We start from the raw sequence: 100,381 nt of genomic DNA on the forward strand, positions 1-100,381 counted from the left end.
CGGCCAACCACATCCATGCGGTGCAACTGGAGCTGGCGCAGAGTACCTACATGGAAGAAACCGAGCCTTTCGCTTACCGCGAAGACTTGGCACAGCCGACCCAGCAGGTGTTGCAACAGCTGTTGCAAGCACTGCTGGCATGGGGCAAAGAGCGATATGGGCGGTAAATGCCGCCTGTGATGATGGCGACGCGATGCAGGCCATGCGCGTCGCCACGCCACAAGTTCAGTTGGTGTTGCTCTGGGCTATGGTGAGTTCGCGCAGTAGCTCACGTTCTTCCTGGTTTTTATCGTTTTGCAGGTCCTGCTGCAGGTTCAGTTCGTCCTGAAGCGAGTGGTTCTCATTGGCCAGCTCCAGCACCCGCAGGCGGTACCGGGCTTCGATTTCGCCGAAGCGATCGCTGAATTCGGCGCGCAGGCGTGCGGTCCAGTCCGTGTTCGCCAGCATGTAGTTCACCAGTGTATCGCTCAGTTCACTTCGCCGGACCTTCTCCAGAACGCCGGACAACTCGTCACGCGCCAGGTTTGCCGCACCCCGAAAGCGCATGCTGTCGGCGATCGGCAGGTCCAGTTCCCTGGCCAGTTCACGACGGTAAGCCAGGCGTACCGAAACCAGGTCACCCGAGCCGGAGCGCTGGTTGGCCAGTAGCTCCAGCTGTTCGATCCGGAACAGTTGCAACAGGCGACGCCGCAGCGTTTGCAGAGTGTCGCCAGCGTCGATCAACAGGCGCTGGCTCATCAGGTACAGCTCGATATTGTTGAATTCCTGCAGGGCGCCGTCATGGCAGGTCTGCGAGCCGGTGTCCGGGTCGGGCAGGGCAGCCGCAGCGATGGCTTCCATGATGGGGCGCTCGGTTTCATTGCTCGCAGCCACTACCAGCATGATGCGCACCCGCTCGCAGAAGCTGGCCTGGGTATTCGGGTCGACATAGGGCGCGGCATTTTGCAAACGGCCTGCCAGGCGCAAGAGGTCGCTGCCTTCAAGGGTCTTCCAGCAGTCCCGCAATGCTTCGTTCTGCGCTTCACTGCCACGCGCCCAGGTTTCAACCCTTGGCGAGTCGTCACCGAGCAGCGGGAAGTGCGGGTGCTCGAGTGAGCCTTCGCTTGATGTGTCGACCGGCAACAGATTACCAGGGATGTCCAGGGCGAAGGAGTAGCTGTGCTGGCTGTCCGAGAACGCGCGCACGCGCAGGATGGTATCGAGTGGCAATGGGTTGTCGAACAAGGCGATCGAAGTGATCGGCATGGGGTTGTTCAAGTTCGAGAGGATGTGGTCGGGCAGTTGACTGATGTTGTTCGAACTCAGGTCCAGCAGTTCCAGCGGCAACAAGCTGTCGCACCAGCTTGGCCAGGCCTGCAGGTTCATGTTGGTCAGCCCCAGTGACTGCAGGTTGCTGGATAACTGTGCGGGCACCTGGCTGATGGTGCCCACGCGGTTGCCGGACAAATCAAGTGAGGTCAGGTGATCGAGCCCGGCGAAGGTTTCCAGCATCGCCTGATCGACTTCCAGGCCCATGTTGAGAAATTCCAGGTAGGTGAGTTGGGGAAGGCGTGTCAGGGCAGAAGCTAGTGAGGCTGTGGCAGCCTGGTGGGCATCGATGGTCAATCGGGTCACATTGGGGAAGCGGCGCAGCAGTTCATCGAGCTGCGATGCGCTGCCACGCAAGCGGGTCAGGGTCATTGCATGTACGCGCTCGCCGAAAAACGGAGGCAGCCGCCTGGGGAAATGCTCGAGGGCGACGTCCTCAAGATGCAGGCGCAGGTGGAGCTGGCCTTGTTCCTGCTGTTCCCAGAACTGGCTGACCGCGCTTTGGATACGCTGCCTGTCCGCCAGCGCTGCCTGGGTCAGTGGGTTGCTCGAACTGGAGGCCTGCGCCCAGCCATCGATGGCATCGCGCATTTGTTGCCGCTCACTGCGGATGCGAGCGAGTTGATCCGCGAGCACGGCGGGCTGGTCCGTGGTGATCCCGGACAGGTCGACACGCTCATTCAGCAGCAAGCGCTGCAGGTGGTTTTCATTGATGTTGTTGCCCTGCAATGAGATCACTGGCGGGGTGGTCAGTGTGTCTGCTTCGTGTAGCAGGAACGTGGGCAACGACCTGAGGTTATTGTCGCGCAGGGAGAGGTGTGTGATACGCGCAAGGGCATCGCTGCCAATGCCGATGGGCCACTGGGTCAACTGCATCTGATTCAGGCCCAGGTAGTCCAGGGTCAGCTCGTGGAAACTGGGGCTGTTGTTTTGCGCCAGGCGATTACCACTCAAGTCCAGGTGCCTAAGCTGGGCCAGGCCGGACAGCAGGTTGAGGTCGCTGTCTGAAAGCATCATGTTCTGGTTGGTTACCGCCAGCCGCTGCAAAGCGGGCAAGCGCTCGGTGATGGTGGGAATGCTGAACAGGAAAGAAGAGGGCGTTGCCCTGGGGTCATAAGGTCGGCTGATTTCCAGCGATTCGACGTGTGGTAACTGCTCGAGCAGGCGATTCAGCAGTCGCTCGTTTTGCGCCCAGCCTGCCAGCGAGCCTGACGGCAGGTCGATCAGGCTCAGGCTACGTACGCGTGCGTTGAAAAATGCAGGCAAGGTCAAGGGAATGTCGGCCAGCGGAACACGGATGATACGCAGCCCGGACGTATGCCCGGCGCTGTCGTCCAGGGCTGTGTCGTACCAGTGTTGCATGATCGAATCACGCAGGTTGTCATAGTCGATCGCAGCCTGGTCGGTTGCCGGTGAAATGGCTTCGCTCCAGTCGTCCAGCCGGCTTTGCAGCTCATTGCGCTGCTCCAGTAAGGTCTGCAAATGTTCGAGAACCTGCAGGTGTGTACGGCCGTGACCGGAAAGCGCCAGCAGAATCTGGTCCGCCGACCGGCCGGTACGTGTGGTGAGCCCCGTGGCTTCGACGGCTTCCAGCAGGCGCTGGCGGGTGACGCCCTGTGTGGCCGCGCCGCCACCACTGAGCAGGTAGCCCAGGCGGCCATTGGCCAGACGCATGGGCGAACGGTAGTCAGGACGCACAGGCTGCATGCCCAGTAGCACCCTCAAGGCCGGACGGGGCAGCAAGGGGCCCTCCTGCACTAGGCGCTGCAGCGCCTGCTGATCGGTGATACCCATGTCTGCCATGGCCATCGGCAGAGCCTCATGCAAGGCGGTGTAAAGGCTCGGGTAGGGAGTGATCGCTGCATTCGGTTGGCTATCGTCATGGACGATGTACCCAGCCTCGGCGTGGGTGATGGTTGTGAACGGGCGCCCATCCAACGGCCCGAGCTCATATTCCTGAGTGGGCCACGACAGCCGCTGCAGTAGCCTCACCCGGGTTTCGGCGGGCCAGCCTGGCAAGTGCGCAAGCGTATGCAGGATCAACCGGTCGCTGTCCCAGTTCGGTACGTAGTTCAGGTACAGCCCTTCGTAGGCGCGGGCCAGGCGAATCTGTTGCCGGTAGAGGCGAATTTCCTCGCCGAGGCGCAGGGGCACCTTGCCCTCGCCGAGCATCTGCAATTCGCTGGCGCTGGCTGCGCGGGCCAGTTCATTGCTGACTGCGGTCGGCAGTTGCATCCGCTGGATGGCTTCGGCACCCGCAACCGGCACAGCCGGTAGTTTCGCGTAAGACCTGGCAAACTCGGCTGGTCCGGCACTGAGGGTGGGTAGGTGCCGGATCGTTTCGTCGAGCTTGAAGCGCTGCAGGGTGTCTTCCAGCAGGGCCGGCAATCGCTGGTGCTCGGCCAAGGCCCTGCGCAGCTGGTCTTCGTCGGTGCCGCTGATGGCGATGATGCGTTGCAGCGTTGCTTCGTCGAAGTGCGCGTTCAGGTGGCCAATACGGCGCAACAGTGTCATGCCCGACCAGCTCAGCGGTTTATCCGTTGCGAGCAGCCAGGCCCCGGCGCCGTTGTGCCGCAGTGGCGGCTGATAGCTACGAGGGTTTTGCGGGTGTTGCAGGCGGTACTCGCCGGTAGCTGCTGCCTGTTCGACCCAGTACCGATTACCCTGCAGCACCAGCCAGCGCCTGCCGTTGTGCTGGCGCAGGCCGAGTTCGTCCGCTGCCAGTCCGTCGGGCAACACTTCGGTGCTGCGGTAGGGCGCGAGGTCGGGTTTCCACAGGCGCACTTGGCCTCCGGGCGTTTCGACGTTTTCCAGTTCCTCGATGAATGAGGGCGTTTCCACAGGAATACGCGCTACCTCTCCTTCCTGATCATCAGGCTCTTCTACCACCGGCTCGTCCTGGCCAGCGCCGCCTTCGCCCCCCAGCGCACCTCGTACTGCCTTGGCCGCCGCATTGAGGGCAGTCATGATCGCCACATTCTCGATCACATCGACCATGTAGCCGTAAGCGGTATCGCGTTCGTCATTCTCCCAGGCTTCGATGCCGTCATAGACCTCATGGGCCAGCTGAACCAAGCACACCGCAAGCATCAGCTCGCCCAGCCCGGGCACGAAAAAGCCGGCGATGTTGAGGGCGCTCAGCACACGGCCGGCAATCAGTTCCCGGTGTGCCTGGGCGGTGCGTCGGTCGACGACTTCGGTCGGGGTCGCGTGGAACAGCACATCCTTTTCATGACGCTGGGCCTTCTGAAACGCCATCACGCCCTGGAATGCATGGCTGAATGGCCTTTTGACCGGGTACAGGGTGGCGTGTGGATCAGGAACACGCTCCTGCACGCCGCGAACACTCCAGCCGAGGGGCGTCAGCCGGTCCTTCAGGCGGGTGATGATTGCCGCCTTGTCGCGATCGGCGATGTGGCTGTCCAGGTAGCCGATGTTGATCTGGAGCCGGTCACGCAGCTCGTCCTGCAAGGCTTGCTGGCTGGCAAACTCCTTGAGCGGCGTCGTGCTGTCCTCGGGAATGTACAGCGCCACGGCCTGATGACCTTCGGTATGCAGGCTGATCACCACCACGCCGGTCAGTTCGGCTTCCCACAAGTCGAGCACGCTGAACGCGATAGGCGAGCCTGTCACTGGCGCCTGGTCAAGCGGCGCGGCAAGCGCCGCTCTGTAAAACGCTTCACTGATATCGCCCTTGAGGCGGGAGAAATGCAGCGACTGCCTGAAAGCCGAGACCTCGGCACGCCCCAGGGTTTCATAAACGGCCAGTGCCGATTCATCGGCATTGAGTTCTGTCGTGGCTGCGGGGTAGTAGATGGCATGTACCCGTTCATGGTACTTGCCGCCGATATCCAGGGTACGGCACAAGCCGGCGAAGTCTTCGGCGCTGACAGGCAGTGCGTTGGTGATCGGCGTGGTGCCAAGGAAGCGTCGGTGATCGAGGATGACCGACTTTTTCAGCAGGGCAGCGGGCGCATCCATGCCACGCTCGGCAGAGGAGGGCTGGTCGAAGTTGTGCAGGGCGCACTGCAGCAGCGAGCGGGTGGCCCGGTTGACAGCCAGGCGACTGTCGGCCGCGTTGGTTGTTTCGATCAGGCGGGCATCGACCAAGTGGGTGTTGCGCACATCCAGGTCGAGTCCGAACCGTTGCTTGATGGCTCCGGTCAGCGCCTGGATGGCAAAGGATTCCAGCTCGGGAAGCTGTTCGAACAGCTTGTGCACCTGCGCCTGGTGTTCGCGGTGGCGGGCATGCTCTTCCTGCCATGCCCTGGCGATTTCCGGTTGTTGCTGGATCGCCGTTGCAAGCCAGGCAGGTGCTCGCCGCCAGTCACGCAATGCGCGACGAACTTCTGGAGGGGCTTGCTTGAGCCAGAGAGGGATCTTGCCCTCGATGGTGGTGTAATGAGCGCCAGGCGCGCCAGTGACTGCAGTCGGCATGGGAAGGCCCTTGCTGGATATGGAGGCACGCGACTATCGCTGGCCCCCCTGGCCTGGGGGGGGTAGATATGTGTGCCTTCCTTAGCAGTCGCATTTGCGAGGACGGTGCTCAAAGCGCAATTCAGGTTTATGATGGCCCACGGCCGAACCAAACCTCACACGGAGTGCGCAATGCAGACCCTCTACCCGCAGATCAAACCCTACGCCCGGCACGATCTGGCCGTGGAAGCGCCGCATGTGCTGTATGTCGATGAAAGCGGCTCGCCGGAAGGTCTGCCTGTGGTCTTCATCCACGGTGGCCCGGGCGCGGGCTGTGACGCCCAGAGCCGTTGCTACTTCGACCCCAACCTGTACCGCATCATTACTTTCGACCAGCGCGGCTGTGGCCGCTCCACGCCGCACGCGAGCCTGGAGAACAACACCACCTGGCACCTGGTCGAAGACCTTGAGCGCATCCGCAAGCACCTTGGCATCGACAAATGGGTGCTGTTCGGCGGTTCCTGGGGCTCGACCCTGGCCCTGGCCTACGCCCAGACCCACCCCGAACGCGTGCACGGCCTGATCCTGCGCGGCATCTTCCTGTGCCGCCCGCAGGAAATCGAGTGGTTCTACCAGGAAGGTGCCAGCCGCATGTTCCCGGACTACTGGCAGGACTACATCGCGCCGATTCCGGCGGAAGAGCGTGGTGACCTGGTCAAGGCCTTCCACAAGCGCCTGACCGGCAACGACCAGATCGCCCAGATGCACGCGGCCAAGGCCTGGTCCACCTGGGAAGGCCGTACCGCCACGCTGCGCCCGAATCCGCTGGTGGTCGACCGCTTCTCCGAGCCACAGCGCGCGCTGTCGATCGCCCGCATCGAATGCCACTACTTCATGAACAATGCGTTCCTGGAGCCCGACCAGCTGATTCGCGACATGCCGAAGATCGCGCACCTGCCGGCGGTGATCGTGCATGGCCGCTACGACGTGATCTGCCCGCTGGACAACGCCTGGGCGCTGCACCAGGCCTGGCCGAACAGCGAGCTGAAGGTCATCCGCGACGCTGGGCATGCCGCCTCCGAACCAGGCATCACCGATGCCCTGGTGCGTGCAGCCGATCAGATGGCCCGCCGTCTGCTCGACCTGCCGCTGGAAGAAGCATGAGGGGTTTGCTGCAACGCGTGCGTGGCGCACGCGTGGAGGTCGGCGGGGAAATCGTCGGTGCCATTGACCAAGGGTTGCTGGTGCTGGTAGCCGTCGAGCCTGAAGATACCCGTGAGCATGCCGATAAACTGTTGCACAAGCTGCTGAACTATCGGGTGTTCAGCGACGATCAGGGCAAGATGAACCTGTCGCTCAAGGACGTCGGTGGCGGCCTGCTGCTGGTCTCCCAGTTCACCCTGGCGGCTGATACCCGCAGCGGCATGCGCCCGAGCTTCTCCACCGCCGCGCCACCAGCGCTCGGGGCCGAATTGTTCGACTATCTTTTGAGCAAGGCTCGCAGCCAGCATGCCGATGTGGCGAGCGGGCGCTTCGGCGCGGACATGCAGGTGCAACTGGTCAATGATGGCCCTGTGACATTCTTGTTACAAATATGAGGTCGAAAAACCCTTTGTTTATAGGAAAACAAGGGGTTTTGTACGATAAATAGTTAGTCCACACTGATGCGTTGTAACGCATCCTGCTGGATAATCGCGCGCTGCGTGAGCCTGCGTTCGCAGGTTCGTTTCACTCTGACTCGAGCATTGTCTGGACCTGTTTGGGGAATCATTACGCCCTCATGGGGTCCGAACAGTGCTCGCCAACCCGGCATTTTTCGCTGGCCGTTGGTTTCATGATCTGTTTTCGGCGAGGGTTGCTCGTGATTGTTAGTCCCCAAAAAGCATCAAGAATCCCCGGCACCGGGCTGCGCAAGGCCCTGATGGCCAGTGTGGCACTGGTCGGCCTGATGAGCGCGGGCCAGCTGTGGGCATTCAATCTTGACGATGTTGCAGCCAAGGCAAAGGATCTGGCCGGCCAGAAGTACGAAGCACCGAAAAGTAACCTGCCGGCGGCCTTCCGCGACATGAAGTTCGCGGACTACCAGAAGATCCACTTCCTGCAGGAAAAGGCCGAGTGGGCCAATGACAAGACCCCGTTCAAGCTGTCCTTCTACCATCAGGGCATGCACTTCGACACCCCGGTGAAGATCAACGAGATCACCGCCACCAAGGTCGAGGAAATCAAGTACGACCCAAGCCGCTTCGAGTTCGGTGACGTGCCGCACGACCCGGAAACCGTCAAGAACCTCGGTTACGCCGGTTTCCGCGTGCTCTACCCGATCAACAAGGCCGACAAGCAGGATGAGATCATGACCCTGCTGGGGGCCAGCTACTTCCGCGTGGTCGGCAAGGGCCATGTGTATGGCCTGTCGGCCCGTGGCCTGGCCATCGACACCGCGCTGCCATCGGGCGAAGAATTCCCGCGCTTCACCGAGTTCTGGGTCGAGAAGCCCAAGCCGGCCGACAAGCACCTGGTGATCTACGCCCTGTTGGACTCGCCACGCTCCACCGGCGCCTACAAGCTGATCCTGCGCCCGGGCAGCGACACCGTGGTCGACGTGCAGTCGCGGGTGTTTCTGCGTGACCAGGTCAGCCGCCTGGGTATCGCCCCGCTGACCAGCATGTTCCTGTTCGGCCCTAACCAGCCGTCCAAGGTGCTGAACTACCGCCCGGCCCTGCACGACTCCGAAGGCCTGTCGATCCATGCCGGCAACGGCGAGTGGATCTGGCGCCCACTGAACAACCCGAAACACCTGGCCGTGAGCAACTTCAGCGTCGAGAATCCGCGTGGTTTCGGCCTGATGCAGCGTCAGCGCGCCTTCAGCGACTTCGAAGACCTCGACGACAACTACCAGAAGCGCCCGAGCGCCTGGATCGAGCCGAAGGGCGACTGGGGCAAAGGCACCGTCGACCTGGTCGAGATCCCGACTGCCGACGAGACCAACGACAACATCGTTGCCTTCTGGAGCCCGGAAAAGCTCCCTGAGCCAGGCAAGCCGTTCGAGTACGCCTACCGCCTGCACTGGACCATCGACGAGCAGCAGTTCCAGGCCCCTGAACTGGGCTGGGTCAAGCAGACCCTGCGCTCCACCGGTGACGTCAAGCAGTCCAACCTGATCCGCCAGCCAGACGGCAGCGTCGCCTTCCTGGTCGACTTCGCCGGCCCGGCACTTGCCGCCCTGCCGGAAGACACCCCGGTGCGCAGCCAGATCAGCGTTGGCGACAATGCCGAGGTGGTCGAGAACAATCTGCGCTATAACCCGGAGACCAAGGGCTGGCGCCTGACCCTGCGCTTGAAGGTCAAGGAAGCCAACAAGTCCACTGAAATGCGCGCTGCTCTGGTGCGTGACGTGCCGGTCGAGCAGGCCAAGCCTGCTGCTGAAACCAAGCAGGACAAGGCAGCGGCCAAACACGCCAAGCACGAGAAGACCGCCAAGGCGGAACCAGCCAAGGCCGAACAACCTGCCGCCGATGCGGCGCCCACCAACGGGACCCCGGCCACCACTGAAAAAGTGCTGACCGAGACCTGGAGCTATCAGTTGCCTGCCGATGAGTAACTCAAGCGCAAGGCCGGAATCGCTTGGCGAATACCTGGCCCACCTCCCACTGAGCGATGAGCAGCGTGCGGAACTCGCCAGCTGCACTTCGTTCAGTGAGCTGCACCAACGCCTGGCGGCCAACCCGGCCGCCAACACCACCGAGGCCGTGCAGGCCTCGGTCGGCCCGCGCCTGACCGTGGGCAGCGCCGCCGAGCTGGAAGACGCCGAGATGCTAGGTGTCGACGGCAGCGGCCGCCTGTGCCTGAAGATCGCGCCGCCGATCAAGCGCACCAAGGTCGTGCCCGAGCCATGGCGCACCAACGTCCTGATCCGCCTGTGGCGGCGCATGACCGGCCGACCCAACGCCCCGCAGCCACCCAAGCGTGAGCTGCCAGCGGCGCGCTGGCGCACGGTCGGCTCGATCCGCCGCTATATCCTGCTGGCCCTGATGATTGGTCAGACCATCGTCGCCGGCTGGTATATGAAGGGTATCCTGCCGTACCAGGGCTGGTCGTTCGTCGACCTCGACGAAATCGTCAACCAGCCGCTGTGGGACACCGTGGTGCAGGTCTGGCCGTATGCCTTGCAGACGTCCATCCTGGTGCTGTTCGGTATCCTCTTCTGCTGGGTTTCGGCAGGCTTCTGGACCGCGCTGATGGGCTTCCTCGAGCTGCTCACCGGGCGTGACAAGTACAAGATTTCGGGTAGCAGTGCCGGTAACGAGCCGATTGCCCCTGAGGCGCGTACCGCGCTGGTGATGCCGATCTGCAACGAAGACGTGCCGCGCGTATTCGCAGGCCTGCGGGCGACCTTCGAGTCGGTGGCGGCCAGCGGCAACCTCGATCGTTTCGACTTCTTCGTGCTCAGCGACACCAACGACACCGACATCGCGGTGGCCGAGCAACAGGCCTGGCTGGACGTGTGCCGCGAGACCAAAGGCTTCGGCCGCATCTTCTACCGCCGCCGCCGTCGCCGCGTGAAGCGCAAAAGCGGCAACCTCGACGACTTCTGCCGTCGCTGGGGTGGCGAGTACAAGTACATGGTCGTGCTCGACGCCGACAGCGTCATGAGCGGCGAATGCCTTAGCAGCCTGGTGCGCCTGATGGAGGCCAACCCGGACGCCGGCATCATCCAGACCGGGCCGAAAGCCTCGGGCATGGACACCCTGTATGCGCGCATGCAGCAGTTCGCCACCCGCGTGTACGGCCCGCTGTTCACCGCTGGCCTGCACTTCTGGCAGCTGGGCGAGTCGCACTACTGGGGCCACAACGCGATCATCCGCATGAAGCCGTTCATCGAGCACTGCGCCCTGGCGCCGTTGCCGGGCAAGGGTGCGTTCGCCGGGGCCATTCTCTCCCACGACTTCGTCGAAGCCGCGCTGATGCGCCGTGCCGGCTGGGGCGTGTGGATTGCCTATGACCTGCCGGGCAGCTACGAAGAACTGCCGCCGAACCTGCTCGACGAGCTCAAGCGCGACCGCCGCTGGTGTCACGGCAACCTGATGAACTTCCGCCTGTTCCTGGTCAAGGGCATGCATCCGGTGCACCGTGCGGTGTTCCTCACCGGCGTGATGTCCTATCTGTCGGCGCCGCTGTGGTTCCTGTTCCTGGTGCTGTCGACGGCATTGCTGGCGACCAACACCCTGATGGAGCCGCAGTACTTCATCGAGCCGTACCAGCTTTACCCGCTGTGGCCGCAGTGGCACCCCGAGAAAGCCGTGGCGCTGTTCTCCACCACCATCGTGTTGCTGTTCCTGCCCAAGCTGCTCAGCGTCATCCTGATCTGGGCCAAGGGCGCCGTCGAGTTCGGCGGGCGCATCAAGGTCACCCTGTCGATGCTGATGGAGATGCTGTTCTCCATGCTGCTGGCGCCGGTACGGATGATCTTCCACACCCGTTTCGTACTGGCCGCGTTCCTCGGCTGGGCTGCGACCTGGAACTCGCCGCAGCGTGACGACGACTCCACCCCATGGAGCGAAGCGCTGCGCCGCCATGGTCCACAGACCCTGCTGGGCTTCGCCTGGGCCGGGCTGGTGGCCTGGTTGAACCCGAGCTTCCTGTGGTGGCTGGCGCCAATCGTGGGCTCGCTGGTGCTGTCGATCCCGGTATCGGTCATTTCCAGCCGCACGCGATTGGGCCTGGCGGCCAAGGACGAGAAGCTGTTCCTCATCCCCGAGGAATACGCGACGCCGCAGGAGCTGCTGGCCACCGACCAGTACACCCACGAGAACCGCTGGCATGCCCTGCATGACGGCTTCGTGCGGGCAGTGGTCGACCCGCGGCAGAATGCCCTGGCCTGCGCCATGGCCACTGCCCGACACGGCCAAGCCGCGCCGATCGAGGCGCTGCGTGCCGAGCGCGTGGCCAAGGCAATGGAGGTTGGGCCGAAAGGGCTGGACCTCAGTACCCGCCTGGCCTTGCTCAGCGACCCGGTCGCCTTGAGCCGCCTGCACGAGCAGGTCTGGGCCGAGCACAATGCGGCGTGGATCGATGTGTGGCGTGCCTCCATCAAGAACGACCCGCATTCGCCGCTGCTGCCACTGCATCCGGAGAATGAAGGCCAACCGGCACTCGTCGGCGCCTGATTAGGCCTATTCGCGGGTGAACCCGCTCCCACAGGGGCTGTGCAGTCCCTTGTGGGAGCGGGTTCACCCGCGAAGCTTTTCAAGGCCCTGGCCGATTTTGGCCAACAAAGTCCCCCCCGGCTCTAGGTCCGAGCGCCTCCATGCGTTAGCATCCCTCTCCGATAATCCGCATCGGCCGGTACGGCCGTGCCAAGACAATAAGATTCGCTTCTTTACTTGCTAGGGGACTTGGTGATGATCAAGAAATACCTTTCGCGACTGCTGGTCGGTGTTACCGCCCTGGTCGCCGTAACTGCGGCCCAGGCCGGCGCCATCGATGAAGCGGTCAAGCGCGGCACCCTGCGGGTGGGCATGGACCCAACCTACATGCCATTCCAGATGACCAACAAGCGCGGCGAGATCATCGGCTTCGAAGTCGATATCCTCAAAGCCATGGCCAAATCCATGGGCGTCAAGTTCGAGGCTGTTTCCACCGCGTATGACGGCATCATCCCGGCTCTGCTGACCGACAAGTTCGACATGATCGGCAGCGGCATGACCCTGACCCAGGAACGCAACCTGCGCCTGAACTTCAGCGAACCCTTCATCGTGGTTGGCCAGACCCTGCTGATCCGCAAGGAGCTGGCCGGCGAGATCAAGTCTTACAAAGACCTGAACAACGAGAAGTACCGCCTGACCTCCAAGCTCGGCACCACCGGCGAGATGGTGTCCAAGAAGTTGATCAGCAAAGCCAAGTACCACGGCTACGACAACGAGCAGGAAGCGGTGATGGACGTGGTCAACGGCAAGGCTGACGCCTTCGTCTACGACGCACCGTACAACGTGGTGGCGGTCGAGAAGGCCGGTGCTGGCAAGCTGCTGTTCCTCGAGGAGCCCTTCACCTACGAGCCGCTGGCCTTCGGCCTGAAGAAAGGCGACTACGACAGCATCAACTTCATCAACAACTTCCTGCACCAGATCAAGCATGACGGGACCTACGATCGTATTCACGACAAGTGGTTCAAGAACAAGGATTGGCTGAAGGAAATGGAATAAGGCCCAGGCCACAAGCCCGGCTTTATGACCCCGACGCGCAGGCAAACCCTGCGCGTTCGCATTTACGGAAGTACCCCACGTGATCAAACACAAGAAAGCCCAGTGGCCTTGGCACGGGTTGACCGCCCTGGTCCTGGTGGGCCTGGCGTTCAGCCTGTACATGGCCACCTCGATGATTTCCTACGAGTGGCGCTGGAACCGCGTACCGCAGTACTTCGCCTACAAGGCCGAGGACGTACAGCGTGCCGCCAGTAACGGTAGCGTGCAGGAGATCGTCGTTTCCGGTGACACCGCGCGTGTCACGCTCAAGGATGAAAACGGCGAAGAGCAAGTGCTCGATGTGGCCAAGGATAGCCTGCAACTGAGCCGCGGTGACGACGTCGCCGAGGGCGACCAGATCGGCGTGACCCGTCACTGGGCGGCTGGCCCGTTGGCATGGGGCCTGTGGACCACGTTGTGGATCTCGGTGGTGTCCGGGGCGCTGGGCCTGGTGATCGGCCTGTTCGCCGGCCTGTGCCGGTTGTCGAACAACCCGACCCTGCGCGACCTGTCGACCGTCTACGTCGAACTGGTGCGCGGCACGCCGCTGCTGGTGCAGATCTTCATCTTCTACTTCTTCATCGGCACCGTGCTCAACCTGTCCCGGGAGTTCGCCGGGGTGGCCGCGCTGGCGCTGTTCACCGGTGCCTATGTCGCGGAAATCGTCCGCGCCGGCGTGCAGTCCATTGCCAAGGGCCAGAACGAGGCTGCACGCTCGCTGGGCCTGAACGCGGGCCAGTCGATGCGCCACGTGATCCTGCCGCAGGCGTTCAAGCGCGTGCTGCCACCGCTGGCGGGGCAGTTCATCAGCCTGGTCAAGGACACATCGCTGGTGTCGGTGATCGCCATCACCGAGCTGACCAAGAGCGGCCGTGAGGCCATCACCACGTCGTTCTCGACCTTCGAGATCTGGTTCTGCGTGGCAGGCCTGTACCTGCTGATCAACCTGCCGCTGTCGCACATCGCCAGCCGGCTCGAGCGGAGGCTTGCGCAAAGTGATTGAAGTTCGTGACCTGCTGAAAGTCTTCGACACCCGTGGCCATGTGGTGCGGGCTGTGGATAACGTCACCACTCAAGTCGCCAAGGGCGAAGTGGTGGTGGTGCTCGGCCCGTCGGGTTCGGGCAAGTCGACCTTCCTGCGCTGCCTCAATGGCCTGGAGCATTTCGACGAAGGCCATGTGGCCATCGACGGCCTGCAACTGGCCGACCCGAAAACCGACATCAACGCCTACCGCCGCGAAGTCGGCATGGTGTTCCAGCACTTCAACCTGTTCCCGCACATGACCGTGCTGGAAAACCTGTGCCTGGCGCAGAAGGTGGTGCGCAGGCGCAACAAGGCCGAGCGTGAAGCCAAGGCCCGTGCGTTGCTGGAAAAGGTCGGTATCTCGCAGAAGGCCAACGAGTACCCGTCGCGCCTTTCGGGTGGTCAGCAGCAGCGGGTGGCGATCGCCCGCGCCCTGGCGATGGACCCGAAAGTGATGCTGTTCGACGAGCCGACCTCGGCGCTCGACCCGGAAATGGTCGGTGAGGTGCTGGACGTGATGAAGACCCTGGCCCAGGAAGGCATGACCATGGTCTGCGTCACCCACGAAATGGGCTTTGCCCGGGAAGTGGCCGACCGCGTGCTGTTCTTCGACCATGGCAAGCTGCTGGAAGACTCGGCGCCGGCTGCGTTCTTTGCTGCGCCGAAAGACCCAAGGGCACAGGCGTTTCTGCGCCAGGTGCTGTAACCGCACTTGTGGGAGCGGCCTTGCGTCGCGAAAGGGGTGCGAAGCACCCCCAAGGATTTAAGCTTCGCCGCACAGATTGCCGGGGCCGCGCTGCGGCCCTTTCGCGACGCAAGGCCGCTCCCACAAGTCCTGCGAGGTCCTCAAGGCGGATGCCTGACCTGTGTGAGCGGGCTTGTCCCACGAATCAGGTGGCTCGATATCAAAGGCTGAACCGCCCCACCATCCCCCGCAACTGCCGCCCGAGCTGCTCCAGTTCCCCACTCGAAGCCGCCGTCTGTTCACTGGCCGCACCGGTCTGGTCCGACACATCCCTCACACTGATCACGCTCCGGTTTATCTGCTCGGCCACCACGCTTTGCTCTTCGCTGGCCGTGGCGATCTGCTGGTTCATCCCTTGAATGCTCGACACCGTGTCAGTGATCTGCCCCAAGGCCTGTCCGGCCCTGCGGCTCAGCTCCACGCTCTGCTCGGTCAGGCGCTTGCTGTCGTCGAGCAGGTGGGTGACCTCGTCCGTACCGCTGTGCAGGCTGTCGATCAATTGCTCGATTTCTTCGGTGGACTGCTGGGTGCGCTGTGCCAGCCCACGCACCTCATCGGCAACCACGGCAAAGCCACGGCCCGCTTCACCTGCCCGGGCGGCTTCGATCGCCGCGTTCAGGGCCAACAGGTTGGTCTGCTCCGATACCGACTTGATCACATCGAGAATGCTGCCAATCCGCTGGCTTTCGCCGGCCAGATGCTGCATGGCGGCCAGGCAATCGTCCATCTGCCCCGCCAACTGCTCGATACGACCAATGGCTTCACCTACTACCTGATCACCCAGTTGCGCCTGCTGGTCAGCATTGGTGGCTGCCTGTGACGCTTGCTCGGCGTTTTGCGCCACTTCCTGCACCGTGGCGCTCATCTGGTTCATGGCGGTAGCAACCTGGTCGGTTTCTTCGCGCTGCTGGTTGATACGCAGCTTGGTGTCCTCGCTGCTGGCGGCCAGCTGCGAAGCAGCCTGGGACAGCTGGCCGACGCCCTGATCGATACCACCGATCAGCTCGCGCAGGCTGACGGTCATCTCGCGCATGCTGGTCTGCAACTGCCCCATCTCGTCGCGGCGCTGCACGGGTTCGAGCTGGCTCAGGTCGCCTTTGGCGATGCGCGCGGCCAGTGCCAGTGTCTGGCGCAGGGGTTGAGTGATCTGCTGGGTAATCAGCCAGCCGGCGACGACACCGACGATCAGGGCCAGCAGGGCCACGCTGGTGAGCAAGGAACGTGCGGCCACGGCTTCGTTGTCGCGTTGCTCCACCTTCCGTTCACCCAGCTCGACGCTGACAGCCCTGAGCTCGATGCCCATCTGCTCCATTTCGCTCTGCAGCTGCTCGACCTGCAGCGCGGTGCGGCGGTATTGATCGAGGCTGGTCCGGTACTTGGCCAGTTCGATGCCGGGCTGCTCGGTGAGGGCACGAGGCAGGCCCAGCGGCACGAGGGCTCTGAGCAACTGCTCAAGGCTAACGTCGGCGGCTTCCAGCGCGGCATCGCCAACCTTGGCGAAGTCTTCCAGCGGAGAGAACGTATAAGCCGGCACCAGGCTCTGCTGGTTGGCGCCGTCAACATGCCGGCTGAGGGTGTCCATCAAACCCAGAACGGCGCCTTGCTGGTTGTCGCCTGGCATCTTCAGCAGGGCCTGTGTCTGCAGATCATCGACGACGGTATTCAGTTTGGCTTCCTGCGCCTGCATGGCCGTGCGCAGCTGCGTGCGACTGCTTACCGTGTTCTGCAGGGCGGTGAAAGCATCACGCATTCGCTGCAGCAGTTGCAGCTTCTGCGTCAGCATCTGCCGCGACTCATCGACGCTGCTGCGTTGCTGAAGTGTCGTCAGCATGCTTTCCAGTTGCCCGAGGATCTTTACGATCTGCGCCCTGCTGGCTTCATCGGCCAGCACGCGATAGGTGATGCGCTCGGCGCGCAGGTCCTTGACCAGATCATTGATCCGGCCGATTTCGCTGAGTTGTTCCGAGCGGGTGATGGCGCCGTCCAGGGCGCGCCAGCCGCTGACTGTGGTGGCCAGGGTGAGCGCGAGGACTATGGCGAAGCCCAGGGCGAGCTTGGCGCCGACACTGATGTTGCCGAGCCTTTGATTGAGGTAGCCGAACATGGCAGGTCTCCGTCCAGTTGATAGGGATGGGGTGCCGGCGTAGTGCTGGCATCCCATCCCTGCCCATCGGCGGAGGGTTTGTAGGACTTGACCTGAAAGTTCTGTAGGAAAATTCAGCGCAAGTCGTGAAGCATCAGAGCCTGAACCGTCCAACCAACCCCTGCAGGTGAGTGCCCAGGCGGGCCAGTTCAACGCTGGAACTGGCGGTCTCCTCACTTGCCGCCGACGTCTGGTCGGAGATATCACGCACATTCATCACGCTGCGGTTAATCTCCTCGGCGGTGGCACTCTGCTGCTCGGCGGCGGTGGCGATCTGCTGGTTCATGGCCTGGATCGACGACACCGTGTGAGTGATGGTCTCCAGCGAACTGCCGGCGCGGCGGGTCAGTTCGACGCTGCTGTCGGTCAGCTGACGGCTGGCGTCCATCACACTGGCCACGCGCTGGGTGCCGCTTTGCAGGCCGGCAATCAGTTCTTCGATTTCCTCGGTTGATTGCTGGGTGCGCTGGGCCAGGCTGCGCACCTCGTCAGCGACCACGGCAAAGCCGCGCCCGGCCTCACCCGCACGCGCCGCTTCGATGGCGGCATTGAGTGCCAGCAGGTTGGTCTGTTGGGCCACCGACTTGATCACGTCGAGCACGCTGCCGATCTTGTCGCTTTCGGCCTTGAGCTGGTTCATCGCTTCGCTGGAGTTGACCACTTCACTGGCCAGGCGCTCGATCTGCGCGACCGCTTCGCTGACCACCCGATCACCCTCGCGCGCCTGCTGGTCGGCCATGGCCGCCGCTTCCGAGGCCTGTTCGGCATTGCGCGCCACCTCGTGCACGGTGGCGGCCATTTCGTTCATTGCGGTCGCCACCTGGTCGGTCTCGACCTTTTGGTTGTTGACCCCGGAGCTGGTCTGCTCGGTGACTGCCGACAGTTCTTCGGCAGCGCTGGCGATCTGCGTCACGCCATCGCCGATGCCGCCGATCAGCTCGCGCAGGCCTTGGGTCATGCGTTGCATGCTGGCTTGGAGCTGGCCAAGTTCGTCGCGGCGGGTCGAGTGCAGGTCCTGGCGCAGGTCACCACTGGCCACGCGTTCGGCGGCGGCGAGGGTCTGGCGCAGCGGGATGATGATCTGCCGGGTGATGGCCCAGGCCGCGAGCAGGCCCAGTACCAAGGCCAGGGCCGTGGCGCTGCCGAGCATGACTTTGGCCTGAGCAGTGCCGGCATCGCGCACTGCGGTTTGCGAAAGGGTCATCGCCTCACTGGTCTGCAACAGCACCGTGCCTTGGTCAGCCATGCGCTGCAAGGCCCGCTCGCTGGCGCTTTGGGCATTGGCGAACTGGGCCACCGCATCGCGGTAGCCTGCAAGCGCGGTCGCCGAATCGTCGAGGCCGGCGGCATACTCAGCTGGCAACTTGGCTGGCAGGGCCTTGAGTTCGGCCAGTGCTTGGTCGACGGCATTCAGCGCAGTTTGCTGGTAGTCGGCGATGCCGCTGTAGGTATAGCCACGCACCTGGTAGCGTGCTTGCTGCACCAGTGCGCTTACTTCCACGGCATGCTGGTACTGGCTGATGTCGCCGCCTTGCAGCAGGCGCTGCTGCACCCGGTTGATCAGCTCGACGGCCTTGTCGGCGCTGCTACCCAGCACATCGCGCGCAGCCTCACGGCGCTGACCGGCCTGTTTGATGTCGTTGAAGGCCTGCTGATACTGGCTGACTGCGGCCTGCTGCTGTTGCAGGCGCTGGCGGTCGGTGGGCTGCTCGATCTGCCCGAGCATGAGGCCGATCTGGCGCTCGAGATTGCCCAGGGCTTTTTCCAGCTCGCCGATGGCCGCATCGTTGCGGTCGCGCTGGTAGTGCTGGCGGGCGATGCGCAGCTCCTGGGTGTACTGGTGGATCACCGAGATGTTGCCCAGCTTGTCTCCGCGCTCGGTGACGCTGTTCAGGCCCTGCCAACCGGTAAAGGTGATGGCCAGAGTCAGCAACAGCACCAGGCCGAAGCCCAGCCCCAACTTGCGATTGACGCTTACATTCCCGAGCGATTGGGAAAACCATTGGTACATGTTTGACTCCCCGGCAACGTGGCAGCAAAGAATTTTTTTTGTGTTGCCAACACCATCGGCTTGCGCCGGGGAAACTTGATAGCGAAAAGCTGACCCGTCTGTCAGAAAATCCTTGAGAGCAGGGCAGTTACAGCGGTTTCCACGCGCAAGATGCGATCACCTAGCTGAACAGGTGCCAGGCCAGCTTTGCCGAACAGGTCGACTTCATAAGGGATCCAGCCACCTTCGGGACCGATGGCCAGGGTTACCGGGCCTTCAACCGCACGTGGGCAGGCCGGGTAGGGGCCGGGGTGGCCGACCAGGCCAAGAGTGCCCTCGGCGATGGCAGGCAGGCGGTCCTCGACGAACGGTTTGAAGCGTTTTTCGATGATCACCTCGGGCAGCACCGTGTCACGGGCTTGCTCCAGGCCGAGAATCAGGTTCTCGCGGATGCTTTCAGGCTGGAGAAAAGGCGTTTGCCAGAAGCTTTTTTCGACCTTGTAGCTGTTGACCAGGATCAGCCGCGGTACACCGAGGGTCGCCACGGTCTGGAACAGCCGGCGCAGCATCTTCGGGCGCGGCACGGCCAGCACCAGGGTCAGCGGCAGCTTGGCCGGTGGCTGCTGGTCGACGGCCACCTCCAGCTCGGCTTCGTGCTGTTCGAGGCGCAGCACCGTGGCCTGGCCCATCAGGCCGTTGATACGGCCCACGCGCAGGGTGTCGCCCACGACGACGCGGTGGATGTCCTGCATATGGGTGAAGCGGCGATCAGCGAGAACGACGCGGTCTGCCGAAACGAAGTCGGCCTCTTCAAGGAGTAACAGGTTCACGGCTGGGTCGCTGGTGGCTGGTCGTTATGGTCGTTGGTGGCTTCATCGTCAGCATGGCTGCGCTTGCGGATCAGGCTGCCACACAGCACGCCGATTTCGAACAGCAGCCACATGGGCACGGCGAGCAGCGTTTGCGAGAAGATGTCCGGCGGGGTGAGGATCATGCCGACCACGAAGCAGCCGATGATCACGTACGGGCGAACCTTCTTCAGGTACTTCACGTCGACCACGCCGATCCACACCAGCAACACCACGGCCACCGGGATCTCGAAGGCAACGCCGAAGGCGAAGAACAGCGTCATGACGAAATCGAGGTAGGCAGCGATGTCGGTCATCATCGCCACGCCTTCCGGAGTGGCTTTGGCGAAGAAGCTGAACATCAGCGGGAACACCAGGAAGTAGGCGAAGGCCATGCCGGCGTAGAACAGCAGGATGCTCGACACCAGCAGCGGAATGGCGATGCGCTTTTCATGGCGGTACAGGCCTGGCGCGATGAAGCCCCAGATCTGCTGAAGGATGAACGGAATCGCCAGAAACAGCGAAACGATCATGGTCAGCTTGAATGGCGTCAGGAACGGCGAGGCCACGTCGGTGGCGATCATCGTTGCGTTGGCCGGCAAGTGTTCGCGCAGCGGCGCCGAGACCAGGGTGTAGATCTGCTGGGCGAAGGAAAACAGCCCGGCAAAGATCAGGAAGATGACCGCCACGCAGCGCAGCAGGCGGGTGCGCAGTTCGGTCAGGTGCGAAACCAGCGGCATTGGCTGGTCGTGGTCCGGATTTTCGCTCATGAGGCTCGCGGCGGTTGAGGCGGTTCAGAAGGTGCGGCCGGGGCGGCAGGTGGCTCGGCCGGCCTGGCTTCGAGCCCGGCAGGTGGCTGCACGTTGGCCGTGGTCACCGGCGGCTGCGCGGGTGGCGTCAGAGGGTTGAGGATGCGCTTGGCTTCCTCTTCCATCTGCAGGATGTGCTCGTTATGCAGTTGGCGGCGGATGTCGTCGGCGCCGATTTCGCGCTCGACCTCCATCTTGATCGCATTGAAGCTGCGTTTCAGCCGCCCGATCCACAGCCCCGCGGTACGCGCGGCGCCAGGCAGGCGCTCGGGGCCGAGCACCAGCAGGGCGACAAGGCCGACGAGCAGCAGCTCGCTGAAGCTGATGCCGAACATGGGTCAGTCTTTCCGCTGCGGCTCTTGGACCGGCTGGGCCTGGCCCTCGATGGTATGGCCTTGCTGCGGCTGGGCAGTGTTCTGCACTGGCGGCACAGGCTGGACGGGCGGCGGGGTCTGCTCGGCCGGCTTGTTCTCTTCTTCGTTCATGGCCTTGCGGAAGCCCTTGATCGACTCGCCCAGGTCGCTGCCGAAGTTTTTCAGCTTCTTGGTGCCGAACACCAGGACCACGACGACCAGCAGGACAATCCAGTGTTTCCAGTCAAAAATACCCATGGTGCTCTCCTAAATTCGGTTTGCTCAGGCCGATGGCTGACGCGCGGCCTTTTCATCGTGCCCGGAAAGCCCGAAACGGCGCTCCAGTTCATCAAGCACGGCTTGTGGATGCTGGCCCAGCGCGCTGAGCATGACCAAGCTATGGAACCACAAGTCTGCGGTTTCATAGATGACATCACTGTAATCCTTGCTCACGGCGGCGTCTTTGGCCGCGATGATGGTCTCGACGGACTCTTCGCCGAGCTTTTCGAGGATCTTGTTCAGGCCCTTGTGGTACAGGCTGGCCACGTAGGAGCTGTCGGGAGCCGCTTGTTTGCGCTCTTCGAGCACTTCGGCCAGGCGGTTGAGGGTGTCGCTCATGTCAGTGTCCTGCGCTGTAGATGGCATCCGGGTCTTTCAGGACCGGGTCGACGGTTTTCCACTGGCCGTTCTCGAAGACGCGATAGAAGCAGCTTTCGCGGCCGGTGTGGCAGGCGATATGGCCCAGTTGCTCGACCATCAGGATGATCACGTCGGCATCGCAGTCCAGGCGCATTTCATGCAGCTTCTGCACATGGCCGGACTCTTCGCCCTTGCGCCACAGCTTGCCGCGGGAACGCGACCAGTAGATGGCGCGTTGCTCGGCGGCGGTCAGCGCCAGCGATTCGCGGTTCATCCAGGCCATCATCAGCACGCGTCCGGTCTTGTGGTCCTGAGCGATCGCCGGTACCAGGCCATCGCTGTTCCACTTGATCTCGTCCAGCCAGTCTTTCATCGTCGACTCCAAAGCGGGCCCGCTCCTGTGCCGGGCCCTTTGCGCTAGTGTGCCAGCCAGCAGCGCGGCTGGCTATTGGCGCACGATCAGGTAAAGGCCGGCGGCCAGCATCAGCCACGCCGGCCAAGCGCCAGGCGCGGCCAGACTGGCGGCCTCGGCGGCACCGGTGGCAAGTACCGCACCGCCGCCGAACAAGCCGGCACCGAGCAGGCGCAGCGCCCAGCGGTCGCCCTGGCGGCGACGCTCTGGCATTTGTGGGTCTTCCAGGTGCGGCTGCGACAGGCGCTCGAGCAGGTCTCGGGTCATGCCGGCCAGGTGGGGTAATTGTTCAGCCTGGCTATACAGGTTGCCGATGACCGCCTTGGGGCTCATGCGGTCGCGCATCCAGCGTTCCAGGAACGGCTTGGCGGTGCTCCACAGGTCCAGGTCGGGGTAGAGCTGGCGGCCCAAGCCTTCGATGTTGAGCAGGGTCTTCTGCAGCAGCACCAATTGCGGCTGGACTTCCATGTTGAAGCGCCGTGCGGTCTGGAACAGGCGCATTAGCACCTGGCCGAAGGAAATATCTTTTAACGGTTTTTCGAAGATCGGCTCGCACACGGTGCGGATCGCCGCTTCGAATTCATTGACCTTGGTATGCGCCGGTACCCAGCCCGAGTCGATGTGCAGCTGGGCAACGCGGCGGTAGTCGCGCTTGAAGAAGGCGATCAGGTTGCGCGCCAGGTAGTCCTGGTCCTCGGCGGTGAGGCTGCCGACGATGCCGCAGTCGATGGCGATGTACTGCGGGCTCCACGGTTTGACCGTGCTGACGAAAATGTTGCCCGGGTGCATGTCGGCGTGGAAGAAGCTGTCACGGAACACCTGGGTGAAGAACACCTCGACGCCACGCTCGGCCAGCATCTTCATGTCGGTGCGCTGGTCGGCCAGGGTGGCCATGTCGGTGACCGGCACGCCGTAGATGCGCTCCATCACCAGCACTTTCGGCCGGCACAGGTCCCAGTAAACCTGGGGCACGTACATCAGCTCGGAACCTTCAAAATTGCGCCGCAGCTGGCTGGCGTTGGCTGCCTCGCGCAGCAGGTCGAGCTCGTCGTAGATGGTCTTCTCGTAGTCGCCGACGATTTCCACCGGGTGCAGGCGGCGGGCGTCGGCCGAGGCGCGCTCGGCGGCCTTGGCGATCAGGAACAGCCAGGCCAGGTCCTGGGCGATGACCGGCTTCAGGCCAGGGCGAACCACCTTGACCACCACCTCTTCGCCACTCTTGAGGCGGGCGGCGTGCACCTGGGCGACCGAGGCCGAGGCCAGTGGCTCGACGTCGAAGCGGCTGAACACTTCGCCGACCTTGGCGCCGAGCTGATCTTCGATCAGCGCCACGGCTTTTTGCGGGTCGAACGGCGGCACGCGGTCCTGCAGCAACATCAGCTCGTCGGCGATGTCGGTGGGCAGCAGGTCGCGGCGGGTGGACAGCAACTGGCCGAACTTGATGAAGATCGGCCCCAGGTCCTGCAGCGCCAGGCGCAGGCGCGCCCCGCGGCTGAGCTCGGAGGGCTTGCGCGGCAGCCAGCGCCAGGGCATCAGCAGGCGCAGGCTGGCCAGCCACCACGGCAGCAGGGGTTGTTCGAACAACAGGTCATCGAGACGGTAGCGGATCACCACACGCTGGATGCGAAAAAGACGGCGGACGGCGAGCAGCTTCATGCGTTATCGCTGGTATCAAGGGATCGGGAGAGGCGCGTGAGGCGGGCCTCGAGGCGTTCTGTGTCGAGTTTCAGGGCATCGAGTTCGCTGAAGGCGGCTTCGGCCTCGCGCTTGCCGACCAGGGTGCGGGACTCTTCGGCCAGGTATTCGGAGAGGTTCTGGCTGAAGCGTGCCAGGCCCTGGCGGGTCCAGCGTGCGCGCAGACGAATGTGGCCGGCAAGCATGGCCGTGGCGACCGGGCCAAGCCAGCGCTGCAGCTCGTGTTCCCAGTCCAGTTCCAGGTCCTGCAGCACGCCGAACAGGTCGAGCAGCACGGCACTGTCGCCATGCAGTTCGACTTGCGGGCTGTGCAGCACGGCGGTCTTGTCCCGGGCCACGGCCAGTTGCACCAGGCTGCCAGCCGGGGCGCGCAGGCTGCAGTCGACCTCGCCTTCCCAGTGGCCGGCGAGCATCAGGCCTTCTTCATCGGGCAGGAGGAACACCTGCAGGGCCGGTTGGCGGCAGTCGATCTCGATGACCTTGCCTTCCAGCGCGGCCAGCCGCGGCAAGGCCGTGCTGTCCATGCGCAGGACGCGGTTCAGGCCATGTTCGACACTGGCGAGCAGCCCGGCCAGCAGCATCAGGGCTTGATTCCCCGGTGAACGGCAACGATGCCGCTGGTCATGTTGTGGTAGGTGACGCGGTCGAAACCGGCCTCGACCATCATGCTCTTGAGGGTTTCCTGGTCGGGGTGCATGCGGATCGACTCGGCGAGGTAACGGTAGCTCTCGGAGTCATTGGTGATCAGCTTGCCGGCCAGCGGCATGAAGGCGAAAGAATAGGCGTCGTAGGCCTTGGACATCAGCTTGTTGGTCGGCTTGGAGAACTCCAGGATCAACAGGCGGCCGCCCGGCTTGAGCACACGCAGCATCGAGCGGATGGCTTCGTCCTTGTGGGTGACGTTGCGCAGGCCGAAGGCGATGGTCACGCAGTCGAAGTGGTTGTCCGGGAACGGCAACTTCTCGGCGTCGGCCTGGACGAACTCGATGTTGCCGGCGACGCCACGGTCGAGCAGGCGGTCACGGCCGACCTTGAGCATCGAATCGTTGATGTCGGCCAGTACCACCTGCCCGGTCGGTCCTACAAGACGCGAGAACTTGGCAGCCAGGTCGCCGGTACCGCCGGCGATGTCCAGCACGCGGCTGCCGGCGCGCACGCCCGACAGTTCGATGGTGAACCGCTTCCACAGGCGGTGCATGCCGCCGGAGAGCACGTCGTTCATCAGGTCGTACTTGGCGGCCACCGAGTGGAACACTTCGGCGACTTTCTTCGCCTTCTGGCTTTCAGGGACGTCCTGGTAGCCGAAATGGGTGGTGGGTTCGGCGTGTTCGCCTTTGCGCTGGTCGTTCATATCGCTTCACCGGAAAAAATTACCGCCATTCTAGGGCGAATGGGCGGATTTGTCTTGGCGGGGTGTGCCTTGGGGCAGGGGCGGGCATAATGCAGATTATGTCTACATATCCAGGAACACCCGCATGACCCAGATCAGCGTCGAACGCAAACACTCCCTCGGCCGCGATGCCGCCCGCGCCAAGGCCGAAGCGCTGGTCGACAAGCTCAGCCGCGAGTACGACCTCAAGGCCACCTGGAACGGTGACCGTGTCGATGTGGCCCGCAGCGGCGCCAACGGCAGCGTGCATATCGGTGATGACAGCATCCGTGTGGAACTGAAGCTGGGCATGATGCTGTCAATGATGAGCGGCACCATCAAGGGCGAGATCGAGCGGGCGCTGGACAAGGCCCTGGCCTGAGCCGGGCCCGTTTCTCTGGCTACTGCGGTGGCTCTGCCGGGAATGGAATGATGCCGATCACCTGTTCCAGGCGCAGGTCGCCTCGGTAGATGGCGATACGCTCCCGTGCGTTGGCGGCTTGCTCGAGCATCGCCTCACGGCCCCTGACGCCTGCATCCCAGAATTTGAGGTGGCCCTTGACGAAATCATGCCCACCCGCTTCAAGGCTGGGGTAATGGAAATGCGCTTCCCACACCAAGCGCTGTGGCGCTTGCACATCGCGAATCTCGTAGACGTCGAGGTAGTCATTGGCGTGGCGTAGCTGCCGCCGAATCACGGTTTGCCGGATCCTGATCCGATTCTGCCCGGCAAGGTAGCGCAAGGCCTTGCCGTCGGGATGTCGGGTATTGAGGTACGCGTCGGTGAGTAACCGAAGCCTTTCCTGATCGACTCGGTCTACCGCCGCCTGCAGCAGGTCGATCAGGCCACTGTCCAGCGGGTTGTTCAGCTCGGTCAGTTGCTGTTGCACTTCGCGCATGTCACCTGCCGGCCATTCCAGGAAGTCACTCAGGCTGTTGGGTTCATCCGCGTAGTGAGCGGCGAAGGCGATTTTTCCGTCCACCTCTGCCAGCAGACGGTTTGCACGTTGACGCACCTGTGCCCGGTCGTGCCGGGCGGGTTGCACTTGTTCAGGTACTTCATGCCACACACCGTTGCGTTGCGCGAAGTTGCCTGCAGGCTGCTGGTTGAATGCATTGCGCTGGAACGCGCGATTACCCGCTTGTTCGACTTCCACCAGCAGTGGTCGGCCTCGGTCAACGCGGATCACCCGGCGCCTGGTCGATGCGAGGCGATGATAGGGCGCTGGCGCGGGTGGATTGATGCCGCTGTCGAGGTTTGCCAAGGCGGTGCTCAGTTGCTTTTCCGTGATCTGCGTCATGGTCGACAGCTCGCGTATGTACTCGTCCAGCACGTCAGCGACCAGCGCGGGAGCGTCAAGCGTCAGCATGTACTGGGCGCGGTCCAGCACCGTGCGGTACTTCTGGAGAATGTCCTCAAGCAGTTCGGCTTTGACCTGTGCTGTTGCTTCGGTGGCTGCCAGCCCGTCATGACTCCATATCGTGCGGCTCAACTCGCTGTCGCTGAGTTGCGCGCGCATTGTCAGCAGGTGCTCGGCCGTTTGTTTAGTGAGCCGCGTCTTGTCCACGGCCAGGTAGGCCAGGTCACTGAGCAGCTGGGCCCGAACGACCAGTGTCGAATATGTCTTGCGTCGGATGGACTCGGCGAGCTTGTTGGCTTTGTCGGGGAAGTCGACCCGGGAGTCCTCGAGTGCCTCAGGAATTATCCGGTCCAGCCGCTGGCTGACGACAAGCAGGCGGCGGCTGGCCTTGCAGGAATCGTTTACCCGGTCGCGATAATCGAGGTATTGCCGTGTTTCCTCGGCTGTCTCGGGAACGCGGCGCAGCCCGGTGCTTTGTGCGCTCAGCGCCTGGTGGTCGACCTGCTCCAGCAAACGGCGGCACAGCAGCATGTCGTTGTCTATGGCGGTGTCATACCAACTGCCATAGCGGCGTCGAGGCTGGCCTGTGGTATCGAATCTGCTGAACCGTGGTTCCATCATCTCCTTGAGCACTTCGATGTTGTCGTGCAGCAGTTTGCTCTGCCGCTCCAGGTAGAGCGCGGATACCTTGAGCTGGGGCAAGTGCAGCTCGCGCTGCGCTTTAAGTGCCAGTTTTTGTAGCTGCAGACCTTGTGGCGGCGAGGCACGCTGATGCGCGGGCAGGGCGTCGAAAGCCACGCTGTATTCCAGGGCAAGGTCGTCATAGGCCTTCAACTGCGAGGTGTTGAGCGATATGAGGGGCTTCAGTTTGCTCAACGCTTGCTGATTGTCCAGGGCACTTGCGCTCAAAGCGTCGAATCGTTGTCGATTTTCAGCGTTGATTGACTGCCTGTTCCTGGGCATGCCGCCGGCGAGGTTCAGGTTCAAGCTCCAGTGACCATTCCACCGTGTCAGCCATGGGCCTTTGCTGCGCTCCCGCCCAACGATATGGTAACCGTCCGTGGCGCCACCCCATTGCGAGACCCAGTCACTGCTGCTGTGGTCAGGGCCGATGATTTGCACGCCGCTCCAGGTCTCGATGACCTCGTAGACACCATCGCCCAGCGTAACGTAGAGCCGGTCGGTGATCTTGAACAACCCACGCAAGCGGCCCTCAGCCAAAGGCGTGTGCCCTTCCAATGATTGCTTGGCCTGCAGTTGGCTCAGTGTTCGCCGTTGTTGCGCCGACAGGTTGCCGAGGCGCTGCCCGTCATGCCAGCCGTGCACACGCACCGGAGCCGCCGGGGTCCCTTCAATCGGAATTTCCCAGGCCTTCTCTTGCGGCCGCTCGAGCGTTCGTGCTGAAAATTCGCCCTTTGGCGCAGGACCGGCAAAGCGCAGTGACGTGGACGGCTCGCCGATGGCAGGCGGCGTTGTGCTGCGATGTGCGAGGAGCAAGGCCAGGTTGGTGAGCAGGTCAGTTGCCGCGACGATTCTGTCGTCACCACTGCCGTTGATCAGCGCCAGCACGTCGTCTTTAACCGCCGATAGTGCCAGTACCAGCCATACCAGGCTGGTCAATGGGCCGTGCCAGAGCTGGCTGACGGTATTGAAGAGCGCCCAGGCGGCCTCTTTTACCAATGCGCGTTTTTCTTCGGCGTTGGACACGCTATTGCTGCTGGCGGCCAACAGCGTGGTCTCGACCCTGGCGTTGAACAACTGGCTCTCCAGATCATCCGTCCAAGGCTGGAAGGCAGCCTCGACCGGACGCTTGAGGCGTTCAAGCACGCCGTCTACCAGCTCGCCTTCAACACTGACCAGGTGGAGGAGTGAGGTCAGGGCAGGATGCAGGTGAGGCCGTGCGAAACCGCCATTTTCGTAGACCGGGCGCGCGGCATCGTCCAGCCAGGCCAATACGCTTTCTTGCAGTTCGCCCTTCTCACGGATTGCAGTCATCAGCAATCCGAGGGTCGGGAACTCCAGTAGAGCCTGTTCGGCGTAGAAGGGGCGGTACAGGACCCAGCTGCGGCTTGTGGCAATTTCGATGATGAACATGCCATGAGCCACGTCGCTTGCCGACGCGCCGGGTGCACAAAGGAAGGCCAACGGGGAGATGCGCACCTGGCCTGTGGCGTTGCCCGGTCCCTGACAGAAGTCCTGGATTGCCTGGCTTGCAGTTTCGCCAAGCTGTCTTTCGATCTTTGCCTGGAGGGCACTGAAGCGAAGGGCGTAACGCCATTCCCTGGCGTGCTGCCTGATCCGTTCGGCCCTGCGTGGTTCGGCGTTGACCTTGTCATTCAGGTAGGCGGGGTACTGGCCGCCGATATCGACCTGGTGAATGAGCGCCCTGATCTGCTCGATGTTCAACCCATCAGCCACGGGCGAGCTGATGCCGGTCATCACTTCGCCTGCCCCCAGACGCAGACGGGAGATCGCCAGGTCGGTCAGGGTCGTCGTGCGCAAGAACAGGGACTGCCCTTGCGCTCCGGGGCCGATGATGCTCTGGGAGATGCGGATGAATACCTTGTCCGGGTCGGGTGGCGCCATGTGCGGATGGCTGGCCTGCAGCTGGTCGCGCAAACGGCGTGCGGCGTAGCGGTGAATATCCTCGACATCTCCTAGGGATGTGGAGCCTTTCGAGTGGCCTTGGCTCACAGCCAGGTCGAGCAGCGCGGCATGATAGGCATGGCGATCCTCGGCACTGGCATTGGCCAGCCATTGCGGCACGCTCACGGCCGGCAGGGCCTCATCTTGGGGCCGCTGACTCGAGAAGTGCAGCGATGGGTCGCTCACCTGGCGCAATTGCTGCTCCAGTTCGTCGGTGCTTGCCACTGCGCCGATCCGCAAGTGCCCGATGTCGTCAAGGATGCCGTTGAGCAGTTGCCTGGCTTGGCAGGCGAAAGGGTTCCCGATCAGCGCTGTGCGTGCCCACGCCAAGGTGTCGAAGCGATAGCGCTGCGCCAGGGTTGTTTGCAGCTCGGCGGCGAAGCTGGTCAGGTCGGCGTGGCTGCGCACCGAACCGCAGGGTCTGCACTGCAGAACACGAGTGCGACCGTTGTCAGTGGTGGTGAGCAACAGGTCCGGTAGCGTGAAGGTGCGTTTGCCATTGCCCGCTCCCAGGGCGACTTGCACCGCCTCTATGACCCAGTCGTCGGAAACCCCATCAAGCATGGCGTACACAGCAGCCTTTTCGTCCTCCTCCAGGCCCTGGCGCGGGAGGGAATCGAGCAAGGCGGCCTTGATGGTGTGCTCCACCCAAAGCATGCGTGAAACCTGGCTGTCTTCGTCGAATCCGTTCCAGAAGCCGATCTGGGCTTGTTGGAAGGCCGGTATCAAAGTGCCAAGCAATGTATTGAAGTCATCACCGAGTTTTGCCAGGTTCGGAATGATTTCGGGTTGGCTGGCACTGTCCGGGCCTTGTTCCTGGATGCGGAATACCTGTGGGGGGCTGATGCTCAGCCGATCTGTGCTGCCCGGCTGCAGAGGTTCATTCGTCAGAAAATGTTTCAGCAGCTCGTCCAGCAGCCCGCTCTGGCGTGGGCGGTCATTCGTGCCGACAGGGCTGTGGAGGATGACGAAGTCGTCCAGCGATGTGATGTGCGGATGGTTGCGGCGTATCCACGGGTAGTGGTCGGCCAGGATTTGAAAACCTTCGTGCGACAGCACCTCGCGCAAGCTTGGACGTCTGGCGAAACAGGCTGCCACTCTTTGCCTGAAAGTCGACACAGGGGGATTGGTTGCAGCAGGCATGGCATCGATCTCCATCTAGTGAAGCCTGCGACGCTAGCGTGTTGGCGAAGGTGCCTGCGGTACATGGTTGCGACAACGAAGACCTTAGGGTGAGGTTTCTAATTTTCTTCCTTACCTTGTGCACAAGCCCAACCTCCATGGGCGGTTTTACCTCCACTCATGAGCATGAGGTACACAGCATGGCCAAAGTGATTGTGAAGAAAAAAGACGAAGCCCTGGGCACGCTTGGCGAGGTTCGTGGCTACGCACGCAAGATCTGGCTGGCCGGTATCGGCGCCTACGCCCGTGTTGGCCAGGAAGGCTCCGACTACTTCAAGGAGCTGGTCAAAGCCGGTGAAGGCGTCGAGAAACGCGGCAAGCAGCGCATCGACAAAGAGCTCGATGCCGCCAACCACCAGCTCGACGAAGCGGGTGAAGAAGTCAGTCGCGTACGCGGCAAGGTCGAAATTCAACTCGACAAGATCGAAAAAGCTTTCGACGCACGGGTAGGTCGCGCCTTGAATCGCCTTGGCATTCCGTCTAAACATGACGTTGAGGCGTTGTCCATCAAGCTTGAACAGCTGCATGAGCTGCTCGAGCGCGTCGCGCACAAACCATAAGGAGAGCAGGATGGCTGGCAAGAAGAATTCCGACAAAGAAGGCAGCTCCTGGATCGGCGGAGTCGAGAAGTACTCGCGCAAGATCTGGCTGGCTGGGCTGGGTATCTATTCGAAGATCGACCAGGACGGCCCGAAGCTGTTCGACTCGCTGGTGAAGGATGGCGAGAAGGCTGAGAAGCAAGCGAAGAAGACCGCTGAAGACGTCGCTGAAACGGCCAAGTCCTCGACCACTTCGCGCGTATCTGGCGTGAAGGACCGTGCGCTGGGCAAGTGGAGCGAACTCGAAGAGGCCTTCGACAAGCGCCTGAACAGCGCCATTTCGCGCCTGGGCGTACCGAGCCGCAACGAGATCAAGGCCCTGCACCAGCAGGTCGACAGCCTGACCAAGCAGATCGAGAAACTGACCGGCGCATCGGTCACCCCGATCTCCTCGCGTGCCAAGGCAGCCAAGCCAGCTGCGGCCAAGCCACTGGCCAAGCCAGCGGCGAAAACCGCAGCAGCCAAACCTGCGGCGGCGAAACCGGCTGCCAAAACTGCTGCAGCCAAACCTGCGGCGGCGAAACCGGCTGCCAAGACTGCTGCAGCCAAACCTGCGGCGAAACCGGCTGCCAAGCCTGTTGCAGCCAAGCCTGTCGCCGCGAAGAAACCGGCGGTGAAGAAAGCCCCGGCCAAACCAGCAGCCGCCAAGCCGGCAGCGCCAGCGGCCAGCGCCGCGCCGGCCGCTACCGCAGCACCGGCGCCTACTGCGGCCCCGGCGAGCAACCCGCCTTCGGCTCCGGCCAGCACCGGCTCCCTGCTCTGATAGCGGTGTAGCGCCCTTCGCGGCGGTTCGGCGTCCCGACAAGCCCGCTCCCACAGGTACAGCATGCACTCAAGCACTGCACTTCACCTGTGGGAGCGGGCATGCCCGCGAAGGTCATATAGCCGACCTGACAGGCTTACCCTTCCAGATACCTCACCGCCAGCTGCTCCGCCGCTGCCCGCGGCTGTTCCTGCAGATGCGGCGCCACCAGCATCATCACCTGGTACACCACGATCCCCACATCCCCCTCGCGCCCCAGCACTCGCTGGTAATCCAGCGAGAACATCAGGGTCAGTGTGATCTGCTCAACCAGTTGTCCCAGCGCCTGCGTCTCGCTCAGCACCAGCCCCTGCCCCTTGAGGCTGGCCAACAGCGCGGCCAGCGTGCGCTTGAGCGCGTTGATCAGGCTGCGCATGCCCCGTGCCAGCTTCGGCAAGCGCCCGGTCAGATTGGACAGGTCCTGGAACAAAAACCGGTACTGCGCCATGCGCTCGACGATCAAGTGCAGGAACAGCCAATAGTCCTCGGCCTCCAGGCGCACCTCCAGCGGAGGGTCGAGCAGCGGCATCAGCGCTTCCTCGAAGCGGTCGAACAACCCGTGGATCAAGGGTTCCTTGCCGTGGAAGTGGTAGTACAGGTTGCCCGGGCTGATGCCCAGTTCGTTGGCGATCTCGAGGGTCGAGACATTCGGCTCGCCCTGCGAGTTGAACAGCTGCAGGGCGCATTCGAGGATACGGTCGCGGGTCTTCATCCAGTCGTGGTGCTCATCGGGTCAGGACATAGGTGCCTGGCGCAGGGCCCAGCGGTGGATAGGTGGCGTTGCCCAGCTCCGTGCGTGGCGCCTTGAGCGGGCCGGAGCGCGGCGTGATCCACTCCAGCCACAACGGCCACCAGCTGCCGTCGCGGCGCTGTGCGTCATGGAACCAGGCGCGAGGGTCGCTCGAGAGCTTGGGGTTTTCCAGGTAGTACGCCTTGGGGTTGCCGGGTGGGTTGATGATGCTCTGGATGTGCCCGCTGTTGGCCAGCACGAACTGCCGGTCGCCACCGAGCAGCAAGGCCGAGCGGTACACCGCGTCCCACGGCGTGATGTGGTCGTTGCTGCCGGCCACGGTGAAGCTGTCGAGGTCGACCTGCTTGAGATCGATGGGGGTGCCACACACTTCCAGGCCCGCGGCGTGGGTCAGCGGGTTGACCTTGAAGAAGTCCAGCAAGTCGCCGTGCAGCGCGGCCGGCAGGCGGGTGCTGTCGGCGTTCCAGTAGAGTATGTCGAAGGCCGGCGGAGTCTTGCCGAGCAGGTAGTTGTTGACCCAGTAGTTCCAGATCAGGTCGTTGGGCCGCATCCAGGCGAAGATCCGCGCCACCTCGCCACCGTCCAGCACGCCACGCTGGTACGAGCGACGCTTGGCGGCCTCGATGGTCTGTTCGTCGGCGAACAGGCTGGCCGGGCTGTCGAACTTACTGTCGAGCAGGCTGACCAGGTAAGTGGCGCTGCGTACCCGGCGCAGCTGTTGCTTGGCCTGCAGGTGGCCCTGCAGCGCGGCCATGGTCAGGCCCCCGGCGCAGGCGCCCATCAGGTTCGGGTCGCGGCTGCCGCTGATGCTGCGGCAGGCGTTGAGTGCTTCTTCCAGGGCCTGCACATAGCTCGACAGGCCCCACTCGCGGTGGCGTGGGTCGGGGTTGCGCCAGCTGACCATGAACACCTGCAGGCCATTCTTGAGCATGTACTGGACGTAGCTGTTGGTCGGCTGCAGGTCGAAGATGTAGTACTTGTTGATTTGCGGCGGCACTACCAGTACGGGCCGGGCGTACTGCTTTTCGCTCATCGGCTTGTACTGGATCAGCTCCAGCAGATCGTTGCGGAACACAACGGCGCCGGGCGTGGATGCCAGATTGCCGCCCACTTCGAAAGCGCGCTCGTCCACCTGGCGCGGCAGGCCGTCGTTGTGGCGCAAATCGTCGAGCAGGTGGGCGACGCCACGCACCAGGCTCTGCCCGCCGGTATTGAACAGCTCCTTGACCGCCAGTGGGTTAAGCAGTGAGTTGCTCGGTGCCAGGGCGTCGTTGATCAGAGTGAACAGAAAGTGCGCACGGGCCCGGTCATCGTCGCTCAGGTGGCTTTCCTCGATCCACAGGCGGGTCTGTTTCTGCCAGGCCAGATAGGCCTGCAGGCTGCGCCGGTAGAACGGGTTCTGACTCCACGTAGGATCGTTGAAACGTGCATCACGCGCGCTCGGCTGATAGGGCGTGTCGCCGAGCATTACCCGGCCCAGCTGGCTGCCCAGCGTCAGCAGGTGGCGGGCAGTGTGCAGTGGATTGAGCAGGCTATGGCGGCCAACACTGCGCATGGTGGAAATCAGGTCGCGACCGCGTACGCCGAGGATGGCGTTCTGCACGTTCATGCTGGTGGCGGGGAGCGTGGACGTTCCTTTGGCCGGCTTTTCTTTCATGGCAACAACTCCCTTGTCAGGCCACGGTCGTACTCATCAGTCGTGCTCGTGCAAGAGCAAGCAACAATTCAGCCACCAGAGGCCGGACTGGGGTGCATGACCGCGCGCTGACGTTCTTGCTGGAGAAACTTCATGATGATGGGGGCGACGGCCTCGGCCCGGGTAATCAGGAACAGATGACCGTCGTCGATAATGTGTAGCTGGGCATTGGGAATTCGCCAGGCCAACAGGCGCATGTTGATCAGCGGGATCAGCGGGTCGTCGTCGCCGGCCAGCACCAGTGTCGGCTGCTGGATCTTGTGCAGCCAGTGGATGCTGGTCCAGCCCAGCCCGGCGAACAGCTGCCAGTAGTAGCCCATCTTGCCGCCGGAGCGCACTTTGGCGGCGTGGTGCATGGCCAGCTCCGGGTCGCGGCGGAAACCGCCGCCATAGATCAGCGGCGCGATGCGGATAACATGCGATGGCTGCACGTAACGCCTGGGGCTGGCCATCATCCACAGCACCTTTGGCTTGCCGGGCACCATCACCGCACCCGCCGCCGTGGCCGCCAGCACCAGCTTCTTGCAGCGCTCGGGGTAGTCATGGGCGAACTGCTGGGCCAGTGCACCGCCCCAGGACACGCCGATGACATTGACCTGGCCGTAGTCCAGGTAATCGAGCATGCGCGCCGTCAGCTTGGCCAGGCCGGGAAAGCGGTAAGGGTGGCGTGGCGTGGACGAGCCGCCTACACCGGGGACGTCGAAGGCGATGACCTCCAGGTCCGGGTCCAGTGCCTCGATGAACGGGAACACCAGCTCAAGGTTGGCGCCGATGCCGTTGAAGATCAGCAACGGCGTCAGGTGCGGCTTGCCCGGGCGCACCGCGGTACGGATGGATTGGTCGTCCAGCTCGACGGTGCGGAAGATGTAGGGTAGCGGCATGCGCGTGGCTCTGTGGCTTAAAATGTACCGTGGCACGCTCCAAGCGGCCACGGCATTGTGACTCAACGCTCGTGTACGTAAGTCCCCGGCGCGGCCTCGCCAGCGGCATAGGCGCGGTTGCCCAGGCGCGTCGGTGCCTTTTTCAGGTCGCCGGCGCGTTCGCCCAGCCAGGTCTGCCAGTGCAGCCACCAGGAGTCGGCATGCTTTTCGGCGTTATCCTGCCAGGCCACCGGGTCGCCCGGGCGGTCGGCGCCGGTCATGAAGCGGGCCTTGGGATTGCCTGGCGGATTGAGGATGCTCTGGATGTGGCCGCTGTTGGAAAGCACGAACTCGATCTTGCCGCCGAACAGGTGCGCCGAGCGGTAGCACGATTGCCACGGGGTGATGTGGTCGGAGGTGCCGGCGACGCTGAAGATGTCGCACTGGACTTTCTTCAGGTCGATGGCGGTGCCGCACACTTCCAGGGCATCCGCGCGGGTCAGCGGGTTGTTCTTGAACAGTTCGATAAGGTCGCCGTGGAAGGCGGCGGGCAAGCGCGTGGTGTCGTTGTTCCAGAAAAGGATGTCGAATACCGGTGGCTCGTTGCCGAGCAGGTAGTTGTTGACCCAGTAGTTCCAGATCAGGTCATTGGGGCGCATCCAGGCGAACACCTTGGCCATGTCGCTGCCTTCGAGCACCCCGGACTGGTAGGAGTGGCGCTTGGCGGCCTCCAGCGTCTGTTCGTCGACGAACAGTGCGACCTCGGTGTCCATCGTGGTGTCCAGCACGCTGACCAGCAGTGTCAGGGCATTGACCTTCTGCTCACCCAGCGCGGCGTAATGGCCGACCAAGGCGGTGCAGGTGATGCCACCGGAGCAGGCACCGAGCATGTTCAGGTCTTTGCTGCCGGTGATTGCCAGTACCGCGTCGACCGCTTCCTTCAAGGCATCGATATAGGTCGACAGGCCCCACTCACGCTGGGCCTTGGTCGGGTTGCGCCAGCTGATGATGAAGGTCTGCTGCTGCGAGCGCAGGCAGAAGCGCGCCAGGCTCTTTTCCGGGCTCAGGTCGAAGACGTAGAACTTGTTGATCTGCGGCGGCACCACCAGCAGCGGGCGGGCATGCACCTGCTCGGTGATGGGGCTGTACTGGATCAGCTCCAGCACGTCGTTGCGGTAGACCACGGCGCCTTCGCTGGTGCCGAGGTTCTTGCCGACCTCGAACGCCTCCATGTTGACCTGGCTGGGCATGCCGCCGTTGTTGACCACGTCCTTGGCCAGGTTGGACAGGCCGTCCAGCAGGCTCTTGCCGCCGGTTTCGAAGAAGCGTTTGATCGCGGCCGGGTTGGACAGGGTGTTGGTCGGCGCCATGGCCTCGGTCATCAGGTTGATGACGAACTGGCCGCGGGCGATGTCCTGGGGCGACAGGTCACTGTTGCCAATCCACTCCTGCAGCTCCTTGCGCCAGGCCAGGTAGGTTTGCAGGTAACGGCGGTAAAGCGGGTTCTTGCTCCAGGCCGGGTCCTGGAAGCGACGGTCGTCACCTGCCGGGGCGAGGCTGGATTTGCCCAGCAGCACGTTCTTCAGCTCCAGGCCGAAGTGCGCCACATGCTTGGCACTGTGCAGCGGCTGGCGCACGGCCTGACGCAGCACGGTACGCGCAGAGCTCAGCAGGTCCTTGCGGCGGATGCCGATGACCGGGTTCAGCCCCAGGGTGTTTTCCGAGGCTTGCCGCTGCAACTCATCGTTGTTCTTGTTACTCATCTACGACGCTCCGTTGTCCTGAGACGAGTACCGGATTGCTGTGGCGCATTGCACAGCGGACAGCCCGGTACTGTTACTCGGGTGACCAGTGATAAGGAACAGCGGTGCTGCGGGCCGGATGCATTCGGCGATGAGCTGCGGGGGATTCTGCGTGTGAAGACAGCCTGCTTTCGCTCGCGACCTCTACATACCGGCCAGTGCCTGATTGCCCTCAAGGCGATGCAGGGAACTTGCCAGCTCCATTGGTTACCCGACTTTCATGTAATGCGCAAGACAACCCGTTTAAGAGTTGTCTGTAAGGCATTCAAACAGATGAGATTAGAAAATGCGCTCTAAAGCCTGGAAGGCTTGAGCTAGAGCATGAGTTTGACCACCGATTCCGCAGGGTCACGGGACTTGCCGGCCTTGTGCAGTTCATCGAGGTACTCGGCCCACAGCTGCTCCTGGCGCAAGCACAGCTGTTCAAGGTACTCCCAGGTGAACAGGCCGCTGTCATGGCCGTCGTCGAAGGTCAGTTTCAGTGCATATTGGCCGGCAGGCTCCAGGCCGATGAGGCCGACATTGATCTTGCCGAATTGCAGGATGGGGTTGCCGTGGCCCTGGACCTCGGCGGAGGGGGAGTGCACCCGCAGGAACTCGGCGGGTAGCTGGTAGACCTCGCCGGGGGCGTAGGTGAGGCTGAGGGTCTTGGAGGCTTTGTGCAGGTTGATGGCGGTGGGCAGGCGGGCCATGGCTGGAATCTCTCGAGAGCTGATGGTGCAAGCTTCGAGTGATTCAGGCCATTGTGCAAGGGGGCCGCGTAGCGGCCCCTTGCGGTCTTACAGGATGTAGCGCGACAGGTCTTCGTTCTGCGCCAGCTCACCGAGGTGGCCGTTCACATACGCCGCATCGATGATGATCGGTGCTTCGTCGTGAGTGCTTGCCAGGTCACCGGCACTGAACGACACCTCTTCGAGCAGGCGCTCGAGCAGGGTGTGCAGGCGGCGGGCACCGATGTTCTCGGTCTTCTCGTTCACCTGATAGGCAATCTCGGCCAGGCGCTTGATACCGTCGGCGGCGAACTCGATGTTCAGGCCTTCGGTCTTGAGCAGTGCACTGTACTGTTCGGTCAGCGACGCGTGCGGCTCTTTCAGGATCCGCTCGAAATCTTCCGGTGTCAGTGCCTTCAGTTCGACACGGATCGGCAGGCGGCCCTGCAGCTCTGGTACCAGGTCGCTCGGCTTGCTCAGGTGGAACGCACCGGAAGCGATGAACAGGATGTGGTCGGTCTTGACCATGCCCAGCTTGGTGTTGACGGTGCAGCCTTCGATCAGCGGCAGCAGGTCGCGCTGCACGCCTTCACGAGATACATCGGCACCGCCGACATTGCCACGCTTGGCCACCTTGTCGATTTCGTCGATGAACACGATACCGTGCTGCTCGACCGCTTCCAAAGCCTTGGCCTTGAGTTCTTCCTCGTTGACCAGGCGACCGGCTTCTTCGTCGCGCACCATCTTCAGCGCGTCCTTGACCTTCAGCTTGCGGCTCTTGCGCTTGCCCTTGCCCATGTTGGCGAACAGGCTCTGCAGCTGGTTGGTCATTTCTTCCATGCCGGGTGGCGCGGCGATTTCGACGCCCATGTTCTCGGCAACTTCGATTTCGATTTCCTTGTCGTCCAGCTGGCCTTCACGCAGGCGCTTGCGGAACAGCTGGCGGGTGTTGGAATCGCTGCTGGTCTGCGCGGCTTCCTCGCTGAAGCTGCTGACCCGCGCCTGCGGCAGCAGGGCGTCGAGGATGCGGTCTTCGGCGGCGTCTTCGGCACGGTGACGCACACGGACGATTTCCTGCTCGCGCAGCATCTTCAGCGCGGCATCGGCCAGGTCACGGATGATCGACTCGACGTCGCGGCCGACATAGCCCACCTCGGTGAACTTGGTGGCTTCGACCTTGAGGAACGGCGCGTTGGCCAGCTTGGCCAGGCGGCGGGCGATTTCGGTCTTGCCGACGCCGGTAGGGCCGATCATCAGGATGTTCTTCGGCGTCACTTCGGCGCGCAGCTCGGCAGGGAGCTGCATGCGCCGCCAGCGGTTGCGCAGGGCAATGGCGACGGCACGCTTGGCGTCGTCCTGGCCGATGATGTGGCGGTTGAGTTCGTGGACGATCTCGCGGGGGGTCATGGACATGATCAATACGGTCCTGAAGCAGAAGGTGTCAGCGTGGAAAAGCCCCACCGCCGGGATGGGGCGCCAGAACAGCTGATCACTCGGCCAGGTCCTGCTCCTCGATGGTCAGGTTGTGGTTGGTGAACACGCAGATGTCACCGGCGATGTTCAGGGCGGCCTCGGTGATTTCCCGGGCCGACAGGTCGGTCTTGTTCAGCAGGGCGCGGGCTGCGGCCTGGGCATAGCCACCACCGGAACCCATGGCGATCAGGCCGTCTTCCGGCTCGACCACGTCACCGTTGCCGGTGATGATCAGCGATGCGTCCTTGTTGGCCACCGCCAGCATGGCTTCCAGGCGGCTCAGGGAGCGGTCGGTACGCCATTCCTTGGCCAGCTCGACGGCGGCACGCACCAGGTGGCCGGAGTGTTTCTGCAGTTGGGCTTCGAAGCGCTCGAACAGGGTGAAGGCGTCGGCGGTGGCACCGGCGAAACCGGCGATCACTTCGCCGTTGTACAGGCGACGGACCTTCTTGGCGTTGCCTTTCATCACGGTGTTGCCGAGGGATACCTGGCCGTCGCCGCCCATGACGACTTTGCCGTTACGGCGGACAGAAACGATGGTGGTCAAGGGGAGAGTCTCCACGCAGCGGGGCAAAATTGCCTGATGCAGACTCATATGGGGGTGGGGGGAAGGATTTCAACCGCGGGGGATGAATGGTCGCCGCAGGCTCAAGGTCGAGCGCGATCAATGTGGGAGCGGCCTTGTGTCGCGAAAGGGCTGCGTAGCGGCCCCTGGATCTCGGCAACATGCATAGATTGCTGGGGCCGCTTTGCGGCCCTTTCGCGACACAAGGCCGCTCCCACAGGGGTTACTCAGGCCTCGTGGCAAACATGGCCATCGACCAAGGTATAACGCACGGCCGCCGGCAGGCAGTGGCCGATGAACGGGCAGTTTTCACCGCGCGACAGCCATTGCTCACCGGCAATCGTCGAGGCCTTGGCGTCGAACAGTACCAGGTCGGCGGCGCCGCCGACTTTCAGCTCACCGGCCGGCAGGCGCATGGCCTTGGCCGGGCCGCTGCTCAGGCGGGCGAGCAGTGTCGGCAGGTCGAGCAGGCCGTCCTCGACCAGGGTCATGGCCAGCGGCAGCAGCAATTCTACGCTGCTGATACCCGGTTCGGTGGCGCCGAACGGGGCCAGCTTGGCATCACGCTCGTGGGGCTGGTGGTGGCTGGAGATCGCCTGGATCACCCCCGATTTCACCGCCGCGCGCAGGCCGTCGCGGTCGGCGGCGGTGCGCAGTGGTGGCTGCACGTGGTAAAGGCTGGAGAACTCGCGCAGCGACTCGTCAGTAAGGATCAGCTGATACAGCGCCACGTCGGCCGTCACCGGCAGGCCCAGCTGCTGGGCCTGCTCGATCAGGCGTGCGCCGCGGGCGCTGGTGATCTGGGTGAAGTGCGCGCGCACGCCGGTCTGTTCCACCAGCAGCAGGTTGCGCGCCAGGGCCACGGTCTCGGCGGTCTCAGGGATGCCGGGCAGGCCGAGGAAGCTGGCCATGGCGCCCTCGTGGGCCAGGCCGCCCTGGGCCAGGTCGCGGTCCTGTGAGTGGAACACCACAGTCAGGTCGAAGGTGGCGGCGTACTCCAGGGCACGGGCCAGGGTACGGTTGTTGGGGATTTCCTTCAGGCCGTTGCCGAAGGCCACGCAACCGGTGTCGCGCAGGGCAACCAGCTCGGCCAGTTGCTCGCCCTCCAGGCCCTTGGTCAGGGCGCCGATCGGGTAGACCTTGCTGTTGGCCGCCTCTCGAGCGCGGTCGAGGATCAGCTCGGCCACTGCCGAGGTATCCAGCACCGGCTTGGTCTGCGGTGGGCAGCACAGGCTAGTAACGCCACCGGCCACGGCGGCGCGGGTTTCACTGGCGATGGAGCCCTTGCGGCTGTAACCCGGCTCGCGCAGCGAGACGCCGAGGTCGACCAGGCCGGGCGCGGCGATCAGTCCGTCAGCTTCGATCGTGCGGCTGGCGCTGAAACCGGCCGGGGCAGCACCGATGGCAGCGATGCGCGCACCGTCCAGGTGCAGGTCGGTGACCTGGTCCAGGCCGCTGGCAGGGTCGATGACCCGGGCGCCAAGAATACTGATGGTCACTGGGCGTTCTCCTGGTCGAATTGACGTTGCGCGTTCTGCCCGCTCATGGCCATGGACAGCACCGCCATGCGCACGGCGATGCCGTAGGTGACCTGGTTGAGAATCACCGAGTGTTTGCCGTCGGCCACCGCCGACTCGATCTCCACGCCGCGGTTGATCGGGCCCGGGTGCATGACGATGGCGTCGGGCTTGGCGCCGGCCAGGCGTGCGGTGGTCAGGCCGAACAGGCGATAGAACTCGCCTTCGCTGGGCAGCAGGCCGCCAGCCATGCGCTCACGCTGCAGGCGCAGCATGATCACCACGTCGACGTCCTTGAGGCCTTCGGCGAGGTCGGTGTAGACCTTCACGCCGTACTGCTCGATACCGATCGGGATCAGGGTTTTCGGGCCGATCACACGGATGTCCGGGCAGCCCAGCGCCTTCAGCGCGAGCATGTCGGAGCGGGCCACGCGCGAGTGCAGGATGTCGCCAACGATCGCCACCGAGAGATTCTCGAAGCTGCCTTTGTGGCGGCGGATGGTCAGCATGTCGAGCATGCCCTGGGTCGGGTGCGCGTGGCGGCCGTCACCACCGTTGATCACGGCGACGTCGGGGCACACGTGCTCGGCGATGAAGTGCGCAGCGCCGGAGTCGGAGTGGCGGACGACGAACATGTCGGCGGCCATGGCTTCGAGGTTGCGCAGGGTGTCGAACAGGGTTTCGCCCTTGCTGGTCGAGGAGGTCGACACGTTCAGGCTGATCACGTCGGCCGACAGGCGCTGGGCGGCCAGCTCGAAGGTGGTGCGGGTGCGGGTCGAATTCTCGAAGAACACGTTGCACACGGTCTTGCCGCGCAGCAACGGGACTTTCTTGACGGCTCGGGCGCCGACTTCGAGGAACGAGTCGGCGGTGTCGAGGATCTCGGTGAGCAGTTCGCGGGGCAAACCGTCGAGCGAGAGGAAATGGCGCAGCTGGCCCTGGTCATTGAGCTGCAGCGGGCGCTTGGCGTCGATTGGCGTCATCGCGAGGGGACTCTTAAAGGGCGGAAGCGGTGGCGAGGTCCTGGCGCTCGAGGGCGAGCGGTGCGGGTCCGGTCAATTTTACCCGTTCATGGGCGGCCAGCGACAGGGTGGCGCCGAGCACATTGGGGCGGATGGGCAGTTCGCCGGCATCCAGGTCGAGCAGGCAGACCAGGGTGACACTGGCCGGGCGGCCGTAATCGAACAGTTCGTTGAGTGCTGCGCGGATGGTGCGGCCGCTCATCAGCACGTCGTCGATCAACACCAGGTGCTGGCCTTCGACCTCGAACGGCAGCTCCGAAGGGCGTACCTGCGGGTGCAGGCCGTTCTGGCTGAAGTCATCGCGATAGAACGACACGTCCAGGGTGCCCAGCGGGCTCTGGTCGGCCATTTCCGCCTGCAGGGCCTGGGCAACCCAGACGCCGCCGGTACGGATGCCGATGAAACGCGGCTCGGTGATGTTGCGGCGGGCCAGATGGGCGCGAAGGTCGACAGCCATCTGCCGGATCAGGTCGGCGGGATTGGGTAGGCTCATTGCGTATCTCCTGGGGGCGCCGAGGGCGTTGTGATTGCCCCGACGTAAACGCGGGAAAAATCAGGTATTGGCCTCCAGCCAGCCTTGCAGCAGCAGGGCGGCGGCGATGGCGTCGACCGGGTTGTCACGGTAGCTGCCGCGCTGGCCGCCACGGGCCATGCGCTCGCCCTTGGCCTCGAAGGTGGTCAGGCGTTCGTCGTGGGTGTGCACAGGCAGGTTGAAACGGCCGTTGAGGCGGCGGGCGAACTTTTCCGCGCGCTCGCTCATTTCACTTGGCGTGCCGTCCATGTTCAGTGGCAGGCCGACCACAATGGCATCGGGCTTCCACTCGGTGATGAGCTTTTCCACCTGGGCCCAGTCCGGCACGCCGTTCTGCGCCTTCAGGGTGCACAGCTCGCGGGCCTGGCCGGTCACCACCTGGCCGACAGCGACGCCGATCTGTTTGCTGCCGTAGTCGAAGCCCAGTAGCAGGCGTAGCTCAGCCATCAAGCGTGCCCCGCCTGGCTGGTCAGCAAGCTGAGGTTGATCCCCAGGCTGCGGGCTGCGGCGCCCAGGCGTTGTTCGCTGGCCATGGCGAAGAGGATGTCCGGGTCAAACGGGCAGTTGAGCCACGCGTTGTCGGCCAGTTCAGCTTCCAGCTGGCCCGCTTCCCAGCCGGCATAACCCAGGGTGATGAGGCTTTGCTGCGGCCCTACGCCTTCGGCGATGGCGAACAGCACGTCCTGCGAAGTGGACAGCGACAGGCCCTGCAGTTCGACGGTGGCCTGGTAGCTGCATTCGCTGCTGTGCAGGACGAAACCGCGGTCGGTCTGTACCGGCCCCCCCTGGTAGATGGGGACCTGCAAGGTGCTGGCCGGTGGCATCTCGTTCGGGCGCAACTGCTCGAGAATGTCGGCCAGGTTCAGCTCCTGTGGTCGGTTGACCACCAGGCCCATGGCGCCATTGGCGTTGTGCTCGACGATGTACGTGAGGGTCTGGGCGAAGTTCGGATCGGCCATGTGCGGCATGGCGATCAGGAACTGATGCTTGAGGTAGCTCGGGGTGAGGGTTTTCATGGGGGATAGTGTGGCGCCAGGTGGCGAGGCTGACAAGGTGCTCGGCCAGGCTGATTTGGGGCTGCTCCGCAGCCCCGGCAATCTTGATCAGTTACTGGACAGGCGGTCGCCGCGGGCGAAGCGCCAGGTGCGGATGATCTCCAGCCGGTCGAACTCGGCCAGGTCACCGGTAAACGGCGCAAAGGGCGCAGCCAACCGCACGATGCGCTGGGCGGCCTGGTCCAGCACCGGCTGGCCGGACGACTCTAGCACCAGCACCTCGTACAGCGAGCCATCGCGGTTTATCGACACCATCATCCGCAAGTTGCCGTAGATCTGTTGCCGGCGCGCCTCGTCGGGGTAGTTGAGGTTACCCACCCGCTCGACCTTCTTACGCCACTCTTCCTTGTACCAGGCGCCCTTGTCGCGCATGGTCGAAGCCGCATTGAGGCGGTGAATCTTCGGGCGCTTGGCGTACATCTGCTGTTCGTTGGACAGTTCCGCCTCAAGGCTGGCGATCTGGCTCGACAATTGCGAGCTGTCGAAATCCGGGGTAGCCGCCGGCTTGGGCTGAGGCTTGCTTTCCTTGGGCTTGGGTTCGACCTTCTGCGCTTTCGGCGCCTTGGTCGCCACCGCTGACTTCTCTGGCGCGGGCGGTGGAGCTACCTCCGGCTTGGCCGCAGGCGGCGGGGTGACTTTGTTGATCTTGCTGTCCTGGAACGGCGCCACCTCGGTGGTGGTGGGTACCGCTTTCTTTTCCAGGGTGCCGCTACCCTGCTGGTTGGCCTGCGCCTGGTAATCAGCTTTCTTCGGTGCCTTCTCGCTCTTGAAGGTGGCCAGGGTGATGTCCATGGTCTGGCGGATTTCTGCCGGTTTGACCACGGTAAAGCCGACACCAAGGATCAGCGCCAGGTGCACCAAGGCAGCCAGGAACAAGGTAAAGCCAAGCCGGTCCACCGGGCGAACGCGCGGTGGCAGCAGGTCGGCAGGGATGTCGGCAGGCAGCGTCATCAGGTATCCAGCAACCGCAGGGCGGGGCAGCAGCTCAGTCGAAAAGGACCGGCATCATACCCCACTCCGCGCATTTGCTCCGCGTCGGCGGTCAGCGCGTCTTGAGCTGGCGATCAATGGCATCCATCAGCTTGCCACCGATATCGGTGTTGTAGGCAGCATCGATCTCACGGATGCAGGTAGGGCTGGTGACGTTGATTTCGGTGAGGGAGTCGCCGATCACGTCGAGGCCGACGAACAGCAGGCCCTTTTCACGCAGGGTCGGGCCGACCTGGGCGGCGATCCAGCGGTCGCGCTCAGTCAGTGGGCGGGCTTCGCCGCGACCACCGGCGGCCAGGTTGCCACGGGTCTCGCCGCTGGCCGGGATGCGCGCCAGGCAGTAGTCGACCGGTTCGCCGTCGATCATCAGGATGCGCTTGTCGCCATCGACAATCTGCGGCAGGTATTCCTGGGCCATGATCTGCTGGGTGCCATGCTGGGTCAGCGTTTCCAGGATGACCGACAGGTTGGGGTCGTCCTTGCGGTGGCGGAATACCGACGCGCCGCCCATGCCGTCCAGCGGCTTGAGGATCACGTCACCACGGCTGTTGGCGAACTCGCGCAGGATGTCGACGCGGCGGCTGACCAGGGTCGGCGCCATGCACTGTGGGAACTGAGTGGCGAACAGCTTTTCGTTGCAGTCGCGCAGGCTCTGCGGGCGGTTGACCACCAGCACGCCTTCGCGCTCGGCCTGCTCCAGCAGGTAGGTGCTGTAGACGAACTCCATGTCGAAGGGCGGATCCTTACGCATCAGGATCACGTCCAGCTCGGCCAGGGCACTGTCCTGCTCCTCGCCCAGCTCGAACCAGCGCGCGGGGTCGGCGAATACCTTCAGCGGGCGCATCTGCGCGCGGGCCTGGCCGGCACCCAGATAAAGGTCGCGCTGCTCCATGTAGAACAGCTCCCAGCCGCGGGCCTGGGCGGCCAGCAGCATGGCCAGCGAGCTGTCCTTCTTGTAGGAGATGGACGCGATCGGGTCCATGACAATGCCGAGGCGAACGCTCATGGGGTGGTTCCTCTTGGCGGCCCGTGGCCGCGGTGAATCGAAAGAAAAGTGGCTCAGGGTGGCGCCGTGAACGCTGCGGGTCAAGGGGGTGGCAGATGGAACGGGCCCCCGGAGTGTGCTAAAAATGCCCTCAGCTTCAAGCGTCAAGCCATCCGTGGCTTGCCGCCCACACAGTGCAGCGATGGTAGCGCGACTTATGGAACAGCCCCTGAAGGTGATGGTGATCGACGATTCCCGCACGATCCGCCGCACCGCGCAGATGTTGCTCGGCGAAGCGGGCTGCGAGGTGATCACCGCCAGTGACGGCTTCGATGCCCTGGCCAAGATCATCGACCACCAGCCACAGATCATCTTCGTCGACGTGCTGATGCCCCGCCTGGACGGTTATCAGACCTGCGCGGTGATCAAGCACAACAGTGCCTTCAAGGACATCCCGGTGATTCTCCTGTCGTCTCGCGACGGCCTGTTCGACAAGGCCCGCGGCCGGGTGGTCGGCTCCGACCAGTTCCTGACCAAACCATTCAGCAAGGAAGAACTGCTCGACGCGATCAGGGCCCATGTGCCTGGTTTCGCCGTGCCCGAACAACCCGCACCCTGACCGCGCCGCGCTGGCGCGGCCTTCAATTTCCTGATGGGGAAACAGCATGGCCCGCGTTCTGATTGTCGACGACTCGCCGACAGAGATGTACAGATTGACCGAATGGCTGGAAAAACACGGTCACCAGGTGCTCAAGGCCAACAACGGTGCCGACGGCGTGGCCCTGGCCCGCCAGGAAAAGCCTGACGCGGTGCTGATGGACATCGTCATGCCTGGCATGAACGGCTTCCAGGCCACCCGCCAGCTGAGCAAGGACCCGGAAACCAGCGCCATCCCGGTGGTGGTGGTGACCACCAAGGATCAGGAAACCGACCGTATCTGGGCCACGCGCCAGGGTGCCCGTGACTTCCTGACCAAGCCGGTGGAAGAGGACGCGCTGATCGCCAAGCTCAAAGAAGTGCTCGGCGCTTGACCACCCGCCCGCAGGGCGCGTCGCTGACCGCCTTCGAGCTGTTGCTGGACATCGACCGGCGCTGCCGCCTGCTGGTGGCCGACCAGCCGCTGCAGGACACCCGCCTGCAGCAGTGGAGCGGCATCGGCTTTCGCATCGCCGGGCAGTGGTTCGTCGCGCCGATGGGCGAGGTCGCCGAGGTGCTGCGCGAGCCGCGTAGTAGCCGCGTGCCTGGCGTGCAGCCGTGGGTGTGCGGCGTGGCCAACCTGCGCGGCCGGCTGTTGCCGGTGATGGACCTGAGCAGTTTCTTCGGCCTTGGCCCTGTTGCGCCGGGCAAGCAGCGGCGGGTGCTGGTGCTCGACCACGAAGACTTGTTCGTCGGCCTTTTGGTCGACGAGGTGCTGGGCCTGCAGCACTTCGCCCTGAGCAGCCTGGAACTGTCGCCACCGCAGCCGCTGCTGCGGGCTGCTGCCCGCTTCGTGCAGGGGCATTTCCCGCGTGAACGCAACTGGGCGATCTTCAGCCCCTTCGCCCTGGCCCAGGCGCCGGGCTTTCTTGACGTGGCGCTATAGGACTTTCGAACGTGAACAAGCCGGCCACACCCGTCGCCCCCGCCAGCATGACTCCACGCACGCGCAGCATCGTGCAGATCACCGTGCTGTTCGTGATTCTGATCCTGTCGATCATCCTGTTGTTCGCCAACTTCGCTTACCTCAATACCCAGGCCAATCACGACAAGCAGTACATCGGCCATGCCGGCGAGCTGCGGGTGTTGTCCCAGCGCATCGCCAAGAACGCCACCGAGGCCGCGGCGGGCAAGGCCCTGGCATTCAAGCTGCTGTCGGATGCGCGCAACGATTTCGAGCGGCGCTGGGGCTACCTGCGCGAAGGCGACAAGTCCACCGGCCTGCCTGCGGCACCGGCCGCGGTCCGCGATGAAATGGAGGCGGTGCGCCAGGACTGGGAAAACCTGCGCAAGAACACCGACATCATTCTGGCCAGCGAACAGACTGTGCTGTCGTTGCATCAAGTGGCGGCAACCCTCGCCGAAACCGTGCCGCAGCTGCAGGTCGAGTACGAGAAGGTGGTCGAGATCCTGCTGCAGAGCGGCGCTCCGGCCAACCAGGTGGTAGTCGCCCAGCGCCAGCTGCTGCTGGCCGAGCGCATTCTCGGTTCGGTCAACACCGTGCTGGCCGGCGACGACACGGCGGCGCAGGCCGCCGATACCTTTGGCCGCGATGCCAGCCGCTTCGGCCAGGTGCTCGAGGGCATGCTGGGTGGCAACCCGGCCATCCAGGTGACTCGCGTCGAGGACGCTGATGCCCGCGCGCGCCTGGCGGAAATCGCCGAGCTGTTCCAGTTCGTGGCCGGTTCGGTCGATGAAATCCTCGAAACCTCGCCCGAGCTGTTCCGCGTGCGCGAAGCGGCCGGCAACATCTTCAGCCTGTCGCAGACCCTGCTCGATGAAGCCTCGCACCTGGCCAACGGGTTCGAGAACCTGGCCAGCGGCCGCACCCTGGATACCGTCGGGGGTTATGCGCTGGGCCTGCTGGCGCTGGCGTCGATCATCCTGATCGGCCTGGTGATGGTCCGCACCACTCACCGCCAGTTGCATGAAACCGCCGAAAAGAACGAACGCAACCAGCAGGCGATCATGCGCCTGCTCGATGAAATCGAAGAGCTGGCCGACGGCGACCTGACCGTCACTGTGTCGGTGACCGAAGACTTCACCGGCGCCATCGCCGACTCGATCAACTACTCGGTCGACCAGCTGCGCGACCTGGTGGCCACCATCAACCACAGCGCCGTGCAGGTTGCCGCTGCCGTGCAGGACACGCAGAACACCGCGCGCCAGCTGGCCAAGGCCTCGGAGCACCAGGCCGAACAGATCAGCGAGGCCTCCGAGGCAGTCGGCGACATGGTCGAATCGATCGACCGGGTTTCCGCCCACGCCTATGAGTCGGCCAAGGTCGCCGAGCGCTCGGTGGCGATCGCCAACAAGGGCAACGAGGTGGTGCACAACACCATCAACGGCATGGACAACATCCGCGAGCAGATCCAGGATACCGCCAAGCGGATCAAGCGCCTGGGCGAGTCTTCCCAGGAAATCGGCGACATCGTCAGCCTGATCGACGACATTGCCGACCAGACCAACATCTTGGCGCTTAATGCGGCGATTCAGGCCTCGCTGGCGGGTGAGGCCGGCCGCGGCTTTGCCGTGGTCGCCGACGAAGTGCAGCGCCTGGCCGAGCGCTCGTCCTCGGCGACCCGGCAGATCGAAGCGCTGGTGCGGACCATTCAGGCGGACACCAACGAAGCGGTCATCTCCATGGAACAGACCACCGCCGAGGTGGTGCGCGGTGCGCGCCTGGCCCAGGATGCCGGCGTGGCGCTGGCCGAGATCGAAGGCGTATCGCAGAACCTCGCCGAACTTATCCACAGCATCTCCGATGCAGCCCAGTTGCAGACTTCTTCGGCGGGGCAGATTTCCCACACCATGGCGGTAATCCAGCAGATCACCGCGCAGACCTCCGCCGGTTCCGGCGCCACCGCCGACAGCATCCGCCACCTGGCGCGGATGGCCAGCGAGATGCGCCGTTCGGTCTCCGGTTTCACCCTGCCGGCTCCCGCCGAGCGAAGCTGAGGAAAACCCATGGCTTCTGCCGTCGTAAGCCCCGAGCGTCACGATACCGTGGCCCTGGCCTGGACCCGGGCCGCCATCCTCGATTGCCTGAGCCAGGCCCGTCAGGCCCTGGAGCGCTTTGCCGGCGAGACCGACGACTTGTCGATGCTGGCGTTCGTTGTGGATAACCTGCATCAGGTGCATGGCTGCCTGCGCATGCTTGAACTGCGCGGCGCCACGCGCTTGGCCGAAGAACTGGAGCTGCTGGCCAAGGCCTTGGCCGATGGCCAGGTGAGCCCCCGCGGTGACTGCCTTGGGCCGTTGTTCCGTGGCCTGGAGCAACTGCCGTCGTATCTGGAACGGTTGCGTGGTGCACGCCATGACCTGCCACTGGTGATGCTGCCGCTGCTCAACCAGCTGCGTGCCTGCCGTGGCGTCGAGCCCATGGCCCAGGCCAGCCTGATCAGCGGCGCCGCGCAACGCTTTGCCGGTTCCGATGACCTGGCCAACCTCGACCTGTCACTGGGTAACTGGCGGGAACAGATGCAGGCTGGACCGGGGCGTGATGCCCTGCGTTCGGTGGTCAGCGCCCTGTGCGACGACCTGATGCGGATCAAGGAGCGTCTGGACCAGTTCGTGCGCGGCGACCGCCAGCACAGTGAGGAGCTGGAGGCGCTGCTCGCGCCATTGCGCCATGTTGCCGACACCCTGGCAGTGCTGGGCTTCCAGCAACCTCGCCGGGTGATCATCGACCAGGTGCTGGCGCTGCAGGCATTGGCCCAGGGTGAGCGCGCGGCAGACGACGCGGTCTTGATGGATGTGGCTGGCGCCTTGCTGTATGTGGAAGCCACGCTCAACGGCATGGTCCTGCCACTGGAGGAAGGCGGGCAGGGCGGCCTGCCCGGTTCCGACCTGGCCGAGATTCGCCAGTTGGTGCTGCACGAATCACTGTCCGTGCTGCAGCAGGCCAAGGACCTGATTGGCGATTGCCTGGAGTCCGGCTGGCCGCGCCAGCGCCTGCAACCACTGCCGGGGCTGTTGCAGCAAGTGCGCGGCGCCTTGGCGATGCTGATGCTGCCGGCCGCTGCCGAAGTGTTTGCCGGTTGCGCAGGCTATGTGCAGGGCTGGTTGCAGCACCTGGAGGTGGAGCCGCCGGCGGACGAACTGACCCACCTGGCCGATTCCCTCAGTGCCGCCGAGTGCTACTTGCAATGGCGCGTCGCCGACCCGTTGGCCGACGCTCAACCTTTCCTCGACATGGCCCGTGCCAGCCTGACGGCACTGGGTGTGCAGTGCACCCATGCGGGCCCGTCCGACGCGCAGGATGGCAGCGACGGCATCGATGATGAACTGCGTGAGGTGTTCCTCGAAGAGGCCGGCGAGTTGCTGCCGGAAATCGAGCGGCACTGGCTGCGCTGGCGCGCCGACAACAGCCTGCGCGACGCCCTGATCGAAGTGCGTCGCGACCTGCATACGCTTAAAGGCAGCGGGCGCATGGTGCATGCCGAGGCGGTGGCCGAGCTGGCCTGGGGCGCCGAGCACCTGCTCAACCGGGTGCTGGAGGGGCGTATCGCCCTGACCCCGGAGGGCGCGGTGGCGTTGCAGCAGGTGTTCGTCCATCTACCGGACCTGCTGGCCGACTTTGCCGCTGGCCAGTTGCCGCAGCTGACAGAGATCGAACAACTGGCGAGCCACCTGCACGCCCTGGCCGAGAACGACACCCCGGTCAGCGCCGACATCGATGGCCTGGACCCGCAGTTGCTGGATATCTTCCGCAACGAAGCACAAGGCCATCTTGCCAACCTGGAAGGCTTTCTGCACGGCGCCGACGGCCAGGGCAGCGAAGTCAGCGACAGCCTGCAGCGCGCCTTGCACACCCTCAAGGGCAGCGCTGCCATGGCCGGCGTCATGCCGATTGCCGAGCTGGCCACCGCCTTCGACCGCCTGGTGCGTGAGTACCGGGGGCACCAGCTGCCGTTGCAGGCGGTGGAGATGCAATGGCTGCAAACCGCCCATGGCCTGTTCCTGCAGGGCTTGGCGCAGCTGGGCGGTACGCCGCTGGCCGCCATCCCGGGCGCGGCCCAGCTGATCGAGCAGGTCGGCGAGGCGGTGGATCTGCGCCTGGCCAGCCTGCATGCCGAGCCTCAGCACACCCGTCATGGCAAACGCGATCCGCAGCTGATCGCCAGTTTCCTGGCCCAGGCCATGGATATCCTGCTGGATGCCGAGTCACTGCTGTCGCGCTGGCAACAGCAGCCCGGGCAGCGCGAACCGCTGGATACCTTGCTCGATGAGTTGACCAGCCTTGGCCACGCTGCGCACCTGGCTGACCTTTGGCAGATGGATGCCGTCTGCGAAGCGCTGCTCGACCTCTACGGCGCCGTGGAAGAGGGCAGCCTGGGTGCCAGCCCGCGCTTCTTCGCCGTTGCCCAGCAAGCCCATGAAGCCCTGCTGGACATGCTCGACGAAGTGGCTGCCGGGCAGGAAATCAGCCCCCGGCCTGACTGCGTCGATACCCTGCGCGAACTGTTGGATGGCGCGCTGGCTCCAAATGCCACCGGCCTGGTAAGCCCTGATGCGGTAACGCCGCTATCCGGCGCGTTGGAGCACGATGACGAGCCCGACAGCCCAGGCGACAAGGAACTGCTGGAGGTCTTCCTCGAAGAAAGCTCGGACATCGTCGAAAGCGCCGCCGCCGCCCTGGCGCGCTGGCAGGCCGACCCGCGCAGCAGCGTCGAGGTGGAGAACCTGTTGCGTGACCTGCATACCCTCAAGGGCGGTGCGCGCATGGTCGAGATCAGCGCCATCGGCGACCTGGCCCATGAACTGGAATTCCTTTACGAACTGCTTGCCGCCGGGCGTCTGCCGCCGAGCGGGCCGCTGTTCGCGCTGCTGCAGAACTGTCATGACCGCCTGGCGCACATGCTCGACGCCGTGCGCCTGGGCCAGCCGTTGCACGCCGCTACCGCGCTGATCGACTATATCCGCAACTTCAGCAGCGCCGCGCTGACCGACAGCGCAGCCGGCCAGGCCCCGGCCGACGCCGCACCCGCCGAACTACCGGCCGCGGCGCCGGAGCGGGCGCCGGGCGACATGGTCAAGGTTGATGCCGAGCTGCTTGACGACCTCGGTAACCTGGCCGGTGAGCATTCGATCATTCGTGGCCGTATCGAACAGCAGGTCAACGACGCCCAGTTCGCCCTCAACGAGATGGAAACCACCCTGGAGCGCATGCGCGACCAGCTGCTGCGCCTGGACATCGAGACCCAGGGGCGGATCAGCAGCCGACAGGCGTTCGAGGGGGATGCCTACGAAGACTTCGACCCGCTGGAGATGGACCGCCATTCGCAGCTCCAGCAGCTGTCGCGGGCACTTTTCGAGTCGGCCTCCGACCTGCTCGACCTCAAGGAAACCCTCACCCAGCGCGCCCAGGAAGCCTACAGCCTGCTGCAGCAACAGGCGCGGGTGAACAGCCAACTGCAGGAGGGCCTGACCGCGACCCTGATGGTGCCGTTCGAACGCCTGGTGCCGCGCTTGCAGCGGGTGGTGCGGCAGGTGGCCAGCGAGCTGGGCAAGCAGGTCGAGCTGGTGGTCGGCAACGCCGAGGGCGAACTGGATCGCAGCGTGCTCGAACGCATGGTCGCCCCGCTGGAGCACATGCTGCGCAATGCCGTCGACCATGGCCTGGAAGCGCGCGAGGTACGCCTGGCCGCAGGCAAGCCGGAGCAGGGCACCATTCACCTGAACTTGCTGCATGAGGGCGCCGACATCGTCATCGAGATGACCGACGACGGTGCCGGTGTGCCGCTGGAGGCGGTACGGCGCAAAGCGATCAAGCGCGGCCTGCTGGACCCGCAGGCACAACTGAGCGACCACGAGATCCTGCAGTTCATCCTGCGCCCAGGCTTTTCCACGGCAGAGAAGATCACCCAGATTTCCGGGCGCGGCCTGGGCATGGACGTGGTGCACGAAGAGGTCAAGCAGCTGGGCGGTTCGATGACCATCGAGTCGGCCCAAGGCAAGGGCGCGCGCTTCCTGATTCGCCTGCCGTTCACCGTGTCGATCAATCGGGCCTTGATGGTGCACCTGGGCGAGGAGCAGTACGCCATTCCACTCAACACCATTGAGGGCATCGTGCGCGTGCCGCCTGCCGAGCTGGCCGCTTGTTACCAGCTGGACGCCCCGCGCTATGTGTATGGTGGCCACGAGTACGCCTTGCGTTACCTGGGTGAACTGCTGCAGGGGCTGCCGCGCCCGGTGCTGTTGGGGCAGAGCGTGCCGTTGCCGGTATTGCTGCTGCACTCCCAGGAGCAGTCGTTCGCCATCCAGGTGGACAGCCTGTCGCCGAGCCGCGAGATCGTGGTGAAGAGCCTCGGCCCGCAGTTTGCTGCCGTGGCGGGCTTGTCGGGTGCGACCTTGCTCGGTGATGGCCGGGTGGTGCTGATCCTCGACCTGCTTGGCCAGCTGCGTGGCCAGCAGCGGCGGTTGGCGCGCCTGCCCGGTGGCAGCGGGGTGCAGCGGACCTTGTTCGGCCCGGCACCGCGGCGGGCCACGCTGGTGATGGTGGTGGACGACTCGGTTACCGTGCGCAAGGTCACCAGCCGCCTGCTGGAGCGCCATGGCATGAGCGTGATGACGGCCAAGGATGGGGTGGATGCCATGGCCCTGCTGGAAGAACATCGCCCTGACGTGCTGTTGCTGGACATCGAGATGCCGCGCATGGATGGCTTCGAAGTGGCCACCCGGATTCGCCGCGACGAGCGTCTGAAAGACCTGCCGATCATCATGATCACCTCGCGCACCGGGCAGAAACACCGCGACCGAGCCATGGCCATCGGCGTCAACGATTACCTGGGCAAACCCTATCAGGAGTCGGTGCTGCTGCAGAGCATCGCCCACTGGAGCCAGACCCATGCTTGAACTGATTGCAGGGCAACGCAGCAGCCTGACCGGTCTGCTGCTGCCGCTGGGTGACCGCACCCTGGTGTTGCCCAACGTCGCCGTGGTCGAGCTGATCGGCCAGCGCAACCTGGTGTGTGAACCCGGCGACCCGGCCTGGCACCTGGGGTGGATCGACTGGCGGCACCAGCATTTGCCGTTGATCGGTTTCGAGGCAGCCTGTGGCGGTGAGACGCCGTGTGGCGAGCGAGCGCGGATCGTGGTGCTGAATGCGCTGGGGGATACCGGTTTGCGCTACCTGGCAGTGCTGCTGCAGGACATTCCGCGCTCGTGCAAGCTGGACAGCCAGCTCAACTATGTGGATGTGCCGCTGGGCTGCCTGGAGCTGGCCGCCGTGCAGGTGGGCGAACAGGTGGCGCGGGTGCCGGACCTGGCCGGCCTGGAAAGATTGGTGCGTGACGCTGAACTGCAACCTGCCCTTGGGTAGGATATTCGGGCTGATGGCCCTTTCGCGGGGCAAGCCCGCTCCTACACCGGTCGCGCATTACCTGTAGGAGCGGGCTTGCCCCGCGAAAGGGCCGGAACAGGCTGGCTCAGGAACCCAGCGCAGATCAGGAGGTCAGTGTTTGCATGTACTACGGTGAACGCTTCAATGCCTGGACCCACTTGGTCGGTGCCGTCCTGGCGTGTATTGGTGCCATCTGGCTGATCGTCGTCGCGGGCCTGCAGGGCGACCCCTGGAAGATCGTCAGTTTCTCCATCTACGGCAGCACCTTGCTGTTGCTCTACAGCATTTCCACCCTTTACCACAGCACCCGCGGGCGGGCGAAGGTGATCATGCGCAAGCTCGATCACCTGTCGATCTACCTGTTGATCGCCGGCAGCTACACCCCGTTCTGCCTGGTCAGCCTGCGCGGGCCCTGGGGCTGGAGCCTGTTCGGCGTGGTCTGGGGGCTGGCGGTGATCGGCATGCTGCAGGAGATCAAGCCGCGCTCGGAGGCGCGCATCCTGTCGATCATCATCTATGCGGTGATGGGCTGGATCGTGCTGGTAGCGGTCAAGCCACTGTTGAGCAGCCTTGGTACCGCCGGCTTCACCTGGCTGGCGGCCGGCGGCGTGTTCTACACCGTCGGCATTATTTTCTTCGCCCTCGACAGCCGCTTACGCCATGCACATGGCATCTGGCACCTGTTCGTGATTGTCGGCAGCCTCATGCACTTCGTGGCGGTGTCGCTGTACGTGCGTTAGCTAAAATCACCCCACAACTGCTGCGCTACCGACAGCGCCACCACCGGCGCTGTCTCGGTACGCAATACCCGCGGCCCGAGGCGTGCGGCATGGAAGCCAGCGGCCTTGGCCTGTTCGACCTCCGCCTCGCTCAGGCCACCTTCCGGGCCGATCAGGAAGGCCAGCGTTGCCGGCTTGTCATGGCTGGTCAATGGCTCGGCTACCGGGTGCAGGACCAGCTTGAGGCCGGCTTCGGTACTCTTGAGCCATTCGGCCAGGGTCACCGGTGAATGAATGACCGGCAGGGTCGAGCGGCCGCATTGTTCACAGGCACTGATCGCCACCTGGCGCCAGTGGGCCAGGCGCTTGTCGGCACGTTCGTCCTTCAGGCGCACTTCACAGCGTTCGCTGACGATCGGGGTGATTGCGTTGGCGCCAAGCTCGGTGGCCTTCTGGATCGCCCAATCCATACGCTCGCCGCGGGACAGGCCCTGGCCGAGGTGGACGTGAAGTGGTGAGTCGGGTTGGCCGGCAAGGGCCTGGTCGAGGTTGACGCGTACCGTCTTCTTGCCGACTTCGAGCAGTTGGCCGAGGTATTCCTGGCCACTGCCATCGAACAGTTGCACGGCGTCGCCGGGGGCCATGCGCAGGACGCGGCCGATGTAGTGGGCCTGGGCTTCGGGCAGGTCGTGCTCGCCAAGGCTCAGGGGGGCGTCGATGAAGAAGCGGGACAGTCTCATGGTTCAGCTCGGAATGTGAAATGGGCATCGTCCCCTGTAGGAGCGGCCTTGTGTCGCGAAAGGGCTGCGGAGCGGCCCCAGGTTTTCAGCTTTGCAGCTGAACTTGCCGGGGTCGCTTCGCGACCCTTTCGCGACACAAGGCCGCTCCTACAGGGATAGGCGCATAGGCCTGGATTTAGCCCGGGTCGCGGAAGTCGGGGTGGAAGTTGGCCGGTACGGCGACGCTGACGCTGTCGCGGGTGGCGATGTCGATGCCTTCGCTGGCCACTTCGGCGAGGAAGTCGATCTGCTCCGGGGTGATCACGTACGGCGGCAGGAAGTACACCACGCTACCCAGCGGGCGCAGCAGGGCACCACGGGTCAGGGCGTGTTCGAATACTTTCAGGCCACGACGCTCCTGCCACGGGTAGGCAGCCTTGGTCGCCTTGTCCTGGACCATCTCGATGGCCAGGGCCATGCCGGTCTGGCGGATTTCGGCGACGTGGGCATGATCGGCCAGGTGCGCAGTGGCGCTGGCCATGCGCGTGGCCAGGGCCTTGTTGGCCTCGATCACGTTGTCCTGCTCGAAGATGTCCAGCGTCGCCAGGGCTGCGGCGCAGGCCAGCGGGTTGCCGGTGTAGCTGTGCGAGTGGAGGAACGCGCGCAGGGTCTGGTAATCGTCGTAGAAGGCTTGATACACCTTGTCGGTGGTCAGGCAGGCAGCCAGCGGCAGGTAGCCACCGGTCAGCGCCTTGGACAGGCACAGGAAGTCCGGGCGAATGCCGGCCTGCTCGCAGGCGAACATCGTGCCGGTGCGGCCGAAACCGACGGCGATCTCGTCGTGGATCAGGTGCACGTCATAACGGTCGCAGGCTTCGCGCAGCAGCTTGAGGTACACCGGGTGGTACATGCGCATGCCACCGGCGCCCTGGATCAGCGGCTCGATGATCACCGCCGAGATCGTCTCGTGGTGTTCGGCCAGGGTCTGCTCCATGGCGGCGAACATATTCCGCGAGTGCTCTTCCCAGCTCATGCCCTCGGGGCGCAGGTAGCAGTCGGGGCTTGGCACCTTGAGGGTGTCGAGCAGCAGCGCCTTGTAGGTTTCGGTGAACAGCGGCACGTCGCCGACCGACATTGCGGCGATGGTTTCGCCGTGGTAGCTGTTGGTCAGGGTCACGAAGCGCTTTTTCGCCGATTTGCCGATGTTCTGCCAGTAGTGGAAGCTCATCTTCAGCGCTACTTCGATACACGACGAACCGTTGTCGGCATAGAAGACCCTGTCGAGCCCGGCGGGAGTCATGGCGACCAGACGCTCGGACAGCTCGATCACCGGCTGGTGGCTGAAGCCGGCGAGAATCACGTGCTCCAGCTGGTCGACCTGGTCCTTGATGCGCTGGTTGATCCGTGGGTTGGCGTGGCCGAATACGTTCACCCACCAGCTGCTCACGGCATCCAGGTAGCGTTTGCCGTCGAAGTCCTCGAGCCACACGCCTTCACCGCGCCGGATCGGGATCAGTGGCAGTTGCTCGTGGTCTTTCATCTGGGTGCAGGGGTGCCACAGGACTTTGAGGTCGCGTTGCATCCACTGATCGTTGAGGCCCATGGGCGCTTCTCCTGGCTTACTGCCTGCTTTGACCGCGTAAGCCTAAGCAAAGCCAGGGGGCAGGACAACCGCTTGTGGTCAATGCCGTCTGGTGCGGGTCCATTCCAGGCGGCGAATGTGCACGGTGCCAGCTTGTGAGGTGGAGATGGTCAGGCGGCGAAAGGGGCCCTCGATGACCTGGTGATAGGGTTGGGTGGAGATCGGGCCTGGCCGGAAATCGGTATAGCCGCTGCCGGAGAGGGTAAGCCAGTAGAAGTTGCGCGGGACCGGGGCAATCAGGTCCATGTCGTAGCCGTCGGTATCCAGCAGCATCTGCATATCGTCGAAGCGCTGGTCGCTGACGACATAGTATTGCAGCCGCAGGCTCTCGACTTCCTCTTCGAAGGCAATTTCCACGTCACTGTGCCCGCCGATCACCAGTTCGGTGCCGTCATCACCTTTGAAGGCTTCGTGCAGACCGATCCATGAGGTGCCGTTGGAGCGGATTTTCAGGCCTGAAGGGGTAAGTACTGTCTGGTTATGCCGCAAGAATTGTCTTTCTACATTTGCGAAATGCTCCTCATAGGTCATGGTTCAGCTCCTTTTGTCGGGTTTTGATCGACCTGCGCCAGCTTTACCTAGGAACTAGAGGCCTGGCTACTGACAAAAATGCCAGTTGCGTGAGGCACTTGATGTCACTGTGGTGGCAGGGTCCTGATACCTGACGTATTCTTAACGCATCGTCTCCTGGGGCATTTCCGCCTCTTCCCATCCCTGCAATTTCAACTCGGAGTTCGCCGACATGGCTGCTGCTTGGGTGCGCCTGTGCGCGTTGGTATTGATCGGTGTATCCAGCGGCGCCGCGCTGGCAAAGGACAAGACACCGTCGGCGATCGTGGTGGGTGGCGGCCTGGCAGGCCTGACCGCAGCCTACGAACTGCAGAACAAAGGCTGGCAGGTCACCCTGCTGGAGGCCAAATCAGGCATGGGTGGGCGATCTGGCCTGGCCACCAGCGAATGGATCGGTAACGCCAAGGCACAGCCGGTGCTCAACCAGTACCTCGACCGTTTCAAGCTTGAAACACTGCCCGCGCCTGAATTCGTGCGCACCCCGGGTTACCTGATCGACGGTGAGTACTTCAGCGCCACCGACCTGGCTACCAAGCAACCGGCCACCGCCGAAGCACTCAAGCGCTACGAGAAGACCCTCGACGACCTGGCACGCTCGATCGATGACCCGCTCAATCCGCAGGCAACCAGCACTTTGTTCGCCCTCGACCAGATGAACGTGTCCACCTGGCTCGACAAACTGCAATTGCCGACCACCGCGCGTCAGTTGATCAACCAGCAGATCCGCACCCGATATGATGAGCCATCGCGCCTGTCGCTGCTCTACTTCGCCCAGCAGAACCGCGTCTACCGTGGGGTCAGCGACCGTGACCTGCGTGCCGCGCGCCTGCCGGGTGGCAGCCCGGTGCTGGCCCAGGCATTCGTCAAACAGCTGAAGACCATCAAGACCAGCTCGCCGGTCACGGCGATCGTGCAGGACAAGGATGGCGTCACGGTCAAGGTCGGCAGCACGGACTACAAGGCCGATTACCTGGTGATGGCGGTACCACTGCGGGCGCTGGCCAAGATTCAGATCACCCCTGGCCTGGACACGCAGCACGTGGCAGCGCTCAGGAGTACCAACTACGGCTGGCGGGACCAGCTGATGCTCAAATTCAAGCAGCCGGTATGGGAAAGCCGCGCGCGCATGTCGGGCGAGATCTTCAGCAACGCCGGCCTCGGCATGCTGTGGATCGAGCCGGCGCTCAAGGGCGGTGCCAACGTGGTGATCAACCTGTCGGGTGACAACGCGCGCTTGCTGCAGGCCTTCGGCGACAAGCAGATGGTCGACCAGGTGCTGATCCGCCTGCATGCGTTCTATCCACAGGCCCGTGGTGCGTTCACCGGTTACGAGGTCAAGCGTTACAGTGTCGACGTCGGTACCGGTGGCGCCTATCTGGCTTACGGCCCAGGGCAAATCAGCAAGTACTGGCGCCTGTGGGAGCGCCCGGTGCAGCGCATCACCTTCGCTGGCGAACACACCGATGCGCTTTACCCAGGCACCCTCGAAGGCGCCCTGCGCAGCGGCCAGCGTGCGGCCAGCCAGGTGCAGGACCTGCTGGCCGGCAAGTCGTTCGACCCGGCCAAGGCAGCAACCGTCGCGGCAGCGGCGACGGCGGGTGCCGCAGTGGCGAAGAAGGACAGCGGCGGATTCTTCTCGCGCCTGTTCGGTGGTTCGGACAAGCCAGAGGTGAAGGCTGCGCCAGTTGCCAAGGCCGAGGAAATGGCACCAGCGCCGGCGCCTGCACCTGCTCCAGCCGCCGCCCCTGCTATCCCTGCACCTGCACAAGTCGCCAAGGAAGAACCGGCCAAGCCCGCTGCGACCAAGGCAGTTCCCGCCAAGCATGCGCCGGCGCACAAACCTGCGGCCAAACAGGCGAAAAAGGCGGTCGAGACGAAAAAAGCCACAGTCAAATCCGAGCCAATGAAGAAGCCGGTGGACAATACCCAGGCCAAAGCAAACTGATCCCTGTGCTGGCCTCTTCGCGGTCTTGCCCGTGAAGAGGCTGGAAACGCTTAACTATCCGACTATTGTTAATGTTTCCTTAATAGGAAACTCACACACTAAACATCGTATTTTTCGATAAACCAAAGCAGTTTTTTAAGCTTTTATTCGATACGTTACGCGTTAGTCTGTGCACAGCTTTCACGGGGAACCACGTCATCATGCAACTGCGCAATTCACCTTCTCGCTATGGCGTGGTCAGCATCGTCCTGCACTGGGGCGTTGCACTGGCAGTCTTCGGCCTGTTCGGCCTGGGCCTGTGGATGGTCGGTCTCGACTACTACGACCCTTGGCGCAAGGCCGGCCCGGACCTGCACAAGAGCATCGGCCTGGTGTTGCTGATGGTGATGCTGCTGCGTGTGGTCTGGCGTTTCATCACCCCGCCACCGCCGGCACCGGCCAACCATGGGGCATTCACCCGCATGGCGGCCAAGCTGGGGCATCTGGCGCTGTACCTGGGGCTGTTTGCCGTCATGATCGCCGGTTACCTGATTTCCACTGCGGACGGCGTCGGTATTCCAGTGTTCGGCCTGTTTGACGTGCCGGCGCTGATCAGCGACCTGCCCGACCAGGCGGACGTGGCCGGCGTGATTCATCTGTGGTTGGCATGGGGCCTGGTGATCTTTGCCGTGCTGCATGCCCTGGCCGCCCTGAAACACCATTTCATCGACCGTGACGCGACCCTGACCCGCATGCTGGGCCGCAAAGCTTGACTCTCAACCTCAATTGCATAGGAAGGAAGTAAGGATGTTGAAAAAGACTTTTGCCGCTCTGGCGCTCGGTACCGCTCTGTTCTCCGCCGGCCAGGCCATGGCTGCCGAGTACAAGATCGACAAGGAAGGCCAGCACGCGTTCGTCGACTGGAAGATCAGCCACCTGGGCTACAGCTTCATCCACGGTACCTTCAAGGACTTCAGCGGCGACTTCTCCTGGGACAGCGCCAAGCCTGAGGCCAGCAAGATCAGCGTGGACCTGAAGACTGCCAGCGTCTGGTCGAACCATGCCGAGCGCGACAAGCACATCGCCAGCAAGGACTTCCTGGATGTCGCCAAGTACCCGGATGCCAAGTTTGTCTCCACTGCCGTCAAATCGACTGGCGAGAAGACTGCTGACGTGACCGGCGACCTGACCCTGCATGGCGTGACCAAGCCAGTCACCTTCAAGGCCACCTTCAACGGTGAGGGCAAGGATCCGTGGGGCGGCGAGCGCGCTGGCTTCAACGCCACCACCACCGTGAACCTGAACGACTTCGGCATCAAGGGCCCAGGCCCGACTTCGCAGACCCTGGACCTGGACATCAGTGTCGAAGGTGTGAAGCAGAAGTAAGCATTGCCCATGCAATAAAAAACGCCGCCCATTGGGCGGCGTTTTTTATTGCCTGCTGCGCGACTCAGCCCTTGCGGGTGAGCAGTGCAGGGCGCTCACCGCGTGGGCGGCTTGGCAGGTCGTCCAGCTGCTCTGGCGTTGGGTAACGGTCGAGCTTGGATTCCTTGCGGATGATCACTGGCTGGTGCTGTTCACGGGTGCTGCGAACTGCCGGCTCCTGACGTACTGCATCGTCACGCCCAGCCGAACGATTGCGACCACCGCCATTGTTGTCACGACGGGCGCCGCCACCATTGTTGTTGCGCGGGCGCTTGTCACCGCTGGCGCTGCGCTGCTGGCCGCCAGCATTGCGACCCTGGCCTTGGCCACCGCCATTGTTGCGCTGGGATTGGCCTTGGCCCTGCTGGCCTTGCCCCTGGCCGGCGCCGCCTGGGCGGCGGTTACGGCCCTGGCCCTTGCCTTGGTAAGGGCTGACGTAGTCGGCGCGGTTACCAAAGTTGTCGATCTCGTCGTCCAGGAATTCTTCTGGGTCACGATCGGCCGGCGCTTTCGGTGCGGAGTTGCTGCTGGCCTGCTGTTGCTGACGTGGCTTCTTGTCACGGGGCTTACGCTGCTGCTTGTCGCCGGACTTTTCCTTGTCGGCCGGCTTGTCAGCAGCTTGCTGCTTGGCCTTGCCTTTGTCCTTGCCCTTGTCCTTGCGGCCGCCGTTGGCGTCTTTGCTGCCATCGCCACGGGCCTGCTGCTGGTTGCGGCCGCCGCGGCCGTTGTTCTGCTGGCGCTCGCGCACTTCAGGCTTTTCAGCTTCTACCTGGCTGGCATCGAAGCCCATCAGGTCGCCATCCGGGATCTTCTGCTTGGTGACCCGTTCGATGCTCTTGAGCAGCTTTTCTTCATCCGGCGCGACCATGGAGATGGCCTCGCCCGAGCGACCGGCACGGCCTGTACGGCCAATGCGGTGCACGTAGTCTTCCTCGACGTTCGGTAGCTCGAAGTTGACCACGTGGGGCAGCTGGTCGATGTCCAGGCCACGGGCGGCGATGTCGGTGGCTACCAGCACACGCACGCTGTTGGCCTTGAAGTCGGCCAGGGCCTTGGTGCGGGCGTTCTGGCTCTTGTTGCCGTGGATCGCGGCAGCGGTCAGACCGTGCTTTTCCAGGTATTCGGCCAGGCGGTTGGCGCCGTGCTTGGTGCGGGTGAACACCAGCACCTGCTCCCAGGCACCGAGGGTGATCAGGTGCGCCAGCAGTGCTCGCTTGTGGCTCGCTGGCAGGCGGTAGACGCGCTGCTCGATACGCTCGACTGTGGTGTTCGGTGGGGTGACCTCGATGCGCTCCGGGTTGTGCAGGAGCTTGTCGGCCAGGTCGGTGATGTCCTTGGAGAAGGTTGCCGAGAACAGCAGGTTCTGGCGCTTGGCCGGCAGGCGGGCGAGGACCTTTTTCACGTCATGGATGAAGCCCATGTCGAGCATGCGGTCGGCTTCGTCCAGGACCAGGATTTCCACGTGGGCCAGGTCGACCTTGCCTTGGCCGGCCAGGTCGAGCAGGCGCCCCGGGCAGGCGACGAGCACGTCGACACCCTTGGCAATGGCCTGGATCTGCGGGTTCATGCCGACGCCACCGAAGATGCAGGCACTGACCAGTGGCAAGTCGCGGGCGTACACCTTGAAGCTGTCGTGTACCTGGGCGGCGAGTTCGCGGGTCGGGGTCAGGACCAGGACGCGCGGCTGGCGCGGGCCATGACGCTGTGATTTGTCGGGGTGGCCGGCCGGGAACAGGCGCTCGAGGATCGGCAAGGCGAAGCCGCCGGTTTTACCAGTACCTGTCTGTGCGGCGACCATCAGGTCGCGGCCTTGCAACACGGCGGGAATAGCCCGCTGTTGCACCGGGGTCGGCTGGGTGTAGCCCGCTGCCTCGATAGCGCGGACAAGAGCCTCGGAGAGTCCGAGGGAAGCAAAGGACATGGGCAATCCTGTTCTCGTGGGGGCTGGGCCCGTTGGGATATTCTGCCTGGCGCGACGGGCATCGAAGGGATGCGATCGCGTCCGGTCCAGCTGGGCTTTCACTGCACATCCGGGAAGCGGAAGGTGGACGCTAAGTCGCGTCGATGCCGATCGGGATGCCTGTTGCGAGGCCGAGCGTCCGGGCGTGAGCCGGGCGGGAAGGCCCGAGTATAACAGAGCTAACGCAGCGTGCTGCTTTCCTGCTGCTCAACGGCGCCAGCAAGATCGCCTGCGTCGCCGATGTAGTGTTCGATAATCGCCTCGAACACCGGTTCTTGCTTGAAACGACGCAGTTCTTCGGCAAACGCCTGGGCCAGCTGTTCACGCCCGGGTTTGCGCGCCAGGCCCAGGAATTGCGCCTGACGGCTGATCACCAAGGGCAGTTCTTCAACCTGCTGTTCGAGGCCAAGCTGCTTGCGCAGGTAACGCCCGACCAGGCGGTCGGTGACCAGCAGATCGATGCGCCCGCGAATGAGTTTGCCGAAATTGGCTTCGTGGCTCGGCGCGGTTTCGCGGCGGAATGCCAGGGACTCGTTGAACGCCCTGTCGTAGGCGTAACCCGGCGACGTGCCTACGGTCAGGCCGCTGAGGTCATCCAGCTGGCGGATAGCATGGCGCCGGTCGCTGGCCTGAAACAGCACGAACTCGACATCGGACATGGGTTCTGCCGGGTAGACCAGATACGCCTTGCGCGATTCAACCTGGAAAATGTCCATCACGCCGTCAGCCTGGCCCTGTTCCACCAGGGCAAGGCAGCGCTTCCACGGCAAGAACTGCCAGTCCACCTCGATACCCAGGCGGCGAAAGACCTCGGTGGTGACTTCGTAGTCGATCCCTTTGGCTCGGCCGCCATCGCGATACACATAGGGCGCCCAGTCATCGCTGACCAGGCGCAGCCGCTCGCCCAGCGCCATCGGGCTCAGGCAGGCGAGCAGCAAGATGCACAGCAATTGGGCGATGTGGGGCATGGCGCGAGATTACGCGCTCACCAGGGGCAAGGCCAGTGAAGATCAAAGCCCCTGGTTTTGGCCTCAGCGATGGGACGAACGCAGCAGGTGCGCCTCGATATCCTTGCGCCGGCCGCCCAGTGACAGACGCAGGCTCGGGTGGCGAAGGCACTGGCGCAATTGCTCGGGCTCGATGCACCCGTAGCGTTCGTTGAGGTTCTCCAGGGCCTTGTCCCACCAGGCCGATGCACAGGCTCGATCGAACTCGTTGGGGTAGGGGTAGCAGCCATACAGCAGCTCGCGCACGAACTGGCGCTCGCGGCTGGGCATGGTCAGGCTCAAGGCCTTGTAGCCCAGGCGCTGCAGGGTCGGTGGGCGTGGCAGTTGGTCGTTGACCAATGCCACATCGGCAAGCGCCGCCGCACCCAGCGGGTTATCGCCGTGCTTGCGTAACCAGGCCTGGATCTTGGCGCGGAACTGGGCCTTGCGGCTCCAGTAGTGATGGATGACGTCGGTGCACTCGGCCAGTTCCATCTTGCGGTAAGCGGCCACCGCCAGGCAGAACTCTTCAAGGGTATAGGCGGTGCGGGCCAACGGATAGAACTCGTCCATCATGGCAATGGAACGGTCCAGCACGTCGGTGTCCTCGGCGCACAAGCCGATCACGCCCGAGTTGACCAGCGGCATCTGGCAGTCGGCGAGACCGCGAGACTCGAGAATGCCGAGCAGGTTCGTGTACAGCAGGCACTGCTGATTCGCGCCATATCGCGCGCCAATGGCGTTGCACAGCAGTGTGCCGGGCTGGACCCGCTGGAACAGTTGCAGCGGCGACTTGCGGAAGAAGGTATCGGTGTCGATCAGCACGGCCTGGGGATGTTGCTGCAGTACCTGGCGCAACAGCACGTGCTTGCTGCGGAAGTGATAGCCGTGGGGCTGGTTCCAGGCCTTGCGGGTGGCCTCGTCGAGCAGATGAACGGTCACCGGCAGTTTGCCGTAGGGCTCGGCATTGTCGGTATAGACCTGGATGTCGATGGCCTGAGTGGCACTGCCCCCCAGATGCGCGAGGGCGCTGACGATGCTGAAGCAGGCTTCCTGGTGATAGGTGGTGGGGCCGAACGCCAGGTACACGAGCTGAGGGCGAGATGGCAGGAAATGTTGCATTGCGAACGACACCTATCAGGGCCAGAAAGTAAATAAGGCCCTAGTCTACGACTAAAGCCTTAATTATTTCTGAATCCGATGGTGCCAAAAAGTTTCAGCGTGGCAGTTTCAGATTGTTCCAGATCGCCAGGCTCGCTTCGGCCTGGTTGAGGGTATAGAAGTGCAGGCCCGGTGCGCCGCCTTGCAGCAGCTGCTCGCACATGCGGGTAATGACTTCTTCGCCAAAGGCCTGGATGCTCGCCGTATCGTCGGCATAGGCTTCCAGTTGCTTGCGGATCCAGCGTGGGATCTCGGCGCCGCAGGCATCGGAGAAACGCGCCAGTTTGCTGTAGTTGGTGATCGGCATGATGCCGGGCACCACCGGGATGTCCACGCCCATCTTCTGCGCGCGCTCGACGAAGTAGAAATAGCTGTCGGCGTTGAAGAAGTACTGGGTGATGGCGCTGTCGGCACCGGCCTTGACCTTGTGCACGAAGTTGCCCAGGTCGACCTCGAAGTTGCGCGCCTGTGGGTGCATTTCCGGATAGGCGGCGACCTCGAGGTGGAAGTGGTCGCCGGTTTCCTGGCGGATGAACTCGACCAGGTCGCTGGCATAACGCAGTTCACCACTGGCCATGCCCATGCCCGACGGCAGGTCGCCACGCAGGGCGACGATGCGCTTGATACCGGCGGCCTTGTACTCGGCCAGCAGGGCGCGCAGCTCGTCCTTGGTGTCGCCGACGCACGACAGGTGCGGCGCGGCAGGGATCTTCACTTCGCTTTCCAGCTGCAGCACGGTGTTCAGCGTGCGGTCGCGGGTAGAGCCACCGGCGCCGTAGGTGCAGGAGAAGAAGTCCGGGTTGTACGCGGCCAGCTGGCGGGCAACGCCCATCAGCTTCTCGTGACCGGCGTCGGTCTTGGTTGGGAAGAACTCGAAACTGTAACGGCGATCTTGGGACATCAGGCGTTCCTCGAGCAGCATGCCTCAAGCAGCAAGCTGCAAGTAAAAGCCAGATCGGTGATGGCCGATCTGGCTTGGGCATCGTTCAGGTTTCGGCGTTGAAGCGTGTCGCTTCAAGCCTGCCGCTTAGTAGCGGTAGGCGTCCGGCTTGAACGGGCCTTCGACGGTCACGCCGATGTACTCGGCCTGTTGCGGGGTCAGTTGGGTGACCACGCCACCGAAGCCGCGGACCATTTCCAGGGCCACTTCTTCGTCGAGTTTCTTCGGCAGCACTTCCACGGTCAGGCGCTCGGCCTTCTTGGCAGCTGGCAGTTCGGCGAACTTCTGCTCGAACAGGAAGATCTGCGCCAGCACCTGGTTGGCGAACGAACCATCCATGATGCGGCTTGGGTGGCCGGTGGCGTTGCCCAGGTTCACCAGGCGACCTTCGGCCAGCAGGATCAGGTAGTCATCGTTCTGCGGGTCGAAGGTACCGGCGCCAGTGCGGTGGATCTTGTGAACCTGCGGCTTGACCTCTTCCCATGCCCAGTTCTTGCGCATGAAGGCGGTGTCGATTTCGTTGTCGAAGTGGCCGATGTTGCAGACCACGGCACGCTTCTTCAGGGCCTTGAGCATGTTGGCATCGCAGACGTTGACGTTACCGGTGGTGGTGACGATCAGGTCGATGCGGCCCAGCAGGTCGGCATTGACGCCGGCTTCGGTGCCGGTGTTGATGCCGTCCTTGAACGGCGAAACGACTTCGAAGCCGTCCATGCAGGCCTGCATGGCGCAGATCGGGTCGACTTCGGTGACCTTGACGATCATGCCTTCCTGACGCAGCGACTGGGCCGAGCCCTTGCCCACGTCACCATAGCCGATTACCAGGGCCTGCTTGCCCGACAGCAGGTGGTCGGTGCCGCGCTTGATGGCATCGTTCAGGCTGTGACGGCAGCCGTACTTGTTGTCGTTCTTGCTCTTGGTGACCGAGTCGTTGACGTTGATCGCCGGGACTTTCAGCTCGCCCTTGGCCAGCATGTCCAGCAGGCGGTGAACGCCAGTGGTGGTTTCTTCGGTCACGCCGTGGATCTTTTCCAGCATGGCCGGGTATTTCTTGTGCAGGATTTCGGTCAGGTCACCACCGTCGTCCAGCACCATGTTGGCGTCCCAAGGCTGGCCATTTTTCAGGATGGTCTGCTCGATGCACCACTCGTACTCCTGCTCGGTTTCACCTTTCCAGGCGAACACAGGAATGCCGGCGGCGGCGATGGCGGCAGCGGCCTGGTCCTGGGTGGAGAAGATGTTGCACGACGACCAGCGGACTTCTGCGCCCAGGGCGATCAGGGTCTCGATCAGCACGGCGGTCTGGATGGTCATGTGGATGCAGCCGATGATCTTGGCGCCCTTGAGCGGTTGCTCGGCTTGATACTTGCGGCGCAGGCCCATCAGTGCCGGCATTTCCGATTCGGCGATGATGACTTCCTTGCGGCCCCAGTCGGCCAGGGAAATGTCGGCGACCTTGAAGTCGGAAAAACCTGCAGGCGTGTTTACAGCGCTCATGAGAGCCTCCATTCGTAGTGTGCGAATGGGCGCCGTTGTGCGTTGAGCGTCCGCTTCAGCGGACAACGCCCCAACCGAGCCTGACAGGCCGAGCCTGCTGCAGCGCCCCTCGGATGGGTGGCGGGATGGCCGCCACTGCGGGCAGCCATGAGAACGGCTGCGATTATAGCCGTGGCTGTGTGACACACCCAAGGCTTTCTGTCGATTTATCGCGACGATAGTCGATGTTCAATGGAGCGGCGGCGGCCGCTCTGCCATCATTACTTCACGTTAGCCAAGCAGGTCAGGAGTAAAGATGAACTTTCACACCCGCAAATGGGTAAAACCCGAAGACCTCAACCCCAACGGCACGCTGTTCGGCGGCAGCTTGCTGCGCTGGATCGACGAAGAAGCGGCAATCTATGCCATCGTCCAGCTGGGCAACCAGCGCGTGGTGACCAAGTACATGTCGGAGATCAACTTCGTCAGTGCCTCGCGCCAGGGCGACATCATCGAACTGGGCATCACGGCCACCGAGTTTGGCCGTACCTCGATCACCTTAAAGTGCGAAGTACGCAACAAGATTACCCGCAAGAGCATTCTGACGGTCGACAAGATGGTCTTCGTCAACCTGGGCGAGGACGGCTTGCCGGCGGCCCATGGGCGGACCGAGATCAAGTACGTTCAGGACCAGTTCCCGGACTCCGCTGTCGAGTGATGATTCGGGGCCGCGGTGCGGCCCCGCAACCCTCAAGGATGTGCGCTGACCTTGCGCACCACGCGGCCAATGCTCAAACCCTGCACCAGGATTGACGACAACACCACGATGTAGGTGATCGACAGCAGCAGGTCACGCTCCGCGCCCAGTGGCAGCGACAGCGCCAGGGCCACCGATACCCCGCCACGCAAGCCACCCCAGGTCAGCACCCGCACGGTACCTTTGGGCACCGGCCGCCAGCGCCGCAACAGCACGATCGCCGGGGCCACGGTCAGCAGCCGCGACAGCAGTACTGCCAACGCCAGTACTCCACCCGCCGCCAGGTGCAGCCAATTGAACGGCAACAGCAACAGTTCCAGGCCGATCAGGGCAAACAGCAGGGCATTGAGCATGTCATCGATCAGTTCCCAGAAGCCGTCCATGTAACGGCGGGTCATGTCGTTCATTGCCAGGTTACGACCCAGGTTACCGATGATCAGGCCTGCGACCACCATGGCGATCGGTGCCGAAACATGCAGCTCGTAGCACATCGCCGAACCACCGATCACCAGCGCCAGGGTCAGCATGACCTCGACCTGGTACTGCTCGACGCTCTTGATCATGCGGTAGGTGGCATAGCCGATCACGCCGCCGAACAGCACGCCGCCGATGGCCTCGCGGGCGAACAGGATGGCGGTGTCGGAGACACTCGGCGTTTCACCAAGCTGGATGATGCCCAGCAATACGGTAAACACCACCACCGCTGTACCGTCGTTGAACAATGATTCGCCGACGATAGTGGTCTTCAGCGGCTTGGAGGCGTTGGCGGTGCGCAGTGCGCCCAGCACGGCGATCGGGTCGGTCGGGGAGATCAGCGCGCCGAACAGCAGGCAGTAGATCAGCGGCACCTGCCAGCCGAACAGGGCGAACACCCAGTGCGACAGGTAGCCGATCACCACGGTGGCGATCAGCACGCCCAGGGTGGCCAGCAAGCCGATCGGCCAGCGGTAGCTGCGCAGGTCGCTGAGGTTGACGTGCAATGCGCCGGCGAACAGCAGGAAGGCCAGCATCCAGTGCATTAGCAGGTCATTGAAATCGATCTGGTTCATCAAGCCTTCGACGCGTTCTTCCAGGCCAGGGAAGCCGATCAGGCTCAAGCCTTGCAGCATCAGGGAGAACAGCAACGCCGTGACCATCACGCCGATGGCGGGTGGCAGGCCGATGAAGCGGTAATTTACATAGGTGAGGAGGGTGGTGAGGCAAATAAACGCGGCAACTAGTTCAAGCATCCCGAATCCTGTGAAAGTGGCTTCCAAGTCGTTACCCGAATGGCTCGGGCAGTTCTTTGATGATCTGGCGAGGGGCTCGGGACACAGGATTTGACCAGGAATGTCGGAAACGTTCCGAGTGTTCACAGCTGGAGGGTGCATTAGGGTGGCGCTCGGTCTCACAGGCGCTAAAACTCTTCCGGCATACATATCGCAGGCAACCCACACGCCAACGCTATATATTCATCCCTCAAAAACGTCGCAAGGACCCAAAGGCGTGCTGGCAACTTCCCTGGTATTGGTCGCCGCCCTGTTGCATGCGACCTGGAACACCCTGATCAAATTCAGCGCCGAGCGCCTGCTGGTGATCGCCAGCATGGACGTTGTGGCATTGCTGTTCGCCGTGTGCGCCGTGGCCTTCACCGAGTTTCCGCCCGCCGAGATCTGGCCTTGGCTGCTGGCTTCGGCGCTGGCCGAGCAGTTGTACCGGTTTCTGCTGATCCAGGCCTATCGGGTCGGTGATCTGGGGCTGGTCTATCCTCTGATGCGCGGCCTTTCGCCATTGGTGGTGCTGGGGCTGACCCTGGCGTTTGCCGGTGAGTCGCTCAGTTCGCAACAGATCATCGGCATCCTGCTGATCCCGTGTGGCATGGCGTGCCTGTTGTGGCAGGGCGGCGGCGGTGACCGGTTGCCGTGGTCGATGCTGCCGGTGGTTGCGCTGATCGGCCTGTGTATCGGTTGCTACACCTGGTTCGATGGCCAGGCGGTGCGGTTGTGGGGTAAACCCTGGGACTACCTGGTGTGGTTGACGTTGCTCAGCGCCTGGCCATTCCCGCTGCTGGCCAGCGTGGCGCGGCGGGCGCCGTTCGTGCTGTTCTGGCGCACCCAGTGGCGGTTGGGTCTGGCAGTGGGCTTTTGTGTGCTGTTCAGTTACGCACTGGTGTTGTGGGCCATGCACCTGGGTTCGGTGGCCGAAGCGGCGGCCCTGCGCGAATTGAGTGTGATACTGGTGGTACTGCTGGGTATGCGCTACCTCAAAGAACCTTTTGGCGGGCCGAGACTCCTAGCTTGCGGGCTGGTCCTGGCAGGCATGCTGGTGATGAAGCTCTGACCTCACGATCGAACAAGGAGTCCTGTCCATGACCGTTGCCCTGTGGTGCATTTTAATCGCGTTGTTTCTTGCGCCGCTGTGCGCCTTGATCGCTAAAGTGTCGAGTGGCCGCTTCGGCCTCAAGGACAACCACGACCCGCGCGCCTTCCTCGACACGCTGTCGGGTCTGCCGCGCCGTGCGCATGCCGCCCAGCAGAATAGCTACGAGGCGTTTCCGGCATTTGCGGCGGCGGTGCTGGTGGCCGATATCGTCGGTAATGCCGAACAGGTGACCCAGGATGTGCTGGGTGTGATGTATATCACCAGTCGGTTGCTCTACATCATCTGTTACCTGGCGGACTGGGCGGCGTTGCGGTCGCTGGTGTGGTTTGCCGGGTTGGCGTTGATCGTGTCGTTCTTCGTGGTTTCAGTCTGAGACCGAGGCGCCGGCTTCGCGGGCTTGCCCGCTCCCACAGATACAGCGCAGCATTCAAGGGCTGTGGTATCTGTGGTATCTGTGGTACCTGTGGGAGCGGGCGAGCCCGCGATGAATCCACCGCCGATCAAAGCACTTTAGGCACCTCAGGCAGCGGCTTGCCCTTGGGCCATAGCATCCAGATCTGACCTTGCTGTTTCATGTTGCCCGCCAACTCCCCTGCATCAGGCCCGGTCCCCCAGAACAGGTCCGCACGCACTTCGCCGGCAATTGCCCCACCTGTGTCCTGAGCGCCCACCGGGCGCACGACGGGCGTGCCGTCGGGGCGTGTGGTCGACAGCCACAACAAGCTGCCCAACGGGATCACCTTGCGGTCGATGGCCACGCTGTAGCCCGCTGTCAGCGGCACGTTCAGTGAGCCACGCGGCCCTTCTTTACTGTCCGGGCGGGCACTGAAGAACACATAGCTAGGGTTGCTGGCCAGCAGTTCCGGCACGCGCTGCGGGTTGGCCATGGCCCAGGCATGAATGCTGCCCATGGTCACGTCTTCTTTTTTCAACTGGCCTTGTTCCACCAGCCAGCGGCCGATTGGCCGGTAGGGGTGGCCATTCTGGTCGGCATAACCCAGCCGCAGTTGGCGGCCATCATCCAGCTGGATTCTGCCGGAGCCCTGGATCTGCAGGAACTGCAGGTCCATCGGATCGGTCAGCCAGGCCAACACGGGCGCCTTGACGCCATCGCGGCTGATCACCTCGGCGGTGTCGTAGGGTTTGAGCACGCGACCGTCCAGTCGGCCCCGCAGGCGCTTGCCCTTGAGTTCGGGGTACACGCTGGCCAGGTCGACCACGATCATGTCGTCGGGTACGCCATAAACTGCCACGTGCGCCGCTTCGGTACGCTTCAGGCTGCCGGGGTAGACCGGTTCGTAGTAACCGGTGATCAGGCCGTTGGCGTTGTTGTCTGCGGAACGCAGGCCATACACCTGCAGGTTCTGCTCAAGAAAAGTGCGCACCTGGGTGGCGCTCGCCGTGTCGCTGCCTGCCGCTTCGCAGGTGGCGGCCCACACCGGGTCGCGCTTGAGCTTTTCGCAGCCGCTGCGCCAGGCGTAAAAGCCGGCCAGCAGGTCTTCATCGCTGACCGCAGGCAGGTCTTTCCAGGTGGCCGGGGCATAGGTGGCGATGGCATGGGGCTCGGGCTTGGCGTTTTCGCCGCCGTTGCAGCCGGCCAGCAGGGCGAGTGCCGGGAGGGTCCAGGCCAGATGGCGCAGGGCAGATTTCATCAATGGGTACCTGTGGCTGGCGAACATGAAGATTCGCCCTTGTGTTTTATGTGGCTATTGGTCTTTGCCTAGCGGGCGGCGATACTGGCCGCCCCTTTGCGTAGGCTGAAGTGACCGTGATGTTCAAGCGATTGACCGTAGTGCTGCTCGCTGCCCTTGCCCTGACTGCCTGTGACCGGGTCGACCCCAATTCGCCGCTGGGCAAGCGCAAGGCAATCTTCAAGGACATGCTCAAGACCAGCGAAGACATGGGCGGCATGCTGCGCGGTCGCTTGCCCTTCGACGGGGTGAAGTTCGCCGATGGCGCGTTGAAGCTTGATGGTCTTGCCCATGAGCCGTGGCAGCATTTTCCGCAGGTGCGGGATGAGGGTGACAGCAGCGCACGGCCGGAGGTATGGGAGCGGCAGGCGCGTTTCCATGACCTTGCCCGGCAACTGGAGGGTGTGACCGGCGAATTGGTCGACGTGACGCGGACCCAACCGTTGGACGCGGCGCAATTGAAGGCGCCGATGGATAAGGTCGAGGCGGCGTGCAAGGCGTGTCATACCGAGTTCCGCGATCATTGATCGCCTGCGACAACAGGCGATCAGGCAAGATCAGCGGTCCAGTTCGTCCACTGCTTCCTGCAGCTCCTTGCGGGACTCGGCAAGCTTGTCCTTGCGCTTGTTGATCTTGTCCGCGTCGCCTTTTTTCTCGGCCTTCTTCAGGTCCCTCTCGCGCTCTGCCACCTCGTGACGAGCATCGAGCACTTTCTGCTCGCGCTCTTTGCGCAGGCTGGCGTCTGTGCAGTTGCCAACGCCGCGCAGTGCTTCTTCGAGCCCTGCCACCTGATCGCTATTGCCGTGGTCACGTGCGATTTTCAGCTGGTTCTCGATGGCGCTGCGCTTGGCGGCGCAACCGGTCAAGCCCGCATCAGGCTGGGCAGCTTGGGCAACGCCGGCAGCGAGACCCAGGGTGGTAAACAGTGTCAGAGTGGAAATCAATTTCATCAAAGCCTCCTTGAGGGGGCGGGGCAGCAAAAGATGGGGCAAATCCTGCCTTGCTTTTGGCGATTTAGAAACCCTTGCTGGATATTTCTGGAGCAACCCAGGAATTTTCCTACAAAAGATTTTGTTAAAACTCATTGCTTCGTACGCGTGACAGCGGCAGAAAACCCCTGAATGCCGTTTTCGCTCAGCTGTTGAGCCAAGGCCTGCACGTGCTCAGCCGTAAAAAATGCTTGTAGCTGGCTGGCACGGGTTGCGCCAATGCCGGGCAAGGCTTGCCATTCGGTGGTCGAGCGCTGGGCGAGGATTGCCCAGTCGCCCTCGAGCGGAAGATTGCGTGGTACTGGCACGCCAAGACCGCTGATCCACTGGTCGAAGGGCCTGTTGCGGCCAGCCTCGAAGCTTCGTTGCAAGCGCCTGGCGCTGGTCTCGCTGATGCCAGGCAGCTGGGCCAGTCGTTCGGCATCCAGCTCCAGCCAGTCGGTCAGCGATGTTACCAGCCCGGCCTGCACCAGCCGTCGCCAAGTGCCGGGCCCGGTGCCAGGCATGGCCAGGCCATGTTTGCCACTGAGCCAGGTGAGGCGAGCAATGAACTGCTCTTCGCAGTTTTCATCAGCCTGCCAGCACGTCAAGGCGCCGTATTGATCCAGCGCAGGAACCGTCAAGCTTTGGCGCTCGGTAGCGCGGTGCACGACCTGCTCGAAGCGCGGGATGGTCAGCCCCGCCAGGCTGATGGCGACCTGATCCCCCGGGCGAATATCGAGCGCCTGCCAGCGAGCCAGAGAGCCCAGGCTCACCTGGGTAACACGGCGGTCGTCGAGTCTCACCGGCTGCAGCTTCAGGACAGGTGTGACTCGGCCCGTGCGGCCGATGCGAAAGTGTACGTCACGCACTTCGCTCAAAACCTGGGCAAAGGGATGCTTCCAGGCTGCGATCCAGTAAGGTGCATTGGTCTGCCAGCGCTCGGCTGGTGGGCGCATATTCTGGCGCAGGATCACGCCGTCCGTGGCGAAGGGCAGGGCAGAGCGATACCAGTGCCGGCGCCAGTGTGCAGCTTCACCAGCGCTGCCGATGGCCACGCTGTAGCGCTGGCTGTCGGGGAAACCCAGTGCAGCGAGCCGGGCCACACGCTCGCCCTGATCGCTCGGCCCTTGCGGCCAGTCCCAGACAAACAGCGCAATGCCTGCGCCTTGTTCACGGGCCAGCTGCTTGCGCGCCAACAACCCCGCGACGGTGGCGCGGGCGTTGGCGCTACCGTTGCGTGCTTGCACATGGTCTTCCAGGCGCAGGTACAGTTCGCCTTGCAGGATCAGGTCCAGTGGGCTTGGCAATTTCCGGTTGATGCCTTCCAGGACCTCGATATGTCGGCTCCAGTCATGCCCCTGGGTGCCGTCACCCCTGCTGAGCAGTTGGGTCAGGCTGCCTTGCTGATAAACCAGAGTCACCGCGACGCCATCGACCTTTGGTTGTAGCCAGACACCTGTCTTGCCGGCCATCCACTGGCTCACGGCCTGTTCATCCGGCAGCTTGTCGACGCCGGTATGTGGGATCGGGTGGGCAATCGGCCCGCGTGCGCTGGCCAGTGAATCCAGTTCACTCTGGAGTGCGAAACACCCTTGCAGGTGCAGCAGGCGTTGCCTGCTCTGGTCATAGACCTCATCGGGCACCAGGGATTCGCCCAGGCGATGGTAGTGGTCATCCCATTGGCTAACCGTCGCGCGCAGGCGGGTGACTTCCGTGCGAGCCCGCTCGGCTGACCAGCTTGGGCAGTCAGCGGCTTGCGCGTTGAACGATAGGGCGAGCAGGAACAGGAGCAGAAAAGGCATGGCCAGCATCCTTGCTTGGCAGAGGGGAAGCCTCAGCCTAGGCAATGCAAGCGAGCGTTGCGCCGCGCAGTTGTCAGCCGATGTGTCACAAAAAAGCCCCTGCCGATCACTCGGCAGGGGCTTTCATTTACCGCTGTAGGAAAATTACAGGCCGGCAGCGTCACGCAGCGCCTGGGCGCGGTCGGTGCGCTCCCAGGTGAAGGTGGTGAAGGTGTCGTCGCCGACAGTCTTCTGCTGTGGCTCGCGGCCGAAGTGGCCGTAGGCTGCGGTTTCCTGGTACATCGGGTGCAGCAGGTCGAGCATCTTGGTGATGGCGTACGGGCGCAGGTCGAAGCACTCGCGCACGATCTGGATGATCTTGTCGTCGGAAACCTTGCCGGTGCCGAAGGTGTTGATCGAGATGGAGGTCGGCTGGGCCACGCCGATGGCGTAGGACACCTGGATCTCGCAACGTTCGGCCAGGCCGGCGGCAACGATGTTCTTGGCCACGTAGCGACCAGCGTAGGCAGCGGAACGGTCGACCTTGGACGGGTCCTTGCCGGAGAACGCGCCACCACCGTGACGGGCCATGCCGCCGTAGGAGTCGACGATGATCTTGCGGCCGGTCAGGCCGCAGTCACCCACCGGGCCACCGATGATGAAATTGCCGGTCGGGTTGATGTGGAACTGGGTGCCTTTGTGCAGCAGTTCGGCCGGCAGGGTGTGCTTGACGATCAGCTCCATCACGGCTTCCTGCAGATCTTTCAGCGAGACCTCAGGGTTGTGCTGGGTCGACAGCACCACCGCGTCGATACCGACGACCTTGCCGTTCTCGTAACGGCAGGTGACCTGCGACTTGGCATCCGGGCGCAGCCATGGCAGCAGGCCGGACTTGCGCGCTTCGGCCTGGCGCTCGACCAGGCGGTGCGAGAAGCAGATCGGCGCTGGCATCAGCACGTCGGTTTCGTTGCTGGCGTAGCCGAACATCAGGCCCTGGTCGCCTGCGCCCTGGTCTTCCGGTTTGGAACGGTCGACGCCCTGGGCGATGTCCACCGACTGTTTGCCGATGATGTTCATCACGGCGCAGGTGGCGCCGTCGAAGCCGACGTCGGAGCTGTTGTAGCCGATGTCGATGATGACCTTGCGCACCAGCTCTTCCAGGTCGACCCAGGCGGAGGTGGTGACTTCGCCGGCGATGATGGCGACACCGGTCTTGACCAGGGTTTCGCACGCTACGCGGGCGTATTTGTCCTGGGTGATGATGGCATCAAGGACCGCGTCCGAAATCTGGTCGGCGATCTTGTCCGGATGCCCTTCGGACACGGACTCGGAGGTGAAAAGGGAGTATTCGCTCATCTCGACGGGTTCCTAAAATTTACCGATGGTGAGTGTCGCCAGCCGTCCGCTGAAAATGGCGGACCTGTATCTGGAAACCGTTACGCAAGCCCACATAGAGGCTATCCCCGGGGGCCAGCCCGGCTGCTGTGGCCCAACGGGCCAGGTCGTCCTGTTCGAAGCCCAGCCAGAGGTCGCCGCAGGCTTCCCGCGCCCAACCCTGGTCATGGCTGCACAGTTCGGTGACCAGCAGGCTGCCGCCTGCCTTTACCCGTTTGGCCAGCTGGCGCAGGGCCAGGGCCGGGTCGCTGAAATGGTGCAGGACCATGTTCAGCACAACGCAGTCGGCTTCCACATCCGTTGCACCCAGTGCATCGGCCAACTGCAGGTATACGTTGCCCAGGCGTTCGCGTTCGCAGACCTGGCGCGCCAGCTCGAGCATGGTCGGGCTGTTGTCCAAGGCTGTGACCTGGGAGAAGCGCCGTGCCAGGTCCGGCAGGAAACCACCATCGCCAGGGCCGACTTCCAGCGCGCTGGCGGTCGACGCGAAGTTCAGCTTGTCGAGCAGCGCCAGCAGGCTTTCGCGATACTGCGGCAAGCCGGCGATGAGGTCTTGCTGGGCGCGGAATTTTTCTTCCACACGCAGGAAGAAGTCCTGGCTGGTGGCGGCGCGGCGTTGCTGCACCTGGGCGATTCGGGCCTGGACATCCTCCGGCAAGGTCAGGTCGTCGACCTCGTCGAGCAGGGCCATGTGCAGGCGCCCGCCGAAGCGTTGGCCGTCAGGCAGGGCGCGGCGGTAGAAGATCGCATTGCCTTCACGCCGCGTGGCTACCAGCTCGGCCTGGGCCAGCACCTTGAGGTGGTGGCTCATGCCCGACTGGCCGACGTCGAAGATCTGCGCCAGTTCCAGCACGCCGAACGAATCACTGGCCAGGGCGCGCAACACGTTCAGGCGCAGCTCATCGCCACTGGCCTTGCACAGGGCGGCCAGTGTGTCGCTTTGCTGAGGGATCGGTTGCGCACGGAGGTTCATGGTGCGGCAGTCTAGACAGGCAAGGCTGCCCTCGCAAGGCCTATATCAAAAAGTTTTGATATTGACTGATGGGCGGGTGGCCCTGGCGGATTTTTCGCCGTTATGGAGGCCAATCACAGGAAAATCCCCCAACTGCGACCATCCGTCATTGCCCCCGGCCCCCGCAGTGGGCGAAAATGGCCGCCTTTTTCGTGACACCACCTATTCAAGCCCCAGGAGATAAGCGATGCCCAGCCGTCGTGAACGTGCCAACGCCATTCGTGCACTCAGCATGGATGCCGTGCAAAAGGCCAACAGCGGCCACCCAGGTGCCCCCATGGGCATGGCGGATATCGCCGAAGTGCTTTGGCGCGACTACATGAAGCACAACCCGAGCAACCCGAAGTTCGCTGACCGTGACCGCTTCGTGCTGTCCAACGGCCACGGCTCGATGCTCATCTATTCGCTGCTGCACCTGACTGGCTACGATGTCACCATTGATGACATCAAAGGCTTCCGCCAGCTGCACAGCCGTACCCCGGGCCATCCGGAATACGGCTACACCCCAGGCGTCGAGACCACCACCGGCCCGCTCGGTCAAGGCATCGCCAACGCCGTGGGCTTCGCCCTGGCCGAGAAGGTGCTGGCTGCCCAGTTCAACCGTGAAGGCCATAACATCGTCGACCACAACACCTATGTGTTCCTCGGCGACGGCTGCATGATGGAAGGTATTTCCCATGAAGTCGCCTCGCTGGCCGGCACCCTGGGCCTGAACAAGCTGATTGCCTTCTACGACGACAACGGCATCTCCATCGACGGCGAAGTGCACGGCTGGTTCACCGATAACACCCCGGCGCGTTTCGAAGCCTACAACTGGCAGGTCATCCGTAACGTCAACGGCCATGATGCCGACGAAATCAAGATGGCCATCGAGACCGCGCGCAAGAGCGACCGTCCGACCCTGATCTGCTGCAAGACCATCATCGGTTTCGGTTCGCCGAACAAGCAGGGCAAGGAAGACTGCCACGGTGCACCGCTGGGCAACGACGAAATCGCCCTGGCCCGCAAGGAACTGAACTGGAACCACGGTCCGTTCGAAATCCCGGCCGACATCTACGCCGAGTGGGATGCCAAGGCTGCCGGCGCCAAGGCCGAAGCCGACTGGAACCAGCGTTTCGATGCTTACGCCAAGGCCTACCCGGAACTGGCTGCCGAGTTCAAGCGCCGTGACAGCGGCGAGCTGCCGGCCGACTTCAGCGAGAAGGCCCAGGCCTACATCAATGAAGTAGCCGCCAAAGGTGAAACCATCGCCAGCCGCAAGGCCAGCCAGAACGCGCTGAACGCCTTCGGTCCGATGCTGCCTGAGTTCCTCGGCGGTTCGGCTGACCTGGCCGGCTCCAACCTGACTCTGTGGAAAGGCTGCAAGGGCGTCGAGGCCAACGATGCCAGCGGCAACTACGTGTTCTACGGCGTGCGTGAGTTCGGCATGACCGCGATCATGAACGGCGTCGCCCTGCACGGTGGCCTGGTGCCTTACGGCGCGACCTTCCTGATGTTCATGGAATACGCCCGCAATGCCGTACGCATGTCGGCACTGATGAAGCAGCGCGTGATCCATGTCTACACCCACGACTCCATCGGCCTGGGCGAAGACGGCCCGACTCACCAGCCGATCGAGCAGCTGACCAGCCTGCGCAGCACCCCGAACCTGGATACCTGGCGTCCAGCCGACGCGGTCGAATCGGCCGTGTCCTGGAAAAACGCCCTGGAGCGCAAGGACGGCCCATCGGCGCTGATCTTCTCGCGCCAGAACCTGCAGCACCAGGAACGCGACGCCCAGCAGATCGCCGACATCAGCCGTGGTGGCTATGTGCTCAAGGACTGCGCTGGCGAGCCTGAGCTGATCCTGATCGCCACCGGTTCGGAAGTGGGCCTGGCCGTTCAGGCACAAGCCAAGCTGACCGAGCAGGGCCGCAAGGTGCGCGTGGTTTCCATGCCTTGCACCAGCGTGTTCGATGCCCAGGACGCTGCCTACAAGCAGTCGGTACTGCCGGTCGAAGTCGCTGCGCGTATCGCCATCGAAGCCGCCCACGCGGACTTCTGGTACAAGTACGTCGGCCTGGAAGGTCGTGTCATCGGCATGACCACCTACGGTGAGTCGGCTCCGGCCGCTGCACTGTTCGAAGAGTTCGGCTTCACCCTGGAGAACATCCTGGGCACCGCCGAAGAGCTGCTGGAAGACTGATACAGGCGTAAGGCGAGGGCTTCGCCCTCGTTTCGCGGCACAAGGCCGCTCCCACAGGGTACTGCGCACGCCGTTCCTTGTAGGAGCGGCCTTGCGTCGCGATGGGCCGCAAGGCGGCCCCAACAGCCATCATGCGTTAGCGAGCCAACGAATGCCCCACCCGCGTCCCTACAAAGTTGCACTCAACGGTTATGGCCGCATCGGCCGCTGTGTCCTGCGCGCACTGTTCGAGCGGGGGGCAAAGGCCGGTTTCGAGATCGTTGCGCTGAATGACCTGGCTGATCAGGCCAGCATCGAATACCTGACACGCTTCGACTCCACCCACGGGCGGTTCCCTGGCGAGGTGAAGGTTGACGGCGACTGTCTGCACATCAATGGCGACTGCGTGAGAGTCATGCGCAGCGCTACGCCTGAAGGCATCGACTGGGCGGCATTGGGCGTCGACCTGGTGCTGGAGTGCTCCGGCGTCTACCACACCCGTGCCGATGGCCAGCGTTTCCTCGATGCCGGTGCGCCGCGCGTATTGTTCTCGCAGCCGATGGCCAGCGAGGCCGATGTCGATACCACCGTGGTCTATGGCATCAACCAGGATTGCCTGACGGGCAACGAACGCCTGGTGTCCAACGCCTCCTGCACCACCAACTGTGGCGTACCGCTGCTGCGCGTGCTGGACAAGGCATTCGGCATCGAATACGTGCAGATCACCACCATCCACTCGGCGATGAACGACCAGCCGGTGATCGATGCCTATCACCACGAAGACCTGCGCCGTACGCGTTCGGCCTTCCAGTCGGTGATCCCGGTGTCCACTGGCCTGGCGCGTGGCATCGAACGCCTGCTTCCGGAACTTGCCGGGCGAATCCAGGCCAAAGCGGTACGCGTGCCGACCGTCAACGTCTCGTGCCTGGACATCACCCTGCAGACCGCCCGCGACACCAGTGCGGCCGAGGTCAACCGGGTGCTGCGCGAGGCGGCGCAGAGCGGCCCGCTCAAAGGCTTGCTGGCCTACACCGAGCTGCCTCACGCCAGCTGTGATTTCAACCATGACCCGCATTCGGCCATCGTCGATGCCAGCCAGACCCGCGTCTCAGGCCCACGCCTGGTGAACCTGCTGGCTTGGTTCGACAACGAATGGGGGTTCGCCAACCGTATGCTCGACGTTGCCGAACACTATCTGCACGTCGTCCACCCAACCCGCAGCAAACAGCCCTGAAGGACTGCATTCATGACCGTGTTGAAGATGACCGACCTCGACCTGCAAGGTAAGCGCGTACTGATCCGCGAAGACCTCAACGTACCTGTGAAGGACGGTGTGGTAACCAGCGATGCGCGTATCCTGGCAGCGCTGCCGACCATCAAGCTGGCCCTGGAAAAGGGTGCGGCGGTAATGGTCTGCTCGCACCTGGGCCGCCCGACCGAAGGCGAGTTCTCAGCCGAGAACAGCCTCAAGCCGGTTGCCGATTACCTGAGCAAGGCCCTGGGCCGCGAAGTGCCACTGGTTGCCGACTATCTGGACGGCGTTCAGGTCAACGCGGGTGACCTGGTGCTGTTCGAGAACGTACGCTTCAACAAGGGCGAGAAGAAGAACGCCGACGAGCTGGCACAGAAGTACGCCGCCCTGTGCGACGTGTTCGTCATGGATGCTTTCGGCACCGCTCACCGCGCTGAAGGTTCCACCCATGGCGTTGCCAAGTTCGCCAAGGTCGCTGCCGCCGGCCCGCTGCTGGCAGCAGAACTGGATGCACTGGGCAAGGCCCTGAAAGCCCCGGCCAAGCCGATGGCGGCCATCGTCGCCGGCTCCAAGGTGTCGACCAAGCTGGACGTGCTGAACAGCCTGAGCAGCGTCTGCGACCAGCTGATCGTTGGTGGCGGCATTGCCAACACCTTCCTCGCCGCTGCCGGCCACCCGGTCGGCAAGTCGCTGTACGAGCCTGACCTGGTCGACACCGCCAAGGCTATCGCCGCCAAGGTCAGCGTGCCGCTGCCAGTCGACGTGGTGGTTGCCAAGGCCTTTGCCGAAGACGCCGAAGCCACCGTCAAGGCCATCGCCGACGTAGCCGCCGATGACATGATCCTGGATATCGGCCCGCAGACCGCAGCCAATTTCGCCGAGCTGCTGAAGTCGTCGAAGACCATCCTGTGGAACGGCCCGGTCGGCGTGTTCGAGTTCGACCAGTTCGGCAACGGCACCCAGGTGCTGGCCAAGGCCATTGCTGAGAGCGCCGCGTTCTCCATCGCCGGTGGTGGCGATACCCTGGCTGCCATCGACAAATATGGCGTCAGCAAGGAAATCTCCTACATTTCTACCGGTGGCGGTGCCTTCCTCGAGTTCGTCGAAGGCAAAGTGCTGCCCGCCGTGGCGATCCTGGAAGAGCGGGCAAAAGCCTGACAATGGCGGCGCCTGGCAAAGGGAGCGACCTGATGGTCAAGCAATTGCCTGTGATGATCCTGGCCGGCCTGCTGGGCGCTTGCTCCAGCGGTCCGTCCACGGATGCCGACCCGGCGCAGCCGCCCAAGGGCGGTTGCTACCAGTCCGAGTGGCAGGCCGAGACCGTGCCGGTCATCAGCAAGCGCGTCGGCCCGCAAGGCCTGGAAAAGTACGACGAAGAACACCAGCACCAGGCGCCGGGTTGCCCTTGACGAGAACGACCGAATCCAGCGTTTCGTCGGGGCAGGCAACCAAGCGGCCGCTGTGTGGTCATCTAGAGGATATGTAATGAAAGCGCTGCTGGCCTCGATGGCCCTGGCGACACTGGCAGGATGCTCGCTGATGCAGCCTGCGCCTTCCGCCCCGGCGGACAACTGGACCCGCTGGGTCTGTGACACCCAGGCCGAAGTGCTGTGGCGCTTCGCTGATGCACAACGGGACCAGGTAGACGTGCGCCTCGGCGGCGGTGACCAGGTCTATCGGCTCAAGGCCGAGCCGGGCGCCTCTGGCGCGCTGTACAGCGATGGCGTGCTGGCCTTCCACACCAAGGGCGATGAAGGCCTGGTGTACTGGGTGGCAACCAACGATCTGATTGGGCGGGGCTGCAAGGCACCGTGACTGGCCGGGCCGCACAGGCGGCCCACACTACTTGAACAGCAACCGCCCCTGCGGCAGGCTTGCACGAAACAAACGACGCTTGTCGGGAGAGAGATACACAATGGCACTCATTAGCATGCGCCAGATGCTGGACCACGCCGCCGAGTTCGGTTACGGCGTTCCGGCTTTCAACGTCAACAACCTCGAGCAGATGCGCGCCATCATGGAAGCGGCCGACAAGACCGACTCCCCGGTGATCGTCCAGGCTTCGGCCGGTGCCCGCAAGTACGCCGGTGCCCCGTTCCTGCGCCACCTGATCCTGGCCGCGATCGAAGAGTTCCCGCACATCCCGGTGTGCATGCACCAGGACCACGGCACCAGCCCTGACGTCTGCCAGCGCTCGATCCAGCTGGGCTTCAGCTCGGTAATGATGGACGGTTCGCTGGGTGAAGACGGCAAGACCCCGACCGACTACGAATACAACGTCCGCGTTACCCAGCAGACCGTGGCCATGGCCCACGCCTGCGGCGTTTCGGTGGAAGGCGAGCTGGGCTGCCTGGGTTCGCTGGAAACCGGCATGGCCGGTGAAGAAGACGGCATCGGTGCCGAAGGCGTGCTGGATCACAGCCAGATGCTGACCGACCCGGAAGAGGCCGCCGACTTCGTCAAGAAGACCCAGGTCGACGCCCTGGCCATCGCCATCGGCACCAGCCACGGTGCCTACAAGTTCACCAAGCCGCCTACCGGTGACGTGCTGGCCATCGACCGCATCAAGGAAATCCACAAGCGTATCCCTAACACCCACCTGGTGATGCACGGTTCTTCCTCGGTACCGCAAGAGTGGCTGGCGATCATCAACCAGTACGGCGGCGACATCAAAGAGACCTACGGCGTACCGGTCGAAGAGATCGTCGAAGGCATCAAGCACGGCGTGCGCAAGGTCAACATCGACACCGACCTGCGCCTGGCGTCCACCGGTGCCATGCGCCGTCTGATGGCACAGAACCCGAGCGAGTTCGACCCGCGCAAGTTCTTCGGTGAAACCGTGAAAGCCATGCGTGACGTGTGCATCGCCCGTTACGAAGCATTCGGTACCGCTGGCAATGCCTCGAAGATCAAGCCGATCTCCCTGGAAGGCATGTTCCAGCGCTATCTGAAGGGTGAGCTGGCCGCCAAGGTCAACTGATCCACAGGTGCAGCCCTGAAAAACCCGCAGCGATGCGGGTTTTTTTATGTGTCGAAAATGCTGCAAGGCGACCGTTAGTCGGCTACCGTGAAACTAATTCACTGATAGCGATCTGATTGCATTGCTTGTCGCATCCGCAGGTCTAGAGTATCAATCGGATCCAATAGCAAGTCGAAGTCGGTCAAATAAGAGAAGCAGCATGGATGGCGCTTACCCTCAACCACTGGATGGCAAATCGGTTCTCCTGGTAGTAGACGACTACCCGGAAAACCTCATTAGCATGCGGGCCTTGCTGGCGCGCAATGATTGGCACGTGTTGACGGCAAGCTCGGGGATGGAAGCCCTGGGTACGTTGCTCGAACACGAGGTCGATCTGGTCCTGCTCGATGTGCAGATGCCCGAAATGGACGGCTTCGAGGTCGCCCGGCTGATGCGCGGCAGCCAACGAACCCGGCTGACCCCGATCATCTTCCTCACCGCCAACGAGCAGTCCGATGCCGCCGTGCTCAAGGGCTACGCCAGCGGTGCGGTGGATTACCTGTTCAAACCGTTTGATCCGCAGATTCTCAAGCCCAAGGTCCAGGCGCAGCTGGATCAGCAGCGCAACCGGCGCATGCTCCAGCGCTTGACCCGCGAGCTGGAGGCCGCCCGGGCGTTCAACGCCTCGATCCTGGAAAATGCCGCCGAAGGCATCCTGGTGGTCGATGCCGAGGGCGTCATCAGTTTTGCCAACCCGGCGATCTCGCGCTTGATGCACACCCCGGTCGAGCAACTGCAAGGGGTGCACCTGCTCGATCTGCTGCAGTTGGCCAATGCCACCCTGTGGAGCGAGTCCGAGTTCCACAACGCTTATCTCACCCGGCAGATCGTGCGCGTTCATGATGCCCATCTACGTATTCCGGGCAGTCTGGTGCCCGTGGCACTGTCCTGTGCGCCTTTGCCTGCGGAGCAGCAGGCCATGGTGGTGACGGTGCTCGACATGTCGGTGGAGCGCAACCTGCACCAGCAGCTCGAGTACCAGGCGGTGACCGACCCTTTGACCGGGCTGCTCAACCGCCGCGGCTTCTACCAGGCAGCAGAAGGCGTACTGTTGCGCGGCGAGCGCTCGAACAAGGTCCAGGCCCTGATGTACATGGACCTGGACGGCTTCAAGCGGATCAACGACTCGTTAGGCCACGAAGCCGGTGACCGGGTGCTGAACTGGGTGGCCGAACAGATCAAGGACTGCCTGGGCAGTGAGGCCCTGCTGGCGCGCATGGGGGGCGATGAATTCACCGCATTGTTCGACGGCCTGCCCTACCCGGAACAGGCCGGGCGGCATGCCGAGAAACTGCTTGAGCGGGTGTCGATCCAGCAGCAGGTGGAAGGCATGGATGTGTGCCTGGGTGTCAGCATCGGTATCGCCACCTACCCCGATTGCGGCGGCAATGTCGAAGGCCTGCTGCGCGCCGCCGATACGGCGATGTATGCCGCCAAGCAGGCCGGTCGCCAGCAGTATCGCTTCTATGATCAGGAGCTCAATGGCCGGGCCCGCTCGCGGCTGATGCTTGAAGACAGCGTTCGCAATGCTGTCGAGGCCCAGGATTTCAGCCTTGTGTACCAACCCCAGGTGGCGTTTGCCGATGGCCAGTTACGGGGTTTCGAAGCCTTGTTGCGTTGGCAGCATCCGAGCGTTGGCGATGTGCCGCCCGGGCTGTTTATCCCCTTGCTGGAAGAAGCACGGCTGATCAACCGCCTGGCTAGCTGGATCTACCGCCAGGGTGCCGCTCAGCGCCAGGCCTGGTGCCAGCGTTTCGCCCCGGAACTGGTCTTGGGTATCAGCCTGAGCCGCGCGCAGTTCACCATGCCCAGCCTGGTCGATGAACTGCAGCGGGTGATCCAGGATTACCAGCTTGACCCGGCGCAACTGGAGGTCGAGGTTGCCGAGACCTCGTTGATGTACAACATCGACACGGCGATCAAGCAGATTCACCGTCTGCGTGAACTGGGCGTGCGCGTGGCGCTGGACGATTTCGGTGCAGGCGACTGTTCGCTGCGCATGTTGCGCGACTTGCCCATCGACACGTTGAAGCTGGACCGCCATCTGGTGGCGCGCCTGCCAGACTCGGCGGCGGATGCCGCGCTGGTGCGCAGTGTCATCGGGTTGTGCGCGGATTACCGCATCACCGTGATCGCTGAGGGTGTTGAAACAGAAGCCCAAGCTGCGTGGCTGAAGGCAAACGGTTGCGCTTACGTTCAGGGCTTCCTGGTCGCGCACCCGATGACGGCGGCTGATGCCAGTGGCTTTCCGGCGATTTTTCCCTGGCTGCGGCCGTGATTGGCTAGAATCGGCATTCGTTACGTCGAATGCCGTGCCATGACCGTATTACGCTATTTGCAAGCCTACCCACCGCACCTGCAGGAGCAGGTGCGGCAGATGATCGACAGCGACCGCCTGGGCGAGTACCTGCAGCGCCGCTACCCAGGGCGCCACGACGTGCAGAGCGACAAGGCGCTGTACGGCTATGCCCAGGACCTGCGCCAGCAATACCTGCGCAGTGCACCCAACCTGGACAAGGTGCTGTTCGACAACCGCCTGGACCTGACCCATCGGGCCCTGGGGCTCAATACCGCGGTTTCGCGGGTGCAGGGCGGCAAGCTCAAGGCTAAGAAGGAAATCCGCATTGCCTCGCTGTTCAAGGAGGCGGCGCCCGAGTTCCTGCGCATGATCGTGGTGCACGAGCTGGCGCACTTGCGCGAGCGCGATCACAACAAGGCGTTCTACCAGCTTTGCCAGCACATGGAGCCGGCTTACCACCAATTGGAATTCGACCTGCGCGTCTACCTGACCTACCGGGAGTTGCCAGGCAACCTGTAAGGATCACGCAGCATGGATGTGAGCAAGACCAAGAGCAGTTTCTACCGCCGCCTGTATGTGGCCTGGCTGATCGACAGCCAGACCGCCACCAGCGTGCCGGCGCTGATGGAGGCTACCGGCATGCCTCGGCGTACGGCACAGGACACCATCGCCGCACTCGCCGACCTGGACATCGTCTGCGAGTTCGAGCAGCAGGAAGGCGCGCGCAACCATGCCGGGCATTACCGCATCCATGACTGGGGGGCGATCGACAAGCAGTGGATCATCCAGCACCTGCGCCAGATCAGGGAAGTACTGGGGTATCCATGACCTTGCGCATGCCGATATGCGGAATGTCATCCTCGAGGTATTGGTCACCCACCACTGTAAATCCGTGCCGGGCATAGAACCCTTGCAGGTGCGCCTGCGCCGACAGATAGACCGGCGTCCCGTGCCAGCAGTGGCCGGCCGCTTCCAGCCCTTTCATCAGCAGCGGATGACCGAGTTTCAGCTCGCGCACCTCGGGTGAAGTCACCACCCGCCCGATGACCACATCACCGCCCTGCGACTGCGGATCGAGCAGGCGCAGGTAGGCGACCAGCTTGTCGTCCTGCCAGCCCATCAAGTGCAGGGTGTCGCCTGTCAGGTCCTGGCCATCGACTTCCTGGTAGGCGCAGCGTTGCTCGACCACGAACACGGCGGTACGCAGTTGCAGGATGGCGTAGAGCTCATGTTTGTCGAGGTCGGAGTGATGCTTGCAAAGCCAGTGGATGGACATGGGTAACTCCTGATATGGAAGGCTGATCATCGCAAATTTTCAAAGCTCGGCCAAAATAGAGGCTAAATGACATTATTGGCCGCTGCCCCAGGCAACGGCTTTGTGTAATCTCATTTGCGAATCGCCTTCCACAGCGTGTGCCTCCCACTGCAAAAGGACTTCTGCATGCGGCCACTGCTTTGCGCGTTGGGTTTGCTGGGCGTGCTCCTGGCAGTACCTGCATCCGGCCATGACAGGCTGCGGCTGGTGGCCGACAACTGGCCGCCGTTCACCGACAGCGCCATGCCGGGCGGCGGCCTGGCAACCAGCCTGGTCAGCACGGCGCTGGCCCGTGCCGGGTATGCCAGCGGCTACGAGGAAGTGCCTTGGGCGCGGGCCTTGATGGGCATTGGTGAAGGGCGCTACGACGTGCTGATCAGCGCCTGGTACAACGACGGGCGCAAACTGATCGGGCAGTTTTCCAAGGGCTACCTGAGCAATCGCATTCGCCTGCTCAAGCGCACAGGCGATGGGTTTCGCTACCAAAACCAGGCTGACCTTTATCCCTACAGCATTGCGGTCGTGCGTGATTATGCCTATTCACCCGCGTTCGATGGTGATACCCGCTTGCACAAGGTGGAGGTACGCAACTTCTCGACTGCCGTGCGCATGCTGGCAGCCGGAAGAGTGAACCTGGCCGTGGAGGATGAGTACGTGGCGCGCTACAACCTGCAGCGCGAGCCGCAGGAAGTACGCGATGGCGTGACGTTGGTGGAGCCACTGCTGGCGGAGAATAGCCTGCATATTCTGGTGAGCCTGAAGCACCCCGATCACCAGCAGATCGTCGAGCGCTTCGAGCAGGCCATCGCGGCGATGAAGGCCGATGGCAGCTATGCAAGGTTGATGCGCCAGCATGGCTTCTGATATCAATCACCTGTGCCGGCCCTTTCGCGGGCAAGCCCGCTCCCACAAGGAATCGCGTACCCCTGTGGGAGCGGGCATGCCCGCGAAAGGGCCGGCACAGGCGAACTCAGGTCGCGGGCGCTTCCTTGATCAGGTGGGCCGCCAAGGTCCGTAAGGGCCCCAGCTGCCGGCAGATCAATGCCAACTGTGTCTGCACCAACCGCTGGTGCTCATCCAGTTCTTCCGGCATCTGCTCCAGGGCATCTGCCAGCGCTTCTTCGGCATCACTGTGAATCGCCACTGGTAGCCGCGCTGCCAGGCCATTGGCAATCTCGTCGAGGCTATTGGCCAGGCTCTGTCCGGCGCCATCGATCAACTGCTCCTGCACCTCTGCCGGCAAGGCCGTATCGCGGTGCGCGCCCAACCCCGACAGGTAACTGAGCAAGGTGTGCGACAAAACCAGGAAGCGGAAACCAACATCGGCCTCCTTGCGGAAATGCCCCGGCTCCATGAGCATGTTGGCCAGTGTGGTCGACAGCGCCGCATCGGCATTGTGGGCGTTGCGCCGGGCCAGGCGGTAGGCGAGGTCGTCGCGCTTGCCGTGGGCGTATTGCTGCATGATCTGGCGCAGGTACACGCTGGCGCAGGCCAGGGTATTGGCCAGTGCCTTGTTCAGGCGCCGGCCCTGCCAGTCGGGGAGGAACAGGAACACCGCGAGAATGGCGATCAGGCTGCCGACCAAGGTATCGAACAGGCGCGGCAGGAACAGGCCGTAGCCATCGCCGATCTGGTTGAAGCAGAACAGCACCATCAGCGTGATGGCTGCCGTGGCCAGGGTGTAGCGGGTGGTGCGGTTGACGAAGAACACCACGCCCGCAGCCACGGCGAACAGCGACTGGATGACCGGGTTGGGGAACAGGTCGAACAGCGCCCAGCCGACGGTCAGGCCGATCGCGGTGCCGAAGATCCGCTGCACCAGCTTGCGCCGGGTGGCGCCGTAGTTGGGCTGGCAGACAAACAGCGTGGTCAGGATGATCCAGTATCCCTGGGTCGGGTGGATCAGGTGCACCATACCGTAACCGATCGACAGCGCCAGTGGCAGGCGCAAGGCGTGGCGGAACAGCAGTGAGGTCGGCGTCAACTGGGTGCGCAGGCGCGTCCACACGTCCTTCAGCGTGCGTGGCGAGCGGTCGAGCAGGCTGCTGTCGCTGGCATCGGCCAGGCTGTCGGGGTTGCTCGCGGCACTGAGCAGGCGGTCGAGGGTCGCCAGGTTGGCGGCCAAGGCGCGCAGCGAGCGCAGCAGGCCGCGCCAGGCCGGGTTGCTCTGGATGCGCAGGTGTTCAAGCGAGGCGTTGAGGTCTTCGAGTGCTTCGGCAAAACCGGTGGCCAGCACGAAGGGCTGGCGCAGGCGGATCGAGCGGGCGAGTTCCTGGCAGGAGGCGCCTTGTTTGCGCAGCAGGCGTTGGCAGCGGAACATCACATCGCTGTGGAAGAACGCCTCGTTGAGGGCGTTGTAAGGGTAGTGCGAGGCGCTGACCCGTTCGTGGATGTCCTGAGCCAGGAAGTACAGTTTGAGGTAGCGGCTGACCTTGGAATTCGGCTGGCTGTTGCCGACCCTGTGCAGGATGATTTCCTTGGCCGCATTGAGCGCCGCCACCACCTTGCCATTCTGCCGGGCCAGCTCCAGGCGCTGGGCTTCGACATCGAGGTTGCGGATCGGCTCGAACAGGCTGGCCTTGAGCTTGAGGTAGCTGCCGAGTTCGTAGAACAGCTTGGCCAGGCTCTGTTGCACCGGCTGGTTGGAAAACAACGCCTGCCACAGCACCGAAAGCAGGCCGTACCAGGCTGCGCCCGCCACCAGCAGCATCGGCTCGTGCCAGAAATCGGTGACCTGGCCGCCACGCTGGTCCACGCCAATCATGGTGTATACCGAGGTGATCAGCGTCGCCGAAGCAATCGCGCCATAGCGCTCGCCAAGGGCGCCGAGCATGGTCAGGCCGAACGCTGCCAGCGCCAGGGCGATGACGAAGATCCACGGATAGGGGAACAGCAGCTCGACCGCCAGCGCGGCGATGGCAAAGCAGGTAAGGGTTACGGCGAGGGCGCTGAGGCGGCCCTGCCAGCTGTCATCGGTCTCGGCCAGGGCACTGGCGATGATGCCGAGGAACAGCGGAATCAGCAGGGCCATCTCGTTCTGGTACCAGCACAGGGCCAGGCTCCCGGTGAGGGCGATGGTAACCCGGATGCTGTAGCTGAACTTGTCTTGGCCCCACAGGCGACGCAGTGACTGACGGAACGAACTCGATGACATGATGGCCTGCTAGGCAGTGATCGAATGAATGCATTGCAGCACGGCCAGCAAGAAGCGTTCCGTGCTGCTGAATGGATTCTACTCTACACGAACTGCGCAGCGGCGTTGGCAGATGCCCAGGCCCACTGGAAGTTGAAGCCGCCGAGATGGCCGGTGACGTCGAGCACTTCGCCGATGAAGTACAGGCCGGGGCTTTTCAGCGATTCCATGGTCTTGGACGACACTTCGCGGGTGTCGACTCCACCAAGGGTCACTTCTGCGGTGCGGTAGCCTTCGGTGCCGGCGGGCACTACCTGCCAGTTCGCCAGTTTTTCCGCGATCTGTGCCAGTTCCGCCGGGGTGTACTGTTTCATCGGCTTGGACTCGAACCACTGCTCGGCCAGCAGATTGGCCAGCTTGCGGGTGAATACCTCGCCCAGCACGGTCTTCAGTTCGGCGTTGGCACGTTCCGCTTGCATCTGTTGCAGCCAGCTCAGCGCGTCACGGTCGGGCAGCAGGTTGATCTCCACCGTGTCGCCGGCTTCCCAGAACGACGAGATCTGCAGGATCGCCGGGCCACTCAGGCCGCGGTGGGTGAACAGCAGGTTCTCACGGAAACTGGTGCCGTTGCAGCTGGCCGTGCAGTCCAGCGAGGTACCCGACAGTTCGGTGCACAGTGCCTTGAGTTGGGGCTCGGTGATGGTGAACGGCACCAACCCGGCGCGGGTCGGCAGCAGGGTGTGGCCGAACTGGCGGGCCACCTGGTAACCAAAGCCGGTAGCGCCCAGGGTCGGAATCGACAGGCCGCCGGTGGCGATCACCAGCGACTGGCAGGCGAACTGGCCGCCGCTGGTCTGCAGCAGGTAGCCACCTTCGGTGTTCTCGATGTGTTCGATGCTGGTGTGCATGCGGATTTCGGCGCCCGCGTCGTCACATTCGGCCAGCAGCATGTCGAGGATGTCGCTGGCCTTGTTGTCGCAGAACAGCTGGCCGAGCTTCTTCTCGTGGTACGCAACGCCGTGCTTGCTCACCAGTTCGATGAAGTCCCACTGGGTGTAGCGGGCCAGGGCCGACTTACAGAAGTGTGCGTTGTGCGAGAGGAAGTTGGCCGGCTCGGTGTACATGTTGGTGAAGTTGCAGCGCCCGCCGCCAGACATGAGGATCTTCTTGCCGGGCTTGTTGGCGTGGTCGAGCAGCAGCACCCGGCGGCCACGGCGGGCGCTGAGCTGGGCGCACATCAGGCCGGCGGCGCCGGCGCCGAGGATGATCACATCGGTGGAGTGCACGGTGTTACCTCTTCAGAATTGCCGGGGCCGCTTTGCAGCCCTATCGCGACACAAGGCCGCTCCTACAGGAGTATGCAATCCCCTGTAGGAGCGGCCTCGTGTCGCGAAAGGCCCGCAAAGCGGCCCCAAAATAGGTCAGACGATACGGACTTTCAGTGACCGGCCCTTGATCTTGCCGCTGTTCAGGCGCTGCATGGCCTGCTTGGCCAGCGGCCGCTCCACCGCCACAAAGGCCTGGAAGTCGAAGATGGCGATCTTGCCCACCTGCTTGCCCGGGATCCCGGCATCGCCGGTCAGCGCACCCAGGATGTCGCCCGGGCGTAGCTTGTCCTTGCGCCCGGCGGCGATGCACAGCGTGCTCATCAGCGGCAGCAGTGGCTCGCCCTTGTTCTTCAGGCTGTCCAGCTGGTCCCAGCGCAGCGGGCTCTTCTGCAGGTCTTCGATGGCCTGGGCACGATGGCCTTCGGCTGGCGCCACCAGGCTGACCGCGACACCTTTCTCGCCGGCACGGCCGGTACGGCCGACGCGGTGTACGTGAATCTCGGCATCACGCGCCAACTCGACGTTGATGACCATGTCCAGGCCGTCGATATCCAGGCCGCGGGCCGCCACGTCAGTGGCCACCAGTACCGAACTGCTGCGGTTGGCGAACATGGTCAGCACCTGGTCGCGGTCACGCTGCTCCAGGTCGCCATGCAGGGCCTGGGCGACGATACCCTTGGCGGTCAGGTGGACAACCACGTCCTCGCATTGCTGCTTGGTGAAGCAGAACGCCACGCACGATTGCGGGCGATAGTGGCCAAGCACGCGGGTGACGGCCTCCAGGCGTTGCTGCGGGTCGATCTCGATGAAACGCTGCTCGATCTGGTTGTCGGCGTGCAGGCTTTCGACCTTGACCTGCTGCGGCTTGCGCATGAAATCGGCGGCCAGTTGCTCGATGCCGGCCGGGTAGGTGGCCGAGAACAGCAGGGTCTGACGACGCGACGGGGTCTTGCCGATGATGCTGGCGATGGCGTCGAAGAAACCCATGTCGAGCATGCGGTCGGCTTCGTCCAGCACCAGTGTGTTCAGGCCGTCGAGCACCAGGGTGCCCTTGTCCAGATGCTGCTGGATGCGCCCGGGGGTGCCGACGATGATGTGTGCACCGTGCTCCAGCGAGGCGATCTGCGGGCCCAGCGACACGCCGCCGCAGAGGGTGAGGATCTTGATGTTGTCTTCGGCCCGGGCCAGGCGGCGCAGTTCCTTGGCCACCTGGTCGGCCAGCTCGCGGGTCGGGCACAGCACCAGCGCCTGGCAGCCGAAGTAGCGCGGATTGATCGGGTTTAGCAGGCCGATGCCGAAGGCGGCGGTCTTGCCACTGCCGGTCTTGGCCTGGGCGATCAGGTCCTGGCCGCGCAGGATGACGGGCAGGCTCTGGGCCTGGATCGGTGTCATCGAGGCATAGCCGAGGGCGTCCAGGTTGGCCAGCATGGCGGTGGACAGCGGCAAGGTGGCAAAGGCGGTGGATTCGGTGGTCACGAGGCGGGCCTGCGGTGCGAAGCGAAAAATGCCGCACAGTCTACCAGCCTCATGGCCATTCGCCCTACGACTCCATGTGTTGTTCCGGACGACGGGCACGCCTTCCGTCTGTCGGCGACAGTTGCAGGAAGATCGCCGCCGCCAGCATGGCCATCACACCGATGGTGACGAAGGTCAGCTGGAAGGCGCCCAACGTGGTCTCCACCCCCTCGGCGCTGCCCGCCGCAGTGAAACCGCCGAGCAAGGCACCGGCGCAAGCCACGCCGAGGCTCAGCGACAGTTGCGCGACCACCGACAGCAGGCTGTTGCCGCTGCTGGCGCTGGCGTCGTTGAGGTCGATCAGGGTCACCGTGTTCATCGCCGTGAACTGCATCGAGTTGACTGCGCCAAGCAAGGCCAGCTGCACCAGCAGCAGGGCATACGGCGTCTGCTCGTCGACCAGGCCCAGGCTGGCCAGCAGAATGCCCAGCAGCAAGGTGTTGCCGGTCAGCACGATGCGGTAGCCCAGGCGCTCGATCAAGGGTCGGGCGACGGACTTGGCAAGCATCGCCGAGGCGGCCAGCGGAATCATGCTCATGCCGGCCTGGGCTGGCGAATAGCCCAGCGCTACCTGCAACAACAACGGCACCAGGAACGGCAAGGCACCGCTGCCCAGCCGCGAAAACAGGTTACCGAGAATGCCGATGGCGAAGGTGCGCACGCGGAACAGGCTCGGCGAGAACAGCGGTTCCGGGTCGCGCCCGGCGCGCAGCCAGTAGGCCGCCAGGCAGGCCATGCCGGCGAACAGCAGCAACATCACCCGCAGGTGCGGCAGGTGCAGCTCGCCCAGGCCTTCCATGGCGATGGTGATCAGCACCATCGCTGCGCCGAACAGGATGAAGCCCGGCGTGTCGAAGCGGGTGCGTTCAGCGCCGCGCAGGTCGGGGATGAATTTCCAGACTGCGTAGCAGCCGACCAGGCCGACTGGCAGGTTGAGCAGGAAGATCCAGTGCCAGGTAAGGATCTCCACCAACCAGCCGCCCAGGGTCGGGCCCAGCAGCGGGCCGAGCAGGCCGGGGATGGTGATGAAGCTCATGATCCGCACCAGCTCGGTGCGTGGGTAGGCGCGCAGCACCACCAGTCGCCCGACCGGCAGCATCAGTGCGCCGCCCAGGCCCTGCACGACGCGGGCGAAGATCAGGAAGCCGAGGCTGTTGGCCATGGCACACAGCAGCGAGCCGAAGCTGAACAGCAGGATGGCGCTGAAGAAGATGCGCTTGGTGCCGAAGCGGTCGGCGATCCAGCCGGAGGCGGGGATCAGCAAGGCCACGGTTAGCATGTAGGCGATGATCACGCCCTGCATGCGCAGTGGGTCTTCGGCTAGCGAGCGGGCCATGGCCGGCAGGGCGGTGTTGAGGATGGTGCCGTCCAGGGACTGCATGAAGAAGGCGATGGCCACTACCCAGGGGATCCAGCGGGCGGTGGTGGGATCTAACGGAGTGCGTTCGGGCATGGCTTCCTCTTTATGCCTGTGCCGGCCCTTTTCGCGGGGTAAGCCCGCTCCTACAGGATCTCCACCGCCTTTGAATGTGGTCATATTCCTGTAGGAGCGGGCTTGCCCCGCGAAAGGGCCGGTACTGCCAATTACAATGTCAGGGTCAACCCTTTGACCAACGCCCCCGGCAGATGACTCGACCCGGTACTGCGCTGCCCATAGGTGCTGGTCGACAGGATCATCTCGCGCTCGCGGGTCAGGTCTTCCAGTTGGCTGCCGAGCAGGCTGTACAAGCTGTCATCGAAGCGCATGGTGCTCACCGGCCCCTGAATCTCACCGTTCTCCACCCAGAAAGTGGCGAAACGGGTCAGCCCGGTCATGCGCGCCGCTGGCAGGTCAGAGTAGTTCAGGTACCACAGGTTGCTGATGTACAGCCCGGTGCCGAGCCGCTCAAGGATCTGCTCGCTCTGCAAGTTGCCCGGTGCCAGGCTTAGCGCACACGGTGATTCGTAGCTGTCGGCGCCATTGGCCCGCAACTCGAATTCCGCTGCGCTGCGAGCGCTGACCAGCCGCTGCATCGCGTTACCCTGCTGGATGAGTGGCACATCCAGGCGCGGCGAGCCCTCGTCGGAGAATGCCGGGCTCAGCGAGCCGCTGACCTGTTCGCTGAAACTGACCATCGGGTGCAGTTGCGCATCGCCGTTGTACAGGCGCTGCAGTGCACTGTTGCCGGTGGCCAGAGCCTGGGCAGAGAAACCACCCCAGCAGAGCATGCCGGCGATTTCGTCCATGGCCGCAGGTGCCAGGTAAGCGCGGTAGCTGCCGGGCTTGAGGGTCACTGCCGGGCGGCCGAGGAAGCTCAGTTGTTCCCGTGCCAGGCGCAGGCGGGCAGTGAAGTCTTCGGCGCTCCAGCGCTGGCCGGCATAGTTGGCCTTTACCGCCTCGCCGTTCTCGTGGAACAGGCTCCAGTCGACGTTGAAGCTGTTGGCCTGGTGCCAGCCAATGGCCCCGAACGAGCTGGCGAAGCCCCGGCAGATCGGGCCGGCGGCATAGATGCCGACCAGGTCCAGGTCGCCGGCCTCGCGTTCGAGCAGGGCCAGCACTTCGCTCAGCGCGGGCAATGGCTGCTCTTGCTGGCTGTGGCTGTGCCATGCGCTTTCGTCCAGGCGCAGGTACGGGTCGATGGCCAGCAATGGCAGGGTCTGGCGCAGCTGCTCCAGGGCAGCGATCAGGCGTTGCCGGTCAAGTTGCGCGTCGCCACTCAGGGTCACCTGCTGTTCCGCCTGGCGGCCATCGCGGATCAACCGCAGTTGCGCGCTGGCCTGGCTTACGTCGCCGGCCTGGCGCACCTTGGCGTGGTTGAAACGCACGAATTGCGACTGTTCGGCACTGTAACCGAGGGTGAATTGCTCGTCGGCCTGCAGGGCCTGACGCACATCCGCGATCAGGGCTTCGAAAGCGTGTTTCATCAGGCGTCTCCTCCGAAAACGTCGATCTGGCGGAACACGCAGGCGGGCGAAGCATGCCCGACCCGCACCACCTGGTTGGGCTCGCCCTTACCGCAGTTGGGTGTACCCAGGACCTGGAAGGTGCTGCGGTCGCCGACCGCCGCGAGGTTACGCCAGAATTGTGCGGAGATGCCGCGGTAGTTGGGGTTCTTGACGATGCCCTTGAGCTCGCCGTTCTCGATCAGCTGGCCCCATTCGCAGCCGAACTGGAACTTGTTGCGCGCATCGTCGATGGACCAGGAGCGGTTGGTGCGCATCAGAATGCCGTGCTCGATGCCCTGGATCAGCTGGTCGAGGGACTGGTCGCCCGGCTCGATATTGAGATTGGCCATGCGATCGATCGGTGCGCGGTTCCAGCCGCAGGCGCGGCTGTTGGCAACGCCAGCCAGGCCTGAACGGAACTGCGACAGCGCACCACCCAGCGGGCGCAGCAGCAGGCCATCGCGGATCAGGAATTGCTTGCTGGCTTCTGTGCCGTCGTCATCAAAGCTGTAGCTGGCCAGTTCTTCGCCGATGGTCGGGTCGAAGGTCACATTGAGCAATTCGGAACCGTATTGCAGGTGGCCGAAGTCGCTGGCCTTGACGAAACTGGTGCCAGCGTAGTTGCGCTCGTCACCGAGGATGCGGTCCATCTCCAGCGGGTGACCGATGGACTCGTGAATCTGCAGCATCATCTGATCGGGCATCAGTAGCAGATCACGCACGCCGCTAGGGGTGTTCGGCGCCAGCAGCAGTTGCAGTGCCTGATCGGCGACCTGGCGAGCAGCGCCGACGAGGCCACAGCGCTCGACGATTTCGAAGCCGCCTTGCTGGCCGAAGTTGTCGCGGCCCAGGCTGCGGCTCTGGCTGTCCTGGCCATCGCTGGCGGTGACACTGAGGCCCGGGAACAGGAAGCGCTGGGCATGGCGCAGTTCGGCGCCGGCCGAGTTCAGGTAGGTCTGCTCGACCAGGCTCATGCCCAGGCTGGCCTGCCAGTCCACCAGCCGGCTGTCCTTGGGCACGCTGGCCGATTCGGTGGCGAGCAGGCCAAGGCAGTCGGCCAGGCTCGGTACCGGCTGGTCGAAGTTGGGTGAGATGTGGTCGTAGCGAGCGCTGGTCGCCGGCTGCTCGCGCAGGTCGAGCAGGCTGTGCGGGGCAATCTGTCGCGCCAGTGTCTCAGCCTGTTCAAGTGCCCGTTGCAGGCCGGCCTGTGACAGGTCGGCGGTGGCCGCATAGGCTTCCACGCCATTGACCCGCACCGTGAGCATGGCGCCCTCGTCATGGCTGAAGACGGGCGGCTCGGCCACATTGCGGCGAACCGAAAGCGCCTGGTGCGACTGCTTCACATGGCGCAGGGAAAACAACTCGGCCGTACTGCGCAGCGCGGCAAAGCGCTGGCGCAGCAGGGCGCTGGAATCGAACATCTGGAAGCCTCCGTTTTCACGGTGGCTCCCCCTAGAACCACCCGTCTTGCATGGCGAGGCACGTGTCGTCGCGTGCCTCGAGCAATGCCAGGTCATTATGGCAGGCGGGGATTTCCCAGGTCAGGAAATAACGCGCGGCCTGCAGTTTGCCAAGGTAGAAGTCGCGGTCGGCGGGGTTGCCGTCGAGCATGCCGAGTTCGGCGTGGATAGCTTGTTCCAGCCAGCGCCAGCCGATCACACAGTGGCCGAAGACCTTGAGGTACAGGGCGGAATTGGCCAGGGCGCCAGCGACCTTGCCCTGAGCCAGATCGCCAAGCAGCGCCAGGGTTACCGATTGCAGCCGGTTGACCAGTTGCTCCAGCGGCTGGCGCAGAGTGTCGAGGCCTGGGTGGTGGCTGGCGCGTTCGGCAGTGGCGGCGATCAGGCGGATCAGCTGCTTGAGGCCTGCGCCATTGTTCTGCGCCAACTTGCGGCCCAGCAGGTCAAGCGACTGGATACCCTCGGTGCCTTCGTGGATCGGGTTCAGGCGGTTGTCACGGTAGTACTGCTCCACCGGGTACTCGCGGGTGTAGCCGTGGCCGCCAAGAATCTGGATTGCCAGTTCGTTGGCCTTGAGGCAGAAGCTCGAAGGCCAGGACTTGACGATCGGGGTCAGCAGGTCGAGCAGTTGCTGGGCCTGCTTGCGAGCGCTTTCGTCGCTGGCGGTGCGGGTGTCGTCGAACAGGCGCGCTGCGTAGAGGCCCAGGTCGAAGGCACCTTCCACATAGGCCTTCTGTGCCAGCAGCATGCGTTTGACGTCGGTGTGTTCGATGATCGGCACGGCCGGGCTTTGCGGATCCTTGTTGTCCGCCAGGCGGCCCTGCGGCCGCTGGCGGGCGTATTCCAGCGAGTACAGATAGCCGGCGTAGCCGAGCATCACCGCGCCCATGCCGACGCCTATGCGCGCCTCGTTCATCATCTGGAACATGCACGCCAGGCCTTGGTGCGGCTGACCGACCAGATAGCCGACGCACTGACTGTTGTCGCCAAAATTCAGCGCGGTGGAGGTAGTGCCGCGCCAGCCCATCTTGTGGAACAGCCCGGCTAGCAGCACGTCGTTGCGCGGGCCACGGCTGCCGTCTTCGTTGACCAGGTATTTCGGCACGATGAACAGCGATATGCCTTTAACGCCGGGCGGTGCGTCCGGCAGCTTGGCCAGCACCATGTGCACGATGTTTTCCGACAGTGCGTGGTCGCCGCCGGAAATGAAGATCTTGTTGCCCTTGAGTCGGTAGGTGCCGTCACCAGCGGGTTCGGCGCGGGTGCGGATATCGGCGAGCGACGAACCGGCATGGGGCTCGGTCAGTGCCATGGTGCCGAAGTAGCGGCCTTCGATCATCGGCTGCAGGTACAGGCGCTTCTGTTCCTCGGTGCCGAAGCTTTCGATCAGGTTGGCCGCGCCCATGGTCAGGAACGGATAGGCCGTGGTGCCGGCGTTGGCCGCCTGGAAGTGGGCGAAACAGGCCTGCGAGACCAGGCTGGGCAGCTGCATGCCGCCGACGTCGAAATCGCGGTTGGCGTTGAGGAAGCCGGCTTCAAGGAAGGCCTCGACGGCGGGCTTCACCTCGGGGATCAGTTCGGCCCGGCCGTCCACGTAACGCGGCTCGTTTTCGTCGGCCTTGCGATTATGCGGGGCGAAGAACTTTTCGGCGATGGTACGGGCGGTGGCCAGGGCTGCGTCGAAGGTCTCGCGGCTGTGCTCGGCGAAGCGCGGGCGCTGGGTCAGGGCTTCGGCGTCGAGGACTTCGTAGAGTTCGAAGGCGAGGTTGCGGGGGCTGAGCAGGGTCTCGGGCATGGTGGCGGTCCTGGGGCGGGATGCCACGAGTCTAGGGGGTTGGAAGAGGCGGGGGGAGGTTAATAGGTTTGGGTGATATGGGTTTAGAACGGGTGGGGGCATACAGGTG

Annotated in this window: 83 protein-coding genes, 3 pseudogenes and 1 riboswitch (1 of these 87 running past the window's edge); of the genes and pseudogenes, 35 read left to right on the top strand and 51 right to left on the bottom strand. The window is 63.5% G+C overall.

The window, feature by feature from the left end; translation table 11 throughout:
- Positions 1-167 carry the 3' end of an N-formylglutamate deformylase gene (gene hutG / locus ACLEJU_RS06480; protein ID WP_435423470.1) on the top strand. It extends 637 nt beyond the left edge of the window, so the window shows 167 of its 804 coding nt (coding positions 638-804); its start codon lies beyond the left edge, outside the window; its stop codon occupies positions 165-167.
- Between the two features lie 58 nt (positions 168-225).
- Here hutG and ACLEJU_RS06485 read toward each other — a convergent pair whose 3' ends face one another.
- Positions 226-5,745 (bottom strand): dermonecrotic toxin domain-containing protein, encoded by a 5,520-nt coding sequence (locus tag ACLEJU_RS06485; RefSeq protein WP_435423469.1) that lies wholly within the window; start codon positions 5,743-5,745, stop codon positions 226-228.
- Between the two features lie 171 nt (positions 5,746-5,916).
- Here ACLEJU_RS06485 and pip point away from each other — a divergent pair, with 171 nt between their 5' ends.
- The 7 genes from pip to ACLEJU_RS06520 all read left to right on the top strand — a co-directional run bounded on the left by pip (position 5,917) and on the right by ACLEJU_RS06520 (position 14,692).
- Positions 5,917-6,888 carry a prolyl aminopeptidase gene (pip, locus tag ACLEJU_RS06490; protein ID WP_435423468.1) on the top strand — a complete coding sequence of 324 codons (972 nt, stop codon included), beginning with the start codon at positions 5,917-5,919 and terminating at the stop codon, positions 6,886-6,888.
- Entirely contained in the window at positions 6,885-7,322 is a 438-nt protein-coding gene (gene dtd / locus ACLEJU_RS06495) for a D-aminoacyl-tRNA deacylase (protein WP_435423467.1), read from the top strand. The genes pip and dtd overlap by 4 nt, the downstream gene beginning before the upstream one ends.
- Before the next feature lie 263 nt (positions 7,323-7,585).
- Positions 7,586-9,322, top strand: a complete 1,737-nt coding sequence (locus tag ACLEJU_RS06500; protein WP_435423466.1) for a glucan biosynthesis protein — start codon at positions 7,586-7,588, stop codon at positions 9,320-9,322.
- A complete protein-coding gene (gene mdoH, locus ACLEJU_RS06505) occupies positions 9,315-11,888 on the top strand; it encodes a glucans biosynthesis glucosyltransferase MdoH (protein WP_435423465.1) in 2,574 nt (857 codons plus the stop codon). Before ACLEJU_RS06500 ends, mdoH begins: the two co-directional genes overlap by 8 nt.
- Before the next feature lie 237 nt (positions 11,889-12,125).
- Positions 12,126-12,923 (top strand): transporter substrate-binding domain-containing protein, encoded by a 798-nt coding sequence (locus ACLEJU_RS06510; RefSeq protein WP_435423475.1) that lies wholly within the window; start codon positions 12,126-12,128, stop codon positions 12,921-12,923.
- 79 nt (positions 12,924-13,002) lie between these two features.
- On the top strand, positions 13,003-13,965 hold the full coding sequence (locus ACLEJU_RS06515) for an amino acid ABC transporter permease (protein ID WP_435423464.1): 963 nt from the start codon (positions 13,003-13,005) through the stop codon (positions 13,963-13,965).
- Positions 13,958-14,692, top strand: a complete 735-nt coding sequence (locus ACLEJU_RS06520; protein ID WP_435423474.1) for an amino acid ABC transporter ATP-binding protein — start codon at positions 13,958-13,960, stop codon at positions 14,690-14,692. The genes ACLEJU_RS06515 and ACLEJU_RS06520 overlap by 8 nt, the downstream gene beginning before the upstream one ends.
- A 333-nt stretch (positions 14,693-15,025) precedes the next feature.
- Here ACLEJU_RS06520 and ACLEJU_RS06525 read toward each other — a convergent pair.
- The 13 genes and pseudogenes from ACLEJU_RS06525 to ubiE form a co-directional block, all read right to left on the bottom strand.
- Positions 15,026-15,785 (bottom strand): annotated as a pseudogene (locus ACLEJU_RS06525) (methyl-accepting chemotaxis protein); the annotation flags it as partial.
- 9 nt (positions 15,786-15,794) lie between these two features.
- Positions 15,795-17,087: pseudogene (locus ACLEJU_RS06530) on the bottom strand (methyl-accepting chemotaxis protein); the annotation flags it as partial.
- Positions 16,969-17,841, bottom strand: coding sequence for a methyl-accepting chemotaxis protein (locus tag ACLEJU_RS06535; protein ID WP_440776677.1), 873 nt, complete (start codon positions 17,839-17,841; stop codon positions 16,969-16,971). The pseudogene ACLEJU_RS06530 and the gene ACLEJU_RS06535, both read right to left, overlap by 119 nt.
- A pseudogene (locus tag ACLEJU_RS06540) lies at positions 17,824-18,885 on the bottom strand (methyl-accepting chemotaxis protein); the annotation flags it as partial. The pseudogene ACLEJU_RS06540 and the gene ACLEJU_RS06535, both read right to left, overlap by 18 nt.
- A 101-nt stretch (positions 18,886-18,986) precedes the next feature.
- A complete protein-coding gene (locus tag ACLEJU_RS06545; RefSeq protein WP_435423463.1) occupies positions 18,987-19,694 on the bottom strand; it encodes a 16S rRNA (uracil(1498)-N(3))-methyltransferase in 708 nt (235 codons plus the stop codon).
- Positions 19,691-20,482, bottom strand: a complete 792-nt coding sequence (gene tatC, locus ACLEJU_RS06550; protein WP_110633178.1) for a twin-arginine translocase subunit TatC — start codon at positions 20,480-20,482, stop codon at positions 19,691-19,693. Before tatC ends, ACLEJU_RS06545 begins: the two co-directional genes overlap by 4 nt.
- Complete coding sequence (gene tatB, locus ACLEJU_RS06555) at positions 20,479-20,856, bottom strand: Sec-independent protein translocase protein TatB (RefSeq protein ID WP_435423462.1); 378 nt, start codon at positions 20,854-20,856, stop codon at positions 20,479-20,481. Before tatB ends, tatC begins: the two co-directional genes overlap by 4 nt.
- A 3-nt stretch (positions 20,857-20,859) precedes the next feature.
- On the bottom strand, positions 20,860-21,132 hold the full coding sequence (locus ACLEJU_RS06560) for a twin-arginine translocase TatA/TatE family subunit (RefSeq protein ID WP_435423461.1): 273 nt from the start codon (positions 21,130-21,132) through the stop codon (positions 20,860-20,862).
- A gap of 24 nt (positions 21,133-21,156) precedes the next feature.
- On the bottom strand, positions 21,157-21,492 hold the full coding sequence (locus ACLEJU_RS06565; RefSeq protein ID WP_013974545.1) for a phosphoribosyl-ATP diphosphatase: 336 nt from the start codon (positions 21,490-21,492) through the stop codon (positions 21,157-21,159).
- A gap of 1 nt (position 21,493) precedes the next feature.
- On the bottom strand, positions 21,494-21,886 hold the full coding sequence (hisI, locus tag ACLEJU_RS06570) for a phosphoribosyl-AMP cyclohydrolase (RefSeq protein WP_435423460.1): 393 nt from the start codon (positions 21,884-21,886) through the stop codon (positions 21,494-21,496).
- A 72-nt stretch (positions 21,887-21,958) separates the two neighbouring features.
- Positions 21,959-23,581, bottom strand: coding sequence for a ubiquinone biosynthesis regulatory protein kinase UbiB (gene ubiB / locus ACLEJU_RS06575; RefSeq protein ID WP_435423459.1), 1,623 nt, complete (start codon positions 23,579-23,581; stop codon positions 21,959-21,961).
- On the bottom strand, positions 23,578-24,201 hold the full coding sequence (locus tag ACLEJU_RS06580) for a ubiquinone biosynthesis accessory factor UbiJ (RefSeq protein ID WP_435423458.1): 624 nt from the start codon (positions 24,199-24,201) through the stop codon (positions 23,578-23,580). The genes ubiB and ACLEJU_RS06580 overlap by 4 nt, the downstream gene beginning before the upstream one ends.
- Positions 24,201-24,971, bottom strand: coding sequence for a bifunctional demethylmenaquinone methyltransferase/2-methoxy-6-polyprenyl-1,4-benzoquinol methylase UbiE (gene ubiE / locus ACLEJU_RS06585; RefSeq protein ID WP_435423457.1), 771 nt, complete (start codon positions 24,969-24,971; stop codon positions 24,201-24,203). Before ubiE ends, ACLEJU_RS06580 begins: the two co-directional genes overlap by 1 nt.
- 124 nt (positions 24,972-25,095) lie before the next feature.
- On the opposite strand from ubiE, the gene ACLEJU_RS06590 reads away from it, so the two are divergent.
- Entirely contained in the window at positions 25,096-25,371 is a 276-nt protein-coding gene (locus ACLEJU_RS06590; RefSeq protein ID WP_003249289.1) for a polyhydroxyalkanoic acid system family protein, read from the top strand.
- Positions 25,372-25,390: 19 nt separating this feature from the next.
- On the opposite strand, the gene ACLEJU_RS06595 is transcribed toward ACLEJU_RS06590, so the two are convergent.
- Positions 25,391-30,154 carry a hypothetical protein gene (locus ACLEJU_RS06595; protein WP_435423456.1) on the bottom strand — a complete coding sequence of 1,588 codons (4,764 nt, stop codon included), beginning with the start codon at positions 30,152-30,154 and terminating at the stop codon, positions 25,391-25,393.
- Between the two features lie 164 nt (positions 30,155-30,318).
- On the opposite strand from ACLEJU_RS06595, the gene ACLEJU_RS06600 reads away from it, so the two are divergent.
- On the top strand, positions 30,319-30,738 hold the full coding sequence (locus ACLEJU_RS06600) for a phasin family protein (protein ID WP_435423455.1): 420 nt from the start codon (positions 30,319-30,321) through the stop codon (positions 30,736-30,738).
- A 10-nt stretch (positions 30,739-30,748) separates the two neighbouring features.
- Positions 30,749-31,540, top strand: coding sequence for a phasin family protein (locus ACLEJU_RS06605; protein ID WP_435423454.1), 792 nt, complete (start codon positions 30,749-30,751; stop codon positions 31,538-31,540).
- A gap of 136 nt (positions 31,541-31,676) precedes the next feature.
- Here ACLEJU_RS06605 and ACLEJU_RS06610 read toward each other — a convergent pair whose 3' ends face one another.
- The 14 genes from ACLEJU_RS06610 to gshB form a co-directional block, all read right to left on the bottom strand.
- A complete protein-coding gene (locus ACLEJU_RS06610) occupies positions 31,677-32,291 on the bottom strand; it encodes a TetR/AcrR family transcriptional regulator (protein WP_435423453.1) in 615 nt (204 codons plus the stop codon).
- 13 nt (positions 32,292-32,304) lie between these two features.
- Positions 32,305-33,987 (bottom strand): class II poly(R)-hydroxyalkanoic acid synthase, encoded by a 1,683-nt coding sequence (gene phaC / locus ACLEJU_RS06615; RefSeq protein WP_435423452.1) that lies wholly within the window; start codon positions 33,985-33,987, stop codon positions 32,305-32,307.
- A gap of 68 nt (positions 33,988-34,055) precedes the next feature.
- Complete coding sequence (gene phaZ, locus ACLEJU_RS06620; RefSeq protein ID WP_103445995.1) at positions 34,056-34,907, bottom strand: poly(3-hydroxyalkanoate) depolymerase; 852 nt, start codon at positions 34,905-34,907, stop codon at positions 34,056-34,058.
- A gap of 62 nt (positions 34,908-34,969) precedes the next feature.
- The gene (phaC, locus tag ACLEJU_RS06625; RefSeq protein ID WP_435423451.1) at positions 34,970-36,649 is read right to left on the bottom strand and encodes a class II poly(R)-hydroxyalkanoic acid synthase; all 1,680 of its coding nucleotides are present in this window, start codon (positions 36,647-36,649) and stop codon (positions 34,970-34,972) included.
- A 353-nt stretch (positions 36,650-37,002) separates the two neighbouring features.
- Entirely contained in the window at positions 37,003-37,380 is a 378-nt protein-coding gene (locus tag ACLEJU_RS06630) for a gamma-butyrobetaine hydroxylase-like domain-containing protein (protein ID WP_103445993.1), read from the bottom strand.
- An 87-nt stretch (positions 37,381-37,467) separates the two neighbouring features.
- Positions 37,468-38,811 (bottom strand): ATP-dependent protease ATPase subunit HslU, encoded by a 1,344-nt coding sequence (gene hslU, locus ACLEJU_RS06635; RefSeq protein ID WP_435423450.1) that lies wholly within the window; start codon positions 38,809-38,811, stop codon positions 37,468-37,470.
- 76 nt (positions 38,812-38,887) lie between these two features.
- Complete coding sequence (gene hslV, locus ACLEJU_RS06640) at positions 38,888-39,418, bottom strand: ATP-dependent protease subunit HslV (RefSeq protein WP_027920652.1); 531 nt, start codon at positions 39,416-39,418, stop codon at positions 38,888-38,890.
- Between the two features lie 245 nt (positions 39,419-39,663).
- Positions 39,664-40,935, bottom strand: coding sequence for a dihydroorotase (locus tag ACLEJU_RS06645; RefSeq protein ID WP_435423449.1), 1,272 nt, complete (start codon positions 40,933-40,935; stop codon positions 39,664-39,666).
- Positions 40,932-41,936, bottom strand: coding sequence for an aspartate carbamoyltransferase catalytic subunit (locus ACLEJU_RS06650; protein ID WP_008099987.1), 1,005 nt, complete (start codon positions 41,934-41,936; stop codon positions 40,932-40,934). Before ACLEJU_RS06650 ends, ACLEJU_RS06645 begins: the two co-directional genes overlap by 4 nt.
- Positions 41,937-41,949: 13 nt before the next feature.
- The gene (pyrR, locus tag ACLEJU_RS06655; protein WP_110633222.1) at positions 41,950-42,468 is read right to left on the bottom strand and encodes a bifunctional pyr operon transcriptional regulator/uracil phosphoribosyltransferase PyrR; all 519 of its coding nucleotides are present in this window, start codon (positions 42,466-42,468) and stop codon (positions 41,950-41,952) included.
- A 60-nt stretch (positions 42,469-42,528) separates the two neighbouring features.
- Positions 42,529-42,954, bottom strand: a complete 426-nt coding sequence (gene ruvX / locus ACLEJU_RS06660; RefSeq protein ID WP_435423448.1) for a Holliday junction resolvase RuvX — start codon at positions 42,952-42,954, stop codon at positions 42,529-42,531.
- Entirely contained in the window at positions 42,954-43,523 is a 570-nt protein-coding gene (locus ACLEJU_RS06665) for a YqgE/AlgH family protein (protein ID WP_159412406.1), read from the bottom strand. Before ACLEJU_RS06665 ends, ruvX begins: the two co-directional genes overlap by 1 nt.
- A gap of 87 nt (positions 43,524-43,610) precedes the next feature.
- Positions 43,611-44,513 carry an energy transducer TonB gene (locus ACLEJU_RS06670; RefSeq protein ID WP_435423447.1) on the bottom strand — a complete coding sequence of 301 codons (903 nt, stop codon included), beginning with the start codon at positions 44,511-44,513 and terminating at the stop codon, positions 43,611-43,613.
- A 91-nt stretch (positions 44,514-44,604) separates the two neighbouring features.
- A complete protein-coding gene (gshB, locus tag ACLEJU_RS06675) occupies positions 44,605-45,558 on the bottom strand; it encodes a glutathione synthase (protein WP_435423446.1) in 954 nt (317 codons plus the stop codon).
- A gap of 196 nt (positions 45,559-45,754) precedes the next feature.
- Between gshB and ACLEJU_RS06680 the strand changes: the two genes are divergently transcribed.
- From ACLEJU_RS06680 to trhA, 7 genes are all read left to right on the top strand, one after another.
- The gene (locus ACLEJU_RS06680; RefSeq protein WP_027920659.1) at positions 45,755-46,156 is read left to right on the top strand and encodes a response regulator; all 402 of its coding nucleotides are present in this window, start codon (positions 45,755-45,757) and stop codon (positions 46,154-46,156) included.
- Between the two features lie 46 nt (positions 46,157-46,202).
- Entirely contained in the window at positions 46,203-46,568 is a 366-nt protein-coding gene (gene pilH / locus ACLEJU_RS06685) for a twitching motility response regulator PilH (protein WP_060509717.1), read from the top strand.
- Positions 46,565-47,119 (top strand): chemotaxis protein CheW, encoded by a 555-nt coding sequence (locus tag ACLEJU_RS06690; protein WP_110633237.1) that lies wholly within the window; start codon positions 46,565-46,567, stop codon positions 47,117-47,119. Before pilH ends, ACLEJU_RS06690 begins: the two co-directional genes overlap by 4 nt.
- 47 nt (positions 47,120-47,166) lie before the next feature.
- Positions 47,167-49,191: a methyl-accepting chemotaxis protein gene (locus ACLEJU_RS06695; RefSeq protein ID WP_435423473.1), complete on the top strand. Its 2,025-nt coding sequence runs from the start codon at positions 47,167-47,169 to the stop codon at positions 49,189-49,191.
- A 9-nt stretch (positions 49,192-49,200) separates the two neighbouring features.
- Positions 49,201-54,090 (top strand): Hpt domain-containing protein, encoded by a 4,890-nt coding sequence (locus tag ACLEJU_RS06700; protein ID WP_435423445.1) that lies wholly within the window; start codon positions 49,201-49,203, stop codon positions 54,088-54,090.
- Complete coding sequence (locus ACLEJU_RS06705) at positions 54,083-54,556, top strand: chemotaxis protein CheW (RefSeq protein WP_435423444.1); 474 nt, start codon at positions 54,083-54,085, stop codon at positions 54,554-54,556. Before ACLEJU_RS06700 ends, ACLEJU_RS06705 begins: the two co-directional genes overlap by 8 nt.
- A 143-nt stretch (positions 54,557-54,699) precedes the next feature.
- Positions 54,700-55,317, top strand: coding sequence for a PAQR family membrane homeostasis protein TrhA (gene trhA, locus ACLEJU_RS06710; RefSeq protein ID WP_435424397.1), 618 nt, complete (start codon positions 54,700-54,702; stop codon positions 55,315-55,317).
- On the opposite strand, the gene ACLEJU_RS06715 is transcribed toward trhA, so the two are convergent.
- From ACLEJU_RS06715 to ACLEJU_RS06725, 3 genes are all read right to left on the bottom strand, one after another.
- The gene (locus tag ACLEJU_RS06715; protein ID WP_435424396.1) at positions 55,314-56,036 is read right to left on the bottom strand and encodes a 16S rRNA (uracil(1498)-N(3))-methyltransferase; all 723 of its coding nucleotides are present in this window, start codon (positions 56,034-56,036) and stop codon (positions 55,314-55,316) included. The two genes, trhA and ACLEJU_RS06715, sit on opposite strands and share 4 nt — an antisense overlap.
- Before the next feature lie 175 nt (positions 56,037-56,211).
- On the bottom strand, positions 56,212-57,618 hold the full coding sequence (locus tag ACLEJU_RS06720; protein WP_435424395.1) for an adenosylmethionine--8-amino-7-oxononanoate transaminase: 1,407 nt from the start codon (positions 57,616-57,618) through the stop codon (positions 56,212-56,214).
- Between the two features lie 78 nt (positions 57,619-57,696).
- Positions 57,697-58,188, bottom strand: coding sequence for a hypothetical protein (locus ACLEJU_RS06725; protein ID WP_435424394.1), 492 nt, complete (start codon positions 58,186-58,188; stop codon positions 57,697-57,699).
- Positions 58,189-58,399: 211 nt separating this feature from the next.
- On the opposite strand from ACLEJU_RS06725, the gene ACLEJU_RS06730 reads away from it, so the two are divergent.
- The 3 genes from ACLEJU_RS06730 to ACLEJU_RS06740 all read left to right on the top strand — a co-directional run bounded on the left by ACLEJU_RS06730 (position 58,400) and on the right by ACLEJU_RS06740 (position 61,537).
- Positions 58,400-60,172 (top strand): flavin monoamine oxidase family protein, encoded by a 1,773-nt coding sequence (locus ACLEJU_RS06730; protein WP_435424393.1) that lies wholly within the window; start codon positions 58,400-58,402, stop codon positions 60,170-60,172.
- A gap of 200 nt (positions 60,173-60,372) precedes the next feature.
- Positions 60,373-60,924: a cytochrome b gene (locus ACLEJU_RS06735; protein WP_435424392.1), complete on the top strand. Its 552-nt coding sequence runs from the start codon at positions 60,373-60,375 to the stop codon at positions 60,922-60,924.
- Between the two features lie 34 nt (positions 60,925-60,958).
- Positions 60,959-61,537 (top strand): YceI family protein, encoded by a 579-nt coding sequence (locus ACLEJU_RS06740; protein ID WP_110633266.1) that lies wholly within the window; start codon positions 60,959-60,961, stop codon positions 61,535-61,537.
- Positions 61,538-61,601: 64 nt separating this feature from the next.
- Here the strand turns inward: ACLEJU_RS06740 and ACLEJU_RS06745 are convergent, their stop codons facing one another.
- The 5 genes from ACLEJU_RS06745 to ahcY all read right to left on the bottom strand — a co-directional run bounded on the left by ACLEJU_RS06745 (position 61,602) and on the right by ahcY (position 68,120).
- Positions 61,602-63,497: a DEAD/DEAH box helicase gene (locus ACLEJU_RS06745; RefSeq protein ID WP_435424391.1), complete on the bottom strand. Its 1,896-nt coding sequence runs from the start codon at positions 63,495-63,497 to the stop codon at positions 61,602-61,604.
- A 218-nt stretch (positions 63,498-63,715) separates the two neighbouring features.
- Positions 63,716-64,504: a substrate-binding periplasmic protein gene (locus ACLEJU_RS06750; RefSeq protein WP_435424390.1), complete on the bottom strand. Its 789-nt coding sequence runs from the start codon at positions 64,502-64,504 to the stop codon at positions 63,716-63,718.
- 63 nt (positions 64,505-64,567) lie between these two features.
- A complete protein-coding gene (locus tag ACLEJU_RS06755) occupies positions 64,568-65,644 on the bottom strand; it encodes a hypothetical protein (RefSeq protein WP_435424389.1) in 1,077 nt (358 codons plus the stop codon).
- Between the two features lie 94 nt (positions 65,645-65,738).
- The gene (gene metF, locus ACLEJU_RS06760) at positions 65,739-66,584 is read right to left on the bottom strand and encodes a methylenetetrahydrofolate reductase [NAD(P)H] (RefSeq protein WP_435424388.1); all 846 of its coding nucleotides are present in this window, start codon (positions 66,582-66,584) and stop codon (positions 65,739-65,741) included.
- 126 nt (positions 66,585-66,710) lie between these two features.
- Positions 66,711-68,120, bottom strand: coding sequence for an adenosylhomocysteinase (gene ahcY, locus ACLEJU_RS06765; protein WP_435424387.1), 1,410 nt, complete (start codon positions 68,118-68,120; stop codon positions 66,711-66,713).
- Between the two features lie 20 nt (positions 68,121-68,140).
- Positions 68,141-68,237, bottom strand: a riboswitch (S-adenosyl-L-homocysteine riboswitch).
- 178 nt (positions 68,238-68,415) lie between these two features.
- On the opposite strand from ahcY, the gene ACLEJU_RS06770 reads away from it, so the two are divergent.
- Entirely contained in the window at positions 68,416-68,817 is a 402-nt protein-coding gene (locus ACLEJU_RS06770; RefSeq protein WP_012274534.1) for an acyl-CoA thioesterase, read from the top strand.
- Between the two features lie 32 nt (positions 68,818-68,849).
- Here the strand turns inward: ACLEJU_RS06770 and ACLEJU_RS06775 are convergent, their stop codons facing one another.
- Complete coding sequence (locus ACLEJU_RS06775) at positions 68,850-70,085, bottom strand: cation:proton antiporter (RefSeq protein ID WP_435424386.1); 1,236 nt, start codon at positions 70,083-70,085, stop codon at positions 68,850-68,852.
- Positions 70,086-70,341: 256 nt separating this feature from the next.
- Here ACLEJU_RS06775 and ACLEJU_RS06780 point away from each other — a divergent pair, with 256 nt between their 5' ends.
- On the top strand, positions 70,342-71,175 hold the full coding sequence (locus ACLEJU_RS06780) for an EamA family transporter (protein WP_110633290.1): 834 nt from the start codon (positions 70,342-70,344) through the stop codon (positions 71,173-71,175).
- 28 nt (positions 71,176-71,203) lie between these two features.
- Positions 71,204-71,590: an MAPEG family protein gene (locus ACLEJU_RS06785; RefSeq protein WP_110633294.1), complete on the top strand. Its 387-nt coding sequence runs from the start codon at positions 71,204-71,206 to the stop codon at positions 71,588-71,590.
- Between the two features lie 127 nt (positions 71,591-71,717).
- On the opposite strand, the gene mltA is transcribed toward ACLEJU_RS06785, so the two are convergent.
- Positions 71,718-72,869: a murein transglycosylase A gene (gene mltA, locus ACLEJU_RS06790; protein WP_435424385.1), complete on the bottom strand. Its 1,152-nt coding sequence runs from the start codon at positions 72,867-72,869 to the stop codon at positions 71,718-71,720.
- A gap of 119 nt (positions 72,870-72,988) precedes the next feature.
- Between mltA and ACLEJU_RS06795 the strand changes: the two genes are divergently transcribed.
- Positions 72,989-73,435 carry a c-type cytochrome gene (locus ACLEJU_RS06795; RefSeq protein WP_435424384.1) on the top strand — a complete coding sequence of 149 codons (447 nt, stop codon included), beginning with the start codon at positions 72,989-72,991 and terminating at the stop codon, positions 73,433-73,435.
- A 30-nt stretch (positions 73,436-73,465) separates the two neighbouring features.
- Here ACLEJU_RS06795 and ACLEJU_RS06800 read toward each other — a convergent pair whose 3' ends face one another.
- The 4 genes from ACLEJU_RS06800 to ACLEJU_RS06815 all read right to left on the bottom strand — a co-directional run bounded on the left by ACLEJU_RS06800 (position 73,466) and on the right by ACLEJU_RS06815 (position 78,028).
- Positions 73,466-73,858 carry a DUF1090 domain-containing protein gene (locus tag ACLEJU_RS06800; protein ID WP_435424383.1) on the bottom strand — a complete coding sequence of 131 codons (393 nt, stop codon included), beginning with the start codon at positions 73,856-73,858 and terminating at the stop codon, positions 73,466-73,468.
- 131 nt (positions 73,859-73,989) lie between these two features.
- The gene (gene ligB / locus ACLEJU_RS06805; protein WP_435424382.1) at positions 73,990-75,681 is read right to left on the bottom strand and encodes an NAD-dependent DNA ligase LigB; all 1,692 of its coding nucleotides are present in this window, start codon (positions 75,679-75,681) and stop codon (positions 73,990-73,992) included.
- Between the two features lie 144 nt (positions 75,682-75,825).
- Positions 75,826-77,016, bottom strand: coding sequence for a methionine adenosyltransferase (metK, locus tag ACLEJU_RS06810; RefSeq protein WP_103445962.1), 1,191 nt, complete (start codon positions 77,014-77,016; stop codon positions 75,826-75,828).
- 19 nt (positions 77,017-77,035) lie between these two features.
- Positions 77,036-78,028 (bottom strand): ArsR/SmtB family transcription factor, encoded by a 993-nt coding sequence (locus ACLEJU_RS06815; RefSeq protein ID WP_435424381.1) that lies wholly within the window; start codon positions 78,026-78,028, stop codon positions 77,036-77,038.
- A gap of 226 nt (positions 78,029-78,254) precedes the next feature.
- On the opposite strand from ACLEJU_RS06815, the gene tkt reads away from it, so the two are divergent.
- The 9 genes from tkt to ACLEJU_RS06860 all read left to right on the top strand — a co-directional run bounded on the left by tkt (position 78,255) and on the right by ACLEJU_RS06860 (position 87,629).
- Positions 78,255-80,252 (top strand): transketolase, encoded by a 1,998-nt coding sequence (gene tkt, locus ACLEJU_RS06820; RefSeq protein ID WP_435424380.1) that lies wholly within the window; start codon positions 78,255-78,257, stop codon positions 80,250-80,252.
- A gap of 151 nt (positions 80,253-80,403) precedes the next feature.
- Entirely contained in the window at positions 80,404-81,465 is a 1,062-nt protein-coding gene (gene epd, locus ACLEJU_RS06825) for an erythrose-4-phosphate dehydrogenase (protein WP_435424379.1), read from the top strand.
- Positions 81,466-81,477: 12 nt separating this feature from the next.
- A complete protein-coding gene (locus ACLEJU_RS06830; RefSeq protein ID WP_435424378.1) occupies positions 81,478-82,641 on the top strand; it encodes a phosphoglycerate kinase in 1,164 nt (387 codons plus the stop codon).
- A 32-nt stretch (positions 82,642-82,673) separates the two neighbouring features.
- Positions 82,674-82,892 carry a hypothetical protein gene (locus ACLEJU_RS06835; RefSeq protein WP_294340297.1) on the top strand — a complete coding sequence of 73 codons (219 nt, stop codon included), beginning with the start codon at positions 82,674-82,676 and terminating at the stop codon, positions 82,890-82,892.
- A gap of 76 nt (positions 82,893-82,968) precedes the next feature.
- Entirely contained in the window at positions 82,969-83,298 is a 330-nt protein-coding gene (locus ACLEJU_RS06840) for an MliC family protein (RefSeq protein WP_435424377.1), read from the top strand.
- Between the two features lie 100 nt (positions 83,299-83,398).
- The gene (gene fba / locus ACLEJU_RS06845) at positions 83,399-84,463 is read left to right on the top strand and encodes a class II fructose-bisphosphate aldolase (RefSeq protein WP_008093958.1); all 1,065 of its coding nucleotides are present in this window, start codon (positions 83,399-83,401) and stop codon (positions 84,461-84,463) included.
- A gap of 199 nt (positions 84,464-84,662) precedes the next feature.
- On the top strand, positions 84,663-86,780 hold the full coding sequence (locus ACLEJU_RS06850) for a putative bifunctional diguanylate cyclase/phosphodiesterase (RefSeq protein ID WP_435424376.1): 2,118 nt from the start codon (positions 84,663-84,665) through the stop codon (positions 86,778-86,780).
- A gap of 39 nt (positions 86,781-86,819) precedes the next feature.
- Entirely contained in the window at positions 86,820-87,320 is a 501-nt protein-coding gene (locus ACLEJU_RS06855; protein ID WP_027920691.1) for a M48 metallopeptidase family protein, read from the top strand.
- Positions 87,321-87,332: 12 nt separating this feature from the next.
- Positions 87,333-87,629: a winged helix-turn-helix domain-containing protein gene (locus ACLEJU_RS06860; RefSeq protein ID WP_023378388.1), complete on the top strand. Its 297-nt coding sequence runs from the start codon at positions 87,333-87,335 to the stop codon at positions 87,627-87,629.
- On the opposite strand, the gene ACLEJU_RS06865 is transcribed toward ACLEJU_RS06860, so the two are convergent.
- Complete coding sequence (locus ACLEJU_RS06865; RefSeq protein ID WP_435424375.1) at positions 87,604-88,077, bottom strand: GNAT family N-acetyltransferase; 474 nt, start codon at positions 88,075-88,077, stop codon at positions 87,604-87,606. The genes ACLEJU_RS06860 and ACLEJU_RS06865 overlap by 26 nt on opposite strands.
- A gap of 165 nt (positions 88,078-88,242) precedes the next feature.
- Between ACLEJU_RS06865 and ACLEJU_RS06870 the strand changes: the two genes are divergently transcribed.
- On the top strand, positions 88,243-88,980 hold the full coding sequence (locus tag ACLEJU_RS06870) for a substrate-binding periplasmic protein (protein ID WP_435424374.1): 738 nt from the start codon (positions 88,243-88,245) through the stop codon (positions 88,978-88,980).
- A 106-nt stretch (positions 88,981-89,086) separates the two neighbouring features.
- Here the strand turns inward: ACLEJU_RS06870 and yccS are convergent, their stop codons facing one another.
- From yccS to ACLEJU_RS06905, 7 genes are all read right to left on the bottom strand, one after another.
- Positions 89,087-91,270: a YccS family putative transporter gene (gene yccS / locus ACLEJU_RS06875; protein ID WP_435424373.1), complete on the bottom strand. Its 2,184-nt coding sequence runs from the start codon at positions 91,268-91,270 to the stop codon at positions 89,087-89,089.
- Positions 91,271-91,353: 83 nt separating this feature from the next.
- Complete coding sequence (locus tag ACLEJU_RS06880) at positions 91,354-92,535, bottom strand: NAD(P)/FAD-dependent oxidoreductase (protein WP_435424372.1); 1,182 nt, start codon at positions 92,533-92,535, stop codon at positions 91,354-91,356.
- 135 nt (positions 92,536-92,670) lie between these two features.
- Positions 92,671-94,005 (bottom strand): ATP-dependent RNA helicase DbpA, encoded by a 1,335-nt coding sequence (dbpA, locus tag ACLEJU_RS06885; RefSeq protein WP_435425583.1) that lies wholly within the window; start codon positions 94,003-94,005, stop codon positions 92,671-92,673.
- Between the two features lie 112 nt (positions 94,006-94,117).
- Entirely contained in the window at positions 94,118-95,545 is a 1,428-nt protein-coding gene (gene mdtD, locus ACLEJU_RS06890; RefSeq protein WP_435425579.1) for a multidrug transporter subunit MdtD, read from the bottom strand.
- 131 nt (positions 95,546-95,676) lie between these two features.
- Entirely contained in the window at positions 95,677-96,996 is a 1,320-nt protein-coding gene (locus ACLEJU_RS06895; protein ID WP_435425580.1) for a TldD/PmbA family protein, read from the bottom strand.
- Positions 96,996-98,438: a TldD/PmbA family protein gene (locus ACLEJU_RS06900; protein WP_435425581.1), complete on the bottom strand. Its 1,443-nt coding sequence runs from the start codon at positions 98,436-98,438 to the stop codon at positions 96,996-96,998. Before ACLEJU_RS06900 ends, ACLEJU_RS06895 begins: the two co-directional genes overlap by 1 nt.
- A gap of 31 nt (positions 98,439-98,469) precedes the next feature.
- Positions 98,470-100,272, bottom strand: a complete 1,803-nt coding sequence (locus ACLEJU_RS06905) for an acyl-CoA dehydrogenase (protein ID WP_435425582.1) — start codon at positions 100,270-100,272, stop codon at positions 98,470-98,472.
- Between the last annotated feature and the right edge of the window lie 109 nt (positions 100,273-100,381).

Origin of the sequence: Pseudomonas sp. SMN11 (assembly GCF_052041945.1) — a bacterium.
Lineage (GTDB): Bacteria > Pseudomonadota > Gammaproteobacteria > Pseudomonadales > Pseudomonadaceae > Aquipseudomonas.

Coding starts and splice junctions, on each gene's coding strand:
- ACLEJU_RS06485 (WP_435423469.1), bottom strand. CDS start 5,745: ATGCCGACTGCAGTCACTGGCGCGCCTGGCGCTCATTACACCACCATC.
- pip (WP_435423468.1), top strand. CDS start 5,917: ATGCAGACCCTCTACCCGCAGATCAAACCCTACGCCCGGCACGATCTG.
- dtd (WP_435423467.1), top strand. CDS start 6,885: ATGAGGGGTTTGCTGCAACGCGTGCGTGGCGCACGCGTGGAGGTCGGC.
- mdoH (WP_435423465.1), top strand. CDS start 9,315: ATGAGTAACTCAAGCGCAAGGCCGGAATCGCTTGGCGAATACCTGGCC.
- ACLEJU_RS06535 (WP_440776677.1), bottom strand. CDS start 17,841: ATGCAACGCATGACCCAAGGCCTGCGCGAGCTGATCGGCGGCATCGGC.
- tatC (WP_110633178.1), bottom strand. CDS start 20,482: ATGAGCGAAAATCCGGACCACGACCAGCCAATGCCGCTGGTTTCGCAC.
- tatB (WP_435423462.1), bottom strand. CDS start 20,856: ATGTTCGGCATCAGCTTCAGCGAGCTGCTGCTCGTCGGCCTTGTCGCC.
- ACLEJU_RS06560 (WP_435423461.1), bottom strand. CDS start 21,132: ATGGGTATTTTTGACTGGAAACACTGGATTGTCCTGCTGGTCGTCGTG.
- ACLEJU_RS06565 (WP_013974545.1), bottom strand. CDS start 21,492: ATGAGCGACACCCTCAACCGCCTGGCCGAAGTGCTCGAAGAGCGCAAA.
- hisI (WP_435423460.1), bottom strand. CDS start 21,886: ATGAAAGACTGGCTGGACGAGATCAAGTGGAACAGCGATGGCCTGGTA.
- ubiB (WP_435423459.1), bottom strand. CDS start 23,581: ATGAAGCTGCTCGCCGTCCGCCGTCTTTTTCGCATCCAGCGTGTGGTG.
- ACLEJU_RS06580 (WP_435423458.1), bottom strand. CDS start 24,201: ATGCTGCTGGCCGGGCTGCTCGCCAGTGTCGAACATGGCCTGAACCGC.
- ubiE (WP_435423457.1), bottom strand. CDS start 24,971: ATGAACGACCAGCGCAAAGGCGAACACGCCGAACCCACCACCCATTTC.
- ACLEJU_RS06590 (WP_003249289.1), top strand. CDS start 25,096: ATGACCCAGATCAGCGTCGAACGCAAACACTCCCTCGGCCGCGATGCC.
- ACLEJU_RS06595 (WP_435423456.1), bottom strand. CDS start 30,154: ATGGAGATCGATGCCATGCCTGCTGCAACCAATCCCCCTGTGTCGACT.
- ACLEJU_RS06600 (WP_435423455.1), top strand. CDS start 30,319: ATGGCCAAAGTGATTGTGAAGAAAAAAGACGAAGCCCTGGGCACGCTT.
- ACLEJU_RS06605 (WP_435423454.1), top strand. CDS start 30,749: ATGGCTGGCAAGAAGAATTCCGACAAAGAAGGCAGCTCCTGGATCGGC.
- ACLEJU_RS06610 (WP_435423453.1), bottom strand. CDS start 32,291: ATGAAGACCCGCGACCGTATCCTCGAATGCGCCCTGCAGCTGTTCAAC.
- phaC (WP_435423452.1), bottom strand. CDS start 33,987: ATGAAAGAAAAGCCGGCCAAAGGAACGTCCACGCTCCCCGCCACCAGC.
- phaZ (WP_103445995.1), bottom strand. CDS start 34,907: ATGCCGCTACCCTACATCTTCCGCACCGTCGAGCTGGACGACCAATCC.
- phaC (WP_435423451.1), bottom strand. CDS start 36,649: ATGAGTAACAAGAACAACGATGAGTTGCAGCGGCAAGCCTCGGAAAAC.
- ACLEJU_RS06630 (WP_103445993.1), bottom strand. CDS start 37,380: ATGGCCCGCCTGCCCACCGCCATCAACCTGCACAAAGCCTCCAAGACC.
- hslU (WP_435423450.1), bottom strand. CDS start 38,811: ATGTCCATGACCCCCCGCGAGATCGTCCACGAACTCAACCGCCACATC.
- ACLEJU_RS06650 (WP_008099987.1), bottom strand. CDS start 41,936: ATGACGCCAATCGACGCCAAGCGCCCGCTGCAGCTCAATGACCAGGGC.
- pyrR (WP_110633222.1), bottom strand. CDS start 42,468: ATGAGCCTACCCAATCCCGCCGACCTGATCCGGCAGATGGCTGTCGAC.
- ruvX (WP_435423448.1), bottom strand. CDS start 42,954: ATGGCTGAGCTACGCCTGCTACTGGGCTTCGACTACGGCAGCAAACAG.
- ACLEJU_RS06665 (WP_159412406.1), bottom strand. CDS start 43,523: ATGAAAACCCTCACCCCGAGCTACCTCAAGCATCAGTTCCTGATCGCC.
- ACLEJU_RS06670 (WP_435423447.1), bottom strand. CDS start 44,513: ATGACGCTGCCTGCCGACATCCCTGCCGACCTGCTGCCACCGCGCGTT.
- gshB (WP_435423446.1), bottom strand. CDS start 45,558: ATGAGCGTTCGCCTCGGCATTGTCATGGACCCGATCGCGTCCATCTCC.
- ACLEJU_RS06680 (WP_027920659.1), top strand. CDS start 45,755: ATGGAACAGCCCCTGAAGGTGATGGTGATCGACGATTCCCGCACGATC.
- pilH (WP_060509717.1), top strand. CDS start 46,203: ATGGCCCGCGTTCTGATTGTCGACGACTCGCCGACAGAGATGTACAGA.
- ACLEJU_RS06695 (WP_435423473.1), top strand. CDS start 47,167: ATGACTCCACGCACGCGCAGCATCGTGCAGATCACCGTGCTGTTCGTG.
- ACLEJU_RS06700 (WP_435423445.1), top strand. CDS start 49,201: ATGGCTTCTGCCGTCGTAAGCCCCGAGCGTCACGATACCGTGGCCCTG.
- ACLEJU_RS06705 (WP_435423444.1), top strand. CDS start 54,083: ATGCTTGAACTGATTGCAGGGCAACGCAGCAGCCTGACCGGTCTGCTG.
- trhA (WP_435424397.1), top strand. CDS start 54,700: ATGTACTACGGTGAACGCTTCAATGCCTGGACCCACTTGGTCGGTGCC.
- ACLEJU_RS06715 (WP_435424396.1), bottom strand. CDS start 56,036: ATGAGACTGTCCCGCTTCTTCATCGACGCCCCCCTGAGCCTTGGCGAG.
- ACLEJU_RS06720 (WP_435424395.1), bottom strand. CDS start 57,618: ATGGGCCTCAACGATCAGTGGATGCAACGCGACCTCAAAGTCCTGTGG.
- ACLEJU_RS06725 (WP_435424394.1), bottom strand. CDS start 58,188: ATGACCTATGAGGAGCATTTCGCAAATGTAGAAAGACAATTCTTGCGG.
- ACLEJU_RS06730 (WP_435424393.1), top strand. CDS start 58,400: ATGGCTGCTGCTTGGGTGCGCCTGTGCGCGTTGGTATTGATCGGTGTA.
- ACLEJU_RS06735 (WP_435424392.1), top strand. CDS start 60,373: ATGCAACTGCGCAATTCACCTTCTCGCTATGGCGTGGTCAGCATCGTC.
- ACLEJU_RS06740 (WP_110633266.1), top strand. CDS start 60,959: ATGTTGAAAAAGACTTTTGCCGCTCTGGCGCTCGGTACCGCTCTGTTC.
- ACLEJU_RS06745 (WP_435424391.1), bottom strand. CDS start 63,497: ATGTCCTTTGCTTCCCTCGGACTCTCCGAGGCTCTTGTCCGCGCTATC.
- ACLEJU_RS06750 (WP_435424390.1), bottom strand. CDS start 64,504: ATGCCCCACATCGCCCAATTGCTGTGCATCTTGCTGCTCGCCTGCCTG.
- ACLEJU_RS06755 (WP_435424389.1), bottom strand. CDS start 65,644: ATGCAACATTTCCTGCCATCTCGCCCTCAGCTCGTGTACCTGGCGTTC.
- metF (WP_435424388.1), bottom strand. CDS start 66,584: ATGTCCCAAGATCGCCGTTACAGTTTCGAGTTCTTCCCAACCAAGACC.
- ahcY (WP_435424387.1), bottom strand. CDS start 68,120: ATGAGCGCTGTAAACACGCCTGCAGGTTTTTCCGACTTCAAGGTCGCC.
- ACLEJU_RS06770 (WP_012274534.1), top strand. CDS start 68,416: ATGAACTTTCACACCCGCAAATGGGTAAAACCCGAAGACCTCAACCCC.
- ACLEJU_RS06775 (WP_435424386.1), bottom strand. CDS start 70,085: ATGCTTGAACTAGTTGCCGCGTTTATTTGCCTCACCACCCTCCTCACC.
- ACLEJU_RS06785 (WP_110633294.1), top strand. CDS start 71,204: ATGACCGTTGCCCTGTGGTGCATTTTAATCGCGTTGTTTCTTGCGCCG.
- mltA (WP_435424385.1), bottom strand. CDS start 72,869: ATGAAATCTGCCCTGCGCCATCTGGCCTGGACCCTCCCGGCACTCGCC.
- ACLEJU_RS06795 (WP_435424384.1), top strand. CDS start 72,989: ATGTTCAAGCGATTGACCGTAGTGCTGCTCGCTGCCCTTGCCCTGACT.
- ACLEJU_RS06800 (WP_435424383.1), bottom strand. CDS start 73,858: ATGAAATTGATTTCCACTCTGACACTGTTTACCACCCTGGGTCTCGCT.
- ligB (WP_435424382.1), bottom strand. CDS start 75,681: ATGCCTTTTCTGCTCCTGTTCCTGCTCGCCCTATCGTTCAACGCGCAA.
- metK (WP_103445962.1), bottom strand. CDS start 77,016: ATGAGCGAATACTCCCTTTTCACCTCCGAGTCCGTGTCCGAAGGGCAT.
- ACLEJU_RS06815 (WP_435424381.1), bottom strand. CDS start 78,028: ATGAACCTCCGTGCGCAACCGATCCCTCAGCAAAGCGACACACTGGCC.
- tkt (WP_435424380.1), top strand. CDS start 78,255: ATGCCCAGCCGTCGTGAACGTGCCAACGCCATTCGTGCACTCAGCATG.
- epd (WP_435424379.1), top strand. CDS start 80,404: ATGCCCCACCCGCGTCCCTACAAAGTTGCACTCAACGGTTATGGCCGC.
- ACLEJU_RS06830 (WP_435424378.1), top strand. CDS start 81,478: ATGACCGTGTTGAAGATGACCGACCTCGACCTGCAAGGTAAGCGCGTA.
- ACLEJU_RS06835 (WP_294340297.1), top strand. CDS start 82,674: ATGGTCAAGCAATTGCCTGTGATGATCCTGGCCGGCCTGCTGGGCGCT.
- ACLEJU_RS06840 (WP_435424377.1), top strand. CDS start 82,969: ATGAAAGCGCTGCTGGCCTCGATGGCCCTGGCGACACTGGCAGGATGC.
- fba (WP_008093958.1), top strand. CDS start 83,399: ATGGCACTCATTAGCATGCGCCAGATGCTGGACCACGCCGCCGAGTTC.
- ACLEJU_RS06850 (WP_435424376.1), top strand. CDS start 84,663: ATGGATGGCGCTTACCCTCAACCACTGGATGGCAAATCGGTTCTCCTG.
- ACLEJU_RS06855 (WP_027920691.1), top strand. CDS start 86,820: ATGACCGTATTACGCTATTTGCAAGCCTACCCACCGCACCTGCAGGAG.
- ACLEJU_RS06860 (WP_023378388.1), top strand. CDS start 87,333: ATGGATGTGAGCAAGACCAAGAGCAGTTTCTACCGCCGCCTGTATGTG.
- ACLEJU_RS06865 (WP_435424375.1), bottom strand. CDS start 88,077: ATGTCCATCCACTGGCTTTGCAAGCATCACTCCGACCTCGACAAACAT.
- ACLEJU_RS06870 (WP_435424374.1), top strand. CDS start 88,243: ATGCGGCCACTGCTTTGCGCGTTGGGTTTGCTGGGCGTGCTCCTGGCA.
- yccS (WP_435424373.1), bottom strand. CDS start 91,270: ATGTCATCGAGTTCGTTCCGTCAGTCACTGCGTCGCCTGTGGGGCCAA.
- dbpA (WP_435425583.1), bottom strand. CDS start 94,005: ATGCTGGCCAACCTGGACGCCCTCGGCTATGCCTCGATGACACCGATC.
- mdtD (WP_435425579.1), bottom strand. CDS start 95,545: ATGCCCGAACGCACTCCGTTAGATCCCACCACCGCCCGCTGGATCCCC.
- ACLEJU_RS06895 (WP_435425580.1), bottom strand. CDS start 96,996: ATGAAACACGCTTTCGAAGCCCTGATCGCGGATGTGCGTCAGGCCCTG.
- ACLEJU_RS06900 (WP_435425581.1), bottom strand. CDS start 98,438: ATGTTCGATTCCAGCGCCCTGCTGCGCCAGCGCTTTGCCGCGCTGCGC.
- ACLEJU_RS06905 (WP_435425582.1), bottom strand. CDS start 100,272: ATGCCCGAGACCCTGCTCAGCCCCCGCAACCTCGCCTTCGAACTCTAC.